Genomic DNA, 115343 nt, shown 5'->3' on the forward strand with positions numbered 1-115343 from the left:
TTACGAGTAAAGAAAAGTGACATCTCACACGTTCTAAAACGGCCAACACCGTACAGCCGCGACAGCAGCTAGAAGCAATAAAACACTGCCCACTCACCCTATTCTGCATCAGCAGCTAGAAGCATCAAAACCCCGCCCACAAGAGACATCCCCCGCGTCAGCGGGGCTACAAGCAGCAAAGTTGCCCCCAAATCCACGTCCCTAACCACGCGCACCACCCTATCCCCGCCGCAAGCCTTCAACAGGATCAGCTTCGAAGGCCTCCCACAGCGCATCACGCCGTTGCAGCGCCTTGATAACGGCCGGCCGCCGCAATTGCGCCACCGCCGAGACCAGCGCATTGCACAGGAAAAAAGCCGCCGTATAGGAATCAAAGGGCGAAGCATTGGCCGTGCGCACCAGCAGATGGTGATCCGATAGCGGCACCAGCGGCGCCGCCGGGCTATCGCAAATCGCGATCACATGCGCACCGCGCTCGCGGAAGGCGCGCGCGATACTCACCGGCGCGCTGGAATAGCGCCGGATGCTGAACGTGAGCAGCACATCCTCCGGTTCCACCCACAGCATGGCATCCGTGGCCGTCACCGCGCCGGCCCCCAGTTCCTGCACCTGCGGCCGGCACATGTTCAGATGCAACGCCAGCCATGCGCCCACCGGCGCGCTGTTTTTCTGCGCCAGCACGAACAGCCGGCCGCGCGGCTCGGCCAGCAGGCGCGCAATCGCCTCGAAGGCTGCCATGTCCAGCCCTTCGTGGGTGGCCGCCAGGTTGTGCTGGTCGTGCAGCAGCGCGTCGTCCACGCAGGCGCGCAGGGTGCGCTTGCCACCGATCGTGGCCGGCGCGCGCAGGCCGGCGGTGGGCAGGAGCGCCGTCACGCTGGCCCGTGCCTCGCGCTGGGCGTCGCCATAGCTGGCATAGCCCAGCTTGGCGAACAGGCGCACCACCGTGGAAGCGCTCGTGCCGTGCTGGGCAGCCAGCGCGGTGGCAGATTCCAGCAACGCATGGGGATAGTCGCGGCCCAGCGCATCGGCCAAGGTGCGCTCGCGGGCGGTCAGCGTGGCCGCCTCGCGCGCAAGGCGCTCGAGCAAGGTGGCGTCACGCGGGGGAGTCTCCTGGGAATTCTTCATGGTGTTGACACGTTGCAATGCGTATTGCATGATCATATCACTTTTGCAATGAACGATTCACTCCCACACAGTGGAAGGAGCAGGCGGGATATGGTGAACAACGCGGCGGATAGCGAGATGCTTGCCCAGGGCACGAGCACGGTGATCGATTGGCTGGGTGGCCAGCGGGCTGAAATGCAGGCGCTGCTGCAGCGCATTGTCGACATCGACAGCGGCAGCCGGCAGGAAGCCGGCGTGACGGCCGTGGCGGAAGTCCTGCGTGCACACCTGGAGGCCGCCGGCATTGCGGTCACGCTGCATGCCGTGCCCGGCTACGGCGTGTGCCTGGATGCGCTGGTGCCCGGCGCCGGCGATGGCGCGCCGATCCTGCTCATGGGTCATATGGACACCGTCTTCCCGGCCGGCACGGCGGCGCGCCGTCCCTTCCGCGTGGAGGACGGGCTTGCCTACGGGCCCGGCGTGGCCGACATGAAATCGGGCCTGGTGATGAATGTGTTCGTGGCCGAGGCCCTGGCGCGCTGCGGCGGCAACGCCTTGCCAGTGCGCCTTTTCTTTTCCTGCGACGAAGAAATCGGATCGTCCGCCACCCGCGAACGGATCATGGACGTGGCGCGCGGTGCGCGCGCCGTGTTCAACGCCGAGCCCGGCCGCGTCAGCGGCAACCTGGTGACCGGGCGCAAGGGGTCGATGGTGGTGGAATTCGAGGTAGAGGGCGTGGCCGCGCACGCGGGCGTCAACCATGCCCAGGGCGCCAGTGCCATTGACGCGCTCGCGCGCAAGATCCTGGCCCTGCATGCGCTGACCGACGCCGAGCAGGGCATCACCACCAATGTGGGCTGCGTGAAGGGCGGCATCGTGCCCAATATGGTGGCGCCGCTTGCGCAGGCCGAGCTCGACGTGCGCTTCACCGCCGACACGGACATCGATGCGCTGGTCGAGCAGGTGCGCGCCATCATCGAGGCCGAATCGCTGCCGCGTACCAAGGGCCGGATCACCGACATGCGCCGCACCCGGCCGATGACCCAGACGCCTGCGGACCTGCTGGCGCTGTACCAGCGCGGCGCACAGCAGCTGGGCTTCTCGGTAGAGGGCGAGTTCACCGGCGGCGCCGCCGACAGCGGGCTCACGTCCTCGGTAGGCACGCCCACGCTGTGTGGCACCGGCCCGGTGGGCGGCCATGCGCATACCGTGCGCGAGTACTGCGAGCTTGCCACTTTCGTGCCGCGCGCGCAGGCGGTGGCGCTGGCGGTCCTCGCACTGCGCTGAGCCGGGACACTTCGCCTGCATCCGATCGTTAACTACCTTCACCTCACTGCCATGCCGAACGTGCCATTCTCTCGCCGCCATTTCCTCCGTACCGCCCTTGGCGTAGCCGCGCTCGCGTGTGCCGCACCGCTGGCCGCGCAAGCACAGGGCGCCTATCCCTCGCGTCCCATCACGCTGGTGGTGCCCTTTCCGCCCGGTGGTTCGGTGGACATCATGGCCCGCCAGTACTCGGAGCCGCTCTCACGCATCCTCGGCGTGCCGGTGGTCGTCGACAACCGCCCGGGCGCCGGCGGCTCGGTCGCCACGCAATCGGTGGCGCGCAGCAAGCCCGATGGCTATACGCTGGTGGTCTCCTCCCAGAGCAGCCACCTGGCCAACCCGCTGACCCAGCCGAAGCTGGGCTACGACCCGATCAAGGATTTCGAGAACATCGCCATCCTGGGCCGCCAGCCCAACGCCCTGGTGGTGCATTCGAGCCTGCCGGTGCGTACCTTCGCGGAGTTCCTGGCCTACGCGAAGAAGAACCCGGGCAAGCTCGACTACGGCAGCGGCGGGGTTGGCAGCATGGGCCAGCTGAATGTGGAAATGCTCAAGGCCAGCACCGGCATCTACGCCACGCACATCCCCTATCGCGGGGGCACGCACCTGATCACGGCCGTGCTGAGCAATGAGGTCCAGTTCATCCTCGACAACCTGCTCATCATGCTGCCCTACATCAAGGAAGGAAAGGTGCGTGCGCTGGCGGTGGCTTCCGAGCAGCGCCTGCCGCAGCTGCCTGACGTGCCGACCTTGGCTGAGCTGGGCTATCCGCAGCTAAACCTGAGCTCCTGGACGGGCATTGCAGCGCCTGCCGGCACGCCCGAGCCGGTGGTGCAAAAGCTCTACCAGGCGGTGCGCCAGGCCGCCAGCGACCCCGCCATGCAGACGGCGCTGCGCGCGCGCGGCGTGTTCCCGCCCGAGGAGATGGCGCCGGCCGCCTTCGAGCGGATGATGGCCGACCGGATGGTGCGCTACGGCGAAGTGGTCCGCAAGGCCAAGATCTCCGCGGATTGAGTGCGCGGGACTAGTGTCTCTTTAGGGCGGGGTTTTGATGCTTCTAGCTGCTGATGCAGAATAGCGTGAGTTGGCGATGTTTTAGCGCTTCTAGCTGCTGATGCAGAATAGCGTGAGTTGGCGATGTTTTAGCGCTTCTAGCTGCTGATGCAGAATAGCGTGAGTGGGGCAGTGTTTTAGCGCTTCTAGCTGCTGTCGCGGCTGTACGGTGTTGGCCGATTTAGAACGTGTGAGATGTCACTTTTCTTTACTCGTAAAGAAAAGTAACCAAAAGAAAGCGATCCTTGCAGGAGGCTGGCGTGGCGTCATTGGGAATCCCAATGGTTTCGTCGTCAGGCCCCGGGTTTTAATTAACTCGTGCCGTTACCGGTTTAGATCACCACGACCCTGCCAATGCCCAGAGATTCGTGGTGGTCCCCCCGGTAGCGGTCACCACTTGCTTCAAGCCGTCTGTCGCTCGCGGCGCGGGCGGCCACGAAGTTGCAGGCGTCCCGTTTTCGTGGTGGGCGCGGTGGCACCGAGGAATAAATCCGATGGCATCACCACCGCGCCCACCCCACCACGAAACCATCACGGTGTGATATATCGTGGCGCTTTGCGCCGGTACCGGCAGATGGGTGAATAGGCAAGGATGCCGCTACCGGGGGCCTCACCACGAAACCAGCGTCATTAACAGGATCGTGGCCATTTAAACCGGTAACGGCACGAGTGAATTAAAACCCGGGGCCTGACGACGAAACCATTGGGGTCCCCAATGACGCCACGCCAGCCTCCTGCAAGGATCGCTTTCTTTTGGTTACTTTTCTTTACGAGTAAAGAAAAGTGACATCTCACACGTTCTAAATCGGCCAACACCGTACAGCCGCGCCAGCAGCTAGAAGCGCTAAAACACCGCCAACTCACGCTATTCTGCATCAGCAGCTAGAAGCATGAAAACCCCGCCCAGCAAGCGCCAAAACCCACGTCAGCGGGCCACAAGCAATACACATCGCACACTTCCCCCAACCCACAATTCCTCCTCCAAGCTCAACAGCCTTCGCGAACGAGTCAGCGGAACGGGACACTAGGGCTTGACGGTGGCCGGCCCGCCCTTCTCACTCATGCCACCCGTTGCAGTCGCCCCGCCCGCGCGCAGCATGTCGATGACGAGCTGCATGGCGGGCGTGGGCGGGCGGCTCTTGCGCAGCACCAGCCCGTAAGGCGCGAGCCGGCCGTGCAAGGCGACCGGCAGCGTGGCGAGCATGTTCAAGTCCTCGTAGTAACGGGCCACCGAAGTGGGCAACACCGCCAGCATGTCGGACTCGCGCAGCACCGACAGCGTGGTGAGGATCGACGAGGTCTCCACGGTGCTCACCGGCGGCGGCACGCGGTTCTCGCGGAAGGTCTGGTCGATGATCTGGCGCATCGGGCTGGGATGCGGCTGGATGATCCACGCGTACTCCGTCAGCGCGGCCAGCTTCAGCTTGCCGCGCTCCGCCGCCGGATGCCCCACGCGGGTGACGATCGACAGCGCCTCTTCCCCCAGCGTCTCGAACGACAACTCCTGCGCCGGCCAGCCGTCGGGAATGCGGCCCAGCACGATATCGATCTGGTCCTGCTGCAGCGCGTGCACCAGCACGTCGCTGGTATCGATCTGCACGATGATGTGCAAGCGCGGATGCGCTTGCTTGAGCTTGACGATCACGTGGGTGAGCAGGTCCGGCGCCGGCGCCATCACCGCGCCCACGCGCACCTTGCCCACGTCGCCGGCCTGGATCGCGACGAGTTCCTCGCGCAGTTCATCCATGTCGGCAAAGACCACCCGGGCGTAACGCATCACCGCCTTGCCCGACACCGTCGGGTCCAGCCCACGCGCGTGGCGCGTAAAAAGCGATACGCCGAGCACGTCTTCCAGTTCCTGCAAGGACTTGGTGGCGGCCGGCTGGGTCAGGGCCAGCCCTTCGGCCGCCTGGCGCAGCGAGGGCGACTCCGATAGCGCCAGCATCAGTTGCAGGTGCCGCATGCGCAGGCGCTTGCGGATGGATGCGCTGGATGGGATGGTCACCGCGATAATCTCCGAGAATAGGCGGATGGCAATATCCGCTTTTTTGCTTATCGCGGATTCTCGCACAGGGCGGGCGGCAGCCAGAACGATTTGCCGCGCCAGGCGCCTGCCGCACTTCCCGCAGCCTGCCGCGCCGGGCCCAAGGCGCGTTCGGGGCTGTTTCGCTGCATTTCAACGCATTTGACGTCAGATTCCGGTCGTGCCGAGGGCATTTCGGGCATACTGGACGACTCCCTCCTATTGCGAAGCCGCCGTTGTGGCTTCCCCCCTCGATGCCCGGCTACCAAACCAAGCAAGAGAGCATCGCCGTGACGGGCGTCGCCGACCTGGTCATTCGCTCGTTGCTGGACAAACAGCAGTACTCCGATCCCCTCGGCGAGGCCGAACGCATGGGCATTTCTTCCGCCATGTGGCCGCTGTTCGGGCTGCTGTGGCCGTCCGGCGCGCACCTGGCAGCGCGCATGGCGCTGCGGCCGGTGGACGCCACCGAGCGGGTGCTGGAAATCGGCTGCGGGCTGGGGCTGGCCAGCCTGGTGGGGCACCGCCGGGGCGCCGATGTGACCGCCAGCGACTGCCATCCGATGGCCGCCGCCTTCCTTGCGGAGAACGTACGCTTGAATGGCCTGGCGCCGATGAAGTACCGGCACGGGCACTGGAGCGCCGCGGAACATGAGCACGACGCCCCCGAAGGCGCCAGCCTGGCCCCCGCCGACGTCCACGGACACTTCGACCTGATCATCGGCAGCGACCTGCTCTATGAGCGCGACGCCAACGCCAACCTCGCCCACTTTATCGGGCGCCACGCCAGCCCCACGGTCGAGATCTGGATCATCGATCCCGACCGCGGCAACCGGCCCGCCTTCAACCGGCAGATGGCCGAGCAGGGTTTCGCGATGCGCGAGGAAAAACTCGACCGCGTGGCCGCGCCCGGCATCGATGCCTACAAGGGCCGCCTTCTGGTCTACCGCTGGGCCATGGCACTGCCGCCGACGCCTGGCCTGCCCCTGCAGTAGGTCCGCAACGCCCCGCACAAGGTTCCGATAGTCACGCCTCTCGCACACCACTGGCGTCCAGCGCTTCGCGCACGGCTTCAATCCCGTCGGCATCGAGGTCGCGCAGCGGATGCCGCACATGGCCACCGCGCCAGCCGCGCAGATTCATGGCAGCCTTGGTGGACTGAGGCTGGCCCAGTCTGCGGGCGACCTCCCGCATCGGGTACCAGCGGCGGTGCAGGCCGCCGGCGTCCGTGGCGTTGCCAATGCGCACCGCATCGTAGGTAGCCTTGACCAACTCAGGCAGCGCGCAACTGTTGGTCGAGCTGACGCCGTCGAAACCGAGCACCAGGGGCCCAAGCATGACGAGGTCGGAAGCGGCCAGTACGCGAATGCGGCCGCTGACGCGCCCGACAAGCTGATCGACCGTGGTCGGATTGAGATCCCCCTGCTTGAGTGCGACCACTTGCGGCACATCGCACAGGCGCTCAATCAGCGGCACCGATAGCGTGATACCGACGCCCGGCGCGTTATAGATCATCACGCCGGTCCTGGACAGCGGTGCCACCTCTTCAAAAAACCCCACGATCTGGTTATCGGTGACTTCCGACACGAACGGCGGCATCAGCATGGGCAATCCGCCCAGTTCGCCAGCCAGCGAGGTCAGCGCCTTCACCACGCGAACGTCGGCATGCGCGGTGCATAGCAGCACGGGCACGCGATCGTTCACCACGTCCATGGCGTGGCGGAAGAGCGCTGCGCGCTCGGCGGTATCCATGGCCGGGAATTCGCCGTAGGTGCCGCCAATCAGGAGGCCGTCGTAGCCCAGGCCCAGCATGCGCTCGATGTTCTCCGTCAGCGCAGGGAAGTCCAGGCTGCCATCCGCCGCGAAGGGCGTCACTGCGATATTGAACAGGCCGCGGGCGCGGGCCAGCGATTCATCTTGAGATTTCATAATGCCTCGGGTCAACCTTGTTACGTTTGCGGTGGGGAAAAGGTAAGCGGGCCGAGCTGGGAATCGGCTGGAATACGAACAGGATCAGAAATCGAGCTGGCTAATCGGGCGAATGCGCACGCCATCGCCTTCCAGCGCAGCGCGCACCGCCCTGGCAATGGCAACCCCCTGCGGATTGTCGCCATGCACGCAGATGGTGTGGACCCGCATGTCGACCTTGCGGCCGCCAACCGTATGAATCGCCTGCTCCCGAACCATCTGCAAGGCACGCGCGGCCGCAACGGCCGGGTCGTGAATGACCGCGCCCGGCTGGTTCCGCGGCAGCGTCAGGCCGTTGTCGCCATAGAGCCGGTCAGCAAAGACCTCGCAGGCCATGCGGATGCCGCCGCGCCGCGCCGCACGCTCGGTTTCATTGTGCGGCGTGCAGACCAGCACGAGATCCCGGTCAAGGGCGCGCATGGCGCCGATGAGTGCGTCGGATAGCTCAGGGCTTTCGAAGGCCATCGTGGCGAGGGCGCCATGGAGCTTGACGTGCGTCACGCGATGGCCCACGGCCTGCGCCATCCCCTGCAGCGCGGCAATCTGGTAGATCAGCATCTTCTCGATGCCGGCGGGACTGTCCCCGACGATCTTGCGCCGGCCAAAACCGTACAGATCGTTAAAGCCAGGGTGCGCACCAACATCGACGCCTCGCGACAGTGCCTGGGCCGCGGTCTGGTGCATGACGACGGGATCGCCGCCATGAAAGCCGCAGGCCACGTTGGCCGACGTGACGATGGCCAGCATGGCGCCGTCGTCCCCTATTTCATAAGGGCCGAAGCTCTCGCCCAGGTCTGAATTCAGATCGACTTCCTGCACTTTCATTCTCCGAAACGCCACTCGGCGCCGCTTGGTATACCACTGGCACGCAAAATGCATGCCATTTGCCGGGCAGCAGAATCCTGATGGCCGCATCCCCAAAATCGGGCGTTTCAACTGGAGAAAGCATGACAAGCAAGTTGCAGAAAATGGTTAGTACCGTGGCGGCTGCCGCGGCCTTGCTGGCAGGTGCAGCCCACGCAGCGGAGCTGAACTTCGCGAGCTGGGGCGGCGCCTACCAGGGCGCGATCCGCGAGGCCTGGTTGAAACCGTTCGCCAAGGACTCCGGGGTCAAGGTAACGGAAGACACCGATCCGCAAGTCGCGAAGATCCGCGCCATGATCGACACCAAGACGGTGAACTGGGATGTGGTGACGGAGAACAGCGCGCGCCTTACGCGCGGCATCAAGCTGGGTGTGTTCGAGAAGATCACGCCCGAGATGGTGGACCAGAAGCACGTGATCCGCGGCGCGCGCAATGACTATGGCGTGCCGTCCGAGATTTTCTCGACCGTGGTGGGCTTTTCGTCCAAGACGTTCCCCACCGGCAAGCCCCAGCCATCCACCTTCGCGGATTTCTGGGACGTGGCGAAATTCCCGGGCAAGCGCACGCTGCAGGACGATCCGGCCACCGTCATCGAGGCCGCGCTGATCGCCGACGGCGTTGCGCCCGCCGACGTCTACAAGGTGCTCGCCACGCCCGCTGGCGTGGACCGCGCCATGAAGCAGATCGAGAAGATCAAGCCAAGCGTCGCCATGTGGTGGAAGAACGGCGCCGAACCGGTCAACGCGCTAGGCAGCGGCGAGGTCGTCATGGCGCTGGGCTGGAACGGCCGCTTCCAGGCCGGCATCGATTCCGGGCTGCCGATCCAGATGGGTTGGGGCAACGCGGTGGCGCAGGTTGGCTACTTCGCCCTGGTCAAGGGTGCGCCTCATCGCGACGAAGCCCTGAAGCTGCTGAACTACATCATCCAGCCGAAGAACCAGGCCGAATTCAGCAAGCACATCGCCTACGGCCCAACCACCGAAGCCGCCCTTGCCCTGATCGACGAGGCCCGAAAGCAGCGCCTGCCTTCCACGCCCGAACGGCTGAAGAGCGCGTTGTTCCTCGATTCCGAGTTCTGGGAAAAGCAGGGGCCGGCCATCGTCGAGCGCTACAACCAGATCCGCGCACGTTGATTCGTACCGCCGCGAGGTAACTGCATCATGACAGGCACCGCCCTTCCCCTTCCTCCTGCCGCGACCGCACCCGCCGCGAGGCAGGCACGCCGCCGCCCGAGCCGCGCGGCGGTGCTCGCTGCCTTGCCGTTGCTGCTCTTCCTGCTGTGCTTCTTTGTCGGGCCCATCGCGGGCCTGCTCAAGGAAGGCTTCTATCAGGACGGCGTGGCCACGCTGGCCAACTACCGCCACCTGATCGACACGCCCATCTACCGGATCGTGCTGGGCAACACGTTCACCATCGCCGCGGCGGTGACGCTGTCCTGCGTGCTGATGAGCTACCCGCTCGCCTACCTGATGGCCAGCGTGCGGCCCAATGTGGCCAGGCTGCTGTTCTTCGCGGTGCTGCTGCCGTTCTGGTCGAGCGCGCTGGTGCGCACCTCTGCCTGGATCGCGCTGCTGGGCAAGAACGGGCCGCTCAACGCCCTCCTGACCGGCAGCGGCATTCTCGACCAGCCGATGGCCTTCCTCTACAACTTCACCGGCGTGATGATCGGCATGACCCATGTGCTGATGCCCTTCGTGGTGCTGCCGCTCTATGCCTCGTTCCGCTCGCTGGACCACACCCTGGTGCAGGCAGCGCAGAGTCTCGGCGCGGGATCGGTGAGCATCTTCAGCCGCGTGGTGCTGCCGCTGACCAGCCCCGGGGTGGTGGCGGGGGGCATCATCGTCTTCATGAATGCGGTGGGCTACTACATCACGCCCTCGCTCATGGGTGGCCCGGCCCAGCGCATGGTGGCCGAGCTGATTTCCTACAACATCACCGAGGAGCTGAACTGGGGCCTGGCCGCGGCGTTGGCCGCCGTGCTGCTGCTCACCGTGCTGGCGTCGCTGTGGCTCTTCAATCGCCTGTTCGGCCTGGACAAGCTGATCGCCGGTTCGGCCGGCAAGGGCAGCAGCACGGCGGGCACGGGGCGCACCCCGGGCGGGCGGCTCGCCGTGGCCGCCGGCATCGCCTGCGCCGTGTTCCTGGTGTTGCCGATCGTCATCGTGATCCCGATGAGCTTCGGCACCACCGATTTCCCGGTGTTCCCGCCGCCGCAGTATGGGCTGCGCTGGTACGCCAGCTTCTTCGACGACGCCAAATGGCTCGATGCCCTCTGGTCGAGCCTGCGCGTGGGCGCGACCGTCACGGTGCTAGCCACCCTGCTTGGCACCGCCGCGGCGCTGGGCGTGCACAAGATGGCGTCGGCACGCAAGGGCTGGCTCGATGCCCTGTTCGTCGTGCCGATGTCGGTGCCGGCGATCATCACCGCGGTGTCGCTCTACTACCTGCTGGCACCGCTAGGCTGGGTGGCCAACTCGCTGGCCATCGTCATCGGCCACACCGTGCTGGCCACGCCCTACGTCTACATCACGGTGCGCGCCGCGCTGCGCAGTTTCGATCCCAGCCTGGAACTGGCGGCGCTGAGCCTGGGCGCCTCGTGGCCGGCCATGTTCCGGCTGGTGATGCTGCCGGCGCTGCTGCCCAGCCTCGTCGGCGGCGCGGTGTTCGCCTTCGTGACCTCGTTTGACGATGTCGTGATGGCGCTGTTCCTCACCACCATCCGTAACCGCACCCTGCCCAAGCTGATGTATGAGGGCCTGGCGCACGATTTCGATCCAACGGTGATCTCCGCGTCCTGCGTGCTGATTGCCGCCACCGCGCTCATCCTGATGACCAACCAGTTGCTGGGAAAGAAGAAAGGAGCATGACGATGCAAGCCACCCTCTCGCCAACCGCGCCCCCGCCTTTTGCGGCGCCGCCGGTGCTGCAGCTCTCCGAGCGCCCCGAGGCCCAGGGCAAGGACATCTCGGTGCGCGCCGTGCGCAAGTCCTATGGCAGCGCGCTCGCGCTGCCGGATGTCTCGCTATCGGTGGCACGCGGCGAATTCTGTACCCTGCTTGGCGCCTCGGGCTCGGGCAAGACCACGCTGCTGAAGATCATCGCCGGCTTCGAAGCGCCCGACACCGGCAGCGTGCATATCGCCGGCCGCGACGTCACCCACACGCCGATCGCCGAACGCAATATCGGCATGGTGTTCCAGAACTACGCGCTGTTCCCCCATATGTCGGTGTTCGAGAACGTGGCCTTTGCGCTGCGCATGCGACGCCTCAACCACGACGACATCAAGCGGCGCGTCGGCGAAGCGCTCGAACTGGTGAGCCTGCAGGCCCTGGCAGCGCGCCTGCCGCGCGAGCTCTCGGGCGGGCAGCAGCAGCGCGTCGCGCTGGCCCGCGCGCTGGTCTTCATGCCGGACGTGCTGCTGATGGACGAACCGCTTGGCGCGCTTGACAAGAACCTGCGGCAGGCGATCCAGCTGCAGCTCAAGAAGCTGCACCACGACCTCGGCCTGACGGTGGTCTTCGTCACCCACGACCAGGAGGAAGCCATGAACCTGTCGGACCGCATCGTCATCCTGGACCAGGGCCGCATCGTGCAAGCGGGCGCGCCCGCGGCACTGTACCGCTCGCCCGACACGCCGTTCGTCGCGGGCTTCCTCGGCGAATGCAACTTTCTCGAAGAACCCGCCCGCGTGCTCGGCATCAGGCCGGAGAACGTGCGCGTTGGCGCGCAGCTTGGCGCGTCGGACGTACGGCACGAGGGCCGCGTGGTGGCGTCGACCTTCTGCGGGCTGCACTGGAAGGTATTCATCGCCTGGCGGGACACAACCATCGTTGCCTATGCGGCTGCCGGCGTCGCCGGTAGCGATCACGAGCCCGGGCGGCTCGTGGCCTGGGGGTTCAACCCCGGCGACGCCATGGCGTTCGCCACCCAATGAAGGCCGGTGGGCACCAGCAGCGCGACACGATATTCACTACCGCACCAACATGAAAACACTGACAAAGATCGAGACCGACCACGGCGCTACCGCAAGCGAGCCGGAAGACATCGCGCTGATCCCAACCACGCCCGCCGGGGACATCCCGGACCTGGCGGGCGATGCCTACAACACGCTGCTTGAGATGATCCAGCTGGGCCGCCTGCGCACCGAGATGCCGCTGCAGGAGCGCGCGCTGGCGGCAACGCTGGGCATCTCGCGCACGCCGCTGCGCGAAGCCATGAGCCGGCTCATCGGCGGCGGCTTTGCCGTGCGCACGCCGCGCGGGCAGCTCATGATCAAGGAGCCCACCCTGCGCCAGTACCTGGAGATCCTGCAAATGCGGGGCCTGCTGGAAAGCGAAGCAGCCGCCCAGGCCGCGACCCGGATGGACCCCAAGCATGCGCAATACGTCATCGCCCAGGTGGAAGCGCATCTGCTGGCGCGCAACACCACCAAGGACGAGAACCACAGGATCGATAACCTGCTGCACGACACCGTCGCCACGGCCAGCGGCAACCAGATGCTGGCGCAGACGATCCATGACCTGCGCATCAAGGCCAGATGCTTCGACCAGAACGGCGCACCCGAGCGTTTCGAGCCCTGCGCACGCGAGCATATCGCCATCCTGCAGGCCATTGCCGAGCGCAACCCCGATGCGGCGCGCGCCGCCATGAGCCTGCACCTCGCCAACGCACGCGCTGGCCTGGTAGCGCGCCATACAAACTTGTGACTTCGTGTGTCCATCAACGCGTCGATCAATACGTCCATCAACACGTCCATCAACCAGCAGATTCATCCATGACAAGTACATCGCGCATTGACGAAAGCGCAAAGGGCGTCTTCATCATCTCCGCGACCCCCTTCACGGAACAGGGGGCGCTCGACCTGGAGAGCACCGACAGCCTGGTCGATTTCTACCTCGGCAAGAAGGTCTCTGGCATGACCATCCTCGGCATGATGGGCGAAGCGCCCAAGCTGTCGGAGGAGGAGTCCATGATCTTCGTGCGCCGCGTCCTCGAGCGGGTCGATGGCCGGGTGCCGGTGATCGTCGGGGTGAGCCACGCGTCGAATCAGCATGTGGAGCGCCTGGCGAAGACCTCGATGGCACTCGGCGCGGCCGGGGTCATGCTGGCGCCAGTGGCAAACCTCAGGACCGACCACCAGGTCTATGGCTATTACGCCGCCATTGCGCGCCTGCTTGGCCCGGACGTACCGATCTGCCTGCAGGATTTCCCCCAGGCCACCGGCGTCTACACCTCGGTCGACACCGTTCTGCGGATGGTGCGGGAATTCCCGCAGGTGGTGATGTTCAAGCACGAGGAGCTGCCCGGCCTGCGCAAGCTCTCGCAGATCCGTGCCGGGAGCGAGGCGCAAGGCCTGCGCCGCATCAGCATCCTGGCCGGCAATGGCGGTCTGTTCCTGCCCCAGGAGATGCTGCGGGGCGCGGACGGCGCGATGACCGGCTTCGCCTACCCTGAGATGCTGGTCCAGGTCTGCGACCTTTTCGCCCAGGGTAAGGCCGCTGAAGCCGAAGACCTGTTCAACCTGTACCTGCCGCTGCTGCGCCATGAGTTCCAGTACGGCATCGGCCTGGCACTGCGCAAGGAAACCCTGCGCCGGCGCGGCGCGATTGCCAGTGCCGCGGTGCGCAAGCCCGGGCCGGTGCTGGATGCAACTGACCTTGCGGAGCTGGAGCGGCTGATTGGCCGCCTGGAAGCGAGTTTGGCGAGCACCGGCCAGGCTGGTCACTGACGCCCGGGGAAACAGCATGACTTTCGACTTCTGCATCAGCGGCGCATCGATCGTGGACGGCAGCGGCAGACCCGCCTTCGTTGGCGACGTTGGCGTAAAGGACGGGAAGATCGCCGCCGTGGGCGAGCTTGCCCACGCCAGCGCGGTGGAACGCATCGATGGCCGTGGCCGGGTTGTCGCGCCGGGCTTCATCGACGTCCATACGCACGACGACCGCGCCCTGCTGATGCCGGGCGCGATGACGGCAAAGCTGTCCCAGGGCGTGACAACCGTCGTCACCGGCAACTGCGGACTCAGCCTGGCGCCTGCGCGGCCGGGAACCGCCATACCGCCTCCGCTGGACCTGATCGCCACGCCGGAATGGCTCCGCTTTCCGGCCTTCGGCGACTACCTCCGCGCCCTGGATGCGAGCGGGACCGCGGTCAACGCCGTCTGCCTTGTGGGCCACCTGACGTTGCGGGCCAGCGTCATGGACAACCTGGAACGCCCGGCCACCCCGGCCGAATGCGATGCCATGCAGCGCCTGCTGGCCGACGCGCTCGATGCAGGTGCCTGGGGCATGTCCACCGGCACCTTCTATCCGCCCGCGCGGCTTGCCACCACCGACGAGATCGTCGCGGTAGGCGAGCCCCTGCGGGCCCATGGCGCGCTCTATGCCACCCATATGCGCAACGAAGCCGAGAAAATCATCGATGCGCTGGATGAAACCTTCGAGATAGGCAGGCGGCTTGGCGTACGCGTACTGATCTCGCACCACAAGCTGGCGGGCATCGCCAATCACGGGCGCTCCGCCGAGACGCTGAAGCACATCGCAGCCGCGATGCAAACGCAGCCGGTATCGCTTGATTGCTACCCCTACAACGCGTCTTCCACCGTACTGCGGCCGGAGTTCGTGGCGCGCGCCGCCGCCGTGATGGTCAGCTGGTCCACGCCGCATCCGGAGCATGCCGGCAGGCTGCTCGCCGATATCGCGCGCGCGATGGGCTGCGACGATGAACAAGCCGCCGCACGCCTGGCACCGGCCGGCGCCGTCTACTTCATGATGGACGAGGCCGACGTGCGCCGCATCCTCGCCTTCCCCAAGGCCATGATCGGCTCGGACGGCATGCCGCACGACGAGCATCCCCACCCGCGCCTGTGGGGGACGTTTCCCCGTGTGCTGGGCCACTACTCGCGCGAGGAACGGCTTTTCCCGCTGGTAACGGCAATCCACAAGATGAGCGGCCTCACCGCCCGCGAGCTCGGCATCGCCGAGCGCGGCCATATCGCCGTCGGCCAGGCGGCCGATCTTGTGCTGTTCGACCCCGACACGGTCGGGGATCGCGCGACCTTCGCCAAGCCGGCCACGCTATCGGCGGGTATCGAGAGCGTCTGGGTCAACGGACGGCTGGCTTTCGCAAAAGGAGAAGTGCGCGACGATCGCGCAGGACGTGTATTGACCAGGACACCCAGGACACCATCACAGGCCGTGCAAGCGTAGCGTATTGCTTGCACTCCATTGGCATACCAATGGCACACAAGCCTCATATCAACCACCAACGCAATGCCATGGGCGATCGACCGATGCCCATGGGCGCGTACAGGAAAGCAGCGCAAGCCATGTCTGTTCTTAGCTTAGATACCCGCCTGGCGGCCCGCCTGAGCGCCGCGCGGCCGTCGGCCACGGGTGCGGTTGCCGAAGCCGCCCGCCTCATGGTGGCGCAAGGCCGCGCAGTCATCAGCCTGGCCGAGGGGGAACTCGACTTCGATACGCCCGCGCACATCCGGCAGGCTGCCGTCGCCGGCATCATGGACGGGCATACGCGCTACACAAACGTGGCAGGCACGCCCCAACTCAGGGCCGCGATCGTGCGCAAGTTCGTGCGTGACAATGCCCTGCACTACGACGAGAGCGAGGTCATTGCCGCGACGGGCGCAAAGCAGATTCTCTTCAATGCCTTGCTGGCCACCGTCAACGACGGGGACGAGGCCATTGTCGTGGCGCCCTACTGGGTGTCCTACTCCGAGATGGTGCGCATTGCCGGGGGCACGCCGGTGGTGGTGACGCCGGCGGCCGAAGACGGCTTCAAGCTGACGCCGGACGCACTCGCCGCCGCCATCACGCCCAGGACACGCTGGCTGATGCTGAACTCGCCCTGCAACCCTTCCGGATCGCTCTACTCCGCCGACGAACTGTGTGGGCTGGCGGACGTGCTGCGCGCGCATCCCCGCGTGCTGGTGATGTCCGACGACATCTACGAAAAGATCGTGTTCGAAGGCGAGTTCTTCTCCTTCGCGCAGGCGGCACCGGACATGAAGGCGCGCACGCTCACCATCAATGGCGTCTCCAAGGCGTACGCCATGACGGGGTGGCGGCTGGGCTATGCCGGCGGCCCGCTGTGGCTGGTCAAAGCGCTGGAGATGTTGCAATCCCAAAGCACCAGCAACCCCAGCTCGGTTAGCCAGGCCGCCGCCATCGCCGCGCTCGACGGGCCGCAGGATTTCCTGGAGGAATGGATGGTGCGCCTGCGCTGGCGCCGGGACCTTGCCATCGATCTGCTCTCGGGGGCGGCACCGCTGTTGACCATGCGCACGCCACCCGCGGCCTTCTACCTCTATGCGGATTGCAGCAGGACGATTGGCATGCGCACGCCGGGCGGCAACCTCATCGAAAGCGACCTCGACCTGGCGCGCTACCTGCTGGAGGAAGCGGGTGTCGCGGTCGTGCCTGGCACGGCATTCGGCCTGGCGCCGTACCAGCGGTTTGCCTATGCGGTTTCCGATGACCGGCTGCGCATGGCATGCGAGCAGATCGTCCGGGCCTGCTGCAGGCTGTCCAGGCCATGAAAGCAGCAGACATGGATGCACCGGCGCATACCGGGAGCGCAGCGCAGCCCGGGCCTGCGCACCAGCACCTGCGCGACGGATGGCTCATCGAGCCCGCCGGCGACCGCTGCCTGTTGATCCGCCTCGGCAACCGGGTCGATGCCGAAGTCAGCCAGACCGTGCACGCGGTGACGGCATGGCTGTCCAGCCGCGCCCTGCCCGGGGTCATCGACGTGGTGCCCGCGTTCACCACGGTGGCCGTCCACTACCTGCCCGCGCAGTTGCCACGCGGCAAGGGCTCCGCCTCCCAGTCCCTGAGCGCGGCCATAGACCGGCTCCTGTCACAAGGCGTGCCCAGGATCGCCGGCTCCGGGCGCCTGGTGGAAATTCCCGTGTGCTACGGCGGCGAGTACGGCCCCGACCTGGACGGCGTCGCGCACAAATGCGGAATCTCCGCCAGTGAGGTCATCCGCCTGCATACCGCTGCGCCCCTCGTCCTCTATACGTTCTTCTTCGCGCCAGGCACCCCGTTCGCCGGACCGCTGGATACCAGGCTACAGGTGCCACGGCGCGCAGTGCCGCGCACCCGTGTGCCGGCCGGGTCCGTGGCGATCGCCAACGGGATCTCCTCCATCTACCCGACTGAATCCCCCGGCGGGTGGAACCTCATCGGCCGTACGCCTTGGACCTTGTTCGACATCCGCAAGAGCCCGCCGACGCGCCTGCAGATCGGCGACCGCTTGCAATTCATGCCGATCACGCCGCGCGAGTTCGAAGCGCTGCTGGAGCCGCACCAATGAACCATATGCTGGTTGACAAGCCCGGGGTGTTTTCCCTCCTCCAGGACACGGGGCGCAACGGCTACCAGCGCTATGGCGTACCGGTCAATGGGCCGATGGACGAGTGGGCGCACCGCGTCGCCAATGCCCTGGTAGGCAATGGCGAGGAGGCCGCTACCCTCGAGTGCACGCTGAAGGGGCCCAGCGTCAGCTTCTCCCGCAACACCCTGATCGCCCTGAGCGGCGCGGATATGCGGGTCACCGCGGGCGGCGCGCAGATACCGATGCACTGTGCCGTCATGCTGCGCCACGGCGTACGCCTGGAGTTCGGCGAGCGCAGGTCGGGTGCCCGCTCGTATCTCGCGGTGCGGGGTGGATTCGATGCCCCGCTCGTGCTGGGCAGCCGCAGCACCTACGTGCGCGGCAGCTTCGGCGGCTTCGAAGGCCGCGCGTTGCGCCGCGGCGACCGGGTGCCGGTGGCATCGCCAAGGAGGGAAGTTCTCGAACTCGAACGCATGATGATCCAGAGTGGCATGCCCTTCGTCGCCGCAGCGGCGCCGGACACCACACCACCGCCATCCGCCACGCAGGCGCTGCGCTTCGTACCTGGCCCGCAGTGGCAGTCCTTCACCAGCCAGGCGCAGCGCGACTTCGAATCCGAGTGCTTCCGGGTTTCAGCGCAATCCGACCGCATGGGCTACCGGCTGGAAGGCCCCGAGCTGAGGTTGGAGCAGCCACTGGAAATGATCTCCGAAGTCGTGACCTTCGGCACCGTCCAAGTGCCACCGGGCGGTAGTCCCATCGTGCTGATGGCCGACCGCCAGAGCGCCGGCGGCTATCCGAAGCTGGCCTATGTCGCCAGTGCCGACCTGCCCTCGCTGGCGCAGGCCCTGCCAGGCGATGCGCTGCGCTTCCAGGCCATCACCCAAGCCGAGGCAGAGGCACTCTGCCTGGAAGTCGAAGATCGCTTTGCCCGCGTCAGGGTGCTGGCCGCAAAGGCGCTCGGCCTCCCCGTCCAATAACGCAAAAGGAATCCATCATGCCGTTCATCGATATCAACTGCGATATGGGCGAGAGCTTCGGGCCCTGGGTCATGGGCAACGACCGCGCGATCCTGCAGCATGTCACCTCCGCCAACATTGCCTGCGGATTCCATGCCGGGGATCCGGACACGATGCTCGAGACGGTCCGCGCTGCCGCGGCCGCCGGCGTGGCGGTTGGCGCGCATCCGGGACTCCCCGATCTGCAGGGCTTCGGCCGCCGCGCCATGGCCATGACGCCAGGCGAGGTCTATGCCCTCATCGTCTATCAGGTGGGGGCCATGCTGGGCGTCACCCGCGCGGTAGGGGTCCCCCTGCACCACGTGAAGACACACGGCGCGCTCTACAACATGACCGCGCGCGACCCGGCGCTTGCCCAGGCGGTAGCGCAGGCCGTGCACGACATCGATCCCAAGCTGATGGTCTACGTCGCCAACGCCAACATGGCGAGCGCCGCCCGCGCGATGGGCCTGCGCGTGGCCTTCGAGGTCTATGCGGACCGCAGCTACCAGGACGACGGCACGCTGACGCCGCGCTCCGAGCCGCGCGCGATGATCGAAGACGTGGCGGAATCGATCGCGCAGGTCAAGCGCATGGTGACCGATGGCAGCGTGATCTCGCTCGCAGGCAAGACCGTTCCCATCGCAGCCGACACGCTCTGCATCCATGGCGACCAGCCCGGCGCGGCGGTGTTCGCGGCGCGTATCCGCGCCGCGCTCGATGCCGATGGCATCGGCGTGCGGCCCGTCTGACGTATTCCGCCACCGACGCACGAAGCGCTCACGAAACGCTCACGCAACGCGCCCCATTCCGACCGACCCTCCCCAAACCAAGGTGATCCTCATGTCTTCCAAGCTGACTCCGCCCTCCAAGCGCATGCTCAACCTCGCAGCGTGCGCCGTTGCGCTGGCGCTCGGCACGCTCGCCGGCACCGACGCGCATGCGCAGACGCGCGGCGGCACGTTGCGCGCGATCGCGCAGCCCGAGCCACCGACGCTCATGCTTGGCCTCAATCAGCAAACGCCCACCCAATACGTGGCGGGCAAGATCTACGAGAGCCTGCTGACGTGGACGCCGGACATGAAGCCGAAACCGGGCCTGGCCAGGTCGTGGACCATTTCGCCCGACGGCAAGGTCTACACGTTCGAGTTGCAGCCGAACGTCAAGTGGCACGATGGCAAGCCGTTCTCGGCAGACGACGTCGTGTTCTCGGTCGACAAGTTCCTGCGCACGGTGCACCCGCGCGCGCGGGTCATCATCGAGCAGTTCGTGGACACCGTGAAGGCGCTCGGCCCAAACAAGGTGCAGATCACGCTCAAGGCGCCGTTTGCTCCGTTTCTGAAGGCCTTCGTCAGCGACAACATGCCGATCGTGCCCAAGCACATCTATGACGGCACCGACTATGCCAAGAACCCGGCCAACCAGACGCCAATCGGCACCGGCCCGTTCAAGTTCAAGGAGTGGAAGAAAGGCGCGTACATCATCCTCACGCGCAACCCGGATTACTGGCAGGCCGGCAAGCCTTACCTGGACGAGATCGTCTTCAACGTGATTCCCGATGCGGCCTCGCGCGCGGTGGCTTTCGAGCGCGGCGACGTTCAGGTGGTGAGTGCCGGTGACGTGGACAACGTGGAGGTGAAACGTCTCAAGGCGCTGCCGGGCGTGCAATACACGACGAAGGGCTGGGAGATGTTCTCCAAGCTGGCCTATATCCAGATGAACCAGCGCAAGCCGCCCTTCGACAACGTCAAGGTGCGCCAGGCTGTCATGGAGGCCATCAACCGCAAGTTCGTCGTGAACAACATCTTCTTCGGTCTGGGCAAGGTCGCCACCGGTCCGATTTCTTCCACTACGCCGTTCTACGATGCCAACGTTCCGGCCTACAACTTCGAACTGAAGAAAGCGCGTGCGCTGATCAAGGAGTCGGGTGTCGACCCCGCGAAGACGCCGATCAAGATCCTGTCGTATCCCTACGGCGCGACCTGGGACCGGCTTGGCGAGTACACGCGCCAGAGCCTCGAGCAGCTCGGCTTCAAGGTCGAGATGGAGTCGGCCGATGCGGGCACGTGGGCCAAGCGCGTCTCGGATTTCGATTTCGACCTGACCTTCAGCTTCACGTCGCAATATGGCGATCCGGCGCTGGGCGTCTCGCGTCTTTACCTGGCCCGCAACATGATCAAGGGCTCCGCATTCGTCAACAACCAGGGATACCGGAACGACGCGGTTGACGCGATGTGGGACAAGGCTGCCGCCGCAACGTCCAACGACGAGCGCCAGAAGCTGTACTCCAGCATCCAGAAGACACTCGTGGAGGAGGTGGCGAACGGGTACCTGTTCGAGATGGAAATCCCGACGCTCTACAACGCAAAGGTGCACAACCTGATCCAGACGGCGATCGGTCTTAATGACACGTTCGCCGATGCCTACATCGACAAGTAAGCACCCGTGCGCGGCGATGCGCCGGGCAAGTTGTACGGCGCATCGTTCCCCCTCGTTAACTTTCTTGGAATCTTTTCCGTGGATAAGGCACTGTCAGTGTTCGCGCGGCTCGGCAAGGCAGCCCTGGTCGTGCTGGGCGTCGTCGTCATCAACTTCCTGCTGATCCGCCTGGCACCCGGCGATCCGGCCGCCGTGCTGGCGGGAGAATCGGGGGCATCGGACCCCACCTACGTGGCACAGCTACGGCAAGAGTTCGGCCTCGACAAACCGGTCTATGTCCAACTGGCGAGCTACCTGAACGGCGTGGCGCACCTCGACCTGGGCTACTCGTACCGGGAACGCCTGCCGGTGCTCGACATCATCCTCGATCGCCTGCCCGCCACGCTGCTGCTGATGTCGTGCGCGTTTGTCTTCGCGCTTGTGTTCGGCGTGCTGTTCGGCGTGGTGGCCTCGCGCAGCCGCTATCAGGGCAAGCACCCATGGCTCGACAGCGTGCTGATGACGGGGTCGTTGCTGATCTACGCCACGCCGCAGTTCTGGCTGGCGCTGCTGGCCATCCTCTTCTTTTCGCTGCACCTCGGCTGGCTGCCGCCCTACGGCATGGAGACAGTCGGCGGCACTTTGACCGGCTGGGCGCGTGTGCGCGACGTTGCGCATCACCTTGTGCTGCCTACCGCGTCGCTCGGCTGCTTTTTCATGGCGGTCTACGCGCGGCTGACGCGCGCCTCCATGCTCGAAGTGCTTGGCATGGACTTCATCAAGACGGCACGCGCCAAGGGCGTTTCCGTGGGCGGGACCATCCGCCACCACGCGCTGCGCAATGCGTTGCTGCCGGTGGTGACGTTCGCGGGGATCCAGCTGGGGCAGATGGCTGGCGGCGCAGTGCTTACCGAGACCGTATTCGGATGGCCCGGCATCGGACGGCTGATGTTCGATGCGCTGCTCCAGCGCGACTATCAATTGCTGCTCGGCGTGTTCCTGGTGACGTCGACGATGGTGGTGGTCTTCAACCTGCTCACCGATCTCGCCTACCGGCTGATCGATCCACGCATCCAGCAAGCCTGAGGAGCCTCACATGTCCTTCCTGAAACGATTCGTCGCCAACCGCGGCGCGGCCGCCGGCCTCGCGCTGCTGCTGCTGGTGATACTGACGGGCATCCTTGCCTCGACGCTCTATGCAGATCCGCCGTGGATGATGGTGGCGCAGCCGCTGCTCGGCCCGTTCGCCGACGCAGCGTACCCGCTGGGCACCGATATGCTGGGCCGCGATATCGCGGCAGGCCTCGCCTATGGTGCGCGGGTGTCATTGATGATCGGCGTGATCTCCACGCTGGTGGCCGTCCTGATCGGCATCGTGGTGGGTGCCCTGGCGGGCTACCACGGCGGCCGCGTGGACGACGCCCTGATGCGGGGAACGGAGTTCTTCCAGACCATTCCGCAGCTGGCCATGGCACTCGTCCTGGTGGCGATCTTCAAGCCGTCGCTGTACTCGATCGTCGGGGCCATCTCCATGGTGTCGTGGCCACCGGTGGCGCGCCTGGTGCGATCCGAGTTCATGACGCTAAAGCAGCGGGAATTCGTGCAGGCCGCCATCGTGATCGGCCAGAAGCCGGCCCGGATCATTTTCACCCAGATCCTGCCCAATGCCGCGTCGCCGGTCATCGTGACGGCCTCGCTGATGACCGCGACGGCCATACTGACCGAATCGGCGTTGTCTTTCCTTGGGCTGGGCGACCGCAACCTGATGAGCTGGGGCTTCATGATCGGCGCCGCGCGCACGATGCTGCGCGAAGCGCCGTGGATGAGCCTCTGGCCCGGCCTCGCCATCATGGTGACGGTGCTGGCCATCAACCTGATCGGCGAGGGGCTCAACGACGCCCTCAACCCTCAACTGCGCAAACGGGGAGCATAACCGTGGCCATTGGCAATCCAGACCGGGGCACCGCCCTGCTCTCCATCCGCGGACTAAGTATCCCGCTTCCGGCAGGCGGCGACCGTGAATACGCGGTGCGCGATGTGTCGTTCGACATCCGCGCCGGCGAGATTGTTTGCATCGTCGGCGAATCAGGATCGGGCAAATCGATGAGCGCCAACGCCATCATGGGCTTGCTGCCCGGCTATCTGCATGCGCAGCAGGGGCAGATCCTGCTGCACGGCAAGGATCTGCTGGGCGTGGACGAGACGACGCTGCGCGGCATGCGCGGCAAGGACATGGCGATGATCTTCCAGGAGCCGCTGTCTGCGCTCAACCCGCTGCAGCCGGTGGGAGAGCAGATCGACGAGGTCATGCGCGTCCATGGCGCCTATCCCGGTCCGGCACGCGAGGCCCGTGTGCTGGAACTGCTCGACTTCGTCGGCTTGCCGGATCCGGCGGGTCTGTTCCATGCCTGGCCGTTCAGTCTTTCGGGTGGCCAGCGCCAGCGCGTGATGATCGCGATGGCGCTCGCGCTGGAGCCGGCGCTGCTGATCGCCGACGAGCCCACCACGGCGCTGGACGTCACCACGCAGGCGCAGATCCTCGCGCTGATCGCCCGCATCCAGCGTGAGAAGGGCATGGGCGTCATGTTCGTGACGCACGATTTTGGCGTCGTGGCCGATATCGCCGATCGTGTCGTCGTGATGGAGAAGGGCCTGCTGGTCGAGGAGGGTACGGCCGACCAGGTGCTGAACCGGCCCCGCCATCCCTACACGCAACGGCTGATCGCCAGCGTGCCGTCGCACCGGCCGGGCGATCGCGAAGGCAATGACCCGGCCGACGCAGCGAGCGGATATCCACTGCTGCGCGTCGAAGCGCTGCGCAAGACCTACGTCAGTCCGGGCGGGCTGTTCAAACGCAAGCGCGTGGTGGAAGCCGTCAAGGACGTGAGCTTCTCGGTCCGCGCCGGCAAGACGCTGGGTATCGTCGGCGAGTCGGGTTCCGGCAAGTCCACGATCGGCAAATGCCTGCTCAAGCTGACCGGAACCGACGGCGGCGGGATGTATTTCGATGGGCGCGACATCGCCCCGTTGAGCGAGCGGGAGTTCCGGCCGTTACGCCGCCACATCCAGATGATCTTCCAGGACCCGTTCGCCTCGCTCAATCCGCGCCATACGGTCGGGCGCATCCTCTGCGATGGTCCGCTCGCGTGCGGCGTGTCCCGGGAACAGGCGCTGGCGAGGGCGCGCGAGCTGTTGCAGCTCGTCGAGCTCGATGCCTCGGCATTTGACCGCTATCCGAGCCAGTTCTCCGGCGGCCAGCGCCAGCGCATCGGCATCGCGCGGGCGCTGGCGATGGAGCCGCGGCTGATCGTCGCCGACGAATCGGTGTCTGCGCTCGATGTCTCCGTGCAGGCGCAGGTGCTGCGGCTGCTTCGCGACGTGCAACGGCGCCTTGGCATCGCGCTGGTCTTCATTACCCACGATCTGCGCGTGGCGGCGCAGATTTGCGATGCGGTGCTGGTCATGCACCGGGGCACCGTGGTCGAACAGGGCAGCCCTGCCCAGATATTCGAGACGCCCCGGCATGCCTACACGCGCCAGCTCATCGACGCGATGCCGGGGCGTGACTGGGATCCGTCGCTTGCCAGGCAGGCGGCCGCGCGGGCCGAGGCGCAGGCAGACGCGATGGAGACCATCCGATGACCATCGCCGAACCGGATCTCGCCCTCGCCACCGCGCTGTTCGACCGCTTGCGCGAACAGGGTTTCGACGGCGTTGGCGTCACGCGAGACAGCTACGGCGCGGGCGAGCAGCGGGCGCACCAGCTTGTCGCCGACGCCGCCTGCGCGCTCGAACTGGAGGTGGCGACCGATGCGGCGCTCAATCTCTATCTGACATTGCCGGGCACGGATCGCGGCGCCGCAGCGGTCATGACGGGTTCGCATCTTGACTCGGTGCCGCGCGGCGGCAATTTCGACGGCGCCGCCGGGGTCGTCGCCGGTCTCGCCGTGCTGGCTGGCTGGCGCAAGGCGGGCTTTGCGCCGCGTCGCGACGTCACCGTGGCCGCAATCCGCGCCGAGGAGAGCGCTTGGTTTCCGGTCTCTTATGCCGGGAGCAAGGCCGCCTTTGGACTGCTGGAGCCGCAGGCGCTCGACAGTGTGCGTGCCGACACCGGCCGCAGCCTGGCCGACCATCTGCGTGAAGCGGGCGGGCGGCCGGACGAGGTCCGCGCGGGCCAGGCACATCTGCGCGCCGAGCGCATCGATTGTTTTGTCGAACTCCATATCGAGCAGGGACCGGTGCTGCTGGAGACGGGCGACGTCGTCGGCATCGTCACCGGCATCTGCGGCAGCCAGCGCTACCGGCATGCCCGCGTGCAGGGGGCCTATGCGCATTCCGGCGCGACGCCGCGCAGCCACCGGCAAGATGCCGTGGTAGCAACCGCGGCGCTGATCCACGCGCTGCAACAGGACTGGATCGCGCTGGAGGCGCAGGGGCATGAACTCACGCTGACGTTCGGCCGCTGCATGACCGACCCGAAGCAGGCCGATTTCAGCAAGGTCGCCGGCCTGGTCGAGTTCAGTGTCGACATGCGTTCCCGCTGCCGCGCCACGCTCGACCTGATGGATGCGCGGGTACATGCCGCCGCGGCAGGCATCGGCACGCAGTACCGGGTGCAGGTCGATCTCGGCGCCGCGTCGGCCAGTGCCGCGGCGCAGATGGACCCGTCGCTCCAGCACGCCCTGCTCTGTTCGGCGAGCCTGGGCGGCGTACGCGCGCGCGCCATGCCCAGCGGCGCGGGACATGACGCGGCGCTGTTTGCCGGCCAGGGCATACCGGCTGCGATGATCTTCGTGCGCAATGCCCATGGCAGCCACAACCCCAACGAGTCGATGGACCTCGCCGACTTCGCTGTCGCCACGCGGCTGCTGGCCGGCACGTTGGCAGCGCGCGCAGGCTAGGATGCCTGCAGCACGACCCGCATCGCAGTTCACAACTCAACCCATGCCTGATTCCCACGCAACGCCCATGCCAGTCTGCTTGATTACCCAGCCCATCCACCCCATCGGCGCGGAGCGCCTGCACGCCGCGGGCTTCGAGGTACGCCCGGGCCAGGCCGGTGACGAAGCCGCCCGCATCCGTGAAGTCGCCGGCGCCGACGCTGTGATCGTGCGCGAAGGCCTGACCGCCGCGATGATCGATGCCGCACCGCGGCTCGCGGTCATCAGCAATCATGGTACCGGCACCGACAAGATCGCGGTCGCACACGCGCATGAACTGGGCATCCCGGTGGTGTCCACGCCCGACGCCAATATCGGCGCCGTGGCCGAACACACGCTGATGCTGATGCTCGCGGTCGCGCGCCGGGCGCCGCTGGCCGACGCAGCCACGCGGCAGTCCGACTGGGGCTACCGCTACGCGGCACCGATGCTCTCGCTCCATGGCAAGACCCTCGGCGTGATCGGCTTCGGCCGCACGGGGCGCCTGGTCTGCGACATGGCGCGCGCGGGGCTCGGCATGCGCGTGCTGGTGTGGTCGCCCAGCGTGCAGGCGTGCGAGGTCGAAGCGCACGGCGCTACGCGGGTATCGACGCTGCCCGAACTGCTTACGGCGTCCGACGTCGTCTCGCTGCACCGCCCGCTGCGTGCCGACACGCGCCACACCCTCGACGCGAACGCGTTGCGCAGCATGAAGCCGCGCGCCATCGTCATCAATACATCGCGCGGCGGGCTGATCGACGAAGCCGCGCTGGCCGCAGCGCTAAAGGACGGCCGGCTGTTCGGCGCCGGGCTGGACGTCTTCGCGCAGGAGCCGCTATCTGCGGCGTCCCCGCTGGCCGGGCTCGACAACGTCGTGCTGAGCCCGCATCTGGCCGGCTCCACCGAGGAGGCGCTGCATGCCACGGCGCTCCAATGCGCCGAACAGATCATCGACGTGTTCGCGGGAGTGCAACCGAAACACCTTCTCGATGCGCGCGTGTGGGTGCGCAGGCGCGTTCCCGTCATCACGCCATTCAAGGAAGTCCAGTCATGAATCCCCCGTTTGCAGGCTGACCCAGGGTACCATTCCCCTGGTGGTTTCGATTCCGCACGGCGGCGAACTGTTGCCCGACGCGTTCGCCGCGCAAATGCAAGACGTGGCGCCCGTGCGTGCCGACACACTGGCTTGATACCTCGCTCGCGCCCGACGGGTGGCGCGGATCCGTCGTCCGGTGGCGCGCTTCTTGCGTCGTCACGGAGTCCACTTGCCATTACCGCACGCCTGCCTTGGCGCCACCTTGTATGTCAGCCGTTAGCCGGCCTCCCGCCATTCCCCTGAACCTTCGCCAGATCGAGGTCTTCCACGCGATCATGGTCACCGGCTCGCTGAGCGAGGCCGGGCGCATGCTGTGCGTGTCACAGCCGGCAATCAGCCGGGTGCTGGCAACCGCGGAAAGCCGCCTGCGGTTCCTGCTGTTCGAACGGGTCAAGGGACGGTTGCAGCCCACGCCGGAGGCGCGCCGGCTGTTCGAGGAAGTCGAGGTTATCCTCAGGGGTGTCGCCCGGTTCAATGCCGTGGCGAGCAGCCTGGGCGAACAGAACGAGGGCAAGCTCTCGATTGTCTCCAGTCCGAGTTACAGCGAATGGCTGATGCCGCGCGCCATCCAGCGCTTCCGGGTGCGGCATCCCGACGTCCGTGTCCACTACCGCCCCATGCCGTTCGACGCCTTGCTGCCGTTCGTGGTGCAGGGGCACGCCGACCTCTGCATTGCATCGATGGCACCGCCCGACGGTGCGAATCTCCGGACCCGGGAAATCGGCGAGGGGCGGATCCTGTGCGCGCTGCCCAAGGGACACGCGCTAGCGTCGCTGGACGTTGTGACGACCGGCGATTTGCGCGGCCAGACCTTCATCGGTTATGGCGCAGACACCCCTTTCGGCCAGCTCTCCTCGCATTTCCTGTCGTCGGAGCAGGCGCCACTCACCCCGGACATCGAGATTCGCTCGACACCCGAAGCCATGGCGCTGGTGCGCCAAGGTGTCGGGGTGGCATTGGTGGAGTCGTTCGGATACACGCCATCCGGGTCGGACGACGTCGTACTCAAGCCGATCAGCCCGTCGCTCAGCCACAAGATCTACCTGATCCAATCGCGGCAGAGCCCGATGTCGACCCTGGCCAAAGGCTTTCTTGCCACGCTCATGCACCTGCTGGACGCCGCACCAAGCGGGGATGCGCAGCGCCCGCCGATGTTCGCCTGAGAGGGCGTTGGCGGCGCGGTGGCGCGATTGCCACAGGCCACCGCCGCGCCCCATCACATATTGCAAAGGACCCATAACAAGGGGCTATGAGGCGGCTGCGCACCAGGGCGGCCCCAGAGGCATTTTTTTGTTTTAAATCAATGCGTTGCGAGGACGAGACGGCGCCGATTGGCGCCCTATCGGCGCGCGGGGCGACGCATTTCAAGGGCGGCATCGCGTCCCTATACTCGACCCCACCCCATCGCACCAGAGGCTCCAACACATGTCCAGCATCATCACCGTCGCCGCCGCCCAGCTAGGTCCCATCCAGAAGTCCGAAGGACGCGAGATCGCGGTCGCACGGATGGTCCAACTGCTAGAGCGTGCCTACCGGCGCGGCGCACAGGTCGTCGTGTTTCCCGAACTCGCGCTGACCACGTTCTTTCCGCGCTGGTACCACGAGGACCTCGACGAGGCGGACCGCTGGTTCGAAACAGCGCTGCCCTCGACGCAGACGGCGCCGCTGTTCGAGGCGATCCGCCGCTTTGGCCTGACGGTGTACCTGGGCTACGCCGAGATCGCTTATGAGCCCGATGAAGCCGGTGTCATGCGCAAGCGCCGGTTCAACACCTCGGCGATCATCGCACCGTCGGGCGAGGTGATCCTCAAGTACCGGAAAGTCCATCTGCCCGGCCACGCAGAGTACGCACCGGCGCGCAAGGTGCAGCACCTCGAGAAACGCTATTTCGAAGTCGGCAATCTCGGCTTCCCGGTGGTCCGGGCGCCGGTCGGCGAGGCCGAGGGCGTGAACATGGGCATGATGATCTGCAACGACCGCCGCTGGCCCGAGGCCTGGCGCGTGCTCGGGCTGCAGCAGGTCGAGCTCGTCATGCTGGGCTACAACACGCCTAGCATGAACATGGAGAACCGCGGCTTCGAGGCCCACCACCTGCGCGTGTTCCACTCGCAGCTGTCCATTCAGGCGGGCTGCTATCAGAACGCGTGTTTCGCGGTCGCCGTCGCGAAGGCCGGGACCGAGGACGGCCACGAAATGTTCGGCCATTCGATCATCGTCAATCCCCAAGGCGAAATCATGGCGCAGGCCACCAGCTGGGACGACGAACTCATCGTGGCCGACTGCAACCTGGACATGTGCAAACTGGGCCGGTCCACCGTCTTCAACTTCGGTTTGCACCGTCGTGTCGAGGCGTATTCACGCATCACCGATCAGGTCGGCAGCGTGGCCCCGCCGACCTGGCCGGCGCGCTGATCCCGCCTCCCTTTTTCCTCGACCACCCACCCGTCTTCTCCATGCAGCCAACCGAAACGCTGGATATCCATCCGGCACGACCACGACCCGCGCCAGCGATCCGGCACGAGATGCTGGGTGACATGCGCGTCCCCGATTTCGCCGACGTCGAGCAGGCCGCCTTGGACATCGCTCCCCATGTCGTGCGCACGCCGCTGCTGCGTTCGCCGGCGCTCGACGCCATTGCCGGCGCGCCGGTCTGGCTCAAGGCCGAGAACCTGCAGGTCACGGGCTCGTTCAAGGCACGCGGCGCCTTCAATGCCCTGCTGTCGCTGCACAGCGACCAGCGCGCGAAAGGCGTGATCGCCTATTCCACCGGCAATCACGGGCAGGCGATCGCCTGGGCCGCGCGCCAGCTCGGTGTGGCGGCGACCATCGTGATGCCTGCCGATGCGCCACGCAACAAGGTCGAGCGCGCGCTGGCCCAGGGTGCGCGCGTGGTGCACTACGACCGCCGCCATGAAAGCCGCGAGGCAATCGGGATACGGCTGCTCGGCGAAACCGGCGGCACGCTGATTCCACCGGGCGATCATCCTGCGGTCCTTGCCGCCCAGGGCACGGTGGCGCTCGAGGCGCTGCAGGACCTGCCCGAGGCTGCGCTCGACAACCTCGGCCTGTTCGCGGCGCCCTGCGGCGGCGGCGGGCTGATGGCCGGTTGCGGCCTGGTCGTCGACGCGTTGAATCCAGGCACGCGACTGATCGCGGCCGAGCCCGCTGGCTTCGACGACACGGTGCGCTCGCTGCGCAGCGGCCTCAGGGAAATCAATGCGGCGGGCGCCACAACGCTCTGCGACGCGTTGCAGGCCAACACGCCAGCCGAACTGCCCTTCGAGATCAACAAGCGCTTTCTCGACGGCGCGGTGGCGGTCACGGATGCGCAGGTCCGCGCCGCCATTCGCTTCGCGCTCGAGGAGCTTCGGCTGCTGGTCGAGCCGGGCGGAGCCGTCGCGCTGGCGGCATTGCTCGCCGGCGTGATCGATCTCGAAGGCCGCGACGGTGTCATCGTCCTGTCCGGCGGCAATATCGATCTGCCCTTGCTTCAAACGATGCTGCAGCCCACTGCAGCCGCCGCGCACGGTACCTGAGACAGCCGTGTCCCCGGCCCTGCGCATATTGGCGCGAGCCGGCCTTGATGCCAACTTGCCTACCACGAAAGGAACGCCACCATGTCTCTCCTCCGGAATTTCGACCGGCTAGTCAGACGGATGTCACTGACGGCCGCCGCCATGCTGTTCACGGCGAGCGCCTTCGCAGCCTATCCCGAGCGCCCCATCACGCTGATCGTCCCGTTCAATGCAGGTACGACACCCGACATCGTGTCGCGCTTGCTGGCCGATGCGGTCGGCCATGATATCGGGCAGCAGGTCGTGGTCCTCAACCGCGTGGGCGCGTCCGGCATCATCGGCACGCAGGCCGTTATCAACGCGCCGGCCGACGGTTACACCATCGGCTTCGCGAATGCCGGCACACTGGCCATCAACCAGTCCCTGTACAAGAAGCTGCCCTACGACGCCGACAAGCAACTGGCGCCCGTGGCCCTGACCGGCTTCGTGCAGAACGTGCTGGCGGTGCGCAAGGACCTCGGCGTGAAGTCGGTCTCCGAACTGATCACGCTGGCCAGGAGCGCGCCGGGCAAGCTCTCCGTCGGCTCGGGCGGCAACGGCACCACGGGCCATCTGAGCGCCGAGATGTTCAAGGCGATGGCCGGTGTTTCCATTACACATATTCCATACAAGGGCGGTCCCGAAGCGGACCTGGCGCTGATGCGCGGCGAAGTGGATCTGGTCTTCGAGAACATCACATCGATCTCGCCATATCTGAAGAACGGCAGCGTCGTGCCGCTCGCCGTCACCGGCGCGCGCCGCGACAGCCGCCTGCCGAAGCTGCCGACCATGGCGGAGACGGGGTTGAAGGATTACCAGGCGGTGGCATGGACCGGCTATGTCGCGCCCGCCGCGACCGACCCGCAGATCCTCGACTTTCTCAACAAGGCCTTCAACAAGGCGGCCAACTCGGACGCCATGAAAGCGCGGCTGGCCGACATGGCGTACGAGGTCACCACGGGGCCGCGCGGCGCATTCTTCGAGCTCGCCCGCAAGGAGCGGCCGGTCTGGGCCGCAGTGATCAAGAGTTCCGGCGCGGCGATCGACTGAGGAGCACGGATCATGGCGCAATTCGACATACTGATTCGCGGCGGCACCGTGATCGACGGCACCGGCGCGCCGCGCAGGCTCGCCGACATCGGGGTCGACGGATTGCGCATCACGGCGCTGGGCGCGCTGGCGTCCGACTCCGCGGCGGTGGTGATCGATGCGCGGGACCGCATCGTCGCCCCCGGCTTCATCGACTCGCATACGCACGACGATCGCTATCTGACGCTCGATCCGCTGATGCCGGCCAAGCTCAGCCAGGGCGTTACCACGGTCGTGACCGGCAATTGCGGCATCAGCCTGGCGCCCTGGCGTGCGCCCCCGGGACAGACCGTTCCGCCGCCGCTTGACCTGCTCGGCGACGAGCCTGCCGTCTTTCGTTACCCCGCGTTCGGCGACTATCTCGCCGAGCTGGCGCAACATCCCGCTGCCGTCAACGCGGCCTGCCTGGTCGGCCATACGACGCTGCGGGCCGCCGTGATGGACCGGCTCGACCGGGCGGCGACCGACGCAGAGATCACGGCGATGCAGGCATTGTTGCGCGACGCCATGGAGAGCGGGGCCATCGGGCTCTCGACCGGAGCCGCCTATCCTGCCGCGATGCCCGCCACGACCGGCGAAATGGCCGCTGTGGCGGCGGTCATGCGCGGCTACGGCGGTGTCTACGCCAGCCATATTCGCGATGAGGGCGATCGGATCCACGAGGCGCTCGACGAAGCGTTCGAGATCGGCGCCGCGGGCGGCGCGCCAGTCGTGGTCTCGCATCACAAGCTGATTGGTCCAAAGAACCACGGGCGCTCGGCCGGCACGCTGGGGCACATCGCTAGGGCGGCGCAGCGTCAGCTGATCGGACTCGACTGCTATCCGTACAACGCCGGTTCCACCATCTTGCGAAAGGACCGGCTCGCGGTGTCGAGCCGCGTCATCGTGACGCGCTCGGTGCCGCATCCCGAGTTCGCCGGACAGGACCTCGAAGTCATTGCGGCGACGATGGGCCTCTCGCCCGAGGACGCCGTCGATGCGTTGCAGCCGGCAGGCGCGATCTACTTCCTCATGGACGAGCAGGACGTGCAGCGCATCCTCGCTTATCCCGAAACCATGATCGGATCCGACGGACTGCCGCACGACCCCGCGCCGCATCCGCGTCTCTGGGGCACGTTTGCGCGCGTGCTGGGGCACTACTGCCGGGACCTCGGCCTGTTCCCGCTCGAGCAGGCCGTGCACAAGATGACGGGCCTGACGGCCCGCTACTTCAGGCTGCCGGGGCGCGGGATATTGTCACCCGGCAACTTCGCGGACATCACCATCTTCGATGCCGCCAGCGTTGCCGATATGGCGACCTTCGCGCAGCCCGTCGTGCGCGCGAAGGGCATCGAGACGGTCATCGTCAATGGCACCATCGCGTGGAACGGCGGCGAGAGCACCGGCGCCCGTGCCGGGGCGGTGATCCGCCGCAACGATACGGCCCGTGCTTAGCGCGCGCATTTCCGGCGGCTCCTGGCAACTCCGGTGCCATCCTTCGTTACACCTCATCCCCCTGCGCGCACAGTAGCCTCAACCCATTGGCAGGCACGTCGCACACCAGCATGTGTCCCGGCGCATGGGTGATGCATAGCGGCGGGCGCGCCATCATGGCCGCCGCCTGCGGCGTGACCCCGCATCCCCAGAACACCGGAATCTCCCCGGCCAGGATCGCGGTCGGCTCGCCTTCGTCAGGGCAGCCGATATCCGCGATGCCGATCGCGGCGGGGTCGCCCATATGAACCGGCGCCCCGTGCGCCGCAGGCAACTGGGCGCACACGGCGGAGGCGATGGCCGCCTCGGCCGGCGTGTAAGGCCGCATCGACACCACCATCGGCCCATGAAAGGGGCCGACGCGCGTGGTCTGGATGCTGGTGCGGTACATTGGCACGACCTTGCCCTCGTCCACGTGCCGCACGCGTAAGCCGGTGCGCTCCAGCGCGTCCTCGAACGATAGCGAGCAGCCCAGCACAAAGCCCACGAAATCGTCCTGCCAGAGCGCACTGATATCGTCGCGCTCCTCCACCAGCTCGCCATGGCGCCACACGCGGTAGCGCGGCACGTCGGTGCGCAGGTCGATATCGTCGCCCAGCATCGGCACAGCCGGGCTGCCTGTTTCGGTCATGCCGATCAGCGGGCATGGCACCGGGTTGGCCCGGCAATACCCCAGGAAATCCTCTGCCCAGTCCTTGGGCAGGATCATCAGGTTGCCCTGCCCATGGCCGGGGGCCATGCCGCTGGTATTGCCGTTGTAGCGGCCGCTGCGGACGGCGGCGCGTGCGCCGGCCGGTGTCGCAGCCCAGCCGGGCGCAAGCCCGGCCCTATCGTGGATGCCTGCTTCCATCTCCACGCTCCGGTTACGATCCGTCATCAGTCGAGCGCCTGGCGGGCGGTTTCCTTCACGCCCAGCAGCGCCAGCAGGCTGACGGCGGCACCACCCATGAGCAGGTAGGCCGGGCTGAGCAGGTTGCCGGTACTGCCGATCAGCGCGGTCGCCACATACGGCGTGACCCCGCCGCCGAGGATGGCGCCGATGTTGAAGCTGAACGCCATGCCGGTGTAGCGCACGCGGGTCGGGAACTGCTCGGCATAAGTCGGGTAGCCAACGGACTGCACGATCGGCATCGGCAGCGCCACCACCATCATGGCGAGGAATGCCAGGCCGATGCTGTGGTTGTCCATCAGCATCATCATCGGCAACACCAGCACCATGTAGGCACAGAAGCCGATGGCCAGCACCTTGCGCCGGCCGAGGCGGTCGGACAAACCGCCCCACAGCGGCATCAGCATGGCCATGGTCAGGCTGACGAACGCCATGATCCAGTAGACCGTTGCCTTGTCGTACTTGAGGTAGGTGGTCATGTAGATATTCATGAACACCAGGCCTACCCAGTAGCCCACGTTCTGGCCAAACGACAGCAGCACCACCTTGACCACGGCAGGCATATGCGCGGTGAAGACTTCCTTGAGCGGCGCCTTGGGCGGCTCGCTGTGCTGCTGGAATTGCTTGAAGGCCACGGACTCTTCCACGCGCCTGCGCACCATCGACGAGATCACCACCATCGGGATCGCCATCAGGAACGGAAGGCGCCAGCCCCATGACTGCATCTGCACTGGATCCAGCAAGCCGGTGGTAATGCCGCACACGGTCGCGGCCAGCGCGCCGCCCACGGCCACGCCGACCGGTGTGAAGGCGCCGTAGAAGCCGCGCTTGCCCTTCGGCGCGGACTCGGCCACATAGGCGGCCGCGCCGGTGACTTCGCCGCCGGCGAAGAAGCCCTGCGCCAGGCGAATCGCCAACAGCAACAGCGGCGCGACAATGCCCGCGCTGGCGGCGACCGGCAGCAGGCCGATCATGCCGGTGGCAATGCCCATGCCGATCACGGTGACCAGCAATACGGCGCGGCGGCCAACGCGATCGCCCAGGCGCCCAAGCACGATGCCACCGATCGGGCGCATCAGGAACGCGCTGCCGAACACGGCCAGGATGGCCAGCAGCGAAGCCGTGGCGCTATCGCTGGGGAAGAACAGCGGGCCAATGGTGGAGGCCATATAGCCGTACACGCCGAACTCGTAGTACTCGATGGCGGTACCGGCCGCGGCGGCCATGGCCGCCTTGCGGGCGACTGCGTTGCCGGCTGCCGGCGCCGTGGCAGGGGCGGATGCCGGCGCCGCGTCGGGCATCGGCAGGGATGAGATGGGGGCGTTGGACATATTGTCAGTTTCCAGGATGCATCGGGGTAGAAAATCCAGTCCAGGTGTGGTGAAACCCCTGGATGAACCAGCGCTGAAGCACGAATACCTGCCGCGATGGCCGTCCTATGCTTCAAACTGCCTGGGGCATAGGCCGGGCCCGCGTCTTATTTTTTATTTCCGGAGAGCTAACCACCCGCCGGGAATCGCGAACCTGTTGAGGTCGCCGGAATTCATGCCTGATCGATTACACCGGATACTTCGCAACAAGCATGCCAGCGATTTTCATGTTGAAAATTTCGAAAAAACACCAAATTCCGGGCGTAACGATTCCTGACAAGAACCCGTCATCTATTTCGGGGATCTCATGCGCCCCGCCGCACCACAACCAGGAACTGCAAGCCCGCCTGGGACATGGAGCGCACCGAAACCGGCATGGCTCGCCGCCGGCTGGTGATTAATGTCCCAGCCCGCGGGATTACTCAAAAACCAGCCAGCCCATTCCGAGTGGCCAACGCCACCAAAACAGGTGGACGGCAGATTTACAGCTTGAAAATCAACACAATCTCAAGCAACCGGGATGAAGCTACCCAATACCTGGCCCTCTTCCACGATTTCGCCTTCGGCCACGCAATATGACTCTATATAACCAGCCGATTGGGCCTCAAGCGGTATTTCCATTTTCATCGATTCGATAATCAGCAGGGTGGCGTCCTTTACCTGCATCTCGCCGGGCTGAGCTACCAGCTTCCAAAGCGTGCCGGCGGTTTCGGCCAAGATGGATATTGGCGATTTTGTGTCGGGCATAGGTTTTTTGTCCGTACTATTGTGATTGCGGTGCGCGCACCGTGATGCCCTCGGCCTCCAGCGCGGCGCGGATGCGGCGGGCAAACCCGGCGGCGCCCGGCTGGTCGCCGTGGATGCACAGCGTGTCCGCCCGCACCGGCACGTCCACGCCGCCCAGCGAGCGCACCACGCCGTCGCGCACCATGCGCAATACCTGTGCGATGGATGCCTCCGGGTCGGTGATCATGGCGGCGGGATGGCTGCGCGGGGTGAGCGAGCCATCGTCCTGATAAGTGCGGTCGGCAAAGACTTCCTGCGCAACCGCGAGCCCGGCCTCGCGCGCGGCGGTGACCAGCGCGGAGCCGGCCAGGCCATAGAAGACCAGCGCCGGATCCACATCGCGCACCGCCTCGCACAGCGCGCGCGCCATCGTGGCATCGCGCGCGGCCTGGTTGTACAGCGCGCCGTGCGGCTTCACATGCGCAAGCCGGCTGCCGGCCGCGGCGGCAAACGCCTGCATGGCGCCCACTTGGCAGACCGTGATGTTGTAGATCTCATCGTGGCCGAGTTGCATGGCCCGGCGGCCAAAGCCCTGCAGATCCGGATAGCCCGGATGCGCGCCAAGCGAGACGCCTAGCGCGGTGGCGGCGCGCACTGTAGCGGCCATGGTCTGCGCGTCACCCGCGTGAAAACCGCAGGCGATGTTGGCTGAGGTGACGTGCCGCAGCACGGCCGCATCGTCGCCAAGGCGGTAGAGCCCAAAGCTCTCGCCCATATCGCTGTTGAAATCGATCTCAGGCACGAGCGCGCTCCCCTGCGGTGGCCATCTCCATGGCGTCAAATGCTTCGTCCTGCAGCATGGCAAGTCGCTGTGCTTCCTGCAGGTCCACCAGCACAAAGCGCACCGCCTCGCCCGGCATCTTCTGCGCCAGGCGCGGCAGGTCCACCGCGCACACATGGGCAATCTTGGGATAGCCGCCGGTGGTCTGGCGGTCCGCCATCAGCACGATGGGCTGGCCGTCGGGCGGCACCTGGATCGTGCCGAAGGCCACGGACTCGGACAGCATCTCGGCAGGTGCGGCCAGCGCGAGGGGCGTGCCTTCCAGGCGGTAGCCCATGCGGTCCGATTGCGCGCCAATGCGAAACGGCTCGCTGACCAGAGCATGCCTGGCGGCATCGGAGAAGCGCGCCCATTCGCGCCCGGCGACGATGCGCACCGGCTGGTCCGGCGCGACCAGAACATCGGCCGGGAACACGGGGCGATCGGCATGCGCGGTCGGGGCGGCGACGCCATCGCGCAAGGCAATGCGATCGCCCTTGCGCAACGGCTTGCCGGCCGCGCCGCCATAGCCGCCGCGCACAAAGGTGCTGCAGCTGCCCATGACTGGCAACAGCGCAAACCCGCCGCGCACCGCCAGGTAGGCACGCAGGCCGCTGCGGCGCTTGCTGAAGGCCAGCACGGCACCTGCGGCAACAGGCACCGCGCGCGCCATCGGCACGGGCGCGCCGTCGAGCGTAGCGTCAAGGTCCGCCCCGCACACGGCGATCACGGCCGGTACGTGGAACTGCAGCGTGGGGCCCATCAGCGTGATCTCCAGCGTTGCATTGGCGGCGATATTGCCGACCAGTGCATTTGCCAGCCGGTGGGCACGCTCATCCATGGCGCCGTTGGCAGGCACGCCAAGCTGCTGGTAGCCGTTGCGGCCAAGATCCTGGAAGGTGCTCAGGGCACCGGGCTTGATGACTTCTATGCTCATGGCTGCACACCTGCGCCCGCCTGCATGGATTCGAATGCTTCGGCCGAGATCGGCAGGAAGCGCACACGGTCGCCGGCGGCCAGCAGGCACGGCGACGCGCGATGCGGGTCGAACAGCGCCACGGGCGTACGCCCGATCAGGTTCCAGCCGCCCGGCAAGGTCATGGGGTAGATCACCGTCTGGCGGTTGGCCAGGCCAATGGAGCCGGCCGGCACCGCGGTACGCGGCGTGCTGCGGCGGGGCGGACAAAGGCGCGCGTCGAAGCGCCCCACATACGGATGCCCCGGCGCGAAGCCCAGCATCAGCACATCGACCGGCTCGGCGGCATGCAGCGCGATGACCTGCTCGGGCGAGAGGCCGCAGGTGGCCGCCACATCGTCCAGATCGGGACCATGCTCGCCGCCGTAGCAGACAGGGATATCGATCACCAGCGGCGAGCTAGCGCTTGCCGAAAGCCCTTCGCGCAGGAGTTCGCCGATCATCGCGCAGAGCATCTCGAACGCAGCGCTGCTGCCCGTCGCGCGGGCCACGGCGATCGGCTTGTAGTGCACGCCCACGGTGGTCAGCGCGGGCACGATGTCGGTCACGCCGGGCAAGGCCGCTGCGGCGATCCGCACCGCTGCCGCGCAGGCCAGGCGGTTGGTGGCGATATCGGCGACGGTGCCAAACTCGACAATCAGGCAGCGGTCGCCGGACGGCGCGATCCGCCAGGTCGATTGCGCGCACGCCGCTGCGTGTTTCATGTCCTGCGCGGTCATGCCGGCACCTCCCCGGCGGACGGCGCGGGCTCGGCCGCCGGCACGGCGGACTCCCCCAGCAGCACCGCCAGCTCGCGCTCCACAAAACCGGTATCGACCCGGCCGGCGCGGAAGTCCGCATGATCCAGCACGCGGCCAAGGAACACGGCGTTGTGCCGGATGCCTTCGATCTCGGTCGCGCCGAGCGCCGCCTGCATGGTAGTGATGGCCGCTTCGCGGTCGGTGCCATAGGCAATCAGCTTGGCGATCATCGGATCGTAGAACGGCGTGATGGCATCACCCTCGCGCACGCCGGTGTCGACGCGCAGCCCGGCCATGCCCGCCGGCAGGCGAAAGCACGCCAGTTTGCCAGGCGATGGCATGAAATGCCGCGCCGGATTCTCGGCATACAGCCGGCACTCGATGGCCGCGCCGCAGCGCCGGATCTCATGCTGCGCGCAGGGCGCGAGCGTGCCGGCAGCGAGCCGGATCTGCGCCTGTACCAGGTCCCAGCCGGTGATGGCCTCGGTCACGCCGTGCTCCACCTGGATGCGCGTGTTCATCTCGAGGAAGAAGAACTCGCCGCTGTCCGCGTCCAGGATGAACTCCACCGTGCCCGCGCCGCGATAGCGCTGGTGCTCGGCCAGCGCCACCGCCGCCGCGCTCATGCTGGCCAGCACGGCGGCAGGCACGTTGGGCGCCGGGCTTTCTTCAATGATCTTCTGGAAGCGGCGCTGCACCGAGCATTCGCGCTCGAACAGGTGCACCGCCGTGCCGTCGCCGTAGCCAAACACCTGCACCTCAATATGCCGGGCGCGCGGCACGTAGCGCTCCAGGTAGATGCTGGCGTCGCCAAAAGCCTTCAGGGCCAGCGCCTGGGTGGATGCCACCGTGGCTGCCAGCGTGTCTGGCCCGTCGACGCGCTTCATGCCGATGCCGCCACCGCCGCCGGCGGCCTTCACCAGCACGGGATAGCCAACGCGCTGCGCCTCGGCATGCAGGTGCGACAGGTCGCCGGGCAAGAAGCGGATGCTGCCAGGCAGCACCGGCACGCCGCACGCGGCGGCAATGTCGCGGGCGCGGTTCTTGTCGCCCATGTTCTCGATCGACTCCACGGATGGGCCGATCCATTGCATGCCTTGGGCTTGCGCCGCGCGGGCAAACGCGGTGTTCTCGGAGAGGAAGCCATAACCGGGATGCACGCCATCGGCGCCGTGCGCCGTGCCTGCGGCGAGCACCGCTTCCACGTTCAGGTAGCTCTGCGCCGCCGGCGCGGAGCCGACCGCCACGGCGATGTCGGCCATTTCACAGTGCAGCGCGCCGGCATCGGCGGCCGAATGCACGGCCACGGTTTCGATGCCGAGCGCTTGCGCGGCGCGGATGATGCGGCAGGCGATCTCGCCACGGTTGGCAACCAGGATTCTTCGCATATCGGCTAACTCTTGCAGCTACTGCGTGGGGGCGATGCACGCGGGGCGGGCGAGCCCTGCCCCGCGTGCGGCGGCCGGCCTTGTGGCCGGTCTCACTCGGGTCTGGCCTTGATCTGACGCTGGGGTTACTTGGCGAACAGCGAAGCGATATTGGCGAAGGCCTTGAGCTCCAGCGCATTGCCCGACGGGTCGAGGAAGAACATCGTGGCCTGCTCGCCGACCTCGCCCTTGAAGCGGATATGCGGCTCGATGATGAACGACAGGTTGGCGGCCTTGAGCTTGTCGGCGGCGACATGCCACTGATCCATCGGCAGCACCACGCCAAAGTGGCGCACCGGCACGGCATCGCCATCCACGGCGCTGGTGTTGCGGTGGCCTGCTTCTTCCGGCGCCAGGTGGGCCACGATCTGGTGGCCGTAGAAGTTGAAATCCACCCAGTCCGGCGCGCTGCGCCCTTCGGGGCAGCTCAGCAGGTCGCCGTAGAACGCGCGCGCGGCGGCGATGCTGTGGACGGGGAAGGCAAGGTGGAACGGGGCGAGGACGGGCGTGATTTCGCTCATGGCGCTGGGGGATCGATGTGTCGTGTGTGGGTCGGGTCTTGGCCTGCCGCCGGCAACGCGCCGGCCGGTGAACCAATGAGTGAAAGTCTAGGCATGGCGATAAATTAAAAAAAGCGATATATTTTTGACCTTAGCTACATGGAAATTGATGAATCGAACATGCTGCGCGAGCTCAAGACCTTTATCGCCGTGGCCCGGCACGGCACCTTTGCCAGCGCGGGCGCCCGCATCGGGCTGACCCAGTCGGCGGTCAGCGCGCAGATCCACCGGCTGGAGCAGGAGTTCGGCTTCGCCCTGTTCGACCGTACCGGCCGTTCCGCGCGCCTGAACGCCTCGGGCCGGGAAACCCTGGCGCTGGCGGAGGAGCTGATGACGCTGTACGCACGCATCGGCGAGCATGGCGGCAGCGCCGAGCGCAGCGGCATGGTGCGGGTGGGATCGATCGCCTCGGCCCAGGTGTCGTTCCTGGTCGAGGCCATGGCCGCCTTCCGCGCAGCGCTGCCCGGCTGCCGCATCCGCGTGGTGCCAGGCGTATCGCTGAACCTGCTGGGTCAGGTGGATGCGGGAGAGATCGATATCGCGGTGATGATCCGGCCGCCCTTTGCACTGCCATCCGAACTGGAGTGGCGCACGCTCGTGATGGAGCCGTTCGTGCTGCTCGCGCCAGCCGCCATGGCAGGTCAGGCGTGGAGCGACGCGCTGGAATCCGCGCCCTTTATCCGCTACGACCGCGGCTCATTCGGTGGCCGGCTGGTCGACCAGTTCCTGCGCCAGTCGCGCCTGGCGGTGCAGGACGCCATCGAGCTGGATGAGTTGCAGGGCATCGTGCAGTTGGTGGCGCGTGGCCTTGGCGTGGCTCTGATTCCGCAGACGGCGGCGCAGGGCACATGGCCAGACGGCGTGATTGCCCTGCCGCTCGGCGACGACACCTTCCACCGGGAAATCGGGCTGGTGGAGCGCCCGAGCCATAGCCGGCAGCCGGTGGCAAGCCGCCTTGCGGAGTACATCAGCGAGGCGGCGTCGGGCGACAATGCCTAGGCTCGCTCACATCCCCATCCTGCCTTGCGCCCCAGGTGCTGGGACGAATGCAATGCAAATAGAAATGATTATCGTCCGCATTAATTCGACATCAGCGTTGCTACTGGGTCACGCTGGTGCCGCGCCCAGCGGTTGCCTGACACGCGAGGTTGCCCCCTCGTCAGGGGGATATGGGTTGCACCCGCATCCCGGCGTAATCTCTGCGCATGATTGGCACGCTGAGCCCATCCGGCGCGGCATGAACTTGTCCCGCCCGGGAAATGCAGCGTTGCCTTATAAAAAAACAGAGAGGTATCGGGGAATGCATGACGATAGCGACGCAAGGTCGCGTAGCGCCACCGGGGTCAATGCGCGCAACGCTGGTGGATTCACTACCGGATTGATCCGGCCGCAAGTGCGTGAGATGGTGACGGAGGTATCCATGCGCCTCTGCGTCGTCCTGTTGCTGAGCGTGTTCGCCTATAGCGCGTACGCGCAGTGGCGCCTGGCGCCCGAGCGCATCACCTTGCTGCTGCTCGTGGTTGCCACGCTGCTGACCGTAGGCCTGTCGCTGTTCTCGCGCATCCCCGAGAAGCGCGACATGCGCCCCTTGAGCTTCGTGATGTCGATTGGCGGCAGCTTCTACTACCTCGGGATCGAGCTCGATCCCGGCGTTCGCCTTGTCCCCGAGACAGTCGGGGCCACGCTGGAAGTCGCCGGCATCTTGTTCCAGCTGTTCGCCAAGCTCTCGCTGCGCGGCTCCTTTGGCATCCTGCCCGCCAATCGCGGCGTGGTGTCGCGCGGCGCGTACCGGCTCGTGCGCCACCCCATCTATCTCAGCTACCTGGTGACCGACCTTGGCTTCTTGCTGGCCAACTTCGGCTGGCGCAATGCACTGGTCTACGGCGGCCTTTATGCGTTGCAAACGGGCCGGATATTCAGGGAAGAACAAGTGCTGGGCCAAGACCCGGCCTACCGCACGTATCAGGCCAATGTGCGATATCGCATCATTCCCGGCGTGTTTTAAAGGGCGGCAGGGATTGCCCGGCTCACCACCCTTAATGGGTTAATGGGAAAACTGCCCCGGTTCCTGCAAAAGCCAACCGATCGCGGACTACCGCCAAACCATCTGGCCTCACCATCGAAATGCTTAAGGAGACTCTAATGATTCAGCGGCTAGTATCAACAGCCAGCTTGGCGCTGCTCGCATTTTTCGCTGCCGGCAGCGTCGGCGCTCAACAGCAGCCGATGAATGCAAAGGAAGCCAAGGCAAAATTCGCGGAGAAGTTCGCCGCCGCCGATACCAACCACGACGGCAAGCTGACGAAAGAGGAGGCGCAGGCGGGCATGCCCGAGGTCTACAAGAACTTCGACGCGATCGACACCAGGAAGAAGGGCGAGATCACGCAGAAGCAGATTGGCGCCTATTGGGCGGCCAAGGCCAAGCAGCGCGCCGCGGCGCAGAATCCCGGAAGCCTGAACTGAGTCGACGGCGCCGGCAATCAAGGCAGAGTCTGGCAAAGTTCCCCGGCACTGGCCAGAGCCAGGCCAGTGCCGGGAAGCTTTAATGCTGTTTAGTGCTGATTTAAGGCTTATCCAATGATGGATGGTCCCTGGCTATATGCCAGTCAGGTCAGGAGGTTGAAGGCGAACCCTAGCGCAATCGCGCCGCCTAGCGCTTCCACTGCCGCCAGCGCGAGAAGGTTTTTCAAAACGAATGCGTCGTCCTGCTTGGTCACCATGGTGTTGTCTCCTGAAGTAGGAATCCACGGCTGGACGTTAGTGGAAAGCACGGCAGTATCTGTCCACACGCCAGCCACGTCTCAACTCGCTTCCAGTAGACCGCAACGCAGCGCCGGCGAAAAGCTGGCATAAACCCCTATTCAGGGCCGACTGGCCGAAGCCTCGCGCGCAGGCAACGCACCTTCCCAAGCCCTCCCCCTACTGCAGCACAAAGCCCTGCTCCCGCACCGCTTGCGAATCCAGCCCGATCTGGACCTTGAATTCCCCCGGCTCGGCGGCGTATTCGAGTTTGGCGTTGAAGAACTTCAGCTTGTCCTCATCGAGGGCAAAACGCACCACGCGCTCCTCGCCGGCCTTGAGCATGAGCTTGTGGAAGTCCTTGAGCTCCTTCACCGGCCGCACCACGGAGGCGGCGACGTCCTGGAGATAGAGCTGGACCACGGTTTCGCCGTCGCGCTGGCCCGTGTTCCTGACCGTCACGCTGGCCTCGATGCGGCCATTGCGCGGCATGGTGGGGCTCGACAACGTGATGCCGGACACGCTGAAGTCCGTATAGCTCAGTCCATAGCCGAACGGGTACAGCGGGCCGGACGTTTCCTCGAAGTATTGCGAGGTGTAGTTTGGCGGCTGGCCCGGCACGAACGGGCGCCCGATGCGCAGCTGGTTGTAGTAGGTGGGGATCTGCCCGAGCGAGCGCGGGAAGGAAATGGGCAGCTTGCCCGAGGGGTTGTAGTCGCCGAACAGCACGTCGGCAATGGCATGGCCGCCTTCGGTGCCGGCGTACCAGGTCTCGAGCACGGCGTCGGCGTTGTCCTTCACCCAGTTGATGGTGAGCGGGCGGCCGTTCATCAGCACCACCACCATCGGCTTGCCGGTGGTCTTGAGCGCCTTGAGCAGCGTCTCCTGGTTGCCCGGCAGCGACAGCGTGGTACGGCTCGAGGCTTCGTGCGACATGCCGCGCGACTCGCCCACGGCCACCACGATCACGTCGGCGCTGCGCGCCGCCGCTACGGCTTCGGCAATCATGTCGCCGGGGGCGCGCTTGTCCTGGACAATCTCGGGCTTGTCCCAGTTCATGAAGTTCAGGTAGCCGACCACGCCGGCGTCGTCGGTCACGTTCCCGCCGCGGGCATAGACCACGCGGCCCTTGTCGCCGAGCGCGTCGCGCATGCCTTGGAGCAGCGTCACCGTCTGAGCGGATTTACCGGCCGCGGACCAGCTCCCCATGGTGTCGATGGACGCATCGGCCAGCGGCCCGACGACTGCGACGGTGCCGGCCTTCTTCAGCGGCAGCGTGCGCTCGCGGTTCTCGAGCAGCACCAGCGACTGGCGCGCGGCGGCGCGTGCGGGCTCCCGGTGCAGGCGGCTCTGCGCGTCGACGTCCGCCGGGTCCTGTCCGGCCGCGCCGATGCGCTTGTAGGGGTCCTGGAACAGTCCCAGGTCGTACTTGGCGCCCAGAATCTCGCGCACCGCGTCGTCGATGACGCCCATGGGCACTTCGCCGGACTTCACCAGTTCGGGCAGGTGATCCCGGTAGGCGGCGTCGTGCATGCTCATGTCGACGCCGGCCAGGATGGCGAGCTTGGCGGACTCGCGCGCATCCTTGGCCACGCCATGCTTGGTCAGCTCGTCGATGGCCCCGTGGTCGCTCACCGTAATGCCCTTGAAGCCCCAGGTCTTGCGCAGCAGGTCCCGCAGCAGCCATGTGTTGGATGTGGCCGGCACGCCGTTGATCGAGTTCAGCGCGATCATGACGCCGCCGGCGCCGGCATCGATGCCGGCCCGGTACGGGGGCAGGTAGTCCTGGTACATGCGGATCGGGCTCATGTCGACCGTGTTGTAGTCGCGCCCGCCTTCCACCGCGCCGTATAGCGCGAAGTGCTTGACCACGGCCATGACGCTGTCGGCATTGGCCAGGGACGTACCTTGAAAGCCCTTGACGCTGGCCTGGGCGCACAGCGAGACCAGGTACGGATCCTCGCCAAATCCTTCCGACGTGCGCCCCCAGCGCGGATCGCGCGAGATGTCGACCATCGGCGCGAAGGTCATGTCCAGGCCGTCCGCGCTGGCTTCGATGGCCGAGATGCGCGCGCTCTGCGCCACGGTTTCCATGTCCCAGCTCGAGGCCAGGCCCAGGCTGATCGGGAAGATGGTGCGGTGGCCGTGCACCACGTCGTAGGCAAAGAAGATGGGGATCTTCAGGCGGCTGCGCTCCACCGCCGCTTGCTGCATCGGCCGGTTGTCCTTGCGCGTCACCGAGTTGAACGTGCCGCCCACCCGGCCTGCCGCGATCTCCTTGAGCAGCTGGGGCTGGGGCATGTCCTCGCCGATGCTGATGAGGCGCAGCTGCCCTATCTTTTCCTCCAGCGTCATCCGTCCTATGAGATCGGCGACGAAGGCATTCTTGTCGCCGGCCGCAGCCGGCGCGGTGCCGGCAAGAACCGGCGAACAAACCAGGCTGGCCGACAGGGCCAGCAAAGAAAGCATTCTCATCTGATGGTTATCCAGGTGGCGCGACAAGGTAGCTGCCCCGCGATGGTGCGCGTTTCCTGCCTGACAGGCACGCAAAGCGAAATACGCTATCGTTTATCTTTCTGCACTGCGCCCGCAGTTTACCGCCACTACACTATCGGCTGCCGCCGCGTGTGCCGCGGCAGCCTCGCGTAACCTGTTTTTCTGGAGAGATCCGTGGTTCTTGCCGTCATCGCCGCATCGTTTCGTAACAAGATGCAAATCGCCTTGCCAACGCTGATGGCCGCGGGAGCACTGCTGGCTGGCTCCCAGGCCAGCGCGTTCACCCTGGACGACGTGGCACCCCGCGCCAAGGCCCTGGCAGACAAACCCTATGCCGCACCAGTCAGCAACCTGCCTCCCCTGTTCAGCCAGATGCAGTTCGCCGACTACATCAAGATCCAGCCCCAGCGCGACAACCTGGAATGGAAGGACCAGGGCACGCCGTTTCGCCTGGGCTTCTACCACCAGGGCATGCAGTTCGGCAGCCCGGTGCGCATCAACGAGATCGTCGGCGGCGCGGCCCATGAGATCAAGTACGACCCCGCGCGGTTCGACTTCGGCGACCTGAAACTCGACAAGTCCGCCACCGCCAAGCTCGGGTATGCCGGCTTCCGGGTGCTCTACCCCATCAACCGCGCCGACAAGCTCGACGAGATCATGAGCGTGCTCGGTGCCAGCTATTTCCGGGTCATCGGCAAGAACCAGGTCTATGGCCTGTCCAGCCGCGGCCTGGCCATCGATACCGGGCTGCCCGTCGCCGAGGAGTTCCCGGCCTTCCGCGAGTTCTGGATCGTGCGGCCCGATCCGCAGGACAAGCATCTGGTGTTCTACGCCCTGCTCGACTCCCAGCGCGCCACGGGCGCCTACCGCTTCGATCTCTACCCCGGCGAGGACGCGGTCCTCAAGGTGCAGGCGCGCATCTACCTGCGCGGGCCCGTCACCAAGCTCGGCGTGGCGCCGCTGACCAGCATGTTCCTGTTCGGGCCCAACCAGCAGCGCGACCAATACAACTTCCGCCCTGCCCTGCATGACTCCGACGGGCTCGCCATCCATACGGGAAGTGGCGAATGGCTGTGGCGGCCGCTGAACAATCCGCGCAACCTGGCCATCAGCACCTTCCAGGTCACCAATCCCAAGGGTTTCGGGCTGCTCCAGCGCGAGCGTAACTTCTCAGCCTATGAAGACCTGAAGGACCGCTATGACCTGCGCCCGAGCGCCTGGATCGAGCCCCAGGGCGACTGGGGCAAGGGCAAGGTCGAACTGGTGGAGATCCCCACGCCGGACGAAACCAACGACAACATCGTCGCCTTCTGGACGCCGGACCAGTTGCCGCCCAAGGGCCAGCCCCTGAAGGCGGATTACACCATGCACTGGACCCGGAACGAGCGCGCCCTGATGGACAAGGATCTGGCGTGGGTCAAGCAGACGCTGCGCTCGGCGGGAGAAATCACGCAAGCCAACCTGATCCGCCATCTCGATGGCAGCACCGGCATCGTGGTCGATTTCGAAGGCCCCGTGCTGGCGAACCTCCCCGCCGGCACGCAGGTCGGCGCGCAGGTCAGCGTGAGCAACAATGCCGAGATCATCGAAAGAATGGTCGAGCCCAACCCCGTCATCAAGGGCTGGCGGCTGAACATGCGGATCAAGGTCAAGGATCCGAAGCAAGTGGTGGAAATGCGCGCGGCGCTAGTGTCGGGCGACAAGACACTGAGCGAGACGTGGAGCTACCAGATGCCGCCCTATTCAGTCGGCGAGAAAAAATAAGCGAAATCAGGAGGACATGACATGCTGCTGAATGTGAATCCCGCCGGGGTTTTCCCGATCGCGCCCACGCCGCAGACCTGCCGTCCTGACGCCCTCCCCCGTTTCGCGATTGGCGCCCCGCCTCAGGCGACCGCGCTGTGGGTCGCCGGCATCACACCCTGGACCGACTCGGCAAAGCGCTCGACGATGCGGTCGATATCCTGCGCCGAGCAGATGAACGGCGGCGCAAAGAGCACGTGGTCGCCCCGCACGCCATCCACGGTGCCGCCCATCGGATAGATCAGCAGCCCATTCTGCATGGCGGTGGACTTGAGCCGGGCATGCATTTTCAGGGCCGGGTCCAGCGTCGCCTTGGTCTCGCGGTCGGCCACGAACTCCACGCCGACAAAGAGGCCGCGGCCGCGGATGTCGCCAACGTTGGGGTGATCGCCCAGCGTTTCGCGCAGCCGTGCGCGCAGCTGCTCGCCGCGTGCCAGCACGTTGTCCAGCAGACGGTCCTCGGCGATGGTGCGCTGCACGGCCAGGGCCGCCGCGCAAGCGGTGGCATGCCCGATATACGTATGCCCATGCTGGAAGAAGCCGCTGCCGTTGACCACCGCGTCATAGATGCGGCTGCTCGAGATCATCGCGCCGATCGGCTGATAGCCCGCGGCCAGGCCCTTGGCGATAGTCACGATGTCGGGCACCACCCCATCTTCCTCACACGCGAACAGGTAGCCGGTGCGGCCCATGCCAGACATGATCTCGTCGAGGATCAGCAGCACGCCGTACTTGTCGCAGACGGCGCGAATGCGCTTGAGATAGTCCGCCACCGGCGGTACCGCGCCGGCGGTGGCGCCCACGACGGTCTCCGCCACAAACGCGGCGACGCTCTGCGGGCCGAGTTCGAGGATCTTGGCTTCGAGCTCGTCGGCTAGGCGCTGCGCGTACTGCTGGTCGGTCTCGCCCGCTCCCTGGTCGCGATACGCGTAGCACGGCGCCACATGGTGCGCCGGCACCAGCAGGGGCAGGAATGGCTCGCGGCGCCATGCATTGCCGCCGATGGCCAGCGCGCCCAGGGTGTTGCCGTGATAGCTCTGGCGGCGCGCGATAAAGTGGCGGCGCTCCGTCTGCCCGATCTCCACGGAGTATTGCCGCGCCAGCTTCAACGCGGCCTCCACCGCCTCGGAGCCGCCCGAGACAAAGTAGACGTGGTTGAGATCGCCGGGGGCCGCTTGCGCCAAGGTCCGGGCCAGTTCTTCCGACACTTCGGTGGTGAAGAACGACGTATGCGCATAGGCGAGCGAGTCCACCTGCTGCTTGATGGCCTCGATCACGCGGGGATGCCCGTGGCCCAGGCAGGACACCGCGGCCCCGCCCGAAGCGTCGATATAGTGCTTGCCGTTGCTGTCGATCAGCTCGATGCCCTTGCCGGCGACTGCCACGGCGAGAGTCTGGCGGGGATTGCGGTGGAATACGTGGGTCATGATGTTTGGTGTTGAAGCGTAAAGTCGAATCAGGGGCGCGGGCGGTGCGTGAGAACCTGGCCGGGGAATGCGGGAATGACGTGTGTCGCTTCCCACACGCGCTGGCCGTTGACCCAGACGCCATCGATGCCTTCGCTGAGGCGAATCGGATCCTCGAAGGTGGCGTTGTCCTGCACGCGGTCTGCGTCGAACAGGACCAGGTCGGCGAACTGGCCGGCCCGGATCAGCCCGCGGTCCGTGAGCCCGTATTGCTCGGCCGCAAGCCCGGACATCTTGCGCACGGCCTGCTCGAGTGTCATCAGGCCGGCCTCGCGCACCATCCGCGCGAGGATACGCGGGAAGGTGCCCCACTGGCGCGGATGGGGACGCGGGTCGAACGGCAATCCATCCGAGCCAAAAATGGTCAGGGGGAAGCTGGCAATGCGCTCGACGTCCGCTTCATCCATGATGAAGTAGATGGCGGCGGCAGGCTTCAGCCTATCCAGCAGGCCATGCTCGTCCAGCCCCAGCGTCTGCATGAGTTCCTGGAAATCCCGGCCGCCCGCATCCGGATAGCCTTTGGACCAGGTGATCATGGTGCGCGAGGATTGGCGTACGCGATCCAGCCGGAGCATGGTCGAGGTGGCGGGATAGGGATGGCAGTCCAGGCACAGTGGCTGCAGCTTGGACGCTTTGTCCAGGATGGCCAGGGTTTCCACGGAGCGGCCGTGATTGCGTTTGCCTGCCACCTTGTGATGCGAGAAGACGATGCGGCAATCCAGCGCCCCACCAATCCTGAGCGCCTCTTCCATCGATGGCACGATATCGTCGGTCTCGTCGCGCAGGTGGGTGGAGTAGATGCCCCCGAATGCCCGCAGCGGCTCGCAGACCTGGATGATCTCCTCTTCCGTGGCCGCGGCGGCCGGCGGATAGAAGGTGCCAGTGGAAACGCCGAAGGCGCCTGCCTTCATGGCTTTTTCCACCTCCACGCGCATGACGGCCACTTCCTCGGCATTGGCCGCGCGGCTCACGTCCGGCATGGCCTTGACGCGGAGCGTGGAATGTCCGAGCAATGGCACCACATTCACGTTGGCCGGCTTGGCGCGCATGGCATCAAGCCAATCGGCAAATTCGGCAAACCGGAACAGTGCCGCCGGCCCCATCAGGTCCAGGGGCTGCGGCGGATCGCTGGTGACCAGCGGCGCCACGCTGATGCCGCAGTTGCCTGTCACCACCGTGGTGATGCCCTGCGAGACCTTGGGCTCCATCTCCGGATGCACCAGCAGGTAGCCGTCGTCGTGCGTGTGGGCATCGATGAAGCCCGGCGCCAGCACCCGGCCCGCCGCGTCGATCACTACCCTGGCCTGCATGCCGGCCAGGTCGCCGACGGCAACGACCCGGTCGCCTGCGACGGCGACATCCGCGATGCGCCGCGGCGCGCCCGTGCCGTCGACCAGGGTCGCGCGCCGGAACAGCAGATCTGCAGTGCTGGCGGCCTCAATGGGCAATTCCGACATGACTTATCTCCCCCTGCTTACTGTGGCTCGATTCCCGCTTGCTTGACCACCTCCGCCCACTTCACGGTCTCCCGGGCCGCAAAGCCGGACAGCGCCTGCGGCGCGCCGCCGACAGGTTCCGCGCCAAGGGCCGCGAATTTCGCCTTCAAGGCGGGATCGGCCAGTGATTGATTGAACGCGGCGTTAAGCCGCGCAACGCTTTGCGCGGACGTGCCGCCTGGCGCCACCAGCCCGCCCCACGCCACGCCTTCGAAACCCGGCACACCGGATTCGGCGATGGTGGGCAGCTCCGGCAGCATGGGGGACCGATTCAGGCTGGTCACCGCCAGCGCCCTGAGCTTGCCCGCCTTGATCAGCGGCAGGATCGTGGGCATGTTGTCGATCAGCACGTTGACCTGCCCGCCCATCACATCGGTGGCGGCCTGCGGGCTACCCTTGTAGCCAACGTGCATCCAGTTGAGCCTGGCTCGGTCGGCCAGCAACTGGCCGGTGAGGTGGCCCGACGTGCCCTGCCCGGGCGAGGCGAACGTCACCTTGCCGGGATGCGCATTGACGTAGCGGAGCAGTTCGGCAAAGGTCTTGACCGGCAGGTCGTTGTTGACGGCGATGACGTTGGGCACCTTGAACAGCAGCACCACCGGCACGAAATTGTCCGGGCGGTAGCTGAGTGTCTTGAAGGTGCTCTTGTTGATCGCCAGCGTGACGTTGTTGGCATACCCCAGCGTGTAGCCATCCGGCGCGGCGCGCTCGATCTCGGAGATGCCGATGATGCCGGACGCCCCCGGCTTGTTGTCGATCACGAACGCCTGGCCGAGCGTCTTGCCTACCTCGGCGGTCAGCGCCCGCATCAGCACATCGGGGCTGCCACCCGCCGCGGACGGCACCACCAGCCGGATCGGCTTGGAGGGATAGGCATCGGCGGACCAGGCCGATGCGAGCGGGGCCGCGGCGCAGCATAGAAACGCGGCTCTGAGCGTGAAGGCAACCGTGGAGTTTTTCAAAGCTTGTCCTCTGGCGTGGGGTGCTCGCACAAGCTGCCGGCACCGGTGAAGTATAAGAAAGCGCTCCCGGTTGTGCAACATATGTTTCCTTGTAAACTAAAGAGATTCGCTCGATTCATCCAGCGCCGAACCACGCCGGGGTCACGTCCCGTGCGTCGGGTGACCAGTTGTGCAACAATCGTTACATCCGCCAACCAGGACACCGCCCATGCCTATCGAAGTCTCCATGCCGCCGCAGAGCCTGGATGCATTGCTGGTTCATCTCCGGGAGAACTTCGCCACGCTCAGTACGCAGTTCCAGGGCGGGGCGCGCTACCTGCTCGATCATCCGCAGGAGATTCCCATCCTTTCCATGCGCAAGATTGCCGCGAATGCAGGTGTCCAGCCAGCCACCCTGGTGCGCCTGGCGCAGTTCCTTGGCTTCGAGGGCTGGCAGGGCCTGCGCGAGCTGTTTGTCGAGTCGATCCGCGGCGGCCCGCAGCCCTATGCCAAGCGTGCCAAGAAGCTGGTGCGCGAGAGCGGGTCGAGCCGGATGCTCACGGAAATGCTCGACGCCCAGCACCGCAACCTCGACCTGACCGGCGCTAACAATGCCGAGTCGATGCCGCAGGCTGCCGACCTGCTCAGCGCCGCGCCCAATGTGTATGTAGCGGGCTTTCGCTCGTGCTATCCCATTGCGTTCACGCTGCACTACGTGTATCGGCTGTTTCGCCCAACGGTGCACCTGATCCGTGGCGATGCGGGCACGCTCGAGATGGAGCTGCGCGCCCTGACGGCCAAGGACGCCGTGGTGGTGGTGAGCTTTGCGCCCTACTCCCAGGAGAGCATCCGCGTGGCCGATGCAGCGCGCGAGGCCGGCTGCCGCGTGGTCGCTCTGACCGACAGCACCGTCGCGCCAATTGCCTTGCATGCCGATTGCACGCTGCTGTTCTCTATCGACAGCCCTTCGTTCTTTCCGTCCATCACGGCCGGCGTGGCGGTGGCGGAAGCCCTGGTCGAGCAGTTGCTCGCCAAGAAGGGCAAGGGCGCGATCAAGGCGCTCGAACTCGCCGAAGGCCAGTTGCACCAGACGGGCGCCTATGTTCCGGCCAAGCGGAGCTAGCCGTGCGGACATGCGGACATGCGGACATGCGGACATGCGGATCCGGCTAGTATCCCGTTCAGCTGACTCGTTCGCAAAGTCTGTTGAGCTTGGAGCAGGAATTGTAGGTTGGGGGAAGTGTGCGATGTGTATTGCTTGTGGCCCGCTGAGATCCGTTAACAACGGAACGGGACACTAGCTGCGCGGGTAGCTGCCGGCCTGCGCATTGCGGCATAACCCTTGGGCTTCCAGGAACAGCGCCGCGTCGAGGCACCTCTCTTCCTGCCAGGCAGGCGCGATCAGTTGTACGCCCAAGGGCATGCCGGCCACGGCGCAAGGCGCGGCCACCACGGGCAGCCCGGCCAGCGAAACCGGACGGGTCAGGTGGCCGGCATCCGCGCGCGGGGCGTAGGTTCGCTTGCTGCCGGCGATCTGCTCCATCCCGATCAGGGGGGCTGCATAAGGCGTGGTGCACGCCAGCAGCAGGTCAACCTCGTCGAACAGTGCCTCCAGCTTTGCGCGCCACACGGCCTGGTAGGCCTTGGCCGTCCGGTACCAGCTCTCGGGAATGGCCAGGCCGGCCAGCATGCGCTGGCGTACAAAGGCGCTATAGGCAGGATGGCGCTCGGCAAATCCGCGTTGAAAATGATTGCGCCCGACTTCAAACGCGGAAATGATCGATGCGGCGTCGCGGGCCAGATCGGCTTCGGGCAGATCGATCATGCGCGCAGATCCAAACGCAGAAGCAACACGCAGCACGGCATCCTGGGCCTCGTCTTGCGCAAAATCGCCAAAGCCGGCTTGCAGAATCCCCACGCGCAGGGCGGCCATCGAATCGCCGGCTGCCGGCATCGGCTCCCCGGTGGCGGGTCCGGCTCCCAGCATCGCGCGGTACGCCAGTGCCAGCCCGGTTGCATCCGAGGCCATCGGACCAACCGCGTCCAGGCTCTCGGCATAAGGGAAGCACCCTTGCGTCGAAATGCGACCCGTGGTCGGCCGCAGGCCCCAGATGCCGCAGAACGACGCCGGCGCGCGAATGGATCCGTTGGTATCGGACCCGATGCCGACCGGTGCGACACCGGCTGCAATCGCCGCGGCGGTGCCCGCCGACGATCCGCCCGCGATCCTGGCTGGATCCAGCGGATTGCGCACCGGCCCGCCGATCACGTTCTCGCCGGTAGCGCCGCAGGCATACTCGTCCATCTGTGTCAGCGCCACCGGGATCGCGCCGGCTGCCATCAACGCTTGCACCACGGCGGCACTGCTGGTGGCGGGCGGCTCGCTCGCCCGCGCATGGGCGCCGGCAAGCGTCGCGTGGCCTTGCACGTCCAGCAGGTTCTTGATGACGAAGGGCACACCGGCCAGAGGGCGCGGGGCCTCGCCGCCAAAGCGCGCCGCGCCACAGGCGCCAGCGCCGGCAGTGGCCTCCTCCACCAGCAGCCGGGAGACGCAGTTCAGCGCCTCGACCTGTGCCGCCCTGGCAAGGCTAGCCCGAACCACGTCTTGCGCGGTAAGGCTGCCGCTCCGGAGCTGCGCCGCGATGCCAGCGGCGCAATGCAAATCAGCCGCCATTGCCGCTCTCCCCCCTACCGCGCTCCTGCCCGCATGCCATGGCGATGGCAAGCCCCTGCGCCATGCCCTCCATGCCCTGCACCAGCGCCACCACGGCCTCGGTATCCTGCGCGCAAACCGGCGGCCGGACCTTGCCGATGGCCACCTCGACGGCGGCAAGCAGTTCCGCCTGCGTCATGCGTTGCATCGCCATCTCACACCGGCCGGTCGGACATGAGCTTGCGCGGAATGGCGAGGATCAGCGCCGCGGCAATCAGCATCATGGCGGCCAGTGCCAGCACGCCCAGCGTGATGCTGCCGGTGGACTGCTTGATGCCGCCCATGAGCACGGGGCCGATCAAGCCGGCGAGGCTGGCAGCGCTGTTGATCATGGCGATGCCGCCGGCGGCGGCCGTGCCTGCCAGCACGCGGCCCGGCAGGCCCCAGAACATTGCCAGCGTCGTCATCAGGCCGGAGATGCCGATGGTCAGGAACACCATGGCCATGACGGTATTGTGCGCAAACAGCGTGCTGGCCCACATGGCGGCCGCCGCGATAAAGAGCGGGACGGCGGCATGCAGGCGCCGCTCTCCCACGCGCTCTGCATGCGCCGCGTTGCGGTTCATCACCACGCAGGCGACGCTGTATGGGATTGCCGTCAGCAGGGCAATCTCGAGGGGCGACTGCATGCCCGTGGACTGGATGATGGTCGGGAGCCAGAACACCAGGCCGTAGTTGCCGATATTGAACAGCAGGCAGATGCCCATCAGCATCCACAGCACCGGGGACTTGAGCGCGGCCACGAAGCTCGTGTTCTTGCGGGCGTTCTCGGTCGATAGCGTGGCTGTGATCGCCGCGGCTTCCGCCTTGGTCAGCCACGGCGCGGTCTGCGGCGACTCCGGCAGCATCTTGAGCACGAGCAGGCCCAGCACGATCGCCGGCAACGCTTCGATCACGAACATCCACTGCCAGCCCTGCAGGCCATGCAGATCGTGCGTGCCGGACATCAACGCGCCAGAAATCGGCCCGCCCAGTACCATCCCCAGCGGCATCGCCAGGAAGAGGATCGACATGATCTTCGACTGCCGGGCCGCCGGATACCATTTGTTCAGATACATGACCGCGGCAGGGAAGAAGCCGGCCTCCGTCACGCCCAGCATGAAACGTGCGAAGTAGAACTCCGTTGGCGTGGTCACCAGCATGGTCGCGGCGGAAACCAAACCCCACACGATCATGATGGCGGCCATGCTCTTGCGCATGCCCAGCCGGTAGATCAGCAGGCTGCTGGGTACCTGGCAGAGCATATAGCCCCAGAAGAAGATGCCGGCACCGATGCCGTACACCACGTCGCTCAGCCCCAGCGCCTGCTGCATCTGCAGCTTGGCAAAGCCAACATTCACCCGATCCAGGTAGCTGAAGAAATAGCAAAGGACGATGAACGGCACGATGCGCCTGGTCACCTTGGCGAAGGCGGCGGCGTCCAGCCCGCTCCCCGCGACGGGCGCCTCTGCCGCAACATCCAGGGCGGCGGCGTTCTTTACAACGGTCATGCTGGTCTCCTCCTGGTACGGGATTACTCAAACGCTTCGTCGTTCGGCTGGTCGTAAGCCTTCTTGACCGCAGCGCTCATCGGAAACTCGAAATTGATGTTCTTTGGCGGCACCGGCTTGCTGAACCATTTGTCGTACAGGCCCTTGATCTCGCCGCTCTTCATCAGGCCGGTGATCACCCCATCGACCAGCTTCTTGAACTCGGGATCGTCCTTGCGCATCATGAAGCCGTAGGCCTCGAACGATTGGGGCGTGCCAACCACTTCCCATTGCGCCGGGTTCGGCGCCAGCGTTTTCGCGCCCGACAGCAGCACGTCGTCCATCATGAAGGCGGCGACGCGGCCCGATTGCAGGATCAGGAACGACTCGCCGTAGTCCTTGGCGCTCTGGATGGTGATGTTGGCCTTCTTCTCGTCGTTGAGCTTGCGCAGGATCCGCTCGGACGTGGTGCCCGCATTGGTGACCACGGCCTTGCCGCTGAGATCCGGGAAGTCGTGGACCGGGCCGCCCGTCTTGACCAGCAGGCGGGTGCCGGCAACAAAGAAGGTAGTGGAGAACGACACCTGCTGCTGGCGCGCTTTCAGGTTGGTGGTGACCCCGCACTCCAGGTCGACCGTGCCGTTCTGGACCAGGGAGATGCGGTTCTGCGACGTGACCGGCACCATGCGGACGTCAAGCTTGGCCAGCCCGGTCTGCTTCCTGACCTCGGCCACCACCTTGTCGCAGATGTCCTGCGAGTAGCCGATCACCTTCTGGTTGCTGTCGTAGTAGGAGAACGGGATCGAGGTGGTGCGATGCCCGATCGTGATCGTTCCCGACTCCTTGATCCGGGCCAGCGTTGGGCTGGCAGCCACATCCGAGGCCTGGGCCGCCCCCACGCCAAGCACCGCTCCCAGCATGGCAAATCCGAGGCTGGTGGCTTTCACGGCTTTCATTTATCGCTCCTTGTTTAGCAGACATGCGATGGGCCATCGCATTGGAATACTATTCATGGAGCAACAATTGTTCCATCATGGATAACCATGAAACATATGTATTTTTCACGGCAAAAATGAAGTAACAGACGCATCACGCACCAACAGTGCGATACATATGGTGCATGCCGGCCTCGTTTCGAGGCATGGCCGGACCAGCAAGCCCTCACAACAAGGCGTAGCATGTCGCTCGCCCAAGCCTTCGACCCACCCAGCCTCATGCGCTCCCTGCGTTCCATGCGATCCCTGCCGCCCCTCGTGACCCTGCGCGCGTTCGAAGCCGCCGCAAGGCGCCTGAGCTTCAGCCTGGCGGGGCAAGAGCTTTTTGTGTCACAAAGCGCCGTCAGCCACCATATCCAGCGGCTGGAGAGCGACCTGGGCGTGGCCCTGTTCGAGCGGCGTGCCCGCGCGGTTGCGCTGACCCCGGCGGGCCAGGCCTATTACGCCAAGGTGCATGCGGCGTTCGAGCTGCTGCGCGAGGGCACCGAGCAGGTACGCTCGCCCGCCAGCGCGCGTACGACGCTGACCGTGGGGCTGCTGGCGTCCTTTGGCACGCGCTGGCTGGCGCCGCGCTTGCAGGCGTTCTCCCTGGCGCATCCCGGCATCGACCTGCAGTTGCGGCCCGATATCGCCCTGGCCGACGTGGCCGGCGGCGAGGTGGACGTGGCGATCCGCTACGGGCGCGGCGCCTGGCCAGGCGTGCAAGCGCAGCAACTCATGCCGGAGCGCCTGTCGGTGGTCTGCGTGCCGGGCCTGATCGCCGGGCCGGATCGGCCCGCCAAGCCGCAGGACCTGCTGCGCTTTCCGTTCTTGTCGTCGCATGCCCGGCAGCCGTTCGAGTGGGATGCGTGGTCACGCCGCTTTGGCCTGGACCTGGGCCAGGCGCAGACTGTGCACCTGCATGACTACAACATCGTGGTGGAAGCGGCGCTAGCCGGCCAGGGCATCGCCATGGGCCGCCACCGCCTGATCGCCCAGCAACTGGCCAGCGGCGCGCTGGTGCAGGCCCTGCCCGACGCGGTACTGGATGATCCCGGCATCGGCTGGTGGCTGGTCGCGCCGCGCGGGGCGCTGGGCGAGGCCGCATCGGCATTCCGTGCCTGGCTGTTGACGGTAGCCGCTGAGGATTTGCTGGAAGGAACGTGATGCCACGTGACGCCATGTGACGCCACGTAACGGAACGTATTAGTTTTGCTCATGCGTGCGGGGCAAGAATTGATTGGTTTCCCGGCCGCCAAGCCGATAGGATGGGCCTTCTCAATCTCTTTCCCGCGCAACCGACATGACCCTCTCCCTCTCCGCCCGCGTAGCCGAACTCGGCCTGACCCTGGAAGCCGCGGCCGCGCCCGCCGCCAACTACGTACCGTTCGTGCAGGACGGCAACCTGCTCTTTATCTCCGGCCAGATCTCCCGCGAGAATGGCCAGGCCGCGTACCTGGGCCGCCTGGGCGACAATATTCCGGACGAAGACGGCGTGCGGGCGGCGCGGCTGTCGGCGCTCGGCATCCTGTCGCAGATCGCTGCCGCCACGGGTGACCGGCTGGACCGGGTGGCCCGCGTGGTGCGGCTGGGCGTCTTCGTGGCCTGCACGCCGGACTTCAACCGCCAGAGCGCCATCGCCAACGGCGCATCGGACCTGATGGTGCAGGTCTTCGGCGATGCGGGCCGCCATGCGCGCAGCGCCGTGGGCGTGGCCTCGCTGCCCGCCGGCGTTGCCGTGGAAGTCGAAGCGGTCATCTCGCTGACCTCGGCCTGAACTGAACGCGCATCACAGGAACCCTCATGCCCGCTCCCCTCACCGCTGCCGCCGTTGACGCCTTGCGCGCCCTTACCCCGGGCGCGCAAGGCACCACGCATTTCAACCACGGCGGCGCCTCCCTGCCGTCCTCGGCCACGCTCGAGGCGATCTACAGCCACCTGCAGCGCGAGGCCACGCTGGGGCCGATGGAAGCCGGCGTCGCGGCGCGCGAACAAACGGAACGCGCGCGCACCCTCGCCGCGCAGCTGCTGAACGCTCAACCGGCGGAGATCGCACTGACCACGGGCAATTCGCCCGGCTGGGGCGCCGCGTTCGCGGCCCTGGGGGCGTGGCAGCCCGGCGAGCGTATCCTGGTCGGGCGCCACGAATGGGGCGGTAACCTGGCCGCCATGCGCCTGACGGCCCAGCGCGCGGGCGCCTCGATCGAGACCATTGCGTCCGACAGCAGCGGCGCCGTGGACCCCGAAGCGCTGGAGGGCATGATCGACCACCGCGTGCGCCTGATTGCACTGACCTGGCTGCCGGCCAACGGCGGCCTCATCAATCCGGCAGCGGCCATCGGGCAAGTGGCGCGGCGCCACGGCATTCCGTACTTCATCGACGCGGCGCAGGCGGTGGGGCAATTGCCGATCGATGTCGCCCAGCTGGGCTGCGACGTGCTCAGCGGCGCAGGACGCAAGGCTCTGCGCGGCCCAAGGGGCACAGGCCTGCTGTACGTGCGGCAGGACTTCCTGCCCCGGCTCACGCCAGCATTCGTCGACACGTACTCCGCGCCCCTGGACGCGGATGGCGAGCCGGTGTTGCGGGCCGGCGCGGCCTGCTTCGAATCGGCGGAAGCGGCGATGGCGCTGCGCTGCGGGCTGGCCAACGCCCTACAGGAAGCCCTGGAGATCGGCCTCGACAACATCCGTGCTCGGATCGACAGCACCGCGCAGGCGCTGCGCGCACAGCTGGCCGAGATACCTGGCGTGACCGTACTGGACCAGGGCCGCGAGCGTTCCGGGCTGGTGGCGTTCAACGTGGCCGGCCAGGACGCCGTGGCGGTGCAGCGCAGGCTGGCGGCGCAGGGCGTGGTGATCGGCAGCAATGGCGTTCCCTATACGCCGCTGGACATGAACGCGCGCGGGCTCAGCCAGGTCGCCCGCGCTTCGGTCAGCTACCTGACCACAGAGGCGGAGATCGGGAGATTGCTGGACGCTTTGCGGGCTTTGGCGTGAACCGTGACGAATTGTGACGGATAGCAAAACCAAAATGCGTGCAGACTAGCGGGCCTTCCCACCAAGACCCTCAAGGATGTATGCAGATTGGACCCTTTGCCCTCCCGGTTGCCCCCCTCATCCTGATCGTCAGCATCGCCGTGGCCGTGATGGTCGGGCGCGCCATCGGCAAGGATCGGGCGAGCATCGAGCGCGTGATTCTTGCCATCGTGCTGGTGAGCCTGGTAGTAGCGCGGCTGGTGTTTGTCATGCATTACCTGCCAGCCTATGGCGCCGACTGGCTGACGATCCTGGATATCCGGGACCAGGGCTTTGACCTCCTCGCGGGCGCCACAGCGGGTGGCTGCGTGCTTGCCTGGTATCTGTTGCGCCGTCGTGCGATGCGCAAGGCGCTGCTGGCCGCGGCAGCAGCGAGCGTGGTGGTCTGGAGCGCGGCAACCCTGATGGCGGACGGTTCCGGACCGCCGCCGTCGGTCCCTGTCGTCGCGCTGGTCAACACAGCCGGCCAGCTTCAGCCCCTGGCCATGGCCAACGGCAAGCCGACGGTGGTGAACCTGTGGGCCACCTGGTGCCCGCCGTGCCGGGCCGAGATGCCGGTGCTTGCCAAGGCGCAGGCAGACAACCCGCACGTGAACATCGTCTTCGTGAACCAGGGAGAGCCGCGCGATATCGTGCAGCGCTACCTGGACGAAACCGAGGTGCGGATCGGCAACCTCCTGTTTGATCCCAAGCTCGAGGTGGCTAAAGCCACGGGGGTCAAGGGGTACCCGACGACGCTTTTCTATGATGCGCTGGGCCGCCTGCTGTCGACGCATCTCGGCGGATACTCGCGGGCGACGTTCGAGCATGCCCTGAAGCAGTTCCGCTAGGCAGCGCCTGCAGACCAGGTCCTTCAACGTATCGGCCGTGACGCTGTTCGATGCGGTGATCCACGCCGACATCGGCCCGCGCTGGCGCCTGCAGCTCAATGCCTCGAACCTGTTCAACAAGGCGTACGTGGCGGGCGAAGCGACGCGTTCCGCCCGCCTGCCCGCTTAGCCGCAACCTCGTGCGGCTCAGTGCGCGGGCACCCCGTTTTTCCAATGCCGCCAGTCCTTGACGATCGCGTTCACCAATGGCGCGCCAGCGCGATACAGATTGTCCAGGGCAGGCACGAAGGCCCCCTGCGCCTGATAGTCCAGGAGGTTGTCAACGCTCGACCCGCCTTCTGGCGGGCGGTCGAAGTCCGATCCTGCGCGCAGTACCGCAACGCGCTGCGTGTCGGCAAGACCTGCCGCCTGCGCGCGCTTGATGACTTCAAAGGTCGCGTTGTCCTCTTGCTGCGTGGTGCAGTAAACGCCCTTGCCGTCGGTCAGCAGCTTGGTCCAGTCCCGCGCGCGTTGTCCCAGCGCGTTTCCGGAGAACCATGTATCGCTTGCGAGGGTGTCGCACTGGATCACGGCAGGCGGCTGGTTGGCGGGCGCGCTCTGGTATTTCGCCCGGTAGGCTTGCGCTTGTCCACTGTCTGCGAGCTTCACGTCACGTGAGAGCGCATAGGCTTTTTGCAGCAGTGCCTCGTTGAGCCGGAATACTTCCGTACGGTAGTCGAGGGGCGGCTTCTCCGTTTCACTCCGGGTGTTGATGCCGAGATAGCCCGACTTCCAGCCGCTGGGGATTTCGCGGGCATCCAGCTCCCACTGGATGCCAAAGTCGACCAGGTACCGCGCCCATGCCACGGAACCAAGGGTACCCTGTGCCGGGTCGATGCCCGCGATGCCCGATACCAGGAAGTATGTCTTTCTCAGGTCGAATAGCCTTGAATACAGCAGCGCTGCCATGGAGGCGGCGGCGTTGGCATGGCCCATGCCGGTCGTGACCACGCAGACAGCATCGCGATTGCAAAGCAGCGCCGGTGCGTCGGGTGACAAGCCGGGAACGGCAATTTTCTGCGTAGGCCCGAGGTGATCGAGCCATGTCCTGGCTTCCGGCGCGAACATTGCGATGACGAGCACCTTGACCGCCCGGGGCGAGTATGGGCGTGAGGGCGGCGCGGCATGCGCGCCCGCCAGGGACAGGCATGCCAGGCCGGTGCAGGCAAGCGTGCGAAACATCGTTTTTTTCAACATGGGGTGCCTTGATCCGTCGCGGCGTTGTCTGGATGCATCAGAATCGATAGCCCGCGCCGAGATAGTAGCCCCAGTGGAGCACTGCGATGTGGCAAGCGGCGCGCCCTCAGGGCGGCGGATCCATCCCGCCGCGAACTTCGCGCGCCCGTCCCAGTAAAAATTCGCGCTCGCGGGCGTTGCGCGTCATGCCGGCGGCCCGCTCGAACTCGGCGCGGGCCTCGTCGAAGCGGCCGAGCTTGAGCAGCAGGTCGCCGCGCACGCTGGGCAGCAAATGGTACTTCGCCAGCGAGGACTCGGTGAGGAGCGCATTCACCAGTTCCAGCCCGGCCTCGGGCCCGAAGGCCATGCCGATCGCCACCGCGCGGTTCAGCTCCACCACCGGGGACGGCGCCACCTCCGACAAGGCGTCGTAGATGGCGGCGATCTGCGCCCAGTCCGTATCGGCTGCGGCGGTGGCGCGCGCGTGGCAGGCGGCCAGCGCCGCCTGCAAGGCGTAGGGACCGAGCGCCCCGCCCAGTTCTTGCGCGCGCGCCAGCGCCACCAGCCCGCGCCGGATCAGCAGGTGGTCCCAGCGGCTGCGGTCCTGATCCAGCAACAGCACGGGGCGGCCTTGCGCATCGACCCGCGCATGCGTGCGCGAGGCCTGGATCTCCATCAGCGCCACCAGCCCGTGCACCTCGCTCTCGTCCGGGGCCAGGCCGGCCAGGGTGCGGCCCAGCCGCAGCGCTTCCTCGCAGAGCGCGGGGCGCATCAGGTCATCGCCGGCGGTGGCGGAGTAGCCTTCGTTAAAGATCAGGTAGATCACTTCCAGCACGGAGGCCAGGCGCGGCGCGCGCGCCTGCGGCCCAGGTACCTCGAAGGGCACGCGCGCGGCGCCGAGGGTGCGCTTGGCGCGCACGATGCGCTGGGCAATGGTGGGTTCCGGGGTCAGGAAGGCGCGCGCGATTTCCTCGGTGGTCAGCCCACCCAGCAGGCGCAGCGTCATGGCGACCCGCGCATCGGTGGAGAGCACCGGATGGCAGGCGGTAAAGACCAGCCGCAGCAGGTCGTCGCCGATGTCATCCTCGCGCGCGGCATCCAGCGCATCGACAAAATCCGGCACTACGTGGGCCTCCATCGCTTCGAGATCGTGGCCGATCTGCTCATGCTTGCGGGCGTGCAGCGCTTGCTGGCGCAAGTAGTCGAGCGCACGGTTCTTCGCCGTGGTCATCAGCCAGGCGCCCGGGTTGTCCGGCACGCCGGTCTCGGTCCAGCGCTCCAGCGCGGCAACCAGGGCGTCCTGCGCCAGCTCCTCGGCCAGGCCCACGTCGCGCACCACGCGCGCTACATGGGCAATGACCTTGGCGGATTCGATCCGCCATACGGCTTCGATCGCCCGCTGCGTCGTTGTCGTCGCCACCACCGCGTGCCTCAGGCTGCGCCGTCGGCGGACGGCTCCATGTACACGAGCTCCCAGATATGGCCGTCGAGATCCTCGAAGCCGTGGGCATACATAAAGCCATGATCCTGCGGCGCGCGCGGGCTCTTGCCGCCGCTGGCAAGCGCCTTGGCGACCAGCGCATCGACTTCGGCGCGGCTCTCGCAGGACAGGGTAATCAGCACTTCGGTGCTGTCCGAGGTGTCGCACAGCTTGCGGTCGGTGAAGCCCTTGAAGAACGCATGCTTGAGCAGCATCGCGTGGATGTTTTCGCCGATGACCATGCAGGCAGCGTTGTCGTCGGTGAACCGCGGGTTGAAGGTGAACCCCAGGCCCTTGAAGAAATCCTGCGAGCGCTGCAGGTCGGCCACGGCGAGGTTCAGGTAGATTTGCTTGTGCATGATTCGTCCTTGGATTCGGTTTCACGCGATTGGGTAAATGCCAGGCGGGTTGCCCCGCTTACCGGGCCGCCGGCGCCTCGGCCAGCACCTTCAAGTTGACCAGCCCGTCCTCGAAATCCTTGCCCACCATCTTGTCCATATTGAATACGAGGTGCACCAGCTTGGCAAAGTACGGCACGCCGCCTTGCATCGACCACGTCACCCTGGTGGCATCGGCTTCGGGCTTGAGCGTGAATTCGGCGGTGTTGTGGGCCTCGAACCGCTTGATGAAATCCAGCCGCATCGTGACCTTGGCGGCTGGCACGGTATCGAGGATCTCCATGCGGCCCACACCCACCTTGTCGCTCTCCCAGGCATAGGCGGCACCCTGCCCGCTGCGCGTGGCGCCGTAGGTGCCCTTCAGGGCCGGGTCCTTCTTTTCATAGGGGTTCCACTGGTTGAAGTTGTGGAGGTCGTTGATGAGCGCGAACACGCGCTCCGGCGGCGCCTTGACGCTGGCGCTGCGCTCCACGCGGAAGGTATCGGGCCGCGTGGCGGCGTAGATCAGCAAGAGGGCAATGGCGGCGAAGACGGCTAGCAGGATGGGCTTGAGCATGATGGCGGGATCCGGCAAGGGTTGGGTTGGGTTGGGCCCGGGATGGGAGCGTTGGCTCAGTGCTGGCCGACGTTCAGGTCGCGAAAGCGCTCCACCGCGGGGCTCGGCGCGAAGTCTTCCAGCTCGAACAACTGCCGTACCTCGATCTCTCCGTCGGCCATCTCGCCATGCGGCGACGGAAAGCGCCGCGCCCATTCCATCGCTTCCTCGCGGTTGCGCACCTGGATCAGCGTGTAGCCAGCCACCATTTCCTTGGTTTGCGCAAACGGCCCGTCGATGACGCTACGCTGCCCGGCGGCATAGCGGATGCGCCAGCCGGCGGAAGTGGGCTTGAGTCCGGCGGCGTCGAGCAGCACGCCCGCCTTGGCCAGTTGCTCGTGATACGCCGCCATCGCGGCGAAAAGGCTTTCGTCCGGCATCGCGCCGGATTCACTGCCTTGCGTGGCTTTCACCAGGATCATGAATCGCATCGCGTTCTCCTTAGCTTGGGTTGCTGGTAGTCGGTGGTGAGCCATGCCGGTGGCATCTTGCTGGCATCTTGCTGGCATCTCGCTGACTCCTACCGCTACGACGAAGCGCGCGTCGCCGGATCGACATCCTGTGCAAAAAAACCGCAAACCAAGGGTAACTACCTAGACGAAGCCATGCGGGACCCGATCCGCGGGCAGCCTTACAGGAAGCATGGCCCGACCTCGCGGACCTCCACGGTGCTCCATGCCGCGGCGGGACACTCGGCGGCGATGGCAATGGCTTCATCCTGCGTGGCGCAGTCGAGCAGGAAATAGCCTCCGATCATTTCCTTGGCTTCAGCAAAGGGGCCGTCGAGCAGGTCGCGGCGGCCGCCGCGCACCTGCACCCGCACGCCCTTGTCTTGCGACGTAAGCGAGTTGACGCCCAGCAGCAGCCCGCGCTCATTCAGGCCTTCGGCAAAGCGCTGCATGCTGGCGTAGGCTTCGCGCCCTTCTTCCGGGGAACGCTCGGCGCGCTGGCCAACGGGCTCGACGATCAGCAGCATGTACGACATAGGGTCTCCAGTTCGTTTCCGTTCGTTTCGATCATTTTTGGCGGTTTGCTTGCCGCCCACATCCTGCACGCCTTGGCCGCCGGCCGCAAGCGGCCGGCGCGCCACATATGGGCGGGGAAATTTCTTGGCCGTTAATTGCAATTACGCAAGGCTGGCCGGCCATTGCCTGCCCGGGCGGACAGTTTAATATGTCGACCTTGCTCCACCCGGCATCTAAAGCCCCCCATGACCGCATCGCGCCTGCCAACCAACCATCCCTCGTACTTCATCGACGGCGACACCGTGATCTGGTCCCACAGCGACCGGGCGCTCTGGGCCAAGGACGGCAGCCCGCTGCCCATCGCCCATCCGCAGGCCTTCCGCTTGCATGGGCGGGCGCTGGTTCACCGACGGCGAGCACGTCATCGTGCAAAGGCAGCGGCACGGTCTCCTACCATTTCTACCGGATCGAAGACGCCGACATCGCCACCTTCGAAGTCCTCAACGAGCGCTACGCCCGCGACGCGCGCCAGGCTTACTTCATTACCGGCAAGACCATCCGCACCCGCAGCCCGCAAGCCTTCCGGCCGCTGGTCTACCCGGACTGGCGCTGGCCGCAGAGCGGCCCGCTGGAGCCGGTAACCTGTACGCACGCCTACTACGCGGTGGACGCCGAGTCGGCCTACTTCAACGGCAAGCGCGTGATCGGCGCCGACGGCGCCACCGTGGTGGGCCTGCCGGGCAACTACATTGCCGATGCACAGCACGTCTACTACCTTGGCCAGCGCATCGAAGCCGACCGAGCCAGCCTGGTGGTGGCGCCCAACGGCGCAGGCCCGCTGCGATTGACCGACAAGATCGGCCCCATCGACGACGGCAAGCGCAAGACCGCGCTAGACCAGGCCGAAGTGGAGCGCTGGCGGGACTTCTTCACAGCACTGCCCGCGCTGCAGGACTACTGGTGGCACCGCCTGCAGGCACCAGCCGCATCATCCGCATCAGCGCGCGCAGTGGAATATGACGGCCACCGTCTCACCGGTCTCGATCCGGACACCTTTGCCGTGCAGGAACTGCCCGTTGGCCACGGCCTCGCCGGCGTGTTCTGCGGCGATGCCCATGGCATCCACTGGCTGCACAGGTATAGCCAGAGCGAGTGCGCGTTGACCCCGCTTTCCCCGCGGCCGATCGACAGCCTGCAAGCGCTGGGCGACGGCTATCTCAGCGACGGCGCCACCGTGTTCTTCGCGCCGAACCACTATGAAACGCCACAAGCCCTGCGCAAGGTCGATCCCGCCGGCTTTACCGTGCTGCAGGGCTATTGGGCAAGGGACGCCAGCCGTGCCTTCTATCGCGGCAAGGCTAAGAAGGGCGTGGACCCGGATGCCCTGCGTATCGCAGGCTGCTACGCGTGGGACGACGCGCAATTGTTCTGCGACGACAAGCCGCTCAAGGTGGCCGTGCCGCACGCTGCGCTACAGGTGCCCCACCCCAGCTTCCTGCTGGCGGGCGAGCAGCTCTTCTTCGGGCGCCGGCCGGTCTCGGCCAAGCGCGTGCACCTGCCCACCCTGGAATTCCTCGACGCGGACTTTGCGCGCGACCGCAAGCACGCCTATATCGTCGGCCACGTGAACCTGGTAGTGATCGAAGGCGCCGATCCGGCCAGCTTCCGCGTGCTTGAGACGGGCCGCGCCGCCGATGCGGCGCGCGAGTATGACGCGGCCGCGCTGAAGGAGACGACCGCGCCGGCAACCGACTAGGCACTGAAAGCCATCGGTACAATGCAAGGGACATGGTACGCATCGCTATTTCCTGAACCCGACGCCATCATGACCCAGGCTTACTCAGAAACCGTCAGCCGGATCCTTGCCTCCCATCTGCAAAGGCATACCCATGCGGCCGCGTCCGCCGGCGCTGCCGCCGCCCCGCCGCTCATCGTGCACCAGCATTTCACCGTCGCGAACGAGGCGGTGGCGCTGCAGTTGCCGGCCTGGCGCGATTATGTGGGCCGGATACTCGATGTCCCCCTCTCACGCGCGCAGGTTGCCAGCGGCTTCCGGGGCGAGATAGATACCTATGTGCTCAAGGACCTGACCTACCTGGACAGCCGCACCGACCCGGTAGGCCAGATTCGCACCACTGCGCGCATCTCCACCGACAGCGTGCGCGAATACGTCTTCCATGTGGCCGTGGACGGGATCGCCGAAACGGTGACGGACTTCTCCCGGCAGCGCAAATCGGCCCAGTTCGTGCCGGGCATCCTGGCGCTGGACCTGAGCCAGCCGATGCACATGCACCGCCCCACGCGCGCTCGGGTGCTGGCCTTCTTTGTGCCGCGCGCCACGGTGGAGGCGGCCATCCCCGATGCCGAGTCCATCCATGGCCGCGTGGTTACCTATACCTCGCCGCTGACGCGCCTGATCTTCGATCACGTGACGACGCTCTGCCGCAGCCTGCCGGCGATGCCGGAGGCCGACGCGGCAAAAACCATCCGCGACTGCGCGCACCTGATCATTGCCGCATTCGGCAAGCAAGCGCGCCTCGCCGGCAACGCGCGCGCGGCGGCCCGCGCCGCCATGCTGGAGCGGGTGCAGCGTTACGTGCAGGCCAATCTCCACCAGGAGGACCTCTCGCCCGAGAGCATCCTGCAAGCGTTCCAGCTGCCGCGCCCTACCCTGTACCGGATGTTCGAGCACGAAGGCGGCCTTGGCGCGTATATCCGCAACTGCAGGTTGCAGGCGGCTGCCGACGATCTCGTTCGCCTGCAGCATATCGGCATCGGCGAGATCGCCTATGGGCTGGGATTCAACAGCGCTTCGGACTTTACCCGTGCATTCCGTCGGGCCTACGGCGTGTCGCCACGGGATTTCCGGGGATTCTGACGGCAGGCGCCGGTGGATAGTGCTACCGGCTGCACCAGGATGGGCCGCATGCGCCATATGTCATGTAACCGTCATGCGCGCGCCATACAATCGGCGGCTTCCCAATAGTCCGAATGCCCTGGCGATGCCTGACGTTCCGGTTAACTCACACTTGGCTCGTTCCCGCTTCCGGCAGCCCTGTGCCGAGGATCTCTGCGTCGCCACGCCATCGGTGACCACGGAACAGAACAATCAGGAAGTCCTCGACGTGTTCGGCAAGCACCGGGACCTTGACAGCTTGCCGGTGACCGAGAACGATACGCCGATCGGGCTGATCAATCGTGCAATCTTCATGTCGCAGATGAGCAAGCCCTATCACCGCGAGCTGTACAACCGCAAGAGCTGCATCGCCTTCATGGACAAGGAGCCGCTGGTGGTCGATGCCGCCATGAGCATCGAGGCCCTGACCTTCAAGGCGGTGGAGTATGGCGAGAAAGCGCTTGCCGATGGCTTCATCATCGCGCGCGACGGCCGTTTCCTTGGCATCGGGCATGGCTTGCAGCTGATGCGCGTGGTCGCGGACATGCAGGCCGAGAAGAACCGCCAGATCATGCACAGCATCGACTACGCCAGCACCATCCAGCGCTCGATGCTGCGCCCCTCGCGCGAGGCGCTGGCCAGGACGCTCGGCGACGCGGGCCTGGTCTGGGAGCCGCGCGATGTGGTCGGCGGAGATTTCTATCACTTTGCCGCGTTCGAAGACGGCTGGTTCGCCGCGCTGGCCGATTGCACGGGCCACGGCGTACCGGGCGCGTTCCTGACCCTGATCTCCTCGTCCATCCTGATCCAGGCCATCGAGCAGCGTGGCCCGCGCGACCCCGGCGCGCTCTTGATGGCGGTGAACCGCGGCATCAAGCAGATGCTCGGGCAGATCGATGGCGATGATGAAACTGAAACGCCCGGCTCGAATGATGGCATGGATGCGGCGTTCTTCTGGTTCGACAACACCAGCCGCCGGCTCGTGTTCGCCGGCGCCAAGAGCGCCTTGTTCGTGCTGCAGCCCGGCGAGGAGGAAGGCGAGATCGTGGACGGCGAGCGCATGGGCGTCGGCTATGTCGACACCGGCATGGACTTTGCCTGGCAGAACCGCGTGGTCCAGACCCAGCCCGGCAGCGTGGTGTTTGTGACCACCGATGGCCTGATCGACCAGATCGGCGGCCCCAAGGAAATCGCCTTTGGCAAGCGCCGCATCCGCGAAGCGATCCGCGCAAGCCGGGATGCTTCGGCGGCGCAGATCAACGAGGCCGTGCTGGACCAGTATCGTGCGTGGCAAGGCCATCACCGGCGCCGCGACGATCTCACCTTTTTCTGCTTTCGCGTTCAATAGCACCGATATGAACGGTAATTCGATTGACCATGAATATGGGCCCTTCTTTGAAATGGCCCGGGAACGCAACGTGATCTTCTACTACGTCGGCTACTTCTCCCAGAACATCATCGCGGCGATGTCCGATGCAGTCCGGCTGCAACTGACGGTGAGCGGCGTAGATAGCTCGACCCGGCGCAAGCTGTTTTCCTCGTTCGTGGAGATGGCGCAGAACATCGTGCATTACTCGTCCGACGCGCTCACGCCGCCGACCCAGGACAACAACCAGCTGCGCCACGGCTCGGTGTGCATCTGCATGATGGAAGACCGTTACCGGCTGATGTGCTCCAACCCGGTGGCGATCACCCGCGTAGCACAGCTGCGCGCCGCGCTGGAGCCGTTGCGCACCATGACGCTGGACCAGATCAAGCAGGCCTACAAGGAAACCATGCGCGCCGAAGCGCCGGTGGGCAGCAAGGGCGCCGGCCTGGGATTCCTGACCGTAGCCCGCGATGCCAGCGCACCGCTGGAGTACAGCTTCCAGCCCATCGACACGGACCCGGTATCGACGATGTTCTTCCTTACCGCCACCATCTGAACTACTGAACGGGATCGAAAGGGAAACTGATGGAAAACCTGTTCATTGCCGCCACACCGACCTCGCCCGAGGTGAGCTTTGATTTCAAGCAGCACAGGCTGTCCCTCAAAGGCGAGTCCTATCCGGAAAACGCCGCGGTGTTCTACGGCGACGTGATCCTGCGCCTGCGCAAATACCTGGCAGCCTGCGAGAACACCGAAGTCACCGTGCACGTGGCGCTGACCTACTTCAACAGCTCCAGCACCAAGGTGCTGTTCAGCATGTTCGACGCCATGAACGATGCGGCCGAAAAGGGCAACCAGGTGATCGTGCACTGGTATCACGACGTGGACGACGACACGATCCTGGAATTCGGCCAGGACCTGCACGCCGACTTCCCCGCCATCGATTTCCTCGACCACGCCACCACGGCAAGCTGACCCGCGCATGTCCGAGCCAGATCTCTTCGAGTCGGAAAACAGCGTCCTGGCAGGCGCCAGGGCGGTATTCGGCAATCCCGATGCCGGTGCCCGGGCATACCGCGACACGCTGGGCGAGCTGATTGGCTACTACGAGCGGCTGATGCGCGAAACCCGGCGTCTGATACAGCGCAGCGACCGCGAAGAGCTGGAAATGAACCGGCTCAACCATCGCTTGCGAGACCTGGCCCGCGAGCTGGAATTCCGCGCAACGCGCGACACGCTCACCGGCGCGCTGAACCGCGGCGCCATCATCGAGCGGGCCGGCGCGCTACTGGCCAAGGACAGCCTGGCGCTGATCGTGCTGGATATCGATCATTTCAAGCGGGTCAATGACTCGCTGGGCCACCCTGTGGGCGACACTGTGATCCAGGGCGTCGTCGACTGCCTGGAGCGGACAGTGCAAGGCGCAGGGGTGATCGGCCGCGTCGGCGGCGAAGAGTTCGCGGCGCTGCTGCCGGCGCGCTCGCTGGACGCCGCCGTCGAGCTGGCGGAGTGCATGCGGCTGCAGATCGAGCAGCATGTGTTTCCGGTCAAGGCCGGCCTGCAGGTGACGGCCAGCTTTGGCGTGAGCTGGAGTCCGTCCGGGACGAGTTTCGAGCAGGCTTATGCGCGGGCGGATGAGGCGTTGTATCAGGCCAAGCGGAGTGGGCGGAATCGGGTTGTTAGTTTGCTGGAGGGTGATCTGGTTGTGCCTTTGCATTGAGGGGGTGATGCTCTGGGCGTGTTTTATCGCTTTTGGCTGGTGATGCAGAATAGCGTGAGTGGGCAGTGTTTTAGCGCTTCTGGCTGCTGATGCAGAGTAGCGTGAGTTGGGTCGTGTTTTAGCGCTTCTAGCTGCTGATGCAGAATGGCGTTAGTGGGCGGTGTTTTTAGCGCTTCTAGCTGCTGTCGCGGCTGTACGGTGTTGGCCGATTTAGAACGTGTGAGATGTCACTTTTCTTTACTCGTAAAGAAAAGTAACCAAAAGAAAGCGATCCTTGCAGGAGGCTGGCGTGGCGTCATTGGGAATCCCAATGGTTTCGTCGTACGGCCCTGGGTGCTAATGGACTCGTGCCGTTACCAGTTTAGACCACGACGACCCAGCCAGTGCCCAGGGTTTCGTGGTGGCCCCCCCGGTAGCGGCCACCACGAATTTCAGGCCGTCTGTCGCTCGCGGAGTCACTGGCCACGAAGTTGCAAGCGTCCCGTTTGCGTCGTGGGCGCGGTGGCACCGGAGAATTAATCCGAGGAGCTCACCACCGCGCCCACCCCACCACGAAACCATCACGGCGTGGTATATCGTGACACTTTGCACCGGTACCGGCAGATGGATGAATGAGCAAGGATGCCGCTACCGAGCAGCCTCACCACGAAACCAGCGTCATTCACAGGATCGTGGCCATTCAAACCGGTAACGGCACAAGTCAATTAAAACCCGGGGCCTGACGACGAAACCACCGGGCTACGTAACCCCAATAAGCCAGCCTCCTGCAAGGATCGCTTTCTTTTGGTTACTTTTCTTTACGAGTAAAGAAAAGTGACATCTCACACGTTCCAAAACGGCCAACACCGTACAGCCGCGACAGCAGCTAGAAGCGCTAAAACACTGCCCATTAACGCCATTCTGCATCAGCAGCCAAAAGCGATAAAACACATCCAGAGCATCAAGCAATAACAGCGTCTCATGCAAAGTGACAAGCCACAAAATGCATCGGCGCCCCCTCCCGCAACACCGGCACCTCCTGAGCACAACGCGCGGCAGCCTGCGGGCAGCGCGTATGAAATCGGCACCCGGAAGGCGGATCCAGCGGACCAGGCAAGTCACCTTTTAGCAGGACGCGCTGCCGCCGAGCCTCTGAAGGCCGCGCCCGCGGAATAGCGGAAATCAGCGCCCGCGTATAAGGATGCAACGGCGCCCGCCAGAGCGCATCCCGCCCAGCCATCTCCACCACCTGCCCCAGATACATCACGGCCACGCGATCCGACACATGCCGTACCACCGACAGGTCGTGCGAAATAAACAGGTAGGACACGCCGAACTCCCGCTGCACGTCCAACAGCAGGTTAAGCACCTGCGCGCGCACGGAAACGTCCAGCGCGGAGACAGCCTCGTCGCAAACGATCAGCTCGGGCCGCAGCATCAGCGCGCGCGCAATGCCGATGCGCTGACGCTGCCCGCCCGAGAATTCATGCGGGAAGCGCGACGCCATGTCGGCGCGCAGCCCGACACGCGACAGCGCCCAAGCCACCTGCTCGCGCCGCTCCGCCTTGCCCGCGCGCCGGTGCACGATCAAGGGTTCTTCCAGCGCCCGGCCCACCGTGACGCGCGGATTCAGCGAGGCGTAAGGGTCCTGGAACACCATCTGCAGCCGCGCGCGCAGGCCGTGCAGCGCCGCGCCCTCGGCGTGGGTGACGTCCTGTCCGTCAAAGACGATGCGGCCCGCGTCGCTGCCCAGCAGGCGCATGGCCACGCGTGCCACCGTGGATTTTCCGCAGCCGCTTTCGCCGACCAGCCCAAGTGTCTCGCCGGCCTTGACCGACAAGCTCACGCCGTCGAGCGCGCGCACGGTGCCGGCGGCCGTGCCGAAGTGCTTGACCACGCCGTTGAGTTCGAGCAATGGCGCGGTCATGCGGCCTCCCTTGCCATCATCTGCGCCCTGGCGTGGGGGCGCGCGGCCCATTGCACGGCCTGTAGCGGCGCGTGGCAAGCCGCGCGGCGGCTATCGCCCACCTGGCGCAGCAGCGGCGCTTGCGCGCGGCATACGTCGGCCGCGTAGGCACAGCGCGGCGCAAAGGCGCAGCCCCCGGGCATGTCGAGCAGCGACGGCACGGTGCCGGGAATCTCCGGCAGGCGCGCGCCTGGCGCCAGCTCCTCCAGCGTCAGCGAGGCCAGCAGGCCTTCGGCATACGGATGGGCCGGCGCGGCGAAGAGCGCATCCACCCGCCCTTCCTCCACCACGCGGCCGGCATACATCACCGCGGCGCGGTCGGCGATCTCCGCCACCACGCCCAGGTCATGGGTGATCAGCAGCAGGCCCATGCCGTTCTCGGCCTGCAATGCCTTGAGCAAGTCGAGGATCTGCGCCTGCGTGGTGACATCCAGCGCGGTGGTGGGCTCGTCGGCAATCAGCAGGTCGGGCTCGCAGGCCAGCGCGATGGCAATCATCGCGCGCTGGCGCATGCCGCCGGAGAGCTGGTGCGGATAGTCGTGCACGCGCCGCTGCGCGGACGGGATCTGCGCCTGGTCGAGCAGCGCCACCGCGCGCGCCCAGGCCTCGCGCTCGCTCACCCGGCGGTGCAGCCGGATGGCCTCCGCGATCTGGTGGCCGATGCTCAGCACCGGGTTGAGCGCCGACAGCGGCTCCTGGAAGATCATGCCGATGCGGTTGCCACGGATGGCGCGGATGCCAGCGTCCGGCAGCGCCAGCAGGTCCACGCCGTCGAACAGCACCTGGCCGCCGACGATGCGCCCGCTGCCGCGCGGAATCAGCCGCAGCACCGAGCAGGCGGTCATGGACTTGCCGCTGCCGCTCTCCCCCACCAGCGCCACGGTCTCGCCGCGGGCCACGCTGAGCGTCACGCCGTCAACGGCACGCGCCACGCCGGCGCGGGTATCGAACCAGGTCTGCAGATCGCGAATTTCCAGCAAAGCCATGCTTGGTTACCTCTTTTGCAGATGCGGGTTGAGCGCATCGTTAAGCCCCTCGCCCAGCAGGTTGAACGCCAGCACGGTCAGCACGATGGCGATGCCCGGCAGGCCGCAGATGTACCAGGCGTCCACCACCTGCTCGCGGCCGCTGCCGATGATGGTGCCCCAGCTCATCACATTGGGGTCGCCCAGCCCAAGGAAGGCCAGGGAGGCCTCGGTCTGGATGGCGGTGGCAACCGTCAACGTGGACATCGCCACCACCGGCGGCAGCGCGTTGGGCAGGATTTGGGTCAGGATCAGGCGGGCGTGGCTCATGCCGATGGCCCCGCCGGCCAGCACGAACTCGCGCTCGCGCAGCACCAGGAACTCGGCGCGCACCAGCCGCGCCGTGGGCGGCCACGACACCACGCCGATGGCGAACACGGCAGTGGCCACCGATGGCTTGAAGATCGCCACCAGCACCACCGCCAGCACGAACTTGGGCACCGTCTGGAAGACCTCGGTGACGCGCATCAGCGCCATGTCGACCCAGCCACGGTAATACCCGCCGATAGCGCCGACGGTAATGCCCACCGTGGAGGCCAGCGCGGTGCTGACCAGCCCGATCAGCAGCGATACCCGCGCCCCCGACACCAGCCCGGTAGCCAGGTCGCGGCCCATGAAATCGGTGCCGAGCGGGTAGGCAGCATCCTCGCCCGGCCACAGCATCGGCGGCCCGGCCATCTCCCAGGGGTCGCCGGGAAACCACAGCCGGCCGAATGCCGCAACGAGGGTCAGCAAGGCCAGCAGGCCCAGCCCCAGCAGCGCGCCGCGATTGCGCGCGATGGCGCGCAGCAAGGCCAGCGAGCGCACCGCCAGCGGCGGCAGCGCAGGCAGCGACAGCGCGAACACGATCGATCGAAAGCTCATGACCACCCTCCGGCCTGGCGCAGCTGCACGCGCGGGTCCAGCAGCGCGTACGCCACGTCCACCACGATATTGATCAGCGTCACCAGCAACGAGCTCAATAGCAAGATCCCCAGCAGCAGGTTGAAATCCCGCGCCAGGATGGATTCAAACGCCAGCCGGCCCAGCCCCGGCCAGCTGAACACGGATTCGACCAGCACGGCGCCGGACAGCAGCGATGCCACCTGGTAGCCCAGCATGGTGACCAGCGGCAGCAGCGCGTTGCGCAGCGCATGGACCAGCGTGATGCGCGCCTCGCCCGCGCCCTTGGCGCGCGCCGTGCGGATAAAGTCGGCGCCGTAGAGCTCCAGCATGGCAGTGCGCACCAGCTTGGCGTAGACCGCCAGGTAGAAGGTGGCAAGCGTGAGCGAAGGCAGCACGGCATGCCGGGCCACGTCCAGCGCATGGGCGAGGCCGGTATGCGCCGCGCTGATATCGCTCATGCCGCCGGAAGGCAGCCAACCCAGCTTGGCGGAGAACAGCACGATGGCCATCAGCCCCAGCCAGAAGGTGGGCATGGCGTAGGCCACCAGCACCAGCAGCGAGATCGCGTTGTCCTGCCAGCGGTGCACCCGCAGCGCGGACAGCACGCCAAGCGCCACGCCCAGCAGCAGCGCAATCCCCATGGCCGCCGCCATCAGCAGCAGGGTGGCGGGCAGGCGGCTGGCGATCAGGTCGAACACCGGCATGTTCTGGCGGAACGAGAACCCGAGGTCCAGCGTGACCACGTTCCACAGGTAATGCAGCAACTGGAGGTAAAGCGGCTGGTCCAGCCCGAACCCGGCGCGCAGCTGCGCCATGTATTCCGGCGTGGCGGCGCCCGCCTCGCCCGCCAGCACATCCACCACGTCGCCGGGCGCGATCTGCAGGATCAGGAAGTTCAGCAAGGCGATGCCGAACACCACCGGCACCACCTGCAGCAGCCGGTTGCGGAGAAAGACGAACACCGGCGCGCGCATCGACCAGGCCATGGCGACGGCCTCAGCGCTTGGGCGTGAGCCAGGCATCGGCGTACGAGGCAAAAAGCCCGTCGCCCTGCAAGGCGCGTTTATGGAAGCGCGCGGTCGAGACCGTGACCCAGGTCTGCTCCACCAGGTCCAGCACCGGCACGTCCTCCTGCACGATCTGCTGCCACCGCTTGATCAGCGCCCCTCGCTTGGCCTGGTCGGCCTCGCGCCCCGCCGCTTCCATGATGGCGTCGAGCTGCGGGTTGCTGTAGCCCGAGCCGTTGGTCCACGGCGAGCCCTTGATGATGTTCTTGGTCCAGAACAGCCGCTGCACGCCCAGCGTGGGGTCTGGCAGGCGGTGCAGGCTGGAGATCATCAGGTCGTAGTCCTGGTCGGTAAAGACGCGGCGCAGGTAGCTGGCGGTGTCGCCGCCACGCAGCTCCACCTCCACGCCCACGCGCGCCAGCGATTGCTTGATGAACTCCGCCGGGCGCGTGGCGGTGACGCCGCCGCCGGCATCGTAGTCCAGCGCGATCGTGAGGCGCTTGCCGTCCTTGCCCGGCTTGAGGCCAGCCTCGTCGAGCAACGCCGCGGCCTTCTTCAGGTCGAAGCCGTACTGGCGCGTTTCCGGGGCGTAGTAGTTGACCACCGACGACGGCACCGGCCCGGTGGCCGGCTTGCCGTAGCCCAGGAACACGATCTTCAGCAGCGCGTTGCGGTCGATGGCGTGGGCAAACGCCTGGCGCACGCGCTTGTCGCTGAAGTACGGCTTGCGCACATTGAACTGGGTCAGGAAGATGGTCGCGAGGTAGCGGCCATCTTCCAGGTTGATGGTGTATTTGGTCTTGTCCTGGAACTTGTTCAGGTTCGACAGCGGAATGCTGGAGCCCAGCGCCACGTCGATCTCGCCCGCCTCCAGCGCCACCGTGCGCGCGGCGGCGTCGGGGATGAACTTGAACACCACGCCGTCCAGGTAGGGCTGGCCCTTCTGCCAGTAGTCCGGGTTGCGCTCCAGCCGCACGTGGCTGCCCTTGACCCATTCCTTGAAGACGAATGGCCCGGTGCCCACGGGCGCGTTGTTGACCGGGTTGCTCAGCACGTCCTTGCCTTCGTAGAGGTGCCTGGGCAGGATCTGCGCGCCGTAGGTGTTGATGTAGTTGAGCAGGTAAGGCGCGGGCGACGACAGCCGGATCACCACGGTGTGCGGGTCGGGCGTGTCCACTGCCGTGACGTTGGCAAAGGCGGCGCGCCCGAACGGGTGGAGCTTCTTCCAGACTTCCTGCAGCGTGTATTGCACGTCCGCCGCCGTGAAGGGCTTGCCGTCGTGCCATTTCACGCCCTGGCGCAGCTTGAAGGTCACGGTGAGGCCGTCGGCCGAGGTGTGCCACGAGGTAGCCAGCGCCGGCACCGGCTGCAGGCTCAGGTCGTAGCTCACCAGGCCTTCGAGGATCTTGCTCGAGACCTGGCCGATGTTCATGGTGGTGATGAAGGCAGAGGTCAGCAGCGTGGGCTCGGGAGAAACCGCCACGTTGAGGATGCCGCCGGACACCGGCGTTCCGGTGGCCGTCTGCGCATGCGCCAGCGGCAGACCGGAGGGGCCAAGCGAAAGGAGCAAGCCCAGCGGCGCTGCGCTGACAAGGAAATCACGACGCTTCATTTAGGGTTCCGGGTTGCCGGCGTTGCCGGCATGGATGATGGTGAATTCGGGTGCGGTCAGTCGATTCGCGGGTTGGCTGCTGCAGCCGGTCTATACCGCCAGCGGAAAACTGGTATCGAACGTCGTTCGCACATCCAGGCGCTGCTTGAGCAGGCCGGCCTTCAGGTAGAAATCCGCGGTGCGCTGCTGCTCGGCAATCACTGCCGCATCGATGTTGCGCCACTGTGTATGGCGCCGCTCGAACTGCAGCCGCGCGGCTTCCGGCGCAATGCCGATGATGCGCGCCAGCGCCGCGGAGAAGCCGTCCACATGCTGGTAGGACCACACCTGCGCGCGCACCACGCGCTGCAGGAAGTCGCGCAGTACTTCGCGCTTGGCGGCCAGCGCGCTGTCCGTCGCCGCGAGATAGCTCAGCCCGGACCACAGCCCTCGCCCGCTCACCAGCACGCGTGCGTGCCCGCTGGTCTCGGCCAGGGCCGTGTAAGGCTCCCACGTGGCCCACGCATCGATCGAGCCGTTGACCAGCGCGAGCTTGGCGTCCGCCGGCGGCAGGAAGCGCAGGCTGGCGTCCTCGGGCTTCAACCCGGCCGATTCGAGCACCTTCAAGGCGACGAAGTGGCCGATGGAGCCACGGTTGGTGCCGATGTTCTTGCCGCGCAGGTCCAATGCCGTCTTGAACGGAGAATTGACGCGTACCAGCACAGCGGTGCCGAACGGGTCCGAGCGGTTGGCGCCGATGATCTTGATCGGCGTGCCCGCGGCCAGCGCGAAGATGGCCGGCGCGTCGCCGATCGGGCCGGAATCCACCGCGCCAGCGTTGAGCGCCTCCGCCAGCGGCGCGGCGGCGGGAAACTCCGTCCACTGGATGTCGTAGGCCAGGCCCTTGAGCTCGCCGGCGCTCTCCAGCAGCGCGCGCAGCCCACCCTTCTGGTCGCCGGCCTTGAGCACGGGCCGGCCCTGGGCCGACACGGAAAACGGCAAGGCGCCGCTGGCCGCCGCCAATGCGCCATAGCGCAGGAATTGTCTTCGGGATGCCGTCATGATGCCGCTTGCCATCCCTTTCAGGCTGCCTTGCGGCCGGCACCGGCACCGGCACCGGCCGAAGCCTCGCGCTGCGCCACCAGTTCGCGCACGCGGGGAATCAGCTCGCGGCCGTAGTCCACGGCATCTTCCAGCGGATCGAAGCCGCGGATCAGGAAGGTGGTCACGCCAAGGTCGTAGTAGTCCAGCAGCGCATCGGCCACCTGCTCGGGCGTGCCGACCAGCGCGGTGGAGTTGGAGCGCGCGCCAGTGAGCTTGGCGATCTCCGTCCACAGGCGCTTGTCCACGCGCGGCCCCTTGTCGGCGGCGGCGAGCAGGCGGCGCGCGCCCTCGCTTTGCTGCGGGTCGCCCTGCCCCAGGCCAGCAGCAAAGCGCAGGCGCCGGGTTTCTTCCAGGATGGCGTGGGCGCGCGCCCACGCCAGCTCTTCCGTCTCGGCCAGGATCGGCCGGAACGACACGGAAAAACGCACCTTCCGGCCATGTTTGGCGGCCTCGGCGCGCACGCGCGTGGTGATGTCGCGCACCTGGTCGAGCGACTCGCCCCACAGCGCATACACATCGGCATGGCGGCCGGCGACTTCCACCGCCGCGTCCGATGCGCCGCCGAAGAAGATCGGCACGTGCGGCTGCTGCGCCGGCTTTACCTCGGAGTAGCCTTGGGTAAAGCGATAGTACCTGCCCTCATGGTCGAATGGTTTGCCCTCGGTCCAGATGCGGCGCAGGATGCCGAGGTATTCGTCGGTGCGGGCATAACGCTCGTCGTGGCTGAGGAAATCGCCGTCGCGCTGCTGCTCGGAATCGGAGCCGCCGGAGATGAAGTGCACGCCAAGCCGGCCACCGCTGAACTGGTCGAGCGAGGCGATCTGCCGGGCCGCCAGCGTGGGCGCGGTAAAGCCCGGCCGGTGCGCCAACATGAAATGCACGCGCTCGGTCACGGCGGCGGCATAGGCGATGGTGAGCGTGGCCGACGGGCCGGTGGAGTGATGCGGCACCAGCACCCGGTCGAAGCCGGCGTTCTCATGCGCCTGGGCAAAGGCCCGCACATAGTCGCGATCCACGACCGGCCCGCTGGCCGGATGGATTTCCGACTGCTTCTGGCTCTGGATCATGCCAATGATTTCCACGCTCATCGTAGGCTCCTCTTCCTGGTTTGCTATGTCCCAAAGCGGCTGCGCACAGGTGCGCTCCGCATGGGCAAAACATGAACATACGCCGTGGATGGGCGATCTTTAAGGAATAAGAACGAGGGTCGATATGCGGTTTTGCGTGGTGGCCGGCAGCGCCCTTGGGGCGTTCCCACCGGGAGCGCCATCTTACCGATAGCGCGGGTTCGGGCAGCCGAAGGCTGAAGCCTGCTTGTTCATCGCTCTCGGCGTATCCCATTATCGGTGCCCGGCTTCAGCTAGCCGGCTTTATCAAGTACACTTGCAGTCACATCAGGCCTCGCGGCCTGCCGCCGAACGGGCCCCGTCAGGGCCCCAGACTGCTGACAAACCTGAGGCATTTGCCGAAGCCGCCGAGCAAGCCAAAAAGCCGCGCGCCATGACGACGGCTGTCTCTCCCTCTCCCCTCAGGGGGAGAGGGCCGGGGAGAGGGGTGGCTTGGCTAGGAGCCACCTGAAGCGAAGCCCGTGGTGTTTTCCAGCACGACGGCGTAACGAGCGCCCGCCCTCTCCCCCAGCCCCTCTCCCGCGCGCGGGAGAGGGGAGCACGACAACGCAGATCCGGCTTTGTCAGCAAGCTGCGGCCCCTTCAGGGCCCGTTTTCCTGTTTACCGGCCTGGCAAGCCCAACCTTTTTCCCTCTCTGTATGGCTCTTCGATTTCGTCCCGCCTCCTGTGCCGGACTGGCTTTGCTTCTTTCCACCCTGGGCGCCGCGCCCTATGCCCAGGCTGCCGATGCCGTCCTGGTTCTGGACCCCAGCCGCCAGCAGGACACGCGTGAAGCCCCTGCGCTGGACCTCGCCATCACCCGGTTTGCCGGCGTGGCGTCCGGTACCTACTACTGGGAGGAAGGCCTGCTTGTGGAGCAGATCCTGTCTGGCCTGCAATCGCGCCCCAACCGGGCCCAGCAGCGACTGCCCGGCGGCCAGCGCCTGCTGTCGTCGCGCCGCCAGTTGTCGGATGGCGCCGAGCGCGCGGCCGTGCTGGTGGACGAGCGCGGCGAGGTGCTGGCCGCGGCGCTGGTGCATCGCGAGTGCGGCAAGCAAGGCCAGACCGCCTGCCGGGACAGCCAGCACGGCATGCTCTCGGTGTTCCTGCGGCCCGGCGTCGACCGCGCCAAGGCCAAGCCGCTGGTGACGTGGAGCCGCGACGTGCCCGAGGACCTCAAGACCGGCGACGGCGAGAAGATCACCACGGTGGAGACCATCACGCTGGATGCCAGCCGCACCGGCGGCAGCCCGGTCAAGCTCCCCGCGGGATTCTCGTCCCAGGTGCCGCTGTACCCGAAGGCGATCGTCCACCGCACCGCGCAGGACGCCTTGAGCGATGCCAAGGCCAGGCGCGTGCTGAGGCTGCAGACCACCGACAGCATCGAGCAGGTGCTGGCCTTCTACCAGCAGCTGACGCCGCCGCTGGAGGATGCGGAGTCCGACGCGGATGAGCAGTCCGGCTATGTGATGGGCACGCGCAAGGGCGTGGCATTCTCCGTCAACCTGAAGCAGGTCAGAGACTTCCCGACCATCACCAACATGGAGGTCGAGATCGGCGAATGATTCGCCTGCGTGGGAGGCAGGCTACATGCCGTTGTCGCCCTCCACGTTGCCGATCGACGCCTTGATCCCGACAGCGGTGCGCAAGCCCTTGACGGAATACGTCTGCGTTTGCGCATCCTCCTCCGGCTTGCGCATCCACAGTTGCGCGAAGAGGCCGTCCTTGGGCGAATAGCCGCCAAACCAGTCGACCAGCTGCCCGATGTAGCACTGGCGCCCCACCCAGACGGGCATATCCCCCACGATTTCAAAGGTGTAGTGGCCCGGGCCGTAGCTGTAGTAGGCGCCGCGGTCATCGCCCTTGACCGTGTCCGGGACCGGGCAAAGGGGCTTGTCCATCGTGCCGACATCGCGCGCCACCTCGCTGCTCACCTGGCCAAGCGCGCGCGTCAGGGCGCCATGCAGGGTGCTGTCCAGCGTCGTCACCGTGCCCTTCTCTTCATCCTTCTGGACCTTGGGGATGGAGAGCTGGTAGCGGTAGTGCACAGCAAGCCTTGGCACCTCGCCAACCACCGTCAGCGGCCTGAGCAGGTAGAGGTTGTCCACCCCGTAGTAGCTGCTGCGGTAAGCGACATACACGCGTCCGCGCAGGCGGACCCAGTCCGCCGCCTGGTTGGCGCCGCGTCCGTTGAGCGAGTAAAGGTAGCCGCCCTCCGACCCATCGGCGCCGGCAAATCTGCCGCCCTCGCGACGCAGCGCGCTCACGTACGAGAACAACCCGGTCCCGCCGGAATAGGTGTCGACGATGAGGTCGCGCTGGCCGTCGCCGTCGATATCCAGCAAGGTATAGGACGCAAAGCCGTTCTCACCGCCGGCATCGATGCCGGAGGCCTGCAAGGCACGCCAGTCGTCGCTGGTGACGCCTGTGGGGCGCACCTTCGGGAAATGCGCGTCGTCGTCCGGCTGTTTGTCGTCCTTCACATTGCCGAACGTCGTCAGGCCTGCCTGGATCCGGATCGCATCGAGGGCTTTCTCGAGCGGGAACACCGGATCGGCCTTGCGCTGGGCTTCCACGGCCTGGCGCAGGTCCTCCAGCGCCTGCCGGTCCACGCTGTCCGGCTTGTAGGCGGTGGCTTCGCGCAGCTGCGCCTGCAAGGCGGCAAGCCGCTCGTCGTATCGTGCATGGATGCAGCTCTTGTCCGCCCCACACTGATCCCGGGTCTTCAGCCACGCGAGCTGGGCTTGCCGTAGCGGGGCCCGCTGCCGGGCCTGGGCGCCAGCGAGTTTGCCATACACGGCCGAGAGCTTGCTATCGAGCCGGCGCAGGTCCTCATTGGCGCAGATCGCAATCTCCGTGCCGCTCGCGGCGCGGTCGCATTGCATGCCGGCCGGCGCTGCCTGTGCGGCAGGGACATACAGCGCCAGCAAGGCGATCAGCGAGGAGCCATTCCTGATATTCACATTCACAACGCGCGTTCTCTTCCGGGTGGTTTTAGCCTGAGAAGGCCCGCAGGCACTGCCTTCTCAACAAGCGAATATGGAAGCGCAATATGCTTCTTTGTGCCGATGCGCACCGGCCGGTAGTCTAGCAAGTCCTTGTTCATGGCGAGCCTGCCGCTACCACGCTATGCGCCGAAGTTTCTCCGCGCTGCCCAACGATGCCATCCCGCCGAGCCCGCCATACGCTTCAATCGGTACCCGCACCAGTTCTCCGGCGGCATGCGCCAGCGCGCGGCCATTGCGCTGGCGCTGTGCGGCGAGCCCGGACTGCCGATTACCGACGAGCCCACCACTGCGCTGGACGTCTCGGTGCAAGCCCAGGTGCTCAACCTGATGCGCGACCTGCAGGACGAATTCGGCCTGACCTACCTGCTGATCAGCCACAACCTGGCGGTGATCCGCCAGCTATGCGACCAGGTGGGCGTGATGCAGCGCGGGCAGCTGGTGGAAGTCGGGCCGGCGGATGCGGTCTTTGCCGCGCCCCGGCATGGCTATACGCGGGCGCTGATGGCGGCTGTGCCGGATGTGGGGCGGGTACGGGGGTTGCCGGTGCCGGCAGTGGCCGCGGTGGCTTAGTGATGGCGCACGTCAGCGCAGGAGCGCAAGCATGACGCAAGGGAACCAGAGCTGGACGCGGAAATGGCACGGGCGTGCGGGCACAGCCGCCAGCGCGGCGGGGCTATACCTGTCGCTGGGGACGGAACTGGCGTGGATGCAGCTGGGAGGTGTCTTCCTGACCACCCTGGGGATTCACTTCTGGGTGATGTCCCGCCAGCGGGATTGAGCGATCACCGGGGAGTCCCGGCGATCGTCATGGCGTCATGGCGTCAAGTGCCGGAACGCTCAGCCAACAAATGCCTTTTCAAGCACAAAATGGCCCGGCTCGCTCATATTGCCTTCCGTGAATTGCTGCTCGGTCAGCATCGCGCGGATGTCCTTGAGCATGTCCGGGCTGCCGCACAGCATGATGCGGTCGTTTTCCAGCGAGAACGGCTCCACGTCCAGGCGCTCGAACAGCTCGCCGTTGGCGATCAGGTCGGTGATGCGGCCCTGGTTGTCGAACTCTTCGCGGGTCACGGTGGGGAAATAGACCAGCTTTTCGCGGATCAGCTCGCCCAGGTGCTCGTGCTGCGGCAGGTGTTCCTGGATCAGTTCGCGGTAGGCCAGTTCCTCGACGAAGCGGCAGGTGTGGGTCAGCACGACCTTGTCATAGCGCTCATACACTTCCGGGTCGCGGATGATCGACAGGAACGGGGCCAGGCCGGTGCCGGTGGCCAGCAGCCACAGGGTCTTGCCGGGCAGCAGGTTGTCGACCAGCAGCGTGCCGGTGGGCTTCTTGCCGACGAAGATCTGGTCGCCTTCCTTCAGGTGCTGCAGGCGCGATGTCAGGGGGCCGTCGGGCACCTTGATGCTGAAGAATTCCAGCGTTTCCTCGTAGTTGGCACTGGCGATGCTGTAGGCGCGCAGAAGCGGACGACCGTTCACTTCCAGGCCAACCATGGCGAACTGGCCGTTTTCGAAGCGGAAACCGGGGTCGCGGGTGCAGGTGAAGCTGAAGAGCGTGTCGGTCCAGTGGTGGACGGAGAGGATGGCTTGCTGGTTGAGATTGCTCATGAATAAGGCGCTGTATGCGCTGGATGGCGCCGGCGTCGGTGGCCTGTTGTGGCCTGATACCAAAGGCTTGGCGGTAGCTTGCCGGTTACGTTCAACAAGGCGGGCTCCGGTCCGAAGGCTGGAAAGCGCGCCGATCAAGGTGAGAAGATAGCGGATTTTAGAAGAAAACGCAGGGCGCGTCCCGATTCATGCAAATTCAGGGGGGTTATAAGCCCCACGCCCCACGTTTTTGGCCCCTAGTGGCGCCCGGAAAGCCGCCTGACCACTGAAATCAGCCGGTCCACCTCGTCCGTGGTGTTGTAGAAGGCCAGCGACGGCCGCACCGTGGCCTCCACGCCAAAGCGCCGCAGGATGGGCTGCGCGCAGTGATGTCCGGAGCGCACGGCGATGCCTTCCTCGTTGAGCGCGCGGCCCACTTCCTCGGGCTCGAAGCCCTTGAGCACGAAGGACAGCACGCTGGCCTTGTCGCGCGCCGTGCCCACCAGCCGCACGCCCGGGATGGGCTGCAGCAGGTGGGTGGCGTACTCCAGCAGGTCGTGCTCGTAGCGGGCGATGTTCTCGATCCCCACCCGCTCCACATAGTCCAGCGCGGCGCCCAGCCCTACCGCATCGGCGATATTGCCGGTGCCGGCCTCGAAGCGGTTGGGCGGCGGCTGGAACACGGTGCGCTCGAAGGTCACGTCGGCAATCATGTTGCCACCACCCTGCCAGGGCGGCATGTCCTCCAGCACCTCGCGCTTGCCGTAGACCACGCCGATGCCGGTAGGCCCGAACACCTTGTGGCCCGAGAACACGAAGAAGTCCGCGTCGATAGCCTGCACGTCCACCCGCATATGCGAGACCGACTGCGCGCCGTCGACCAGCGCGCGGGCGCCTGCCCGGTGGGCCAGGTCCACGATTTCCTTCACCGGCACTACGGTACCCAGCGCGTTCGAGACCTGGGTCACGGACACGATCCTGGTGCGGTCGTTCAGCAGCCGGCGGTACTCGTCCAGCAGCACCTGCCCGGAATCGTCCACCGGAATCACCCGCAGCTTCGCCCCGGTCTGAGCGGCAAGCTGCTGCCACGGCACGATATTGGCGTGATGCTCCAGGTGCGAGACGATGATCTCGTCGCCCTCGCCAACGTTCTGCACGCCCCAGGTCTTGGCGATCAGGTTGATGGCCTCGGTGGTCCCGCGCACGAAGATGATCTCGTCCGGCGAGGACGCGCCGATAAAGCGCTGCACCTTGCTGCGCGCCGCCTCGTAGGCATCCGTGGCGCGCCCGGCCAAGGCATGGGCGGCGCGGTGGATGTTGGAGTTCTCGTGCGCGTAGAAGTACGAGATGCGGTCGATCACCGCCTGCGGCTTGTGCGTGGTGGCAGCGTTGTCGAACCAGACCAGCTGGCGGCCGTTGACGCGTTCCTGCAGGATCGGGAAATCGCGACGGATGGCGTTGACGTCGAACGGCACGCGCGCCGAGGACGAAGCCCACGGCAACGTCTCCTCCTGCCCGCGCCCATAGCCGTACGTGCCCTGCCCGCGGGATTGAGAACGAATAAAAACGCATTTCCAAAGACGCTTCCTCCTGCGCGGCAGGCGGCAACCGGGGCGCAGTTGCCAGCCGGCTTGACAAACCGGCCGCGCTGCATCCAGATTCAGGGGCGGCTACGGATAGCCACCACTCACCTTCAGCAAGGAATGCCATGACTCCCTCCCCTGCCCGGCGCCGTTTCGTGCGGCACGCCCTGCTGCTGGCAACGGCCGGCACGCTGGCCTGCGCGGCCAACGCTGCGCCAGCCACCGGCGACGACGCACTCGCCGCCGCCATTGCCGGCCCGCAGCGCAGCGCCGCCAACAAGGCCCGGGATGTGTATCGCCATCCGCTGCAAACCCTGCAGTTCTTCGGCTTGCAGCAGGACCAGACGGTGATCGAGATTGCGCCGGGCGGCGGCTGGTACACGGAGATCCTGGCGCCGGTGCTGCGCGACCGCGGCAAGCTCTATGCCGCCCATTACGATGTGAGCGCCCCGAACGCGAGCGAAGAAGGCAAGCGCTCAAGGGCGAACTTCGAGAAAAAGCTGGCGCAGGACCCGGCCAGCTATGGCAAGGTCACGGTCGGCACGCTGCCGGTGCACGCCTTTACCGATATCGCCCCGCCGGGTGGTGCCGACCTGGTGCTGACCTTCCGCAACATCCACAACTGGATCAAGGACGGCCACCTGGACGACAGCCTGCGCGCCTTCTACGCCGTGCTCAAGCCCGGCGGCGTGCTGGGCGTGGAGGAGCACCGGGCCGCGCCGGGCACGTCGCTGGAGCAGATGATTGCCACCGGCTACGTCACCGAGAACTATGTGATCGACCACGCCCGCGCGGCAGGCTTTGCGCTTGCCGGGCGCAGCGAGATCAATGCCAACCCGCGCGACGACCACGACCATCCCGATGGCGTGTGGTCGTTGCCGCCCACGTTGCGCGGCGGCGAGCGCGACCGCGCGAGCTTCATGGCCATCGGCGAATCGGATCGCATGACGCTGAAGTTCATCAAGCCGCGCTGAGCCGCGCCTGTCAGGCGATAGGTCAGGCGATAGGTCAGGCGATCGACGCGAGACGGTCGCCTACCTTGATCGCCGAGCCCGCACGGCAACGCATGGCCGACAACGTCCCCGCCACGGGTGCCCGCACGGTCAACTCCATCTTCATGGCCTCTACCACCAGCAGCGGCTGTCCAGCCCGCACCTGCTCGCCCGGCTGCACCAGCACCTTCCACACGCTGCCGCTGATCTCCGCCGTCACGGCGTGACCGTCGAGCTCGTCATGGAGCAAGGCGGCCGGCACCTCGATGGGCGCGGCGTTGGCCTCATGGACTTTCCAGTGCGCAACCTCCGCGCTGAATGCCGCCTGCTGCCGTGCCTGGAAAGCGGCAATGCTGTCCGCGCTGTCCACCAGTGACTGGCGGTACGCGGCATAGTCGAAGACATCGTGCTCGATGCGCACCGTGGCCCGCCCCTCGCGGAAGTCCTCGCGCAGCCGGTCCAGTTCCGGCTCTGCCACCGGGTAGAACCGCACCTGGTCAAAGAAGCGCAGCAGCCACGGCGCGCCCGGCTCAAACACCGGGTTCTTGAGAAACTTGTTCCAGATCGGCAGCGTGCGCCCGATCAGCTGGTAGCCGCCCGGGGAGTCCATGCCGTAGATGCACATATAAACCCCGCCGATGCCGACGGTACCTTCCGCAGTAAAGGTGCGTGCCGGGCTGTACTTGGAGGTCAGCAGCCGGTGCCGCGGATCAAGCGGCACGGCGCAGGGCGCGCCCAGGTAGACATCCCCCAGCCCCAGCACCAGATAGCGCGCGGAGAACGCGATGTCCCGCACCTCGTCGCGATGCGCCAGGCCGTTGATGCGCTGGATGAAGTCGACATTGTTCGGCAGCCACGGCGCATCCGCGCAGACCGTCTCGCGGTAGCGTTGCACGGCATCCAGCGTGGCGGCGTCCTCGAAGGCCATCGGCAGGTGCACCACGCGCGTGGGGATCTTCAGCGTGGCCACGTCCGGCAGGCTGGCCTCGATGGCAAGCAGCGCCTCGATCAAGGCCGCCTGGTGAATGCGCTGGCCGTCGTAGCGCACCTGCAGCGAGCGCACGCCGGGCGATAGCTCCAGCACGCCGTCTACCGGCTGCGCCTTGAGCGCCTCCATCATCAGGTACACCCGCAGCCGCAGGCCGATATCGAGCACGTTCTCGCCGTACTCCAGCAGCAGGTAGCCATCGCCCGCCTGACGGTAGGCAATGGCCGGGTGATGCCCGCTGGCCGCGCGCCCGGCGAGGATGGCGGTGGCACGCGCCGGCGCCGGCAGCGATGGCGCGCGCGCTGTTTGCCGCAGCCCGGCAATGTCCTGGTCCTGGGCCGCCTGCAGGGCACGCGCGGCATCGAAGCTGATTGGCCGGAAGCGGATCCGGTCGCCCGGCTTGACCTGGCCGACTTTCCACAGCTCCGCTTTGGCGACCGTCACAGGACAGACAAAGCCGCCCAGGCTCGGGCCGTCGTTGGTAAGGATCACCGGGAAGTCGCCGGTGAAATTGATGGCGCCGATCGCGTATTCGCAGTCGTGCACGTTGGATGGGTGCAGCCCCGCCTCGCCGCCATCGCGCCGCGCCCATTCGGGCCGGGGCCCGACCAGGCGCACGCCGAGGCGGTTCGAGTTGTAGTGCACTTCCCAGTCCGTGGCGAAGAACGTCTCCACGGAGGCCGGCGTAAAGAAATCCGGGGCACCATGCGGGCCGTACAGGACCGCGATATCCCAATGCTGGCCGTAGGCCGGCATCAGCGCCGCGGGTGCCGCCTGCGGCTGCGTCATGGGTGCTTCGATGCCGGACCCCGCCAGATGCGGCTGGCCGATCGGGAGCATATCGCCTGGCCGCAGCGTGCGCCCGGCATGCCCGCCGAACTGCCCGAGCGCGAAAGTGGATCGGCTGCCAAGGTAGACCGGCACGTCAAAGCCATTGCGCACGGCAAGATAGGTGCGGCAGCCTTGCGTGGCCTTGCCGAGCGCCAGGACCTGTCCCGGGGCTACGCTGATCGGCGCCCAGAACGGGACATCCATCCCGTCGAGCGTCGCTGCGCAAGGCGCGCCGGTCAGCGCCACCAGGGCCGCGCTGTGAAAGCGCAGGCGTGGCCCCACCAGCGTGCATTCGAGCCCGGCGGCGCCGGGGTGATTGCCAACGATGCAGTTGGCCAGCCGGAAAGCGTAGTCGTCCATCGGCCCGGACGGCGGCACGCCGACATGCCAGTAACCCATGCGGCCGGGCACGTCCTGGATGCTGGTGTAGGTGCCAGGCTCCATCACCTCGATGACTGCCGGCGCGTAGGGAAAGCTGTCGAGCATGCGCGTGAAGGCCCGGCCCGCGGAGAACTCGGGCGAGTCGACGATCTGGCGCAGGTAGTCCAGGTTGGTGGCGATGCCGCAGAGGCGCGTGGCGGCCAGCGCTGCCGCGAGTTTTTCGCGCGCGGCTTCGCGGGTGGGGCCGTGGACGATCAGCTTGGCCAGCAGCGGATCGTAAAAGGCCGACACCTGCGTGCCGGTCTCGACCCACCCGTCGACGCGCACGCCATCAGGAAAAACCACCTCGGTCAGCGTGCCCGGCGAGGGCTGGAACTGCTTGAGCGGATCCTCCGCATAGAGCCGCACCTCCATGGCCACGCCCTGCGGCGGCCGTGAGATGGCGTCCCAGTCCAGCGCATCGCCCGCCGCCACCTTCAGCATGCAGGCGATCAGGTCCAGCCCGGTGACCAGCTCGGTCACGGGATGCTCCACCTGCAGCCGGGTGTTGACCTCGAGGAAGTAGAACGCCTCCCGCTCCACGTCGTAGATGAACTCCACCGTGCCGGCAGACCGGTAGCTGACAGATTCGCCCAGCTGGATCGCGGCCCGATGCAGCGCATGGCGCGTTGCCTCGCTCAGATGCGGCGCCGGGGTTTCCTCCACCACCTTCTGGTTGCGGCGCTGCGTGGAGCAATCCCGCTCGCCCAGCGCCACCACGCGGCCTGCGCCGTCGCCGAAGATCTGCACCTCGATATGCCGCGCCCGGTCCAGGCAGCGCTCGATAAAGACGCCGCCATCCTTGAAGAACTGCTCGCCCAGCCGCTGCACGCTATCAAAGGCCGCGCTCAGCTCGGCGTCGTTGGCGCAACGCGACAGGCCGATGCCACCGCCACCGGCGGTGCTCTTGAGCATGACGGGATAGCCGATGCGCCCGGCCTCGCGCAGGGCTTGTTCCAGGCTGGCGAGCAAGCCAGTGCCCGGCGTCATCGGCACCCCCGCCTGCGCCGCCAGCTCGCGCGCACGGTGCTTCAGGCCAAACTCGCGGAGCTGGTGCGGCGTCGGGCCAATGAAGACCAGTCCCGCCGCGTCACAGGCCTTCGCAAACTCCGCGCTCTCCGACAAAAAGCCGTAGCCCGGAAACACGGCTTGCGCGCCGGTATCCAACGCAGCCTGCAGCACGCGCTCGGCCACCAGGTAGCTATCCGCCGCGCGCTCGCCGCCAAGCGGCACGGCCACATCGGCCAGCCGGGCATGCGCGGCATTGCGATCGGCATCCGAATACACGGCCACGCTCTTGATCCCCAGGGCACGCAAGGTGCGGATGGCGCGCACGGCGATCTCGCCACGATTGGCGATCAGTACGGTATGGAACATCGCGGCTCCCGGGTCAGTTGGCGCTAACGCGGACGTTGCTGCTGGCGAGATAGGCGCGCCAGCCGCCAAAAGCCGTGATATCGCGGGCGCCTTCCAGGCCCCGGGGCTCGCAGATGAACCCGGCGACTTGCCGGCCGTCTTCCAGCATCAGCTTGCCGATGCCAAGCGGCACGGGAATCTCCGCCACGAACGCGCCGAAACTGGCCAGGGGCACATCCCAGAGCTCGACTTCGATCGGCGCGCCCTCACCCGCGCCGGTATGGACCAGCCCGGGCTTGGGCGGCGTCGTATCCGCCAGCGCATAGAGCCGGTAGCAAGCCGCAGTGCGGCATGCCTCCACAAAGGCCGCGTGGCGCGTGAGCAGCTGGTGGTTGAGCGGCATGCCGCTGAGATGGGCGCCGACCACGGCCAGCCGGACCGACCCTGGCGTGACGGGCGTAGCGCGCTGGGCATCAACGGGACAAGGCCGCCCGGTGGCGCCCAGCGGCAGCGCTTGCGCCGCCTGCCACTGCCGGCCAAGACGTGCCAGCGCGCGGTCCGACCAAGCCGGGGCAACCAGCGTGATGCCGGCCGGCAGGCCGTCCTCGCGCGCACCGGCCGGCAACGCCAGCGCCGACAGGTCGGCCAGGTTGGTGAAGTTGGTATAGGTGCCAAGCCGCGCGTTCAGGCGGATCGGATCGTCCTGCACGGCGGCCAGCGTATAGATCGACGGCGCGCTCGGCACCACCAGCGCGTCGACCTTGGCCAGCGCTACGTGGATCGAGCGGGTCAGCGCCGCCCGCCGGTATTCGGCGTTGAACGCATCCATGGCGCTATAGCGGCCAGCCTCCTCGACGATGGCGCGCACGACCGGATCGATCGCGTCCGGCTGGCTGGCGTGAAGCTGGCTCACCGCCAGGAAGCGCTCAACCACCCACGGCCCCTGGTAGAGCAGCGCGGCCAGCTCGGCGAATGGCGAGAAATCAACGGGCACCAGCTTAGCGCCCATGGCCTGCAAGTCCGCCAGCGCCTGCTTGAAACTGGCCTGCGCCTGCGTATCGCCAAAGAACACCAGCTGATCGGGAACGCCCAGCACGGGCGATGGCGCCAGCGCGGCAGGCGCGCTGAGCGGATAGCTGCGCGAGTAAGGATCGGCATGGTCGAAGCCGCCGGCGATCTCCGCCACCAGCGCGGCATCGTCGACCGTCAGCGCGAACACGGAAACGCAGTCCAGCGTGCGGCAGGCCGGCACCACGCCGGCGCTGGACAGCCAGCCCCGCGTCGGCTTGAGGCCTACGATATTGTTGAATGCCGCGGGAATGCGCCCGGAGCCTGCCGTATCGGTCCCGAGCGAGAACGGCACCCAGCCGCGCGCCACGGAAGACGCCGAGCCCGAGCTGGAGCCGCCGCTGACGTACGCCGGATCGAAGCTGTTGGGCACCGCGCCGTAGGGCGAGCGCACCCCGACCAGGCCGGTGGCGAACTGATCCAGGTTCGCCTTGGCCACCACGATGGCCCCGGCCGCCCGCAGCCGCGCCACCGCGCCGGCATCGCGCTCGGCCACATACGCAAACGCGGGACACGCCGCCGTGGTGGGCCACCCTGCCACGTCGATGTTGTCTTTCACCACGAACGGCACGCCGTAGAGGGGAAACGCATCGAGCTTGCCGCCCGCCTCTTCAACCCGAGCCTCCAGCGCAGCCAGCTGGGACTGCAGCCGTGCCACATCCAGGCGCGCGATCCAGGCCGGATCGCCTGCGTCCAGGTCCAGGAACGGGGCGAGCGCGTCCAGCGGCGAGGCGCCTTGCGTCTTGTAAAGCTGTTGCCAGTCAGGCAGGGTCCGGCAACTGCCAAGGCTGGCGGCGGATCGGCGCAGAGGAGTCTTGCTGGTCATCGCTTGTATCCCGGGTTGTATACATGAAGGCGTGCAGACCAACAAAGCAGGAGGCATGCCATGTAAGAAGAAAAATAAATTCCTCTTACCAATCGGGAAATTGGGGATCAGGGCGCCTTCGCGGGCCGAAGACGCATGCAGGGCACCCACGCGCGCCGCACCATGGGGCGGCGCGCGTGGACCTAAATCAGTGCCTGCGGGCAGGACGACGCCGCAATGTGGTGCGTCATAGGCCGGCTCCGTTATTGCATGGTTTATATTGCCCGGGGCTGCTTGCATGAGAGCCCTTTGACTTTTGGAGGTGGTCTTGAAGATGAGCAACGGCGTTCCCCGCCGCGCGGCGATCGCGCTGGCCCTTTGCGGTTTCGGGCTGATGCCTCTGGCATGGGCCGCCGATGCACCGGTGCCATCGGTGCCCGACGCCGCCGCCAGCGATCCCGCCGGCCTTGGCTGGATGAATGGCGCGCCACCGCCGCCCGAGCGCACGGTACGCTTCGACGACGGCAGCTATTGGCAATTCCCCGCCCTGCGCTGGAGCGTGTCGCACTTCCGGGAGCTGATGCCCACCGTCAACGTCTCGCGCGGGCTTGGCACGCCGGTGCCGCTGCCGCGCGCGTTGCGCACCGATATCGACGCGCTGCAGTTCCTGCCGATCGGCGCCACCCAGCCGATGACCTGGGCGCAATCCCTGGCGGCCAACTACACCGATGGCATCGTGGTGCTGCAGCGCGGGCGCATCGTCTATGAGCGCTACCTCGGCGCGCTGAAGGACGACGGCCAGCATGCGGCCATGTCGGTCACCAAGTCGGTCATCGGCACGCTCGGCGCCATGCTGGTCGCAGAAGGCCGCCTGGATGCGAGCAAGCGCTTGGCGGACTACGTGCCGGAGCTGGCCCGATCCGCATTCGGCAATGCCACGGTGCGCCAGGTGCTGGACATGACCACGGGGCTCAAATACAGCGAGGATTACGCGGACCCCGACGCCGAGGTCTGGATGCACGCCCAGGCGGGCAGCCCGCTGCCCAAGCCCAAGGACTACACCGGTCCGCGCAATTACTATGAATCGCTCCAGGCCATCCAGCCGCAAGGCGAGCATGGCGCGGCGTTTGGCTACAAGACTGTCAATACCGATGCGCTGGGCTGGGTCATTGCACGCGTGACCGGACGCTCGGTGGCCGAGCTGCTGTCCGAGCGTATCTGGCGCCGGCTGGGCGCGGAGCAGGATGCGTACTTCACCATCGACTCCATCGGCACGCCCTTTGCCGGCGGCGGCCTGAACACCGGCCTGCGCGACCTGGCGCGCTTTGGCGATATGCTGCGCCGCGACGGCAAGTTCAACGGACAGCAGATCCTGCCCAAGGCGGTGATCGACGACATCCGCCCCGGCGGCGACAAGGCCGTGTTTGCCAAGGCCGACTATCCGCTGCTAAAGGGCGGCAGCTATCGCGACATGTGGTGGGTCACCCATAACGAGCACGGCGCCTACATGGCCCGCGGCGTGCATGGCCAGCGCATCTATGTCGACCCGAAGGCCGAGATGGTGATCGTGCGCTACGCATCGAACCCGGTGGCCGGCAATGCCGCCAACGACCCGACGACGATCCCGGCGTTTCACGCGCTGGCGAAGTACCTGCTCGCCAGGCCGCGCTGAATCCCGCTGATCGGGCAAGTACTGGTTTCATCCGCCGTGGCAATGCCTCAGGCGGGGATCTTGCGGAATTTCTCGTGCAGCTGGCGCAGCAGCGGCGTGGGCGTCATGCCGTTCTTCTTCTCGACCCCGATCAGCCAGCCGGTGCGATGCCAGTCCTGTACGATGCGATCGAGGGCGGCCTGCGTATCGGCTTCTCCCTTGCGCAGCCAGATCACCGACGGCGACGGGATCAGGTCGCGCGGCGAGACGATCTCGAAGTCCTTCCAGTCGGCGTTGCCGTCCACCAGGTCCCGCAGCGTGGGGCTGACGTGCACGGCCGCCACGCAGTTGCCGCCCTTGAGCGCCAGCAGCGACTCGGGCTGCCCCCGGAACGCCTTGATCTGCGCGCCATATTGCTCGGCCAGGGGCTTGGTGAAGTTGCTGCCTTGCGAGACGCAGACGGGCTTGCCCTTGACGTCTTCCCACCTGGCGATGCCGCTGCCCTTGCGCGCGATGGCAGCACCGCCGACCTCCTCGAACGGCGTGGGCACGAAGGACAGGATCTCGCCGCGCTCCTGGGTCCATTGCATGTTGGCGATCAGGATATCGACCTTGCCTTGCTGCAGGAACTGGACACGATTCGACGGCTGCACCTGGATGGTTTCCAGCGCCACGCCCAGGCCCTTGGCCACGCCCTCGGATAGCTCTACGTTATAGCCGATGTGCTTCTGCGTGGCCGGGTCGATGGTGCCGAACGGCGGGCCTGACAGGATCACGCCAACCACCAGCTTGCCGCGCTGCTTGATCTTGTCGAACGTGGCGTCGGCGTGGGCGGGAACGGCTGCCAGGGAAAAGACGGCGCACAAGGCGGCCGCAAGACGGTGAAGCAGCGGGGATCGCTCGAGGGAATGCATGCGGGAGAGGCGTGGGGCCATAAGAGACAAGAAAGAGGAAGGGGAAAACGAAAAGCGAGCGGGCATGTTGCGGGATCGCAAGGGTGCCCACAACAAATGCTTTCAGATATGGATATGCGCAGGGGTGCCGGAAACGTCCGCGTGCCCTGCCTTGCTCGCCCCCGGCGCGACGCGCCTATCGTGCCCGCCGCGCCGCGCGCCCCGTCTTGTCCGCGGCCTTCTTCTCACCCGCAGGCGGCGCGGCGAATTGCCCGGCCGCCGCGCGCAGGCATTCGAGCAGCTGGATGCTGCTGGGCGTGGGCCGCCCCTCGCGCAGCGTGATCACGCCCACCGGCGGCAGCTCCAGGGGCACGTCCATGGGCAGGACATGGAAGCGGCCTTCCCGCTCGAACTGCTGCCCCACCGACCTGGCCAGGAAGCCCACCGCGTCGAGCTGGGTGACGAAGGTAGAGATCGCCAGGTAGGACGACGACTCGATCAGGTCGGTCGGCGGCTGCAGCGCGTGCCGGTAGAACTCCTGCTCGATCTTGACCCGTAGCGAGGCCCACGGCGGCGGCACCACGCAAGGCATGCCGGCCAGGTCCGCCCAGCCCGGCGCGCGCTTGCCCGCCAGCGCGTGGCCGGCGCGCACCACCGCCACCATCGGCTCGTTATAGAGCGGCTCGGTGATCAGGTCCGGCGCGGCGTAGCCGGGCTCCAGCCGCCCGACGATCAGGTCCAGTTCGCTGATGCGCAGCTTGGGCAGCAGGTGGGGCAGGTCGCCCTCCTCCACCAGCACGGTGGCCTGGGCCGAGCGCTGCTTGAGCAGGCCCACGGCTTGCGCCAGCAGCACCGGCAAGGCCGCGCCCATCGACCCCACCCGGGTGCGCCCGGCGGCGCCGCTGGCCTCCGCGGCGATCTCGTCGCGTGTGCGCTCGTATTGCGCCAGCACCGAGCGGGCAAAGCGTACCAGCGAGGCGCCCGCCGGCGTGGGCTCGGTGCCGCGCGTGGAGCGCGTGAAGAGCGTCAGCCCCAGCGCCTTCTCCACCTCGGTGAGCATCTTGGAGACGGCCGGCTGGCTGACGGAGAGAAACTCGGCGGTGTGGCCGAGATGGCGGAATTCGTCCAGCGCCACCACCAGTTGCAGGTGGCGTAGCTTGATGTTGGAGCGCAGCGCGCGGTCGATCTGGGGCATGACGCGATTCTACTTAACTTTAAGGTTATGAAGCCATTCCGATCATTGATTGGATTGTTATGAAGGGCTTTGCCACAATCCTGCCTGACCGATGGAATGTTGCCATCGGCCCATGACTCCAATAACGACTCCTGCGAGGACGACACATGACCGCACCCCACGGCATCAATCACGGGCGACGCCGCCTGCTCATCAGCGGCGCCGCTGCCGCCACGGCCGGCACTGCCGGCCTGTTGCTGCCTGGCTTCGCGCGTGCCGCCGGGTACCCGGAGCGGCCCATCACCTTTATCTGCCCGTGGCCTGTCGGCGGCACCGCCGACCAGTCGATGCGCACGCTGTGCCAGGTGGCGTCGGGCGTACTCAAGCAATCCATCGTGGTGGAGAACCGCGCCGGCGCATCGGGCATGATCGGCACCAAGGCGCTGGCCCGCGCCAAGCCGGACGGCTACACCATCGGCCAGGTGCCGATCTCGGTGACGCGCTTCTCGCAACTCGGCATGCTGCAGCTGGACCCGCGCAGCGAGCTGACCTACCTGGCCCGCACTTCCGGCCAGACCTTCGGCATCGCGGTGCCGGCGAACTCGCGCTTCAAGTCGCTCAAGGAAGTCGTGGCCGAAGCCAAGGCGCATCCCGGCAAGCTCACCTATGCGCATGCCGGGATCGGCGGCGCCACCCACGTGGGCATGGAGGAATTCGCGCAGGCCGCTGGCGTGCGCTTCAATGCCATTGCCTACAAGGGCGGCGCGCAGGCCTTGCAGGACGTGCTTGCCGGGCAGGTCGACCTACTGGCCGATTCCAGCTCGTGGGCGCCCCACGTGGAAGCCGGCAAGCTGCGCCTGCTGGCCACCTGGGGCGACCAGCGCACGCCGCGCTTCAAGGACACGCCGACGCTCAAGGAACTGGGCTACAACGTGGTGGTGGAAGCGCCCAACGGCATCGGCGCGCCCGTCGGACTGGATCCCGCCGTGGAAAAGAAACTGCGCGACGCCTTCCGCCAAGCCGTGGCCAGCAAGGAATTCCAGCAGGTCGCGGCCCGCATCGATGCGCCGGTCATGTACCTGGACGGCCCGGAATACAAGCGCTACATCAGCACGGTGTACGACCAGGAAACCCACCTGATCCAGCGCCTCAAGCTCAAAGAACTGCTGCAACAAGGCTGACCCAACGTGAACTCCGCCGCCCTGATCCGCCTGCATGCGAACGACAACGTCCTGATTGCCCGGGACGCCCTGAGCCTTGGCCAGAGCCTGCCTGAACTAGGCCTGCGCGTGCGCGCGCAAGTGCCCGCGGGGCACAAGATCGCCGCTTGCGCCATTGCCAAGGGAGCGCAGATCCGCAAGTTCGACACCGTGATCGGCGTGGCCGAGCGCGACATCGAGGCCGGCGATCACGTGCATTCGCACAACCTGGCGCTGGTGGATTTCTATCGCGATCCGGGCTTCTGCCAGGATGTGCGGCCGGTGGACTATGTGCCCGAAGCCGAGCGCGCCACCTTCATGGGGTTCGTGCGGCCCGACGGCCGCGTCGGCACGCGCAACTTCATCGGCATTTTGTCGTCGGTGAACTGCTCGGCCACGGTGATCCGGCATATCGCCGACTACTTCACGCCCGAGCGCATGGCGGCCTATCCCAATGTGGATGGCGTGGCCGCCTTTGCGCAAACGAGCGGCTGCGGCATGTCTTCGCCCAGCGAGCACTTCGACGTGCTGCGGCGCACCCTGGCCGGCTATGCGCGCCACCCCAACCTGGCCGGCGTGCTGATCGTGGGCCTGGGCTGCGAGCGCAACCAGGTAGCGGGCCTGATGGAGTCGCAAGGCCTGGTGCCCGGCAGCCACGTGCGCACCATGGTCATGCAGGACAGCGGCGGCACCGCGGCCACCATCCAGGCCGGCATCCGCGCCATCGAGGAAATGCTGCCCGGCGCCAACACCGCCACGCGCCAGCCCGTGCCCGCCAGCCACCTCAAGATCGGCCTGGAATGCGGCGGCTCGGACGGCTTCTCCGGCATCAGCGCCAACCCGGCGCTGGGCGCGGCCATGGACATCCTGGTGCGCCACGGCGGCACCGCCATCCTGTCGGAAACCCCCGAGATCCACGGCGTCGAATACATGCTCACGCGCCGCGCCGTCACGCCGGAAGTCGGCCAGAAACTGCTGGACCGCCTGGCCTGGTGGGAACGCTACACCGCAGGCCAGAATGCCCAGTTCAACGGCGTGGTCGGCCACGGCAACCAGCAAGGCGGCCTGGCCAACATCTTCGAAAAATCACTCGGCTCCGCCATGAAAGGCGGCACCACGCCGCTGCAGGCCGTCTATGAATATGCCGAGCCCATCGAGCAAGCCGGCTTCGTCTTCATGGACTCCCCCGGCTACGACCCCGTCGCCGCCACCGGCCAGATCGCCAGCGGGGCCAACCTGATCTGCTTCACCACCGGGCGAGGGTCGATGTTCGGCTCCAAGCCCGCGCCCACCATCAAGCTGGCGAGCAATACGCCGATGTACACGCGGCTCGAAGGCGATATGGATATCAACTGCGGGCTGGTGCTGGACGGCGAATTGAGTGTTGAGCAGATGGGGCAGCGGATTTTTGAACACATCCTGGAAGCCGCCTCGGGACATCCGACCAAGAGCGAAGCACTCGGGCTGGGCGACAACGAGTTTGTGCCCTGGCATCTGGGCATCGTCAGTTAGGAAGCCCCGCAGCTTGGGACCACCACGAAATGGCGAACGCCCGCCCTCTCCCCCGGCCCCTCTCCCACAAGTGGGAGAGGGGAGCGAACCGGCAGGAGAGTTGGGACATCGATTCGGTTCGGCCGTGATTCCCGCCAGTCAGGCGGGAATCACCCCAGCGCGATGCGAAGCGAGCCGTCAAGGTGTGCCAAGGCCGTATGGGGCGCCTCGGGTAGTCGCCCCATCCGGCGCGCCTTTTTTGCCTACTTTTTTGGCAAGACAAAAAAGTAGGTCGCCTCCCCGAAGGGGAGGTGAAACTGCAGTTGCTTTTGACGTTAAGCAGTTGCAGTTGCAGTCAACCCCCCCCGTAGCCAAAAACCATGACATCCACCCCACTCCCCCTAACCCACCCCGCCCTGCTGCGCACCAGCAACCTAATCGGCCAAGAGTGGTCCGCCGCCCACACCGGCCACCGCCTGGATGTCACCAACCCCGCCACCAATACCATCTTCGCCTCGGTCCCCGACGGCAGCACCAAGGACGCCATCCAGGCAACCGACGCCGCCGCAGCCGCCTTCCCCACCTGGAGCCGCCGCACCGCCCGCGACCGCGCGCAGATCATCAAACGCTGGCACGCCCTGATCCTGGAGCACCAGGAGGACCTGGCCCAGATCATCTCCACCGAACAAGGCAAGCCCATCAAGGAGGCCCGCGGCGAAGTGCTGTACGGCGCGTCCTACGTGGAGTGGTTCGCCGAAGAAGCCACCCGCATCAGCGGCGAGATCGTCGCCGAGTCCGTCCCCGGCCGCAAGATGCTGGTGCTCAAGGAGCCGGTGGGCGTGGTAGCCGCCATCACGCCGTGGAACTTCCCGCTCGCCATGATCGCCCGCAAGATCGCGCCCGCGCTGGCCGCCGGCTGCACGGTGGTGGCCAAGCCCGCCGAAGACACGCCGCTGACCGCGCTGGCCCTGGTCTACCTGGCGCAACAAGCCGGCCTGCCCGCCGGCGTGCTGAACATCGTCACCGCCTCGCGCGCCAACACGCCCGCCGTGGTCGATGCCTGGCTGGCGGATAGCCGCGTGCGCAAGATCACCTTCACCGGCTCCACGCCGGTGGGCAAGCACCTGGCCCGCGAATCCGCCGGCACGCTGAAGAAGCTGTCGCTGGAGCTCGGTGGCAATGCGCCATTCATCGTGTTCGACGACGCGGACATCGATGCCGCCGTCGATGGCCTGATGGCCTCCAAGTTCCGCAACGGGGGCCAGACCTGCGTCTGCCCCAACCGCGTCTACGTGCAGGCTGGCGTGCACGATTACTTCGTCGCGCGCCTGTCGCTGCGTGTCGCCGCGCTGCAGGTCGGCCCCGCCACCGAGGAAGCCTCGCAGATCGGCCCCATGATCAATGCCCGCGCGGTGGAAAAGATCGCCCGCCACGTGGAAGATGCTGTCGCCAAGGGCGCCGTCGTGGTGACCGGCGGCAAACGCGTGCGGCCGGAAGATGGCCCGCACTACTACGCCCCCACCGTGCTCACCAACGCCACGCCGCAAATGGCGTTGTCGTGCGAGGAAACCTTTGGCCCGGTGGCCGCCGTGTTCCGCTTCACCGATGAAGCCGAAGTGGTGCGCGACGCCAACGACACGCCCTTCGGCCTGGCCGCCTACTTCTACTCCAACGACGTGCGCCGCATCTGGCGCGTGGCCCAGGCGCTGGAAACCGGCATTGTCGGCGTCAATGAAGGGGCCATCGCCTCGGAGGCCGCGCCCTTTGGCGGCGTCAAGGAATCCGGCTACGGACGCGAGGGATCGCGCCACGGGCTGGACGACTACATGCACACCAAATATATTTGCCAGGGCCAGCTCGGCTAAGACCCCGCGGCACGCCACCCACGCCCACGACATACTTCGGAACACCATGCCCGCACAAAACGCATTCAAGGCCGCGCTGGCGGCCAGCCAGCCCCAGATCGGCCTGTGGCTCTCGATGGCATCGCCCTACCTCGCCGAAGTCTCGGCCACGGCCGGCTTCGACTGGCTGCTGATCGACGGCGAGCACGCGCCCAACGACCTGCGCGGCACGCTGCATGCGCTGCAGGCCGTAGCCCCGTACCGCTCGCAGCCGGTGGTGCGCTGCGTGGCCGGCGAAGTCCCGCTGATCAAGCAGCTGCTGGATATCGGCGCCAAGAACCTGCTGGTGCCGATGGTGGATACCGCCGAGCAAGCCGCCGCGCTGGTGTCGGCCACCCGCTACCCGCCGCAGGGCATTCGCGGCGTGGGCAGCGCGGTGGGCCGTGCCTCGCAGTGGAACGCGCGCGCCGACTACCTGGCCGTGGCCGACGATGAGATCTGCCTGCTGGTGCAGGCAGAAACCGTGAAGGCCCTGGAGAACCTGGAAGCCATTTGCGCGGTTGACGGCGTCGACGGCGTCGACGGCGTCTTTATCGGCCCCGCCGACCTGGCTGCCTCCATGGGCCATCGCGGCAACCCGGGCCACCCCGAGGTGCAGGCCGCCATCGAAGGCGCGATGCGGACCATCGTCGCCAGCGGCAAGGCCGCGGGCACGCTGACCTCGGACCCCGCCCTGGCGCGCCGCTACCTGGCACTGGGCTGCACCTTCGTGGCGACAGGCGTGGACGTGCTGGTCTATGCCGGCGCGGCGCGCCGGCTGGCCGCGGACTTCATCGGCACGACCGCCGCGCCCGCAGCCGGGCCGTCGGCGGCATACTAATGCCCCGCGCGGCAGCCGCCGCGCCCCCTACACCACAGAGCACGCCCACATGCCGACCGAATCCCACCTCTGCTCCGACACCACCCTGGCCGCCATGCAGGCCATCGTCGGTGCCGGCGCCTGCCTGAGCGGCGACGCCGACACCGAGTCCTACGTCACGGACTACCGCCGCATCTACCGCGGCAAGGCCCAGGTGGTGGTCATGCCCTCCACCACCGAACAGGTCAGCCAGGTCATGGCCTGGTGCCACGCGCATGACGTGCCGGTGGTGCCGCAAGGCGGCAATACCTCGCTGATGGGCGGCTCGGTGCCCGACGACAGCGGCACCGCCGTGCTGCTCAGCCTTGGCCGCATGAACCGCGTGCTGGCCGTGGACACCATCAACGACACCATGACGGTGCAGGCCGGCGTGACGCTCAACGCGGCCCGCACCGCCGCCGAGCAGGAGCAGCGCCTGTTCCCGCTGCGCATTGGCTCGGAAGGTTCCTGCCAGATCGGCGGCAACCTGGCCACCAACGCGGGCGGCACCGCCGTGCTGCGCTACGGCAATATGCGCGACCTGGTGCTGGGCATCGAGGCCGTGCTGCCCGACGGCCGCATCTACTCGTCGCTGCGCGGCCTGCGCAAGGACAACACCGGCTATGACCTCAAGCAACTCTTCGTCGGCTCGGAAGGCACGCTCGGTATCATCACGGCGGCCGTGCTCAAGCTGATGCCGCAGCCGCGCGCCAATGCCGTGGCCTTCGTGGCCGTGCAAAGCCCCGAAGCCGCCGTGCGCCTGCTCGGCGTAGCCAAGCAGCATGGCGGCCAGGCCGTCACCGCGTTCGAGCTGATCTCCGCGCCCGCGCTGGAGCTGGTGCTCGAATACCTGGGCGACGTGGCCTCGCCGCTGCCCGCGCGGCACGACTGGATGGTGCTGATCGAGCTCACCTCCGGCGGCAGCGACGAAAGCCTCAACGCCACGCTGATGGAAATCCTCGAAGCCGGGCTGGCGCAGGAACTGGTGCTGGACGCCGCGGTGGCCGCCAGCCTGGGCGACGCCCAGCGCTTCTGGCGCATCCGCGAGGAAATCTCCGACGCGCAGACCCGCACCGGCGGCAGCATCAAGTGCGATGTGTCGGTGCCGTTGTCGCGCATCGCCGCCTTTATCGGCGACGCCTCGGCCAAGGTGCTGGCGCTGGAGCCCGCCGCGCGCATGGTGATCTACGGCCATATGGGCGACGGCAACGTGCACTTCAACCCGCTGCGCCCCAAGGACCGCAGCGCCGCGGACTTCCTCGGCCAGTGGTACGCGCCGATCTCCGAGGCGGTGGACACGCTGGCCCACGCGGAAAACGGCTCGATCTCCGCCGAGCACGGCATCGGCGTGGCCAAGCGCGACGACCTGAAGCGCTACAAGTCGCCGGTGGAGCTGGAACTGATGTGGCAGGTCAAGCGGGCGCTGGATCCGAAGAACCTGCTCAATCCGGCCAAGATGCTGCCGAAGCTGGACTGACGGCAACGGGTTGCGGCGGGTGCTTTCGCCCGCGACGAATGGCAGCCTCGACTTCAGCCGCTGCCGCTGCCGCTGCCACCAGCGCCAGCGACAAGGCCTGCCGCTTCACCATCACGCCGCAGGCTTACCGCAAGGACGGCCCGTGGCCCGTCGCGGTCGTCGGCAAGGGCAGCGACTCCCGCCACTGGTCCCTCGCAGCAAGCGGCCAGTGGTGTGACTTCGCGGTGACATGCGACAGCGACCCTGCGTTTTATCGGCGTTTTGCCGGGCGGGTGGAAACAGGCAGGCATACGGTGAGCGACCCGGCCATGGGGTGAGCGGGGATACGCTGGGTTGAACGACTGAGGACGGCGGCATAGCGTGGAAGTGGTGCGAGTGAGTTACTGATAATTCATTTTTTGGCATGAGAAATGGCGCGAATTGGCAAATCGCGCCACACTTCGGGAGAATCGCGCCACCCAGCCACCTCGGAAATTCCGCGCAAACCTGTGCCCGCTCACATGCCTTGACGTGCCCGATCACGCTTACAGCCGGACCATCCTCGGCTTGTACGAAATGAAGCGCATGGCATTCCGGCTCAATGAGCGAAACCGTACGCATTTGCCGCTTGGCGCCCATATCCTGGTCCTTGCCTGTGTCAAAATGACGCGTAGTTTGCCTGACCGCCCCAGGCCTTGCCTGGGGTAGACTGCGCCGCGCCCCGCTCCCACATAACGATGACGCTTATCCGCCGCATCCGCTTGACCGCATGGCTTGGCCTGATCGCCATGTGGCTCATCGTGCTTGCGCCGGCAGTCAGCCAGTTCGTGGCCGCGGCCCACGCCAACGATCCCGATGCCGTGATCTGCTCGGCCGCCCAGCCGGGCGACGCCCCCCATCCAATGCCGGGCAGCCAGCTAAACGCCTGCGGCTATTGCGATCTGCTGGCGGATCACGTGCCCCTCCCCACCCTTGCGCCTGCGGCGCTGTCGGCGATCCCCCTGCTGGTGATCGCCACCTCGCACGTGCTAGCCACCCGCTTCACGCCGCTCGGGGCCTTTCCTTCCGGGCGTCCCAGGGGCCCGCCGGCTTTACCTCAATCCCGTCTCTAAGCAACGCACGCCCTTTGGCGTGATCGTGGCGTGCGCGCGCACCTGAGCGCCGGCGCCGGACAACGATTTGAGGTAGACCCAATCATGCGCAAGCTGCTGCCCTTTGTCATCCTCGGCACCATCGGCACGCTGGCCGAGGCCGCCGACGAACAGAGCCTGCCGGCGGTCCAGGTGACCGAGATACGCTCGTTTGCCGAGAAGAACCAGTTGCCGCAGACAACCGCGAGCATTACCGGCGATCAAACCGCCCAGACCATCAACGTGATGGGCGCGGAGGACGCGCTGAAGTACCTGCCCAACGTGCTGGTGCGCAAACGATTTATCGGCGATACCCAGTCGCCGATGGCGACCCGCACCACCGGCATCAACGCCAGCGCGCGCAGCCTGATCTATGCCGACGGAGTCCTGCTGTCGACCCTGATCAACAACAACAACGGCAACGGCTCCCCACAGTGGTTCATGGTGACGCCGCAGTCGATCGGCCGCATCGACGTGATGTACGGCCCGTTCGCCGCGGCGTATCCGGGCAACTCCTACGGTGCCGTGACCGAGATCACCACGCGCATGCCGAAGACGTTCGAGGGCAGCCTGGAGGTCACCGGCGCCATCCAGCAGTTCAGCAAGTACGGCACCGACCAGAACGAGCCGGCGCAACAGGCCAGCGCCACGCTGGGCGACCGCACCGGGAAGTTCTCGTGGTGGCTCAGCGCGAACCACCTCAACAGCTTCAGCCAGCCCCTGAGCTTCGCCACGGTCAGCCAGTCGACGACTGCCGCCGGCGCCGGCCTGCCCGTCATCGCCGGCGCGTTTGCCGACCGCAACCGGACCGGCGGCGCCATCCGGGTGATCGGCGCGGGCAATTTCGTCCATACGCTGCAGGACAACGCCACGGTCAAGCTGGGCTACGACTTCACGCCAACGTTGAGCGCGATCTACACGCTGGGCTACTGGCAGAACAGATCGAAAGCGAGCGCGCAGACCTACCTGAGCACGGCATCCGGCTCGCCCTTCTACGGCGCGCAAAGCGGCAACGTCAATATCGGGGGATTCGCGTACAGCGCCAGCACCATCGCGGGCCAGTTTTCCAGCAATAACGTGGATCAGGAACACCTGATGCAGAGCCTGAAGGTCGGGACCCGTACGCAAGGGCTGTTCGACTGGGAGGCCATTGTCAGCAATCTCTACTATCTCCAGGATTCGAGCCGCCTGCCCACCGGGCTCTATCCGGCGGCGCTGACCGGTGGTCCGGGCCGGACCACCGACATGAGCGGCTCAGGCTGGTCCACCTTCGACGTCAAGGGCATCTGGCGGCCACAGGGCATCGCCGGCGCGAACATCGTCAGCTTCGGCGCCCACTACGACCAGTTCAAGCTGAGCAGCCCGACCTACAGCACTACCAACTGGGTATCCGGCGGCAATGGCGCGCTGTTCAGCACCTCGCAGGGCAAGACGCAAACCGGCGCGCTCTGGCTGCAGGACGTCTGGCGCATGACACCGAGCCTGCAGGCAACGCTGGGCGGCCGCTATGAGATCTGGCGCGCCTATGACGGCTTCAACTACGCCATCGGCAGCAACGGCGTTGGGGTGCCGATCCAGCAGCCCAGTCTCGACAAATCGGGGTTCTCCCCCAAGGCGTCGCTCACCTGGGAGGCAAGCGAGCTGTGGTCGGTGACCGGCTCCATCGGCAAGGCGCTTCGCTTCCCGACGGTCGGCGAGCTCTATCAGAGCGTGCAGACCGGGACGACGTTCACCCAGGCCAATCCGTTCCTGCAGCCGGAACGCGCCCTGTCCGGCGAACTCGCCATCGAGCGCCACACCAGCGAGGGCAAGCTCCGCGTTTCCGCTTTCAGCGAGTACGTCAGGAACGCGCTGATCTCCCAGACCTCGACGATTGCCGGATTCGCCACGCCAGTCTCCTTTACGCAGAACGTGGGCAAGACACGGCAACTGGGCCTCGAACTAGCCGGCCAGCAGGACCATGTGCTGATCAACGGCCTGACGCTCTCGGGCAACGTCACCTACGTCAATTCCCGGATTCTCTCGGACGACAGCTACGTGCCTACCACCCCGGGCGCGACGGCGGTCGGCAAGCGCGTGCCCTACGTGCCCACGTGGCGCGCAACGGTGGCGGCGACCTACCGGCCTGACAACAAGTGGGCTTATACGCTGGCTGCGCGCTATAGCAGCCGCGTGTACGCAACGGTCGACAACACCGACATCAACCCTGCGACCTACCAGGGCTTCGAGAGCTTCTTCGTGATGGATGCGCGCGTGCATTACCAGCTCGACAAGCATTGGAGCGGTGCGCTGGGCGTGGATAACCTGAACAATCACAAGTACTTCCTGTTCCACCCCTTCCCGCAGCGCACGTTCTACCTGAGCCTGAAGTACACCCTCTGACAAATCCCGCCATGTCCCAGCCTCTAGAACGATCGCCAATGCCCGCACAAGCCACCCAGCCCTCGCCGGCAGCAGCAGCGTCTTATCGCATGCTCTGGCGCTGGCACTTCTACGCCGGGCTCTTCGTCGCGCCTTTCCTGATCGTCCTGGCGATCACCGGCACGATCTACTGCTTCCAGCCGCAGATCGAACCCCTGCTCTATCCCCAGTTGCTGCGCGTTGCGCCAACTGGCACAAAGCTTCCCGCCCAGTCCCTGCTGGACCGGGCGTGGGCCCAGGCGCCCGAAGGTGCGGTGGCGACGACATATACCGTTGACGCGGCCCCACGCGCCAGCGCCGAGTTTGTCTTTCGCCTGCCGTCGGGCAAGAGCGAGAGCCTGTACCTGGACCCGTACACCGGCAAGTACCTCGGCAGCCTGAGCGTCGAGGACCGGTTGATGAAACAGGTGCGCATGCTGCATCGCGCGCTGCTGCTGGGCAAGACCGGGGAGCTGCTGATGGAACTGGCGGCGTGCTGGTCGCTGGTCATGATTGCCACGGGCATCGCGATGTGGTGGCCGCGGCTGAGCGAGCGGCGCGGCAAAGCCTTCGTGGTCGGCAAGGCCGCCGGCGGGCGCGGCTGGTGGAAGGAAGTCCACCTGGTCATCGGCGCCTGGATGGCGATCGGCGCCGTGGCGTTCGTCCTCTCCGGCTTGCCCTGGACCGCATCGTGGGGCAAGCAGTTCAAGGCGATCGCCACCGCGGCGCAGCTGGGCAATCCACCCGGCGCGTGGGGCGACGCAGGGGTCCGGTCAACGCCGGGGGCGGCCAGCATGGATTCGCTTCCCCTCGCGCAAATCCCCTGGGCAGTCGGCATGGCCAAGGTCCCATCCGGCGCGGCGCCGGCAGTGGGCGCTGCCACGATCAGCCTGGATCGCGCCGTGGCGATCGTGGCCGAGAACGGTGTTTCGACCGGCTACCAGCTTGTGCTGCCGAAGTCAGCCGCCGACGTGTTCACCGCATCCTATTTCCCCGCGGATCCCAAGGTGGAACGCACGCTGCATATCGACCAGTACAACGGCAAGGTGCTCAAGGACATTCGCTACGGCGGCTACGGCGCAGTGGCGCAGTGGCGCAGGCCATCTCCTATGGCACGTCCTTGCACATGGGCCGCTATTTCGGGCTGGCCAACCAGGTCGCGTGCACGGTGATCTCGCTGGGCCTGATGATGCTCGCCGTGACGGGCCTCGTGATGTGGATCAAGCGCAGGCCCGCGCGCGCCCTGGCGGCGCCGTCATTCCCGCGCACGCTCCCGCCCATGCGAGCGTGGGTGATCGGCCTTGGGCTGCTGGGTGCTGTGTTCCCGATGATGGGTGCCACGCTGGTGGTGGTCTGGCTGCTGGATCGCTGGTTCGCACGATCAGTCACCGTGCGGGTGGCGGCGCCAGAGGCCGCCAGTCCGCTCAGAAGCGGTAGTTGACACTCTACGCGTGTCACACCGGGCGAGGCGGCGCCGTCAGAGCCCCTCCCCCACCAACCTGTCCGCCTCCGCCTTCACCATCTCCCCGTGCTGGTCCAGCACCGGCGCCGCGAAGGGTTCCGGCCCTGGCGTGCGCCCGAACTTGATCGCACGGGTAAAGCCGCGATACCGGCCGACGGCGGGATGCTCGAACGTGGTCACCATGCCTTCCGCCTGCACCTGCGGGAAGTCGAACATGTCTTCCACGGAGCGCGCGGCGGCGCAGGGGACCGCTTCGCCGAAGTGCGCTTCCCATTCCAGCGCGGTGCGTGTCGCCAGCGCGCGGTGCAGCGCGGGAACGATCTCGTCCTGGTGCTGCGCGCGCTTGCGCACGCTGTCGTAGCGCTCGGTGGCAAGCTCCGCCAGGCCGGTCTTCTCGCACAGCGCGGCCCAGAAATGCGGCGTGTTGGCGGAGATGTAGAGATAGCCATCCCTGGTCGGATGGATGCCGGTGATGCCGCCGGAGCGCATGTCGCGGCCAACCTCCTTGGGTTCGTTGTCGGCCCAGACCATGCGGGCCGATTGCATGGTCAGCGCCGCGCGTAGCAGCGAAACGCCGACGTACTGGCCTTCGCCGCTTTTCTCGCGCTCGTAGAGTGCGGACGCGACGCCGCCGGCGACCAGCGCCGAGCCGTAGTAGTCGACGACCGAACCGTAGAGGATCTCTGGCGCGCCGCCCTGCTTGCCCTGCAGCGTGCACATGCCGGTCATGGTCTGCAGGACCTGGTCGTAGCCGGCCTTGTCCTTGAGCGGGCCGTCTTCGCCATAGCCGGTCACGGCGCAGTAGATCAGTCGCGGGTTGACCAGCTTGAGCTGTTCGTAAGCGATGCCAAGCCTGGGCGGCACGGTGGGCCGGAAGTTGTGCACCAGCACGTCGGCGGTGCGCACCAGCGCCATCAGCCGCTGCAGGTCGTCGGCTTGCTTGAGATCGAGCACCACGCCCAGCTTGCTGCGGTTGACGCCCAGGAAGGCGCGGCTCTCCGCCTCAAGCGACGATGGATACTTGCGCAGGTTGTCGCCGGCGGGCGGCTCGATCTTGATGACCTCGGCGCCCTGGTCGGCCAGCAGGGAGCAACCATAGGGGCCCGCTATGTAGGCGCTCAGGTCCAGCACGCGCAGGCCGGACAGCGGGCCTGGCTTGCCGCTGCGCTCGCTCAGCGGCGCGGCGCGGTCATCAGAGGGGGAACGCATGGAAATCTCCGGAAATATGCAGATATGCCAGATATGCAATAGAGGCGAGGCGTGCTCGCATCAGTCCACGACGATGTTCTGTCGCTTGGCGAGCGTCTTCCACCTCTGCACGTCCTGCCCGATGGTGGCGGCGAACTGGGCCGGCGTAACGGGCCTGGCTTCGGCGCCCTCCTTCAGGAAGGCCGCCTTGATCTCGGGCTTGGACAGGATGGTGTTGACGGCGGAGTTGAGCTGGTTGACGATCGCCGGCGGCGTGCCGGCCGGCGCCAGCAGGCCCCACCACAGCTCGAACTCATAGCCCGGCACCGCGCTGGACATGGGCGTGAGCTCCGGCGCGACCGGGCTCGGCTTGAGGCTGGTGATGCCAACGGCGCGCACCTTGCCGGCGCGCACCATTGGCAGCAGCGAGGGGCCGCTGGAGATCAGCAGCTGGGTCTGGTTGCCGATCAGGTCGGTCACGGCGGGGCCCATGCCGCGATACGGGATATGCGTGATGAACAGGTTGCCGGCCCTGGCCTTGAGCAGCTCGGTGCCGAACTGGTTGACGCTGCCCGGCCCGGACGAGGCGTAGTTGTACTTGCCCGGCTTGGCGCGGATCGCCGCGATCAGTTCCTGCGGGGTCTTGGCGGGGAATTCGTTGTTGACCGCGACGATGAACGGCCCTTGCGCAAACATCGCCACCGGCACGAAGCTCTTGACCGCATCGAACGGCAGCTTGGCCTGCACCGCGGCGTTGGTCGTCATGCTGGACGACACGGCGACCAGCGTGTACCCGTCCGGGGCGGACTTGGCAACGATGCCCGTGCCGGTGTTGCCGCTGGCGCCGGGCCGGTTGTCGATGACGACGGGTTGCTTGAGCTCCTCGCCGATCTCCTTGGCGACGATGCGCGCGAAGATGTCGTTGGAGCCGCCCGGCGGATAGGGCACGACGATGGTGATGGGCTTGCTCGGATACCCGCCCTGCGCGAATGCCGCGCCGGATACCAGGCTGGCAATGACCGTGGCGGCCAACGCCACGCTACGGGAAATGAATACGGGTGCGGATGCGGATAATGTTTTCAAGATGTCTCCTTTTTGTATTTTTGGTTTTTCCCACGCGGTGCAGCCTGATCCCGGCAGCCGATCCCGGCAGCGAATCCCGGCAACGTCAGGCAGGCAGCAATCCAAGGCGCCTGGCGGTAGCCACGATGGCCTGGGCGCGCTTCACGAACGGCGGGTCGATCATCTTGCCGTCCACCACATAGGCGCCCACGCCCCTGGCATCGGCATCGCGCGCGGCTTCCACTACCCGCGCCGCATGTCCAATCTCTTCATCGCTAGGGCGAAACGCCTGGTTTGCCAGCGGGACCTGGCTGGGATGGATGCAGCTCTTGCCGAGAAAGCCCATGCGGCGCGACAGCTCGGCCTCGGCACGGAAACCGGCTTCATCCTTGATGTTGGCAAACACCGTGTCGTAGGCGAACACGCCGGCCTCGCCGGCTGCCATGCGCACCGCGTACATGGCTTGCTGGATCGCCGCGCTTTCGCGCCGGGCGATGCCCAGCGGCTCGAACAGGTCGCCCAGGCCAAGCTGCAGGCCGGCGACGCGTGGGTGGGCCGTGGCCAGCTCGCAGGCCAGGCGCAGCGCCTTGGGGGTTTCGATGTTGAGCAGCAGGCGAACCGGCTTGTCCACGCCTTGCGCAAACCCGTTGGCGCGCTCTGCCTGCTCGATGGCCTCGGCGGCGCGGCGCACGTCATCGGCGCTCTCTGGCTTGGGCAGGTTGACCAGGTCCAGGCCTGGCTGCACCACCGCGGCCACATCGGCCGCGAAGTGCGGGGTATCCAGCGCGTTGACCCGCACGATCAGCGTCTTGCCGCTGGCGCGGGCCTGGCCCGAGCGCAGCAGTTCGCGCAGTGCCGCGCGCGCTTGCGGCTTGCGCTCCTGCGCCACCGCGTCCTCGAGGTCGAACGACAGCCCGTCCGCGGCGCTGGCCAATGCCTTGTCGAACAACTCCGGACGTGAGCCGGGGACGAACAGTTTGCTTCTCATGGCAACGGGAACCGATGGCTTTGGAGTGCGCCAGTGTGGGTCAGGCCAGAACAAAGATAAACTACCTATGTCTTTCTTTAATCGATAGAAAATGTATGGAGACAGCCTACCTCAACGCGTTCCTGGTCGTCGTGGATACCGGCTCCCTCGCGCAAGCGGCCCGGCGGCTCAACGTGACGCCCGCGGCCATCGCGCAGCAGATTCACGTTCTTGAGCGGGAGTTGGGCACTTCCTTGCTCGGCCGGGCCGGCCGCACCGTGGCGCCCACCGAGTCGGGCACGCGGCTGGCCGAGCGCGCCCGCGCGCTGCTGCGGGACTTCAACGGCTTGCGGGACTGGGTCAATGAGGCAGAGGCGCCAAGGGAGCTGCGCCTTGGCACGATCAACACCGCGCTGCACAGCCTGCTGCCGGAAACGCTCGCCGGGTTCGCCGCGGAGCATCCGGGTGTCTCCGTGTTTATCCAGTCGGACAAATCGGCGGCGCTGTACGACGCCGTGAAGAACGCGGAGCTGGATGCGGCCGTCTGCCTGCATCCGCCCTTCGCGCTGCCCAAGACCATCGTTTGGGAGCTGCTGCGTGAGGAACCCCTGGTTGTGCTGGCGCCCGCCCGGCTGGCCAGGCGCGATCCGCACGATCTGCTGCGCACCGAGCCATTGATCCGCTACGACCGCAGCGTGGGCGGCGGCAAGCAGGCAGACCGGTACTTGCGGCAGGCAGGCATCACCGCGCACGAGCGGTTCGAGCTCAGCTCGCTGGTGGCGATCGCCATGATGGTCGACCGGGGGCTGGGCGTGTCTCTCGCTCCAGACATTGCGTCGCCGCTGACGGCGGGCCTGCGGATCGCCAAGTTGAAGCTGCCCGAAGCGACGGAGCCGCGCAGGTTTGGGGTCTTGTGGCAGCGCTCCTCTCCCCGCACGCCGTTGATCCTCTCGTTGTTGCGGCATGCGCAGCAAGCCGCCGGATGATCGCGTACTGACGCTGATGCGCAGAGGTTTATGCGGCTTGATCCGCGCCGCCCGGAAACACCCGTTCGCCCAGGAAATCGATCAACACGCGCAACTTGGGCGAAGGGTGCCGGCTGGCCGGCCACAGCACGCGGAAGGTGCCGCTACGGTCCACGTAGTCGTCCAGCACGGTGCGCAGCCGGCCGTCGGCCAGCGCCTCGCGGATCGCGAAGTCCGGCAGGCAGGCGATGCCAAGTCCCTGCAACGCAAAGCTCACGCGGGTCTCGATGTTGTTGCAGATCATCGAGGTGGGCAGGCTCAACTCCGGCTCGTGGGCTGCGCGGCGCAGCGGCCAGGCTTCCAGCTTGCCGCTGTTCGGGAAGCGGTATTGCAGGCAAGCATGCCCGGCCAGGTCGGCGGGTTGCCGGGGCACGCCGCGCTGCGCGATATAGGCTGGCGACGCCACCAGCAGGATCCGGAACGCGCCGAGGCGCCGCGCCGATAGCCGGGAGTCGCCTGGCTCGCCGGTACGCACCACGGCATCGAAGCCCTCCTCGATCACATCGACCATGCGGTCGGTGAAATCCAGGTCCAGCTCGATCTCCGGGTATTGCCGCATGAAGTCGCCCAACACGGGCAGCACCAGCGAACTCACCAGCGGCAGGCTGACGCGCAAGCGCCCGCGCGGCACTTCGGCTGCACGCGACAACTCCTGCTCCGCCGCCTCGATCTCGGCCAGGATGCGGCGGCTGCGCTCCAGGAACAGCATGCCCTCCGCCGTCAGGGCGATGCTGCGCGTGCTGCGGTGAAACAGCCGCGCGCCAAGCTTTTCCTCCAGCCTTGCCACGCTCTTGCCCACGGCCGACGCCGACACGCCCATCAGGCGGCCCGCCACGAAGCTGCGGGTCTCGGCGACCTGCACAAACACCGTAAAGCCACTCAGGCTGTCCATCGGCTTTCCCGCCATTCCAAGCGCCTCAATCCTCGATTACGGATATCCTTGTCCGGATAACCAGGAACTCTAGCCTACTTTTTCCCGAGTCAAAAGTTTCTTATCGTTCGCCTGAGCCTCTCAATATCCTGCGACGAAGGAAAACACGCATGTCCTCCCACTTGCCCGCCCGCGTCGACGCGGTCATCGAACAAGCCATTGCCGACCACCGCCTGGTCGGCACCGTAGTGCTGGTCGCGCGCCACGGCGAAGTGATTCACCGCCGCGCCGCCGGCCTGGCCGACCGCGAAGCCGGCCGGCCCATGCACGCCGATACGCTGTTCCGCCTGGCCTCGGTGTCCAAACCCATCGTGTCGGCAGCGGCGATGGTGCTGGTAGCACAAGGCCGCCTGGGGCTCGACGAGGCGGTGATCCGCTGGCTGCCGGATTTCACGCCGCGGCTGGCCGACGGCAGCCCCGCTACCATCACCGTGCGGCAGCTGATGACCCATACCGCCGGGCTGGGCTACCGCTTCTTTGAAGCCGACGAGCACGGGCCCTATGCCCGCGCCGGCGTGTCGGACGGCATGGACCAGCCGGGCATCACCCTTGCGGAGAACCTGCGCCGCATCGCCAGCGTGCCCTTGCTCTACAAGCCGGGCGCCGCCTGGGGCTATTCGCTGGCGACGGATGTGCTTGGCGCCGTGATCGAGCGCGTCTGCGATGCGCCACTGGGCAACGCGGTGCACGCGCTCGTCACCGGCCCGCTGGGCATGGACGACACCGGCTTTGCCGCGGTCGATGCCGGGCGCCTGGCCACCGCCTACGTCAACGACACGCCGGTGCCGCGCCGCATGCTCGCGCACGATGTGGTCCCCGTCGTCGACGGCACGGCCGGCATCCACTACGCGAGCGCACGTGCCTTGGACACCAACGCCTTCCCCTCCGGCGGCGCCGGCATGGTTGGCAGCGCCGGCGATTTCCTCCGCTTGCAAGAAGCCCTGCGCCAGGGCGGCGATCCGTTGATGCCCGCTGCCTGGGTCGATGAAATGGGCCGCAACCAGACCGGCGAATGGGGCCCGCCGGATGCGCCGGGCACCGGCTTTGGCCTGGGCTTTTCGGTGCTGCACGATCCGGCGGCGGCCGGCTCGCCGGAATCGGCCGGCACCTGGCGCTGGGGTGGCGCCTACGGGCACTCGTGGTTCGTCGACCGCGCCCGGGGCCTGAGCGTGGCCGCGTTTACCAACACCTTATATGAAGGCATGAGCGGGCGCTTCGTCACGGATCTGCGCGACGCTGTCTATGGGCACGAGGCGGTGGCGAGGACAGCGACTGGATATTGAGGGTTTCTTGAGCGCTACTCAGCCCGCTATTCAGACCGCTACTCAGCCGCTTCACCCACGCGCAGCATGTTCCACGTCAGGCCAAGCTGGGCATCGGTCTTCAACGAGAGCAGCTGGCGGGAGAGCCGGGCGAGATGCGCCTGTTCCGCCAGGTTCTTGCCAACCACGCCTTTTTCCTCGGCGGCGTTGGCAAGCACGCCTTCCAGGTCGCCATAGCGCTGCAGCAGCTTGGCAGCGGTCTTGGCCCCGACCTTCTCGACACCGGGGATATCGTCCGTGCTATCCCCCAGCAGGGCCAGATAGTCGGCAAACTGGTGGCTGCCCACGCCGAACTTGTCCATGACGTAGCTTTCATCGAACCAGGACGGCTCCCCGTTCTTCGCGGTGGCAAAGTGGTTGCGCACGATGGCGCCGTCGGCGATGAGCTGCAGCACGTCCTTGTCCGTGCTCACCGGGATCACCTGCCCCTCCTTGCTCGCGGTCCAGCGATAGAAAGCCGTGGCGATGATGTCGTCGGCCTCGTAGCCGTCGATCATGGCGGTCTGCAGTCCCAGCACTTCCGTCAGCGTCAGCCGGAAATCGGGCAAGACCTCCGCCAGCTCCGGATCCATGGGCTTGCGGTGCTGGCGGTACTGGGGA

At 66.4% G+C, this 115343-nt stretch carries 98 protein-coding genes and 4 pseudogenes (1 of these 102 running past the window's edge); 57 read left to right on the forward strand and 45 right to left on the reverse strand.

Annotation, left to right across the window (positions count from 1 at the left end):
• Positions 1-219: 219 nt before the first annotated feature.
• Positions 220-1125, reverse strand: a complete 906-nt coding sequence (locus tag ACGLHR_RS04450) for a MurR/RpiR family transcriptional regulator (RefSeq protein WP_400092205.1) — start codon at positions 1123-1125, stop codon at positions 220-222.
• A gap of 90 nt (positions 1126-1215) precedes the next feature.
• Here ACGLHR_RS04450 and ACGLHR_RS04455 point away from each other — a divergent pair, with 90 nt between their 5' ends.
• Complete coding sequence (locus ACGLHR_RS04455) at positions 1216-2391, forward strand: M20 family metallopeptidase (RefSeq protein WP_400092207.1); 1176 nt, start codon at positions 1216-1218, stop codon at positions 2389-2391.
• A gap of 51 nt (positions 2392-2442) precedes the next feature.
• Positions 2443-3444, forward strand: coding sequence for a Bug family tripartite tricarboxylate transporter substrate binding protein (locus ACGLHR_RS04460; RefSeq protein WP_400092210.1), 1002 nt, complete (start codon positions 2443-2445; stop codon positions 3442-3444).
• A 1063-nt stretch (positions 3445-4507) separates the two neighbouring features.
• On the opposite strand, the gene ACGLHR_RS04465 is transcribed toward ACGLHR_RS04460, so the two are convergent.
• Positions 4508-5446, reverse strand: coding sequence for a LysR family transcriptional regulator (locus ACGLHR_RS04465; RefSeq protein WP_400092394.1), 939 nt, complete (start codon positions 5444-5446; stop codon positions 4508-4510).
• Between the two features lie 314 nt (positions 5447-5760).
• On the opposite strand from ACGLHR_RS04465, the gene ACGLHR_RS04470 reads away from it, so the two are divergent.
• On the forward strand, positions 5761-6501 hold the full coding sequence (locus tag ACGLHR_RS04470; RefSeq protein ID WP_318235636.1) for a methyltransferase domain-containing protein: 741 nt from the start codon (positions 5761-5763) through the stop codon (positions 6499-6501).
• Between the two features lie 31 nt (positions 6502-6532).
• Here the strand turns inward: ACGLHR_RS04470 and ACGLHR_RS04475 are convergent, their stop codons facing one another.
• Both ACGLHR_RS04475 and ACGLHR_RS04480 read right to left on the reverse strand, forming a co-directional pair.
• Positions 6533-7435, reverse strand: coding sequence for a dihydrodipicolinate synthase family protein (locus ACGLHR_RS04475; protein ID WP_400092212.1), 903 nt, complete (start codon positions 7433-7435; stop codon positions 6533-6535).
• Between the two features lie 84 nt (positions 7436-7519).
• Entirely contained in the window at positions 7520-8299 is a 780-nt protein-coding gene (locus ACGLHR_RS04480) for a LamB/YcsF family protein (RefSeq protein ID WP_400092214.1), read from the reverse strand.
• A 122-nt stretch (positions 8300-8421) separates the two neighbouring features.
• On the opposite strand from ACGLHR_RS04480, the gene ACGLHR_RS04485 reads away from it, so the two are divergent.
• From ACGLHR_RS04485 to ACGLHR_RS04585, 21 genes are all read left to right on the forward strand, one after another.
• Positions 8422-9471 (forward strand): ABC transporter substrate-binding protein, encoded by a 1050-nt coding sequence (locus ACGLHR_RS04485; RefSeq protein ID WP_400092215.1) that lies wholly within the window; start codon positions 8422-8424, stop codon positions 9469-9471.
• A gap of 27 nt (positions 9472-9498) precedes the next feature.
• Positions 9499-11205, forward strand: a complete 1707-nt coding sequence (locus ACGLHR_RS04490) for an ABC transporter permease subunit (RefSeq protein WP_400092216.1) — start codon at positions 9499-9501, stop codon at positions 11203-11205.
• 2 nt (positions 11206-11207) lie between these two features.
• On the forward strand, positions 11208-12272 hold the full coding sequence (locus ACGLHR_RS04495) for an ABC transporter ATP-binding protein (protein WP_400092217.1): 1065 nt from the start codon (positions 11208-11210) through the stop codon (positions 12270-12272).
• Between the two features lie 49 nt (positions 12273-12321).
• Complete coding sequence (locus ACGLHR_RS04500) at positions 12322-13044, forward strand: GntR family transcriptional regulator (RefSeq protein WP_318235630.1); 723 nt, start codon at positions 12322-12324, stop codon at positions 13042-13044.
• A 68-nt stretch (positions 13045-13112) separates the two neighbouring features.
• Entirely contained in the window at positions 13113-14066 is a 954-nt protein-coding gene (locus ACGLHR_RS04505) for a dihydrodipicolinate synthase family protein (RefSeq protein ID WP_400092219.1), read from the forward strand.
• Between the two features lie 16 nt (positions 14067-14082).
• On the forward strand, positions 14083-15546 hold the full coding sequence (locus ACGLHR_RS04510; RefSeq protein WP_400092220.1) for an amidohydrolase family protein: 1464 nt from the start codon (positions 14083-14085) through the stop codon (positions 15544-15546).
• A 119-nt stretch (positions 15547-15665) separates the two neighbouring features.
• The gene (locus ACGLHR_RS04515) at positions 15666-16892 is read left to right on the forward strand and encodes a pyridoxal phosphate-dependent aminotransferase (RefSeq protein WP_400092222.1); all 1227 of its coding nucleotides are present in this window, start codon (positions 15666-15668) and stop codon (positions 16890-16892) included.
• Complete coding sequence (gene pxpB / locus ACGLHR_RS04520) at positions 16889-17671, forward strand: 5-oxoprolinase subunit PxpB (RefSeq protein ID WP_400092223.1); 783 nt, start codon at positions 16889-16891, stop codon at positions 17669-17671. Before ACGLHR_RS04515 ends, pxpB (ACGLHR_RS04520) begins: the two co-directional genes overlap by 4 nt.
• The gene (locus tag ACGLHR_RS04525) at positions 17668-18672 is read left to right on the forward strand and encodes a biotin-dependent carboxyltransferase family protein (RefSeq protein ID WP_400092226.1); all 1005 of its coding nucleotides are present in this window, start codon (positions 17668-17670) and stop codon (positions 18670-18672) included. The genes pxpB (ACGLHR_RS04520) and ACGLHR_RS04525 overlap by 4 nt, the downstream gene beginning before the upstream one ends.
• 17 nt (positions 18673-18689) lie before the next feature.
• The gene (locus ACGLHR_RS04530) at positions 18690-19442 is read left to right on the forward strand and encodes a LamB/YcsF family protein (protein ID WP_400092228.1); all 753 of its coding nucleotides are present in this window, start codon (positions 18690-18692) and stop codon (positions 19440-19442) included.
• 91 nt (positions 19443-19533) lie between these two features.
• On the forward strand, positions 19534-21129 hold the full coding sequence (locus ACGLHR_RS04535; RefSeq protein ID WP_400092229.1) for an ABC transporter substrate-binding protein: 1596 nt from the start codon (positions 19534-19536) through the stop codon (positions 21127-21129).
• A gap of 78 nt (positions 21130-21207) precedes the next feature.
• Positions 21208-22194, forward strand: coding sequence for an ABC transporter permease (locus tag ACGLHR_RS04540; RefSeq protein WP_400092230.1), 987 nt, complete (start codon positions 21208-21210; stop codon positions 22192-22194).
• 10 nt (positions 22195-22204) lie between these two features.
• Positions 22205-23041, forward strand: a complete 837-nt coding sequence (locus tag ACGLHR_RS04545) for an ABC transporter permease (RefSeq protein ID WP_400092231.1) — start codon at positions 22205-22207, stop codon at positions 23039-23041.
• Positions 23042-23043: 2 nt separating this feature from the next.
• Positions 23044-24750, forward strand: a complete 1707-nt coding sequence (locus tag ACGLHR_RS04550) for an ABC transporter ATP-binding protein (RefSeq protein ID WP_400092233.1) — start codon at positions 23044-23046, stop codon at positions 24748-24750.
• Positions 24747-26009 carry a Zn-dependent hydrolase gene (locus ACGLHR_RS04555; RefSeq protein ID WP_400092234.1) on the forward strand — a complete coding sequence of 421 codons (1263 nt, stop codon included), beginning with the start codon at positions 24747-24749 and terminating at the stop codon, positions 26007-26009. Before ACGLHR_RS04550 ends, ACGLHR_RS04555 begins: the two co-directional genes overlap by 4 nt.
• Before the next feature lie 67 nt (positions 26010-26076).
• Entirely contained in the window at positions 26077-27081 is a 1005-nt protein-coding gene (locus ACGLHR_RS04560) for a hydroxyacid dehydrogenase (protein ID WP_400092235.1), read from the forward strand.
• A 248-nt stretch (positions 27082-27329) separates the two neighbouring features.
• Entirely contained in the window at positions 27330-28286 is a 957-nt protein-coding gene (locus tag ACGLHR_RS04565; RefSeq protein WP_400092238.1) for a LysR substrate-binding domain-containing protein, read from the forward strand.
• Between the two features lie 262 nt (positions 28287-28548).
• The gene (locus ACGLHR_RS04570; protein ID WP_318235617.1) at positions 28549-29535 is read left to right on the forward strand and encodes an N-carbamoyl-D-amino-acid hydrolase; all 987 of its coding nucleotides are present in this window, start codon (positions 28549-28551) and stop codon (positions 29533-29535) included.
• 110 nt (positions 29536-29645) lie between these two features.
• The gene (locus ACGLHR_RS04575) at positions 29646-30659 is read left to right on the forward strand and encodes a threonine/serine dehydratase (protein WP_400092397.1); all 1014 of its coding nucleotides are present in this window, start codon (positions 29646-29648) and stop codon (positions 30657-30659) included.
• Positions 30660-30740: 81 nt separating this feature from the next.
• A complete protein-coding gene (locus tag ACGLHR_RS04580) occupies positions 30741-31727 on the forward strand; it encodes a Bug family tripartite tricarboxylate transporter substrate binding protein (RefSeq protein WP_400092241.1) in 987 nt (328 codons plus the stop codon).
• A gap of 12 nt (positions 31728-31739) precedes the next feature.
• A complete protein-coding gene (locus ACGLHR_RS04585) occupies positions 31740-33200 on the forward strand; it encodes an amidohydrolase family protein (protein WP_400092242.1) in 1461 nt (486 codons plus the stop codon).
• 46 nt (positions 33201-33246) lie between these two features.
• Here ACGLHR_RS04585 and ACGLHR_RS04590 read toward each other — a convergent pair whose 3' ends face one another.
• The 8 genes from ACGLHR_RS04590 to ACGLHR_RS04625 form a co-directional block, all read right to left on the reverse strand.
• Positions 33247-34116 carry a putative hydro-lyase gene (locus tag ACGLHR_RS04590; RefSeq protein WP_400092245.1) on the reverse strand — a complete coding sequence of 290 codons (870 nt, stop codon included), beginning with the start codon at positions 34114-34116 and terminating at the stop codon, positions 33247-33249.
• Positions 34116-35459 carry an MFS transporter gene (locus ACGLHR_RS04595; RefSeq protein ID WP_400092246.1) on the reverse strand — a complete coding sequence of 448 codons (1344 nt, stop codon included), beginning with the start codon at positions 35457-35459 and terminating at the stop codon, positions 34116-34118. Before ACGLHR_RS04595 ends, ACGLHR_RS04590 begins: the two co-directional genes overlap by 1 nt.
• A gap of 546 nt (positions 35460-36005) precedes the next feature.
• Positions 36006-36245 (reverse strand): acetyl-CoA carboxylase biotin carboxyl carrier protein subunit, encoded by a 240-nt coding sequence (locus tag ACGLHR_RS04600; RefSeq protein WP_400092248.1) that lies wholly within the window; start codon positions 36243-36245, stop codon positions 36006-36008.
• A 16-nt stretch (positions 36246-36261) separates the two neighbouring features.
• On the reverse strand, positions 36262-37026 hold the full coding sequence (locus ACGLHR_RS04605) for a LamB/YcsF family protein (protein ID WP_400092250.1): 765 nt from the start codon (positions 37024-37026) through the stop codon (positions 36262-36264).
• Positions 37019-37981, reverse strand: a complete 963-nt coding sequence (locus tag ACGLHR_RS04610; protein WP_400092252.1) for a biotin-dependent carboxyltransferase family protein — start codon at positions 37979-37981, stop codon at positions 37019-37021. Before ACGLHR_RS04610 ends, ACGLHR_RS04605 begins: the two co-directional genes overlap by 8 nt.
• Positions 37978-38739, reverse strand: coding sequence for a 5-oxoprolinase subunit PxpB (gene pxpB, locus ACGLHR_RS04615; RefSeq protein ID WP_400092253.1), 762 nt, complete (start codon positions 38737-38739; stop codon positions 37978-37980). Before pxpB (ACGLHR_RS04615) ends, ACGLHR_RS04610 begins: the two co-directional genes overlap by 4 nt.
• The gene (locus ACGLHR_RS04620) at positions 38736-40148 is read right to left on the reverse strand and encodes an acetyl/propionyl/methylcrotonyl-CoA carboxylase subunit alpha (RefSeq protein WP_400092256.1); all 1413 of its coding nucleotides are present in this window, start codon (positions 40146-40148) and stop codon (positions 38736-38738) included. Before ACGLHR_RS04620 ends, pxpB (ACGLHR_RS04615) begins: the two co-directional genes overlap by 4 nt.
• 125 nt (positions 40149-40273) lie before the next feature.
• A complete protein-coding gene (locus ACGLHR_RS04625; protein ID WP_400092258.1) occupies positions 40274-40708 on the reverse strand; it encodes a VOC family protein in 435 nt (144 codons plus the stop codon).
• A gap of 159 nt (positions 40709-40867) precedes the next feature.
• Between ACGLHR_RS04625 and ACGLHR_RS04630 the strand changes: the two genes are divergently transcribed.
• From ACGLHR_RS04630 to ACGLHR_RS04640, 3 genes are all read left to right on the forward strand, one after another.
• Complete coding sequence (locus tag ACGLHR_RS04630) at positions 40868-41746, forward strand: LysR family transcriptional regulator (RefSeq protein WP_400092399.1); 879 nt, start codon at positions 40868-40870, stop codon at positions 41744-41746.
• A gap of 301 nt (positions 41747-42047) precedes the next feature.
• Positions 42048-42752 (forward strand): methyltransferase family protein, encoded by a 705-nt coding sequence (locus ACGLHR_RS04635; RefSeq protein WP_400092259.1) that lies wholly within the window; start codon positions 42048-42050, stop codon positions 42750-42752.
• Positions 42753-42889: 137 nt separating this feature from the next.
• Positions 42890-43210, forward strand: a complete 321-nt coding sequence (locus ACGLHR_RS04640) for a calcium-binding protein (protein WP_400092401.1) — start codon at positions 42890-42892, stop codon at positions 43208-43210.
• Positions 43211-43666: 456 nt separating this feature from the next.
• On the opposite strand, the gene bglX is transcribed toward ACGLHR_RS04640, so the two are convergent.
• Positions 43667-45955 (reverse strand): beta-glucosidase BglX, encoded by a 2289-nt coding sequence (bglX, locus tag ACGLHR_RS04645; protein WP_400092402.1) that lies wholly within the window; start codon positions 45953-45955, stop codon positions 43667-43669.
• A 240-nt stretch (positions 45956-46195) separates the two neighbouring features.
• Between bglX and ACGLHR_RS04650 the strand changes: the two genes are divergently transcribed.
• The gene (locus tag ACGLHR_RS04650; protein WP_400092403.1) at positions 46196-47746 is read left to right on the forward strand and encodes a glucan biosynthesis protein G; all 1551 of its coding nucleotides are present in this window, start codon (positions 46196-46198) and stop codon (positions 47744-47746) included.
• Between the two features lie 122 nt (positions 47747-47868).
• Here ACGLHR_RS04650 and ACGLHR_RS04655 read toward each other — a convergent pair whose 3' ends face one another.
• The 3 genes from ACGLHR_RS04655 to ACGLHR_RS04665 are packed head-to-tail and all read right to left on the reverse strand — an operon-like array spanning position 47869 to position 51709.
• A complete protein-coding gene (locus ACGLHR_RS04655; protein WP_400092261.1) occupies positions 47869-49212 on the reverse strand; it encodes an aspartate aminotransferase family protein in 1344 nt (447 codons plus the stop codon).
• A 29-nt stretch (positions 49213-49241) separates the two neighbouring features.
• A complete protein-coding gene (locus ACGLHR_RS04660) occupies positions 49242-50708 on the reverse strand; it encodes an amidohydrolase family protein (protein WP_400092263.1) in 1467 nt (488 codons plus the stop codon).
• A 17-nt stretch (positions 50709-50725) separates the two neighbouring features.
• The gene (locus tag ACGLHR_RS04665; RefSeq protein WP_400092264.1) at positions 50726-51709 is read right to left on the reverse strand and encodes a Bug family tripartite tricarboxylate transporter substrate binding protein; all 984 of its coding nucleotides are present in this window, start codon (positions 51707-51709) and stop codon (positions 50726-50728) included.
• 208 nt (positions 51710-51917) lie between these two features.
• Here ACGLHR_RS04665 and ACGLHR_RS04670 point away from each other — a divergent pair, with 208 nt between their 5' ends.
• Positions 51918-52811 carry a MurR/RpiR family transcriptional regulator gene (locus ACGLHR_RS04670; RefSeq protein ID WP_400092267.1) on the forward strand — a complete coding sequence of 298 codons (894 nt, stop codon included), beginning with the start codon at positions 51918-51920 and terminating at the stop codon, positions 52809-52811.
• A 174-nt stretch (positions 52812-52985) separates the two neighbouring features.
• Here the strand turns inward: ACGLHR_RS04670 and ACGLHR_RS04675 are convergent, their stop codons facing one another.
• The 4 genes from ACGLHR_RS04675 to ACGLHR_RS04690 are packed head-to-tail and all read right to left on the reverse strand — an operon-like array spanning position 52986 to position 56826.
• Positions 52986-54362, reverse strand: coding sequence for an amidase family protein (locus tag ACGLHR_RS04675; protein ID WP_400092269.1), 1377 nt, complete (start codon positions 54360-54362; stop codon positions 52986-52988).
• Entirely contained in the window at positions 54352-54549 is a 198-nt protein-coding gene (locus ACGLHR_RS04680) for a hypothetical protein (RefSeq protein ID WP_400092271.1), read from the reverse strand. The genes ACGLHR_RS04675 and ACGLHR_RS04680 overlap by 11 nt, the downstream gene beginning before the upstream one ends.
• A 7-nt stretch (positions 54550-54556) precedes the next feature.
• A complete protein-coding gene (locus tag ACGLHR_RS04685) occupies positions 54557-55891 on the reverse strand; it encodes an MFS transporter (protein ID WP_400092274.1) in 1335 nt (444 codons plus the stop codon).
• A 23-nt stretch (positions 55892-55914) separates the two neighbouring features.
• A complete protein-coding gene (locus tag ACGLHR_RS04690; protein WP_400092276.1) occupies positions 55915-56826 on the reverse strand; it encodes a glutamate/aspartate ABC transporter substrate-binding protein in 912 nt (303 codons plus the stop codon).
• 267 nt (positions 56827-57093) lie between these two features.
• On the opposite strand from ACGLHR_RS04690, the gene ACGLHR_RS04695 reads away from it, so the two are divergent.
• The 5 genes from ACGLHR_RS04695 to ACGLHR_RS04715 all read left to right on the forward strand — a co-directional run bounded on the left by ACGLHR_RS04695 (position 57094) and on the right by ACGLHR_RS04715 (position 60879).
• Positions 57094-58011 (forward strand): LysR substrate-binding domain-containing protein, encoded by a 918-nt coding sequence (locus ACGLHR_RS04695; protein WP_400092405.1) that lies wholly within the window; start codon positions 57094-57096, stop codon positions 58009-58011.
• A gap of 136 nt (positions 58012-58147) precedes the next feature.
• On the forward strand, positions 58148-58621 hold the full coding sequence (locus tag ACGLHR_RS04700; RefSeq protein ID WP_400092279.1) for a RidA family protein: 474 nt from the start codon (positions 58148-58150) through the stop codon (positions 58619-58621).
• A 26-nt stretch (positions 58622-58647) separates the two neighbouring features.
• Positions 58648-59841 carry an aminotransferase class V-fold PLP-dependent enzyme gene (locus ACGLHR_RS04705; RefSeq protein WP_400092282.1) on the forward strand — a complete coding sequence of 398 codons (1194 nt, stop codon included), beginning with the start codon at positions 58648-58650 and terminating at the stop codon, positions 59839-59841.
• A gap of 80 nt (positions 59842-59921) precedes the next feature.
• Entirely contained in the window at positions 59922-60710 is a 789-nt protein-coding gene (locus ACGLHR_RS04710) for a prolipoprotein diacylglyceryl transferase family protein (protein ID WP_400092284.1), read from the forward strand.
• Between the two features lie 37 nt (positions 60711-60747).
• Positions 60748-60879 carry a hypothetical protein gene (locus ACGLHR_RS04715; RefSeq protein ID WP_400092287.1) on the forward strand — a complete coding sequence of 44 codons (132 nt, stop codon included), beginning with the start codon at positions 60748-60750 and terminating at the stop codon, positions 60877-60879.
• A 17-nt stretch (positions 60880-60896) separates the two neighbouring features.
• Here the strand turns inward: ACGLHR_RS04715 and ACGLHR_RS04720 are convergent, their stop codons facing one another.
• The 6 genes from ACGLHR_RS04720 to ACGLHR_RS04745 all read right to left on the reverse strand — a co-directional run bounded on the left by ACGLHR_RS04720 (position 60897) and on the right by ACGLHR_RS04745 (position 65383).
• Positions 60897-61946, reverse strand: coding sequence for a purine-nucleoside phosphorylase (locus ACGLHR_RS04720; RefSeq protein ID WP_400092290.1), 1050 nt, complete (start codon positions 61944-61946; stop codon positions 60897-60899).
• 106 nt (positions 61947-62052) lie between these two features.
• Positions 62053-63345, reverse strand: a complete 1293-nt coding sequence (locus tag ACGLHR_RS04725; protein WP_400092292.1) for an RNA polymerase sigma factor — start codon at positions 63343-63345, stop codon at positions 62053-62055.
• Positions 63346-63356: 11 nt separating this feature from the next.
• Positions 63357-63764: a VOC family protein gene (locus ACGLHR_RS04730; RefSeq protein ID WP_318237555.1), complete on the reverse strand. Its 408-nt coding sequence runs from the start codon at positions 63762-63764 to the stop codon at positions 63357-63359.
• A gap of 58 nt (positions 63765-63822) precedes the next feature.
• Complete coding sequence (locus ACGLHR_RS04735) at positions 63823-64359, reverse strand: SRPBCC family protein (protein ID WP_400092296.1); 537 nt, start codon at positions 64357-64359, stop codon at positions 63823-63825.
• Between the two features lie 56 nt (positions 64360-64415).
• The gene (locus ACGLHR_RS04740) at positions 64416-64829 is read right to left on the reverse strand and encodes a YciI family protein (protein ID WP_400092299.1); all 414 of its coding nucleotides are present in this window, start codon (positions 64827-64829) and stop codon (positions 64416-64418) included.
• Between the two features lie 200 nt (positions 64830-65029).
• Positions 65030-65383, reverse strand: a complete 354-nt coding sequence (locus tag ACGLHR_RS04745; protein ID WP_400092302.1) for a YciI family protein — start codon at positions 65381-65383, stop codon at positions 65030-65032.
• 188 nt (positions 65384-65571) lie between these two features.
• Here ACGLHR_RS04745 and ACGLHR_RS04750 point away from each other — a divergent pair, with 188 nt between their 5' ends.
• The 6 genes from ACGLHR_RS04750 to ACGLHR_RS04775 all read left to right on the forward strand — a co-directional run bounded on the left by ACGLHR_RS04750 (position 65572) and on the right by ACGLHR_RS04775 (position 71348).
• Positions 65572-67119 (forward strand): DKNYY domain-containing protein, encoded by a 1548-nt coding sequence (locus ACGLHR_RS04750; RefSeq protein WP_400092304.1) that lies wholly within the window; start codon positions 65572-65574, stop codon positions 67117-67119.
• 69 nt (positions 67120-67188) lie between these two features.
• Entirely contained in the window at positions 67189-68241 is a 1053-nt protein-coding gene (locus ACGLHR_RS04755; RefSeq protein WP_400092307.1) for a helix-turn-helix domain-containing protein, read from the forward strand.
• A 124-nt stretch (positions 68242-68365) separates the two neighbouring features.
• Positions 68366-69607: a SpoIIE family protein phosphatase gene (locus tag ACGLHR_RS04760; protein ID WP_400092309.1), complete on the forward strand. Its 1242-nt coding sequence runs from the start codon at positions 68366-68368 to the stop codon at positions 69605-69607.
• Positions 69608-69614: 7 nt separating this feature from the next.
• Positions 69615-70184, forward strand: coding sequence for a SiaB family protein kinase (locus ACGLHR_RS04765; RefSeq protein WP_318237548.1), 570 nt, complete (start codon positions 69615-69617; stop codon positions 70182-70184).
• 29 nt (positions 70185-70213) lie between these two features.
• A complete protein-coding gene (locus tag ACGLHR_RS04770) occupies positions 70214-70603 on the forward strand; it encodes a DUF1987 domain-containing protein (protein ID WP_318237547.1) in 390 nt (129 codons plus the stop codon).
• A gap of 7 nt (positions 70604-70610) precedes the next feature.
• Positions 70611-71348: a GGDEF domain-containing protein gene (locus ACGLHR_RS04775; protein WP_400092313.1), complete on the forward strand. Its 738-nt coding sequence runs from the start codon at positions 70611-70613 to the stop codon at positions 71346-71348.
• A gap of 958 nt (positions 71349-72306) precedes the next feature.
• Here the strand turns inward: ACGLHR_RS04775 and ACGLHR_RS04780 are convergent.
• From ACGLHR_RS04780 to ACGLHR_RS04810, 7 genes are all read right to left on the reverse strand, one after another.
• Positions 72307-73254, reverse strand: a complete 948-nt coding sequence (locus tag ACGLHR_RS04780) for an ABC transporter ATP-binding protein (protein WP_400092314.1) — start codon at positions 73252-73254, stop codon at positions 72307-72309.
• Positions 73251-74279, reverse strand: coding sequence for an ABC transporter ATP-binding protein (locus tag ACGLHR_RS04785; protein ID WP_400092317.1), 1029 nt, complete (start codon positions 74277-74279; stop codon positions 73251-73253). Before ACGLHR_RS04785 ends, ACGLHR_RS04780 begins: the two co-directional genes overlap by 4 nt.
• A gap of 6 nt (positions 74280-74285) precedes the next feature.
• Entirely contained in the window at positions 74286-75182 is an 897-nt protein-coding gene (locus ACGLHR_RS04790) for an ABC transporter permease (RefSeq protein WP_400092318.1), read from the reverse strand.
• Positions 75179-76189, reverse strand: a complete 1011-nt coding sequence (locus ACGLHR_RS04795; protein ID WP_400092320.1) for an ABC transporter permease — start codon at positions 76187-76189, stop codon at positions 75179-75181. The genes ACGLHR_RS04790 and ACGLHR_RS04795 overlap by 4 nt, the downstream gene beginning before the upstream one ends.
• 10 nt (positions 76190-76199) lie before the next feature.
• Positions 76200-77822, reverse strand: coding sequence for an ABC transporter substrate-binding protein (locus ACGLHR_RS04800; protein WP_400092321.1), 1623 nt, complete (start codon positions 77820-77822; stop codon positions 76200-76202).
• A gap of 90 nt (positions 77823-77912) precedes the next feature.
• Entirely contained in the window at positions 77913-78863 is a 951-nt protein-coding gene (locus tag ACGLHR_RS04805; RefSeq protein WP_400092323.1) for an ABC transporter substrate-binding protein, read from the reverse strand.
• A 20-nt stretch (positions 78864-78883) separates the two neighbouring features.
• Entirely contained in the window at positions 78884-79993 is a 1110-nt protein-coding gene (locus ACGLHR_RS04810; protein WP_400092324.1) for an LLM class flavin-dependent oxidoreductase, read from the reverse strand.
• A gap of 720 nt (positions 79994-80713) precedes the next feature.
• Here ACGLHR_RS04810 and ACGLHR_RS04815 point away from each other — a divergent pair.
• Positions 80714-81577, forward strand: coding sequence for a hypothetical protein (locus ACGLHR_RS04815; RefSeq protein WP_400092326.1), 864 nt, complete (start codon positions 80714-80716; stop codon positions 81575-81577).
• Positions 81578-81598: 21 nt separating this feature from the next.
• Here ACGLHR_RS04815 and ACGLHR_RS04820 read toward each other — a convergent pair whose 3' ends face one another.
• Positions 81599-82981 carry a lysozyme inhibitor LprI family protein gene (locus tag ACGLHR_RS04820; RefSeq protein WP_400092329.1) on the reverse strand — a complete coding sequence of 461 codons (1383 nt, stop codon included), beginning with the start codon at positions 82979-82981 and terminating at the stop codon, positions 81599-81601.
• Between the two features lie 222 nt (positions 82982-83203).
• Here ACGLHR_RS04820 and ACGLHR_RS04825 point away from each other — a divergent pair.
• A pseudogene (locus ACGLHR_RS04825) lies at positions 83204-83578 on the forward strand (ATP-binding cassette domain-containing protein); the annotation flags it as partial.
• Positions 83579-83621: 43 nt separating this feature from the next.
• Positions 83622-83798, forward strand: a complete 177-nt coding sequence (locus tag ACGLHR_RS04830) for a hypothetical protein (protein ID WP_400092331.1) — start codon at positions 83622-83624, stop codon at positions 83796-83798.
• Between the two features lie 59 nt (positions 83799-83857).
• Here ACGLHR_RS04830 and ACGLHR_RS04835 read toward each other — a convergent pair whose 3' ends face one another.
• Both ACGLHR_RS04835 and ACGLHR_RS04840 read right to left on the reverse strand, forming a co-directional pair.
• On the reverse strand, positions 83858-84628 hold the full coding sequence (locus ACGLHR_RS04835; protein ID WP_318237806.1) for a ferredoxin--NADP reductase: 771 nt from the start codon (positions 84626-84628) through the stop codon (positions 83858-83860).
• A 236-nt stretch (positions 84629-84864) separates the two neighbouring features.
• Positions 84865-86100 (reverse strand): annotated as a pseudogene (locus tag ACGLHR_RS04840) (family 2A encapsulin nanocompartment cargo protein cysteine desulfurase); the annotation flags it as partial.
• Positions 86101-86315: 215 nt separating this feature from the next.
• On the opposite strand from ACGLHR_RS04840, the gene ACGLHR_RS04845 reads away from it, so the two are divergent.
• The gene (locus ACGLHR_RS04845; RefSeq protein WP_400092333.1) at positions 86316-87164 is read left to right on the forward strand and encodes a class I SAM-dependent methyltransferase; all 849 of its coding nucleotides are present in this window, start codon (positions 86316-86318) and stop codon (positions 87162-87164) included.
• A gap of 34 nt (positions 87165-87198) precedes the next feature.
• On the opposite strand, the gene uca is transcribed toward ACGLHR_RS04845, so the two are convergent.
• A complete protein-coding gene (gene uca / locus ACGLHR_RS04850; RefSeq protein WP_400092335.1) occupies positions 87199-90798 on the reverse strand; it encodes an urea carboxylase in 3600 nt (1199 codons plus the stop codon).
• A gap of 13 nt (positions 90799-90811) precedes the next feature.
• Positions 90812-92671, reverse strand: coding sequence for an allophanate hydrolase (gene atzF / locus ACGLHR_RS04855; RefSeq protein WP_400092337.1), 1860 nt, complete (start codon positions 92669-92671; stop codon positions 90812-90814).
• A 373-nt stretch (positions 92672-93044) separates the two neighbouring features.
• Between atzF and ACGLHR_RS04860 the strand changes: the two genes are divergently transcribed.
• Positions 93045-94322, forward strand: a complete 1278-nt coding sequence (locus ACGLHR_RS04860) for a serine hydrolase domain-containing protein (protein WP_400092406.1) — start codon at positions 93045-93047, stop codon at positions 94320-94322.
• 47 nt (positions 94323-94369) lie between these two features.
• Here the strand turns inward: ACGLHR_RS04860 and ACGLHR_RS04865 are convergent, their stop codons facing one another.
• Together ACGLHR_RS04865 and ACGLHR_RS04870 are read right to left on the reverse strand one after the other, a co-directional pair.
• A complete protein-coding gene (locus ACGLHR_RS04865; RefSeq protein ID WP_400092339.1) occupies positions 94370-95215 on the reverse strand; it encodes a transporter substrate-binding domain-containing protein in 846 nt (281 codons plus the stop codon).
• Between the two features lie 175 nt (positions 95216-95390).
• Positions 95391-96389, reverse strand: a complete 999-nt coding sequence (locus ACGLHR_RS04870; protein WP_400092342.1) for a LysR substrate-binding domain-containing protein — start codon at positions 96387-96389, stop codon at positions 95391-95393.
• A gap of 146 nt (positions 96390-96535) precedes the next feature.
• Between ACGLHR_RS04870 and ACGLHR_RS04875 the strand changes: the two genes are divergently transcribed.
• The 10 genes and pseudogenes from ACGLHR_RS04875 to ACGLHR_RS04920 all read left to right on the forward strand — a co-directional run bounded on the left by ACGLHR_RS04875 (position 96536) and on the right by ACGLHR_RS04920 (position 108227).
• On the forward strand, positions 96536-97549 hold the full coding sequence (locus ACGLHR_RS04875; RefSeq protein ID WP_400092343.1) for a tripartite tricarboxylate transporter substrate binding protein: 1014 nt from the start codon (positions 96536-96538) through the stop codon (positions 97547-97549).
• 6 nt (positions 97550-97555) lie between these two features.
• A complete protein-coding gene (locus ACGLHR_RS04880) occupies positions 97556-99079 on the forward strand; it encodes a UxaA family hydrolase (RefSeq protein WP_400092345.1) in 1524 nt (507 codons plus the stop codon).
• Between the two features lie 359 nt (positions 99080-99438).
• A complete protein-coding gene (locus tag ACGLHR_RS04885; protein WP_400092346.1) occupies positions 99439-100923 on the forward strand; it encodes an NAD-dependent succinate-semialdehyde dehydrogenase in 1485 nt (494 codons plus the stop codon).
• A 46-nt stretch (positions 100924-100969) separates the two neighbouring features.
• Positions 100970-101782: a 4-hydroxy-2-oxoheptanedioate aldolase gene (hpaI, locus tag ACGLHR_RS04890; protein ID WP_400092348.1), complete on the forward strand. Its 813-nt coding sequence runs from the start codon at positions 100970-100972 to the stop codon at positions 101780-101782.
• Positions 101783-101876: 94 nt separating this feature from the next.
• On the forward strand, positions 101877-103277 hold the full coding sequence (locus tag ACGLHR_RS04895) for an FAD-binding oxidoreductase (protein WP_400092408.1): 1401 nt from the start codon (positions 101877-101879) through the stop codon (positions 103275-103277).
• An 89-nt stretch (positions 103278-103366) separates the two neighbouring features.
• Positions 103367-103594: pseudogene (locus tag ACGLHR_RS04900) on the forward strand (phospholipase domain-containing protein); the annotation flags it as partial.
• Between the two features lie 399 nt (positions 103595-103993).
• Entirely contained in the window at positions 103994-104368 is a 375-nt protein-coding gene (locus ACGLHR_RS04905) for a DUF2946 domain-containing protein (RefSeq protein WP_400092350.1), read from the forward strand.
• An 84-nt stretch (positions 104369-104452) separates the two neighbouring features.
• Positions 104453-106768: a TonB-dependent receptor gene (locus ACGLHR_RS04910; protein WP_400092351.1), complete on the forward strand. Its 2316-nt coding sequence runs from the start codon at positions 104453-104455 to the stop codon at positions 106766-106768.
• 89 nt (positions 106769-106857) lie between these two features.
• Positions 106858-107553 (forward strand): annotated as a pseudogene (locus ACGLHR_RS04915) (PepSY-associated TM helix domain-containing protein); the annotation flags it as partial.
• Positions 107538-108227 carry a PepSY domain-containing protein gene (locus ACGLHR_RS04920; RefSeq protein ID WP_400092409.1) on the forward strand — a complete coding sequence of 230 codons (690 nt, stop codon included), beginning with the start codon at positions 107538-107540 and terminating at the stop codon, positions 108225-108227. The pseudogene ACGLHR_RS04915 and the gene ACGLHR_RS04920, both read left to right, overlap by 16 nt.
• Positions 108228-108263: 36 nt before the next feature.
• Here ACGLHR_RS04920 and ACGLHR_RS04925 read toward each other — a convergent pair whose 3' ends face one another.
• The 3 genes from ACGLHR_RS04925 to ACGLHR_RS04935 all read right to left on the reverse strand — a co-directional run bounded on the left by ACGLHR_RS04925 (position 108264) and on the right by ACGLHR_RS04935 (position 111486).
• Positions 108264-109457: a CaiB/BaiF CoA transferase family protein gene (locus ACGLHR_RS04925; protein ID WP_400092353.1), complete on the reverse strand. Its 1194-nt coding sequence runs from the start codon at positions 109455-109457 to the stop codon at positions 108264-108266.
• Between the two features lie 60 nt (positions 109458-109517).
• The gene (locus ACGLHR_RS04930) at positions 109518-110522 is read right to left on the reverse strand and encodes a tripartite tricarboxylate transporter substrate binding protein (RefSeq protein ID WP_400092410.1); all 1005 of its coding nucleotides are present in this window, start codon (positions 110520-110522) and stop codon (positions 109518-109520) included.
• Positions 110523-110604: 82 nt separating this feature from the next.
• Entirely contained in the window at positions 110605-111486 is an 882-nt protein-coding gene (locus tag ACGLHR_RS04935) for a CoA ester lyase (RefSeq protein ID WP_318236304.1), read from the reverse strand.
• Between the two features lie 95 nt (positions 111487-111581).
• On the opposite strand from ACGLHR_RS04935, the gene ACGLHR_RS04940 reads away from it, so the two are divergent.
• Complete coding sequence (locus ACGLHR_RS04940; protein ID WP_400092356.1) at positions 111582-112451, forward strand: LysR substrate-binding domain-containing protein; 870 nt, start codon at positions 111582-111584, stop codon at positions 112449-112451.
• 28 nt (positions 112452-112479) lie between these two features.
• On the opposite strand, the gene ACGLHR_RS04945 is transcribed toward ACGLHR_RS04940, so the two are convergent.
• A complete protein-coding gene (locus ACGLHR_RS04945) occupies positions 112480-113382 on the reverse strand; it encodes a LysR family transcriptional regulator (protein ID WP_400092358.1) in 903 nt (300 codons plus the stop codon).
• Between the two features lie 149 nt (positions 113383-113531).
• Here ACGLHR_RS04945 and ACGLHR_RS04950 point away from each other — a divergent pair, with 149 nt between their 5' ends.
• Positions 113532-114704 (forward strand): serine hydrolase domain-containing protein, encoded by a 1173-nt coding sequence (locus ACGLHR_RS04950; protein WP_400092359.1) that lies wholly within the window; start codon positions 113532-113534, stop codon positions 114702-114704.
• A 38-nt stretch (positions 114705-114742) separates the two neighbouring features.
• Here ACGLHR_RS04950 and ACGLHR_RS04955 read toward each other — a convergent pair whose 3' ends face one another.
• On the reverse strand, positions 114743-115343 hold the 3' portion of the coding sequence (locus ACGLHR_RS04955; RefSeq protein ID WP_400092361.1) for a 5'-3' exonuclease H3TH domain-containing protein. 206 nt of this gene lie beyond the right edge of the window; 601 of the gene's 807 nt are visible here — the last part of the coding sequence; its start codon lies off the right edge, out of view; the stop codon is at positions 114743-114745.

The sequence above is a fragment of the Cupriavidus sp. CuC1 genome (assembly GCF_044627735.1).
GTDB classification, from domain to species: domain Bacteria; phylum Pseudomonadota; class Gammaproteobacteria; order Burkholderiales; family Burkholderiaceae; genus Cupriavidus; species Cupriavidus ulmosensis.

Coding starts and splice junctions, on each gene's coding strand:
- ACGLHR_RS04670 (WP_400092267.1), top strand. CDS start 51,918: ATGCCTATCGAAGTCTCCATGCCGCCGCAGAGCCTGGATGCATTGCTG.
- ACGLHR_RS04480 (WP_400092214.1), bottom strand. CDS start 8,299: ATGAAAGTGCAGGAAGTCGATCTGAATTCAGACCTGGGCGAGAGCTTC.
- ACGLHR_RS04585 (WP_400092242.1), top strand. CDS start 31,740: ATGGCGCAATTCGACATACTGATTCGCGGCGGCACCGTGATCGACGGC.
- ACGLHR_RS04895 (WP_400092408.1), top strand. CDS start 101,877: ATGCAGGCCATCGTCGGTGCCGGCGCCTGCCTGAGCGGCGACGCCGAC.
- ACGLHR_RS04630 (WP_400092399.1), top strand. CDS start 40,868: ATGCTGCGCGAGCTCAAGACCTTTATCGCCGTGGCCCGGCACGGCACC.
- ACGLHR_RS04580 (WP_400092241.1), top strand. CDS start 30,741: ATGTCTCTCCTCCGGAATTTCGACCGGCTAGTCAGACGGATGTCACTG.
- ACGLHR_RS04700 (WP_400092279.1), top strand. CDS start 58,148: ATGACCCTCTCCCTCTCCGCCCGCGTAGCCGAACTCGGCCTGACCCTG.
- ACGLHR_RS04810 (WP_400092324.1), bottom strand. CDS start 79,993: ATGAGCGTGGAAATCATTGGCATGATCCAGAGCCAGAAGCAGTCGGAA.
- ACGLHR_RS04495 (WP_400092217.1), top strand. CDS start 11,208: ATGCAAGCCACCCTCTCGCCAACCGCGCCCCCGCCTTTTGCGGCGCCG.
- ACGLHR_RS04680 (WP_400092271.1), bottom strand. CDS start 54,549: ATGCAACGCATGACGCAGGCGGAACTGCTTGCCGCCGTCGAGGTGGCC.
- ACGLHR_RS04940 (WP_400092356.1), top strand. CDS start 111,582: ATGGAGACAGCCTACCTCAACGCGTTCCTGGTCGTCGTGGATACCGGC.
- ACGLHR_RS04505 (WP_400092219.1), top strand. CDS start 13,113: ATGACAAGTACATCGCGCATTGACGAAAGCGCAAAGGGCGTCTTCATC.
- ACGLHR_RS04755 (WP_400092307.1), top strand. CDS start 67,189: ATGACCCAGGCTTACTCAGAAACCGTCAGCCGGATCCTTGCCTCCCAT.
- ACGLHR_RS04525 (WP_400092226.1), top strand. CDS start 17,668: ATGAACCATATGCTGGTTGACAAGCCCGGGGTGTTTTCCCTCCTCCAG.
- ACGLHR_RS04905 (WP_400092350.1), top strand. CDS start 103,994: ATGACGCTTATCCGCCGCATCCGCTTGACCGCATGGCTTGGCCTGATC.
- bglX (WP_400092402.1), bottom strand. CDS start 45,955: ATGCTTTCTTTGCTGGCCCTGTCGGCCAGCCTGGTTTGTTCGCCGGTT.
- ACGLHR_RS04765 (WP_318237548.1), top strand. CDS start 69,615: ATGAACGGTAATTCGATTGACCATGAATATGGGCCCTTCTTTGAAATG.
- ACGLHR_RS04770 (WP_318237547.1), top strand. CDS start 70,214: ATGGAAAACCTGTTCATTGCCGCCACACCGACCTCGCCCGAGGTGAGC.
- ACGLHR_RS04835 (WP_318237806.1), bottom strand. CDS start 84,628: ATGAGCAATCTCAACCAGCAAGCCATCCTCTCCGTCCACCACTGGACC.
- ACGLHR_RS04760 (WP_400092309.1), top strand. CDS start 68,366: ATGCCTGACGTTCCGGTTAACTCACACTTGGCTCGTTCCCGCTTCCGG.
- ACGLHR_RS04625 (WP_400092258.1), bottom strand. CDS start 40,708: ATGAGCGAAATCACGCCCGTCCTCGCCCCGTTCCACCTTGCCTTCCCC.
- ACGLHR_RS04740 (WP_400092299.1), bottom strand. CDS start 64,829: ATGCGATTCATGATCCTGGTGAAAGCCACGCAAGGCAGTGAATCCGGC.
- ACGLHR_RS04620 (WP_400092256.1), bottom strand. CDS start 40,148: ATGCGAAGAATCCTGGTTGCCAACCGTGGCGAGATCGCCTGCCGCATC.
- ACGLHR_RS04910 (WP_400092351.1), top strand. CDS start 104,453: ATGCGCAAGCTGCTGCCCTTTGTCATCCTCGGCACCATCGGCACGCTG.
- ACGLHR_RS04535 (WP_400092229.1), top strand. CDS start 19,534: ATGTCTTCCAAGCTGACTCCGCCCTCCAAGCGCATGCTCAACCTCGCA.
- ACGLHR_RS04655 (WP_400092261.1), bottom strand. CDS start 49,212: ATGACCCACGTATTCCACCGCAATCCCCGCCAGACTCTCGCCGTGGCA.
- ACGLHR_RS04485 (WP_400092215.1), top strand. CDS start 8,422: ATGACAAGCAAGTTGCAGAAAATGGTTAGTACCGTGGCGGCTGCCGCG.
- pxpB (WP_400092223.1), top strand. CDS start 16,889: ATGAAAGCAGCAGACATGGATGCACCGGCGCATACCGGGAGCGCAGCG.
- ACGLHR_RS04720 (WP_400092290.1), bottom strand. CDS start 61,946: ATGTTGAAAAAAACGATGTTTCGCACGCTTGCCTGCACCGGCCTGGCA.
- ACGLHR_RS04745 (WP_400092302.1), bottom strand. CDS start 65,383: ATGTCGTACATGCTGCTGATCGTCGAGCCCGTTGGCCAGCGCGCCGAG.
- ACGLHR_RS04950 (WP_400092359.1), top strand. CDS start 113,532: ATGTCCTCCCACTTGCCCGCCCGCGTCGACGCGGTCATCGAACAAGCC.
- ACGLHR_RS04590 (WP_400092245.1), bottom strand. CDS start 34,116: ATGACGGATCGTAACCGGAGCGTGGAGATGGAAGCAGGCATCCACGAT.
- ACGLHR_RS04470 (WP_318235636.1), top strand. CDS start 5,761: ATGCCCGGCTACCAAACCAAGCAAGAGAGCATCGCCGTGACGGGCGTC.
- ACGLHR_RS04565 (WP_400092238.1), top strand. CDS start 27,330: ATGTCAGCCGTTAGCCGGCCTCCCGCCATTCCCCTGAACCTTCGCCAG.
- ACGLHR_RS04545 (WP_400092231.1), top strand. CDS start 22,205: ATGTCCTTCCTGAAACGATTCGTCGCCAACCGCGGCGCGGCCGCCGGC.
- ACGLHR_RS04475 (WP_400092212.1), bottom strand. CDS start 7,435: ATGAAATCTCAAGATGAATCGCTGGCCCGCGCCCGCGGCCTGTTCAAT.
- ACGLHR_RS04865 (WP_400092339.1), bottom strand. CDS start 95,215: ATGCATTCCCTCGAGCGATCCCCGCTGCTTCACCGTCTTGCGGCCGCC.
- ACGLHR_RS04450 (WP_400092205.1), bottom strand. CDS start 1,125: ATGAAGAATTCCCAGGAGACTCCCCCGCGTGACGCCACCTTGCTCGAG.
- ACGLHR_RS04805 (WP_400092323.1), bottom strand. CDS start 78,863: ATGACGGCATCCCGAAGACAATTCCTGCGCTATGGCGCATTGGCGGCG.
- ACGLHR_RS04660 (WP_400092263.1), bottom strand. CDS start 50,708: ATGTCGGAATTGCCCATTGAGGCCGCCAGCACTGCAGATCTGCTGTTC.
- ACGLHR_RS04600 (WP_400092248.1), bottom strand. CDS start 36,245: ATGCCCGACACAAAATCGCCAATATCCATCTTGGCCGAAACCGCCGGC.
- ACGLHR_RS04500 (WP_318235630.1), top strand. CDS start 12,322: ATGAAAACACTGACAAAGATCGAGACCGACCACGGCGCTACCGCAAGC.
- ACGLHR_RS04795 (WP_400092320.1), bottom strand. CDS start 76,189: ATGGCCTGGTCGATGCGCGCGCCGGTGTTCGTCTTTCTCCGCAACCGG.
- ACGLHR_RS04640 (WP_400092401.1), top strand. CDS start 42,890: ATGATTCAGCGGCTAGTATCAACAGCCAGCTTGGCGCTGCTCGCATTT.
- ACGLHR_RS04560 (WP_400092235.1), top strand. CDS start 26,077: ATGCCAGTCTGCTTGATTACCCAGCCCATCCACCCCATCGGCGCGGAG.
- ACGLHR_RS04515 (WP_400092222.1), top strand. CDS start 15,666: ATGTCTGTTCTTAGCTTAGATACCCGCCTGGCGGCCCGCCTGAGCGCC.
- ACGLHR_RS04675 (WP_400092269.1), bottom strand. CDS start 54,362: ATGGCGGCTGATTTGCATTGCGCCGCTGGCATCGCGGCGCAGCTCCGG.
- ACGLHR_RS04595 (WP_400092246.1), bottom strand. CDS start 35,459: ATGTCCAACGCCCCCATCTCATCCCTGCCGATGCCCGACGCGGCGCCG.
- ACGLHR_RS04925 (WP_400092353.1), bottom strand. CDS start 109,457: ATGCGTTCCCCCTCTGATGACCGCGCCGCGCCGCTGAGCGAGCGCAGC.
- pxpB (WP_400092253.1), bottom strand. CDS start 38,739: ATGACCGCGCAGGACATGAAACACGCAGCGGCGTGCGCGCAATCGACC.
- hpaI (WP_400092348.1), top strand. CDS start 100,970: ATGCCCGCACAAAACGCATTCAAGGCCGCGCTGGCGGCCAGCCAGCCC.
- ACGLHR_RS04800 (WP_400092321.1), bottom strand. CDS start 77,822: ATGAAGCGTCGTGATTTCCTTGTCAGCGCAGCGCCGCTGGGCTTGCTC.
- ACGLHR_RS04830 (WP_400092331.1), top strand. CDS start 83,622: ATGACGCAAGGGAACCAGAGCTGGACGCGGAAATGGCACGGGCGTGCG.
- ACGLHR_RS04465 (WP_400092394.1), bottom strand. CDS start 5,446: ATGCGGCACCTGCAACTGATGCTGGCGCTATCGGAGTCGCCCTCGCTG.
- ACGLHR_RS04510 (WP_400092220.1), top strand. CDS start 14,083: ATGACTTTCGACTTCTGCATCAGCGGCGCATCGATCGTGGACGGCAGC.
- ACGLHR_RS04730 (WP_318237555.1), bottom strand. CDS start 63,764: ATGCACAAGCAAATCTACCTGAACCTCGCCGTGGCCGACCTGCAGCGC.
- ACGLHR_RS04455 (WP_400092207.1), top strand. CDS start 1,216: ATGGTGAACAACGCGGCGGATAGCGAGATGCTTGCCCAGGGCACGAGC.
- ACGLHR_RS04935 (WP_318236304.1), bottom strand. CDS start 111,486: ATGAGAAGCAAACTGTTCGTCCCCGGCTCACGTCCGGAGTTGTTCGAC.
- ACGLHR_RS04790 (WP_400092318.1), bottom strand. CDS start 75,182: ATGAGCTTTCGATCGATCGTGTTCGCGCTGTCGCTGCCTGCGCTGCCG.
- ACGLHR_RS04945 (WP_400092358.1), bottom strand. CDS start 113,382: ATGGACAGCCTGAGTGGCTTTACGGTGTTTGTGCAGGTCGCCGAGACC.
- ACGLHR_RS04875 (WP_400092343.1), top strand. CDS start 96,536: ATGACCGCACCCCACGGCATCAATCACGGGCGACGCCGCCTGCTCATC.
- ACGLHR_RS04460 (WP_400092210.1), top strand. CDS start 2,443: ATGCCGAACGTGCCATTCTCTCGCCGCCATTTCCTCCGTACCGCCCTT.
- ACGLHR_RS04860 (WP_400092406.1), top strand. CDS start 93,045: ATGCCTCTGGCATGGGCCGCCGATGCACCGGTGCCATCGGTGCCCGAC.
- ACGLHR_RS04570 (WP_318235617.1), top strand. CDS start 28,549: ATGTCCAGCATCATCACCGTCGCCGCCGCCCAGCTAGGTCCCATCCAG.
- uca (WP_400092335.1), bottom strand. CDS start 90,798: ATGTTCCATACCGTACTGATCGCCAATCGTGGCGAGATCGCCGTGCGC.
- ACGLHR_RS04490 (WP_400092216.1), top strand. CDS start 9,499: ATGACAGGCACCGCCCTTCCCCTTCCTCCTGCCGCGACCGCACCCGCC.
- ACGLHR_RS04650 (WP_400092403.1), top strand. CDS start 46,196: ATGCAAATCGCCTTGCCAACGCTGATGGCCGCGGGAGCACTGCTGGCT.
- ACGLHR_RS04690 (WP_400092276.1), bottom strand. CDS start 56,826: ATGAAAGCCGTGAAAGCCACCAGCCTCGGATTTGCCATGCTGGGAGCG.
- ACGLHR_RS04555 (WP_400092234.1), top strand. CDS start 24,747: ATGACCATCGCCGAACCGGATCTCGCCCTCGCCACCGCGCTGTTCGAC.
- ACGLHR_RS04610 (WP_400092252.1), bottom strand. CDS start 37,981: ATGAGCATAGAAGTCATCAAGCCCGGTGCCCTGAGCACCTTCCAGGAT.
- ACGLHR_RS04705 (WP_400092282.1), top strand. CDS start 58,648: ATGCCCGCTCCCCTCACCGCTGCCGCCGTTGACGCCTTGCGCGCCCTT.
- ACGLHR_RS04635 (WP_400092259.1), top strand. CDS start 42,048: ATGCATGACGATAGCGACGCAAGGTCGCGTAGCGCCACCGGGGTCAAT.
- ACGLHR_RS04885 (WP_400092346.1), top strand. CDS start 99,439: ATGACATCCACCCCACTCCCCCTAACCCACCCCGCCCTGCTGCGCACC.
- ACGLHR_RS04575 (WP_400092397.1), top strand. CDS start 29,646: ATGCTGGGTGACATGCGCGTCCCCGATTTCGCCGACGTCGAGCAGGCC.
- ACGLHR_RS04750 (WP_400092304.1), top strand. CDS start 65,572: ATGTCGACCTTGCTCCACCCGGCATCTAAAGCCCCCCATGACCGCATC.
- ACGLHR_RS04870 (WP_400092342.1), bottom strand. CDS start 96,389: ATGCCCCAGATCGACCGCGCGCTGCGCTCCAACATCAAGCTACGCCAC.
- ACGLHR_RS04785 (WP_400092317.1), bottom strand. CDS start 74,279: ATGGCTTTGCTGGAAATTCGCGATCTGCAGACCTGGTTCGATACCCGC.
- ACGLHR_RS04780 (WP_400092314.1), bottom strand. CDS start 73,254: ATGACCGCGCCATTGCTCGAACTCAACGGCGTGGTCAAGCACTTCGGC.
- ACGLHR_RS04735 (WP_400092296.1), bottom strand. CDS start 64,359: ATGCTCAAGCCCATCCTGCTAGCCGTCTTCGCCGCCATTGCCCTCTTG.
- ACGLHR_RS04710 (WP_400092284.1), top strand. CDS start 59,922: ATGCAGATTGGACCCTTTGCCCTCCCGGTTGCCCCCCTCATCCTGATC.
- ACGLHR_RS04685 (WP_400092274.1), bottom strand. CDS start 55,891: ATGACCGTTGTAAAGAACGCCGCCGCCCTGGATGTTGCGGCAGAGGCG.
- ACGLHR_RS04530 (WP_400092228.1), top strand. CDS start 18,690: ATGCCGTTCATCGATATCAACTGCGATATGGGCGAGAGCTTCGGGCCC.
- ACGLHR_RS04775 (WP_400092313.1), top strand. CDS start 70,611: ATGTCCGAGCCAGATCTCTTCGAGTCGGAAAACAGCGTCCTGGCAGGC.
- atzF (WP_400092337.1), bottom strand. CDS start 92,671: ATGACCAGCAAGACTCCTCTGCGCCGATCCGCCGCCAGCCTTGGCAGT.
- ACGLHR_RS04845 (WP_400092333.1), top strand. CDS start 86,316: ATGACTCCCTCCCCTGCCCGGCGCCGTTTCGTGCGGCACGCCCTGCTG.